The organism is Paludisphaera rhizosphaerae (genome assembly GCF_011065895.1).
GTDB lineage: Bacteria > Planctomycetota > Planctomycetia > Isosphaerales > Isosphaeraceae > Paludisphaera > Paludisphaera rhizosphaerae.
This window is the reverse complement of the sequence record NZ_JAALCR010000007.1, coordinates 1-115,343: the sequence shown is the minus strand read 5'-3', so window position 1 is coordinate 115,343 and position 115,343 is coordinate 1. Positions and strand designations below refer to the sequence as shown.

General features: G+C 66.8%; 97 protein-coding genes and 1 pseudogene (1 of these 98 running past the window's edge). 59 read left to right on the top strand and 39 right to left on the bottom strand.

All coding sequences use genetic code 11. The features are described from left to right. The 3 genes from G5C50_RS10900 to G5C50_RS10890 form a co-directional block, all read right to left on the bottom strand. Positions 1-540, bottom strand: the 5' portion of a protein-coding gene (locus G5C50_RS10900; protein ID WP_165068908.1) for a response regulator. The gene continues 42 nt to the left of window position 1, outside the view; the window shows 540 of its 582 coding nt (coding positions 1-540); its start codon is at positions 538-540; its stop codon lies off the left edge, out of view. Between the two features lie 606 nt (positions 541-1,146). Beyond that, the gene (gene mnmG, locus G5C50_RS10895; protein WP_165068905.1) at positions 1,147-3,003 is read right to left on the bottom strand and encodes a tRNA uridine-5-carboxymethylaminomethyl(34) synthesis enzyme MnmG; all 1,857 of its coding nucleotides are present in this window, start codon (positions 3,001-3,003) and stop codon (positions 1,147-1,149) included. Positions 3,004-3,101: 98 nt separating this feature from the next. Then, positions 3,102-3,650: a hypothetical protein gene (locus G5C50_RS10890; protein ID WP_165068902.1), complete on the bottom strand. Its 549-nt coding sequence runs from the start codon at positions 3,648-3,650 to the stop codon at positions 3,102-3,104. Between the two features lie 151 nt (positions 3,651-3,801). On the opposite strand from G5C50_RS10890, the gene tpx reads away from it, so the two are divergent. After that, positions 3,802-4,332: a thiol peroxidase gene (gene tpx, locus G5C50_RS10885; protein ID WP_165068900.1), complete on the top strand. Its 531-nt coding sequence runs from the start codon at positions 3,802-3,804 to the stop codon at positions 4,330-4,332. A 205-nt stretch (positions 4,333-4,537) separates the two neighbouring features. Beyond that, entirely contained in the window at positions 4,538-5,284 is a 747-nt protein-coding gene (locus G5C50_RS10880) for a nucleotide exchange factor GrpE (RefSeq protein WP_240907053.1), read from the top strand. Here G5C50_RS10880 and G5C50_RS10875 read toward each other — a convergent pair. The 4 genes from G5C50_RS10875 to G5C50_RS10860 form a co-directional block, all read right to left on the bottom strand. Further along, entirely contained in the window at positions 5,263-6,159 is an 897-nt protein-coding gene (locus G5C50_RS10875) for a carbonic anhydrase (RefSeq protein WP_165068897.1), read from the bottom strand. The two genes, G5C50_RS10880 and G5C50_RS10875, sit on opposite strands and share 22 nt — an antisense overlap. Positions 6,160-6,820: 661 nt before the next feature. After that, positions 6,821-7,321, bottom strand: coding sequence for a Fur family transcriptional regulator (locus tag G5C50_RS10870; RefSeq protein WP_240907052.1), 501 nt, complete (start codon positions 7,319-7,321; stop codon positions 6,821-6,823). A gap of 277 nt (positions 7,322-7,598) precedes the next feature. Continuing rightward, positions 7,599-8,660, bottom strand: coding sequence for a hypothetical protein (locus G5C50_RS10865; RefSeq protein ID WP_165068892.1), 1,062 nt, complete (start codon positions 8,658-8,660; stop codon positions 7,599-7,601). 36 nt (positions 8,661-8,696) lie between these two features. After that, positions 8,697-10,223, bottom strand: coding sequence for a GspE/PulE family protein (locus G5C50_RS10860; protein WP_165068889.1), 1,527 nt, complete (start codon positions 10,221-10,223; stop codon positions 8,697-8,699). A 259-nt stretch (positions 10,224-10,482) separates the two neighbouring features. On the opposite strand from G5C50_RS10860, the gene G5C50_RS10855 reads away from it, so the two are divergent. From G5C50_RS10855 to G5C50_RS10845, 4 genes are all read left to right on the top strand, one after another. Then, complete coding sequence (locus tag G5C50_RS10855) at positions 10,483-10,773, top strand: acyl carrier protein (protein WP_165068886.1); 291 nt, start codon at positions 10,483-10,485, stop codon at positions 10,771-10,773. 41 nt (positions 10,774-10,814) lie between these two features. Continuing rightward, entirely contained in the window at positions 10,815-11,012 is a 198-nt protein-coding gene (locus G5C50_RS10850; protein WP_165068883.1) for a hypothetical protein, read from the top strand. A gap of 84 nt (positions 11,013-11,096) precedes the next feature. Then, positions 11,097-11,222 (top strand): hypothetical protein, encoded by a 126-nt coding sequence (locus G5C50_RS32930; RefSeq protein ID WP_255487492.1) that lies wholly within the window; start codon positions 11,097-11,099, stop codon positions 11,220-11,222. 89 nt (positions 11,223-11,311) lie between these two features. Beyond that, positions 11,312-12,484 carry a C45 family autoproteolytic acyltransferase/hydolase gene (locus G5C50_RS10845; protein ID WP_255487491.1) on the top strand — a complete coding sequence of 391 codons (1,173 nt, stop codon included), beginning with the start codon at positions 11,312-11,314 and terminating at the stop codon, positions 12,482-12,484. A gap of 23 nt (positions 12,485-12,507) precedes the next feature. Here G5C50_RS10845 and G5C50_RS10840 read toward each other — a convergent pair whose 3' ends face one another. Further along, the gene (locus G5C50_RS10840) at positions 12,508-13,482 is read right to left on the bottom strand and encodes an endonuclease/exonuclease/phosphatase family protein (RefSeq protein ID WP_165068877.1); all 975 of its coding nucleotides are present in this window, start codon (positions 13,480-13,482) and stop codon (positions 12,508-12,510) included. 509 nt (positions 13,483-13,991) lie between these two features. Here G5C50_RS10840 and G5C50_RS10835 point away from each other — a divergent pair. From G5C50_RS10835 to G5C50_RS10785, 11 genes are all read left to right on the top strand, one after another. Then, complete coding sequence (locus G5C50_RS10835; protein WP_165068874.1) at positions 13,992-14,702, top strand: PEP-CTERM sorting domain-containing protein; 711 nt, start codon at positions 13,992-13,994, stop codon at positions 14,700-14,702. Between the two features lie 182 nt (positions 14,703-14,884). Beyond that, the gene (locus G5C50_RS10830) at positions 14,885-15,400 is read left to right on the top strand and encodes a hypothetical protein (RefSeq protein WP_165068872.1); all 516 of its coding nucleotides are present in this window, start codon (positions 14,885-14,887) and stop codon (positions 15,398-15,400) included. A gap of 164 nt (positions 15,401-15,564) precedes the next feature. Next, positions 15,565-16,377, top strand: a complete 813-nt coding sequence (locus tag G5C50_RS10825) for a class I SAM-dependent methyltransferase (RefSeq protein ID WP_165068869.1) — start codon at positions 15,565-15,567, stop codon at positions 16,375-16,377. A 214-nt stretch (positions 16,378-16,591) separates the two neighbouring features. Further along, the gene (locus G5C50_RS32250; RefSeq protein WP_206107644.1) at positions 16,592-16,819 is read left to right on the top strand and encodes a DUF433 domain-containing protein; all 228 of its coding nucleotides are present in this window, start codon (positions 16,592-16,594) and stop codon (positions 16,817-16,819) included. After that, positions 16,785-17,189, top strand: coding sequence for a DUF5615 family PIN-like protein (locus G5C50_RS10815; RefSeq protein ID WP_206107643.1), 405 nt, complete (start codon positions 16,785-16,787; stop codon positions 17,187-17,189). Before G5C50_RS32250 ends, G5C50_RS10815 begins: the two co-directional genes overlap by 35 nt. Positions 17,190-17,292: 103 nt before the next feature. Then, complete coding sequence (locus G5C50_RS10810; RefSeq protein ID WP_206107642.1) at positions 17,293-17,598, top strand: YwqG family protein; 306 nt, start codon at positions 17,293-17,295, stop codon at positions 17,596-17,598. Positions 17,599-18,568: 970 nt separating this feature from the next. After that, positions 18,569-19,699, top strand: a complete 1,131-nt coding sequence (locus tag G5C50_RS10805) for an SGNH/GDSL hydrolase family protein (RefSeq protein ID WP_165068866.1) — start codon at positions 18,569-18,571, stop codon at positions 19,697-19,699. A 142-nt stretch (positions 19,700-19,841) separates the two neighbouring features. Then, entirely contained in the window at positions 19,842-20,246 is a 405-nt protein-coding gene (locus G5C50_RS10800; protein ID WP_165068863.1) for a HEAT repeat domain-containing protein, read from the top strand. A gap of 13 nt (positions 20,247-20,259) precedes the next feature. Then, positions 20,260-21,141, top strand: coding sequence for an ABC transporter permease (locus G5C50_RS10795; protein WP_165068861.1), 882 nt, complete (start codon positions 20,260-20,262; stop codon positions 21,139-21,141). Positions 21,142-21,198: 57 nt separating this feature from the next. Then, a complete protein-coding gene (locus G5C50_RS10790) occupies positions 21,199-22,485 on the top strand; it encodes an MlaD family protein (RefSeq protein WP_165068859.1) in 1,287 nt (428 codons plus the stop codon). A 246-nt stretch (positions 22,486-22,731) separates the two neighbouring features. Continuing rightward, the gene (locus G5C50_RS10785) at positions 22,732-23,013 is read left to right on the top strand and encodes a flagellar biosynthesis anti-sigma factor FlgM (RefSeq protein WP_165068856.1); all 282 of its coding nucleotides are present in this window, start codon (positions 22,732-22,734) and stop codon (positions 23,011-23,013) included. Positions 23,014-23,162: 149 nt separating this feature from the next. Here the strand turns inward: G5C50_RS10785 and G5C50_RS10780 are convergent, their stop codons facing one another. The 3 genes from G5C50_RS10780 to G5C50_RS10770 form a co-directional block, all read right to left on the bottom strand. Beyond that, positions 23,163-23,639 (bottom strand): hypothetical protein, encoded by a 477-nt coding sequence (locus G5C50_RS10780; RefSeq protein ID WP_165068854.1) that lies wholly within the window; start codon positions 23,637-23,639, stop codon positions 23,163-23,165. A gap of 60 nt (positions 23,640-23,699) precedes the next feature. Continuing rightward, positions 23,700-25,490: a porin gene (locus G5C50_RS10775; protein WP_206107641.1), complete on the bottom strand. Its 1,791-nt coding sequence runs from the start codon at positions 25,488-25,490 to the stop codon at positions 23,700-23,702. A 266-nt stretch (positions 25,491-25,756) separates the two neighbouring features. Then, positions 25,757-27,514, bottom strand: a complete 1,758-nt coding sequence (locus tag G5C50_RS10770; RefSeq protein ID WP_165068848.1) for an ABC transporter permease subunit — start codon at positions 27,512-27,514, stop codon at positions 25,757-25,759. Between the two features lie 201 nt (positions 27,515-27,715). Here G5C50_RS10770 and G5C50_RS10765 point away from each other — a divergent pair, with 201 nt between their 5' ends. The 4 genes from G5C50_RS10765 to G5C50_RS10750 all read left to right on the top strand — a co-directional run bounded on the left by G5C50_RS10765 (position 27,716) and on the right by G5C50_RS10750 (position 35,553). Beyond that, the gene (locus tag G5C50_RS10765; RefSeq protein ID WP_165068846.1) at positions 27,716-32,026 is read left to right on the top strand and encodes a PVC-type heme-binding CxxCH protein; all 4,311 of its coding nucleotides are present in this window, start codon (positions 27,716-27,718) and stop codon (positions 32,024-32,026) included. Positions 32,027-32,270: 244 nt separating this feature from the next. After that, a complete protein-coding gene (locus tag G5C50_RS10760; protein ID WP_206107640.1) occupies positions 32,271-34,502 on the top strand; it encodes a glycoside hydrolase family 2 protein in 2,232 nt (743 codons plus the stop codon). Between the two features lie 167 nt (positions 34,503-34,669). Then, positions 34,670-34,939: a hypothetical protein gene (locus G5C50_RS10755; RefSeq protein ID WP_165068843.1), complete on the top strand. Its 270-nt coding sequence runs from the start codon at positions 34,670-34,672 to the stop codon at positions 34,937-34,939. Between the two features lie 5 nt (positions 34,940-34,944). Next, positions 34,945-35,553, top strand: a complete 609-nt coding sequence (locus G5C50_RS10750) for a DUF4303 domain-containing protein (RefSeq protein WP_165068841.1) — start codon at positions 34,945-34,947, stop codon at positions 35,551-35,553. 12 nt (positions 35,554-35,565) lie between these two features. On the opposite strand, the gene G5C50_RS10745 is transcribed toward G5C50_RS10750, so the two are convergent. The 3 genes from G5C50_RS10745 to G5C50_RS10735 all read right to left on the bottom strand — a co-directional run bounded on the left by G5C50_RS10745 (position 35,566) and on the right by G5C50_RS10735 (position 40,558). Further along, positions 35,566-36,735 (bottom strand): DUF1349 domain-containing protein, encoded by a 1,170-nt coding sequence (locus tag G5C50_RS10745; protein WP_165068838.1) that lies wholly within the window; start codon positions 36,733-36,735, stop codon positions 35,566-35,568. A 108-nt stretch (positions 36,736-36,843) separates the two neighbouring features. Further along, entirely contained in the window at positions 36,844-38,295 is a 1,452-nt protein-coding gene (locus tag G5C50_RS10740; RefSeq protein WP_206107639.1) for an enolase C-terminal domain-like protein, read from the bottom strand. A gap of 136 nt (positions 38,296-38,431) precedes the next feature. Continuing rightward, positions 38,432-40,558 (bottom strand): hypothetical protein, encoded by a 2,127-nt coding sequence (locus G5C50_RS10735; RefSeq protein ID WP_165068836.1) that lies wholly within the window; start codon positions 40,556-40,558, stop codon positions 38,432-38,434. 239 nt (positions 40,559-40,797) lie between these two features. Here G5C50_RS10735 and G5C50_RS10730 point away from each other — a divergent pair, with 239 nt between their 5' ends. Beyond that, positions 40,798-41,193 carry a hypothetical protein gene (locus G5C50_RS10730; RefSeq protein WP_165068833.1) on the top strand — a complete coding sequence of 132 codons (396 nt, stop codon included), beginning with the start codon at positions 40,798-40,800 and terminating at the stop codon, positions 41,191-41,193. 20 nt (positions 41,194-41,213) lie between these two features. Here the strand turns inward: G5C50_RS10730 and G5C50_RS10725 are convergent, their stop codons facing one another. The 3 genes from G5C50_RS10725 to sixA all read right to left on the bottom strand — a co-directional run bounded on the left by G5C50_RS10725 (position 41,214) and on the right by sixA (position 45,073). Next, the gene (locus tag G5C50_RS10725) at positions 41,214-42,245 is read right to left on the bottom strand and encodes a DUF1559 domain-containing protein (protein ID WP_165068831.1); all 1,032 of its coding nucleotides are present in this window, start codon (positions 42,243-42,245) and stop codon (positions 41,214-41,216) included. A 76-nt stretch (positions 42,246-42,321) separates the two neighbouring features. Continuing rightward, entirely contained in the window at positions 42,322-44,424 is a 2,103-nt protein-coding gene (locus tag G5C50_RS10720) for an arylsulfatase (protein ID WP_206107638.1), read from the bottom strand. Between the two features lie 148 nt (positions 44,425-44,572). Beyond that, positions 44,573-45,073 carry a phosphohistidine phosphatase SixA gene (gene sixA, locus G5C50_RS10715; RefSeq protein ID WP_165068829.1) on the bottom strand — a complete coding sequence of 167 codons (501 nt, stop codon included), beginning with the start codon at positions 45,071-45,073 and terminating at the stop codon, positions 44,573-44,575. Positions 45,074-45,304: 231 nt separating this feature from the next. On the opposite strand from sixA, the gene G5C50_RS10710 reads away from it, so the two are divergent. The 9 genes from G5C50_RS10710 (at position 45,305) to G5C50_RS10670 (ending at position 54,706) form a co-directional block, all read left to right on the top strand. Continuing rightward, positions 45,305-48,547 carry a serine/threonine-protein kinase gene (locus G5C50_RS10710; RefSeq protein WP_165068826.1) on the top strand — a complete coding sequence of 1,081 codons (3,243 nt, stop codon included), beginning with the start codon at positions 45,305-45,307 and terminating at the stop codon, positions 48,545-48,547. 588 nt (positions 48,548-49,135) lie between these two features. Further along, positions 49,136-49,888, top strand: coding sequence for a haloacid dehalogenase type II (locus G5C50_RS10705; RefSeq protein ID WP_165068824.1), 753 nt, complete (start codon positions 49,136-49,138; stop codon positions 49,886-49,888). A 114-nt stretch (positions 49,889-50,002) separates the two neighbouring features. Beyond that, positions 50,003-50,479, top strand: coding sequence for an ion channel (locus G5C50_RS10700; RefSeq protein WP_165068822.1), 477 nt, complete (start codon positions 50,003-50,005; stop codon positions 50,477-50,479). Positions 50,480-50,891: 412 nt separating this feature from the next. Next, positions 50,892-51,737, top strand: a complete 846-nt coding sequence (locus tag G5C50_RS10695) for an alpha/beta hydrolase (protein WP_165068820.1) — start codon at positions 50,892-50,894, stop codon at positions 51,735-51,737. A gap of 347 nt (positions 51,738-52,084) precedes the next feature. Then, positions 52,085-52,396 (top strand): helix-turn-helix domain-containing protein, encoded by a 312-nt coding sequence (locus G5C50_RS10690; RefSeq protein ID WP_165068818.1) that lies wholly within the window; start codon positions 52,085-52,087, stop codon positions 52,394-52,396. 30 nt (positions 52,397-52,426) lie between these two features. Continuing rightward, positions 52,427-52,945: a hypothetical protein gene (locus tag G5C50_RS10685; RefSeq protein WP_165068816.1), complete on the top strand. Its 519-nt coding sequence runs from the start codon at positions 52,427-52,429 to the stop codon at positions 52,943-52,945. Then, positions 52,945-53,550, top strand: a complete 606-nt coding sequence (locus G5C50_RS10680) for a histidine phosphatase family protein (RefSeq protein WP_165068814.1) — start codon at positions 52,945-52,947, stop codon at positions 53,548-53,550. Before G5C50_RS10685 ends, G5C50_RS10680 begins: the two co-directional genes overlap by 1 nt. A 38-nt stretch (positions 53,551-53,588) precedes the next feature. After that, positions 53,589-54,098, top strand: coding sequence for a hypothetical protein (locus tag G5C50_RS10675; protein ID WP_165068812.1), 510 nt, complete (start codon positions 53,589-53,591; stop codon positions 54,096-54,098). A 164-nt stretch (positions 54,099-54,262) separates the two neighbouring features. After that, positions 54,263-54,706, top strand: coding sequence for a hypothetical protein (locus G5C50_RS10670; RefSeq protein ID WP_165068810.1), 444 nt, complete (start codon positions 54,263-54,265; stop codon positions 54,704-54,706). A 27-nt stretch (positions 54,707-54,733) separates the two neighbouring features. On the opposite strand, the gene G5C50_RS10665 is transcribed toward G5C50_RS10670, so the two are convergent. Beyond that, positions 54,734-55,396 (bottom strand): hypothetical protein, encoded by a 663-nt coding sequence (locus G5C50_RS10665; RefSeq protein WP_165068808.1) that lies wholly within the window; start codon positions 55,394-55,396, stop codon positions 54,734-54,736. Between the two features lie 303 nt (positions 55,397-55,699). On the opposite strand from G5C50_RS10665, the gene G5C50_RS10660 reads away from it, so the two are divergent. The 5 genes from G5C50_RS10660 (at position 55,700) to G5C50_RS10640 (ending at position 62,361) form a co-directional block, all read left to right on the top strand. Beyond that, positions 55,700-55,972, top strand: a complete 273-nt coding sequence (locus tag G5C50_RS10660; RefSeq protein ID WP_165068806.1) for a WXG100 family type VII secretion target — start codon at positions 55,700-55,702, stop codon at positions 55,970-55,972. Between the two features lie 196 nt (positions 55,973-56,168). Further along, a complete protein-coding gene (locus G5C50_RS10655; protein ID WP_165068804.1) occupies positions 56,169-56,771 on the top strand; it encodes a hypothetical protein in 603 nt (200 codons plus the stop codon). 114 nt (positions 56,772-56,885) lie between these two features. Continuing rightward, positions 56,886-57,098, top strand: coding sequence for a hypothetical protein (locus G5C50_RS10650; protein WP_165068801.1), 213 nt, complete (start codon positions 56,886-56,888; stop codon positions 57,096-57,098). A gap of 83 nt (positions 57,099-57,181) precedes the next feature. Next, positions 57,182-61,366: an FtsK/SpoIIIE domain-containing protein gene (locus G5C50_RS10645; RefSeq protein WP_165068799.1), complete on the top strand. Its 4,185-nt coding sequence runs from the start codon at positions 57,182-57,184 to the stop codon at positions 61,364-61,366. Positions 61,367-61,596: 230 nt separating this feature from the next. Further along, the gene (locus G5C50_RS10640; RefSeq protein ID WP_165068796.1) at positions 61,597-62,361 is read left to right on the top strand and encodes a hypothetical protein; all 765 of its coding nucleotides are present in this window, start codon (positions 61,597-61,599) and stop codon (positions 62,359-62,361) included. On the opposite strand, the gene G5C50_RS10635 is transcribed toward G5C50_RS10640, so the two are convergent. Next, a complete protein-coding gene (locus G5C50_RS10635; RefSeq protein ID WP_165068794.1) occupies positions 62,345-63,601 on the bottom strand; it encodes a class I SAM-dependent methyltransferase in 1,257 nt (418 codons plus the stop codon). The genes G5C50_RS10640 and G5C50_RS10635 overlap by 17 nt on opposite strands. Positions 63,602-63,789: 188 nt before the next feature. On the opposite strand from G5C50_RS10635, the gene G5C50_RS10630 reads away from it, so the two are divergent. The 4 genes from G5C50_RS10630 (at position 63,790) to G5C50_RS10615 (ending at position 68,180) form a co-directional block, all read left to right on the top strand. Beyond that, complete coding sequence (locus G5C50_RS10630) at positions 63,790-64,917, top strand: tRNA dihydrouridine synthase (protein ID WP_165068791.1); 1,128 nt, start codon at positions 63,790-63,792, stop codon at positions 64,915-64,917. Between the two features lie 135 nt (positions 64,918-65,052). Then, positions 65,053-65,622, top strand: coding sequence for a hypothetical protein (locus tag G5C50_RS10625; protein WP_165068789.1), 570 nt, complete (start codon positions 65,053-65,055; stop codon positions 65,620-65,622). A gap of 158 nt (positions 65,623-65,780) precedes the next feature. Continuing rightward, positions 65,781-67,259, top strand: coding sequence for an aldehyde dehydrogenase family protein (locus G5C50_RS10620; protein ID WP_165068786.1), 1,479 nt, complete (start codon positions 65,781-65,783; stop codon positions 67,257-67,259). 99 nt (positions 67,260-67,358) lie between these two features. Continuing rightward, the gene (locus G5C50_RS10615) at positions 67,359-68,180 is read left to right on the top strand and encodes a hypothetical protein (RefSeq protein ID WP_165068783.1); all 822 of its coding nucleotides are present in this window, start codon (positions 67,359-67,361) and stop codon (positions 68,178-68,180) included. A 108-nt stretch (positions 68,181-68,288) separates the two neighbouring features. On the opposite strand, the gene G5C50_RS10610 is transcribed toward G5C50_RS10615, so the two are convergent. The 6 genes from G5C50_RS10610 to G5C50_RS10585 all read right to left on the bottom strand — a co-directional run bounded on the left by G5C50_RS10610 (position 68,289) and on the right by G5C50_RS10585 (position 76,421). Next, a complete protein-coding gene (locus G5C50_RS10610; RefSeq protein WP_165068781.1) occupies positions 68,289-68,645 on the bottom strand; it encodes a hypothetical protein in 357 nt (118 codons plus the stop codon). Positions 68,646-68,722: 77 nt separating this feature from the next. Continuing rightward, positions 68,723-70,357, bottom strand: coding sequence for a phosphoglycerate dehydrogenase (serA, locus tag G5C50_RS10605; protein ID WP_165068778.1), 1,635 nt, complete (start codon positions 70,355-70,357; stop codon positions 68,723-68,725). A gap of 308 nt (positions 70,358-70,665) precedes the next feature. Then, positions 70,666-71,820 (bottom strand): pyridoxal-phosphate-dependent aminotransferase family protein, encoded by a 1,155-nt coding sequence (locus tag G5C50_RS10600; protein ID WP_165068776.1) that lies wholly within the window; start codon positions 71,818-71,820, stop codon positions 70,666-70,668. 112 nt (positions 71,821-71,932) lie between these two features. Then, complete coding sequence (gene hisI, locus G5C50_RS10595; protein ID WP_165068773.1) at positions 71,933-72,388, bottom strand: phosphoribosyl-AMP cyclohydrolase; 456 nt, start codon at positions 72,386-72,388, stop codon at positions 71,933-71,935. 4 nt (positions 72,389-72,392) lie between these two features. Beyond that, entirely contained in the window at positions 72,393-74,150 is a 1,758-nt protein-coding gene (locus tag G5C50_RS10590) for a tetratricopeptide repeat protein (RefSeq protein ID WP_165068770.1), read from the bottom strand. 42 nt (positions 74,151-74,192) lie between these two features. Then, entirely contained in the window at positions 74,193-76,421 is a 2,229-nt protein-coding gene (locus tag G5C50_RS10585; protein WP_165068768.1) for a tetratricopeptide repeat protein, read from the bottom strand. 158 nt (positions 76,422-76,579) lie between these two features. Here G5C50_RS10585 and G5C50_RS10580 point away from each other — a divergent pair, with 158 nt between their 5' ends. After that, positions 76,580-77,563 carry a S1/P1 nuclease gene (locus G5C50_RS10580; protein WP_165068765.1) on the top strand — a complete coding sequence of 328 codons (984 nt, stop codon included), beginning with the start codon at positions 76,580-76,582 and terminating at the stop codon, positions 77,561-77,563. Positions 77,564-77,581: 18 nt separating this feature from the next. On the opposite strand, the gene G5C50_RS10575 is transcribed toward G5C50_RS10580, so the two are convergent. The 4 genes from G5C50_RS10575 to G5C50_RS10560 form a co-directional block, all read right to left on the bottom strand. Beyond that, positions 77,582-77,782, bottom strand: coding sequence for a hypothetical protein (locus G5C50_RS10575; protein ID WP_165068763.1), 201 nt, complete (start codon positions 77,780-77,782; stop codon positions 77,582-77,584). Positions 77,783-77,867: 85 nt separating this feature from the next. After that, positions 77,868-79,001, bottom strand: coding sequence for a DUF1559 family PulG-like putative transporter (locus G5C50_RS10570; protein WP_165068760.1), 1,134 nt, complete (start codon positions 78,999-79,001; stop codon positions 77,868-77,870). Between the two features lie 314 nt (positions 79,002-79,315). Further along, the gene (locus G5C50_RS10565) at positions 79,316-79,495 is read right to left on the bottom strand and encodes a hypothetical protein (RefSeq protein WP_165068758.1); all 180 of its coding nucleotides are present in this window, start codon (positions 79,493-79,495) and stop codon (positions 79,316-79,318) included. Positions 79,496-79,636: 141 nt separating this feature from the next. Continuing rightward, complete coding sequence (locus tag G5C50_RS10560; protein ID WP_165068755.1) at positions 79,637-80,656, bottom strand: sugar phosphate isomerase/epimerase family protein; 1,020 nt, start codon at positions 80,654-80,656, stop codon at positions 79,637-79,639. 251 nt (positions 80,657-80,907) lie between these two features. On the opposite strand from G5C50_RS10560, the gene G5C50_RS10555 reads away from it, so the two are divergent. After that, on the top strand, positions 80,908-81,579 hold the full coding sequence (locus G5C50_RS10555) for an HAD family hydrolase (protein ID WP_165068752.1): 672 nt from the start codon (positions 80,908-80,910) through the stop codon (positions 81,577-81,579). Next, a complete protein-coding gene (locus G5C50_RS10550) occupies positions 81,576-82,130 on the top strand; it encodes a hypothetical protein (protein ID WP_165068700.1) in 555 nt (184 codons plus the stop codon). The genes G5C50_RS10555 and G5C50_RS10550 overlap by 4 nt, the downstream gene beginning before the upstream one ends. 16 nt (positions 82,131-82,146) lie before the next feature. On the opposite strand, the gene G5C50_RS10545 is transcribed toward G5C50_RS10550, so the two are convergent. Next, positions 82,147-83,049, bottom strand: a complete 903-nt coding sequence (locus G5C50_RS10545; protein ID WP_165068749.1) for an AraC family transcriptional regulator — start codon at positions 83,047-83,049, stop codon at positions 82,147-82,149. Between the two features lie 215 nt (positions 83,050-83,264). Between G5C50_RS10545 and G5C50_RS10540 the strand changes: the two genes are divergently transcribed. The 4 genes from G5C50_RS10540 to G5C50_RS10525 all read left to right on the top strand — a co-directional run bounded on the left by G5C50_RS10540 (position 83,265) and on the right by G5C50_RS10525 (position 90,000). Further along, positions 83,265-84,272, top strand: a complete 1,008-nt coding sequence (locus G5C50_RS10540; RefSeq protein WP_165068747.1) for an aldo/keto reductase — start codon at positions 83,265-83,267, stop codon at positions 84,270-84,272. 18 nt (positions 84,273-84,290) lie between these two features. Beyond that, positions 84,291-85,067: a TetR/AcrR family transcriptional regulator gene (locus tag G5C50_RS10535; RefSeq protein ID WP_240907051.1), complete on the top strand. Its 777-nt coding sequence runs from the start codon at positions 84,291-84,293 to the stop codon at positions 85,065-85,067. Positions 85,068-85,308: 241 nt separating this feature from the next. Then, positions 85,309-86,430 carry an efflux RND transporter periplasmic adaptor subunit gene (locus tag G5C50_RS10530; RefSeq protein WP_206107637.1) on the top strand — a complete coding sequence of 374 codons (1,122 nt, stop codon included), beginning with the start codon at positions 85,309-85,311 and terminating at the stop codon, positions 86,428-86,430. Positions 86,431-86,433: 3 nt separating this feature from the next. Continuing rightward, the gene (locus G5C50_RS10525) at positions 86,434-90,000 is read left to right on the top strand and encodes an efflux RND transporter permease subunit (RefSeq protein ID WP_240907050.1); all 3,567 of its coding nucleotides are present in this window, start codon (positions 86,434-86,436) and stop codon (positions 89,998-90,000) included. Positions 90,001-90,027: 27 nt separating this feature from the next. On the opposite strand, the gene gloA2 is transcribed toward G5C50_RS10525, so the two are convergent. Next, a complete protein-coding gene (gene gloA2 / locus G5C50_RS10520; RefSeq protein ID WP_165068742.1) occupies positions 90,028-90,414 on the bottom strand; it encodes an SMU1112c/YaeR family gloxylase I-like metalloprotein in 387 nt (128 codons plus the stop codon). Positions 90,415-90,533: 119 nt separating this feature from the next. Here gloA2 and G5C50_RS32925 point away from each other — a divergent pair, with 119 nt between their 5' ends. The 7 genes from G5C50_RS32925 to G5C50_RS10485 all read left to right on the top strand — a co-directional run bounded on the left by G5C50_RS32925 (position 90,534) and on the right by G5C50_RS10485 (position 99,892). Continuing rightward, on the top strand, positions 90,534-93,092 hold the full coding sequence (locus tag G5C50_RS32925) for a CotH kinase family protein (RefSeq protein ID WP_165068739.1): 2,559 nt from the start codon (positions 90,534-90,536) through the stop codon (positions 93,090-93,092). A 92-nt stretch (positions 93,093-93,184) separates the two neighbouring features. After that, positions 93,185-93,859 (top strand): DUF4956 domain-containing protein, encoded by a 675-nt coding sequence (locus G5C50_RS10510; protein WP_165068736.1) that lies wholly within the window; start codon positions 93,185-93,187, stop codon positions 93,857-93,859. Between the two features lie 31 nt (positions 93,860-93,890). Then, on the top strand, positions 93,891-94,631 hold the full coding sequence (locus G5C50_RS10505) for a response regulator transcription factor (RefSeq protein ID WP_165068733.1): 741 nt from the start codon (positions 93,891-93,893) through the stop codon (positions 94,629-94,631). Then, positions 94,628-95,941: a sensor histidine kinase gene (locus tag G5C50_RS10500; RefSeq protein ID WP_165068731.1), complete on the top strand. Its 1,314-nt coding sequence runs from the start codon at positions 94,628-94,630 to the stop codon at positions 95,939-95,941. Before G5C50_RS10505 ends, G5C50_RS10500 begins: the two co-directional genes overlap by 4 nt. A 168-nt stretch (positions 95,942-96,109) precedes the next feature. Further along, positions 96,110-97,135 carry a DUF1559 family PulG-like putative transporter gene (locus G5C50_RS10495; protein WP_165068729.1) on the top strand — a complete coding sequence of 342 codons (1,026 nt, stop codon included), beginning with the start codon at positions 96,110-96,112 and terminating at the stop codon, positions 97,133-97,135. 42 nt (positions 97,136-97,177) lie between these two features. After that, positions 97,178-97,339: a hypothetical protein gene (locus G5C50_RS10490; protein WP_165068727.1), complete on the top strand. Its 162-nt coding sequence runs from the start codon at positions 97,178-97,180 to the stop codon at positions 97,337-97,339. Between the two features lie 312 nt (positions 97,340-97,651). Continuing rightward, a complete protein-coding gene (locus G5C50_RS10485) occupies positions 97,652-99,892 on the top strand; it encodes an SPFH domain-containing protein (protein ID WP_240907049.1) in 2,241 nt (746 codons plus the stop codon). Between the two features lie 523 nt (positions 99,893-100,415). On the opposite strand, the gene G5C50_RS33195 is transcribed toward G5C50_RS10485, so the two are convergent. The 5 genes from G5C50_RS33195 to G5C50_RS10460 form a co-directional block, all read right to left on the bottom strand. Continuing rightward, positions 100,416-101,342 carry a DUF1559 domain-containing protein gene (locus G5C50_RS33195; protein ID WP_407673527.1) on the bottom strand — a complete coding sequence of 309 codons (927 nt, stop codon included), beginning with the start codon at positions 101,340-101,342 and terminating at the stop codon, positions 100,416-100,418. Positions 101,343-101,452: 110 nt separating this feature from the next. Beyond that, a complete protein-coding gene (locus G5C50_RS10475; protein WP_165068723.1) occupies positions 101,453-102,574 on the bottom strand; it encodes a hypothetical protein in 1,122 nt (373 codons plus the stop codon). A 1,342-nt stretch (positions 102,575-103,916) separates the two neighbouring features. Beyond that, a complete protein-coding gene (locus G5C50_RS33190) occupies positions 103,917-105,014 on the bottom strand; it encodes a DUF1573 domain-containing protein (protein ID WP_165068722.1) in 1,098 nt (365 codons plus the stop codon). Between the two features lie 527 nt (positions 105,015-105,541). Further along, positions 105,542-106,132: a chalcone isomerase family protein gene (locus G5C50_RS10465; RefSeq protein WP_165068720.1), complete on the bottom strand. Its 591-nt coding sequence runs from the start codon at positions 106,130-106,132 to the stop codon at positions 105,542-105,544. A gap of 99 nt (positions 106,133-106,231) precedes the next feature. Continuing rightward, on the bottom strand, positions 106,232-106,444 hold the full coding sequence (locus tag G5C50_RS10460) for a hypothetical protein (protein ID WP_165068718.1): 213 nt from the start codon (positions 106,442-106,444) through the stop codon (positions 106,232-106,234). Positions 106,445-106,859: 415 nt separating this feature from the next. Between G5C50_RS10460 and G5C50_RS10455 the strand changes: the two genes are divergently transcribed. Further along, on the top strand, positions 106,860-107,678 hold the full coding sequence (locus G5C50_RS10455) for a hypothetical protein (RefSeq protein ID WP_165068716.1): 819 nt from the start codon (positions 106,860-106,862) through the stop codon (positions 107,676-107,678). A 120-nt stretch (positions 107,679-107,798) separates the two neighbouring features. Here G5C50_RS10455 and G5C50_RS10450 read toward each other — a convergent pair whose 3' ends face one another. Further along, positions 107,799-108,131, bottom strand: a complete 333-nt coding sequence (locus G5C50_RS10450) for a hypothetical protein (RefSeq protein WP_206107636.1) — start codon at positions 108,129-108,131, stop codon at positions 107,799-107,801. A gap of 67 nt (positions 108,132-108,198) precedes the next feature. Then, entirely contained in the window at positions 108,199-108,594 is a 396-nt protein-coding gene (locus G5C50_RS10445) for a hypothetical protein (RefSeq protein WP_165068711.1), read from the bottom strand. A gap of 301 nt (positions 108,595-108,895) precedes the next feature. Between G5C50_RS10445 and G5C50_RS10440 the strand changes: the two genes are divergently transcribed. Beyond that, positions 108,896-110,260, top strand: coding sequence for a hypothetical protein (locus G5C50_RS10440; RefSeq protein WP_165068709.1), 1,365 nt, complete (start codon positions 108,896-108,898; stop codon positions 110,258-110,260). Positions 110,261-110,313: 53 nt separating this feature from the next. Here G5C50_RS10440 and G5C50_RS10435 read toward each other — a convergent pair whose 3' ends face one another. After that, positions 110,314-111,486 carry an aldose 1-epimerase family protein gene (locus G5C50_RS10435; protein ID WP_165068707.1) on the bottom strand — a complete coding sequence of 391 codons (1,173 nt, stop codon included), beginning with the start codon at positions 111,484-111,486 and terminating at the stop codon, positions 110,314-110,316. A gap of 245 nt (positions 111,487-111,731) precedes the next feature. On the opposite strand from G5C50_RS10435, the gene G5C50_RS10430 reads away from it, so the two are divergent. The 3 genes and pseudogenes from G5C50_RS10430 to G5C50_RS10420 all read left to right on the top strand — a co-directional run. Next, positions 111,732-112,619, top strand: a complete 888-nt coding sequence (locus tag G5C50_RS10430) for a hypothetical protein (RefSeq protein ID WP_165068705.1) — start codon at positions 111,732-111,734, stop codon at positions 112,617-112,619. Between the two features lie 221 nt (positions 112,620-112,840). After that, positions 112,841-113,878, top strand: a complete 1,038-nt coding sequence (locus G5C50_RS10425; RefSeq protein WP_165068702.1) for a YybH family protein — start codon at positions 112,841-112,843, stop codon at positions 113,876-113,878. Between the two features lie 1,211 nt (positions 113,879-115,089). Further along, positions 115,090-115,343, top strand: a pseudogene (locus tag G5C50_RS10420) (hypothetical protein); the annotation flags it as partial.

Sequence of the window (115,343 nt, the reverse complement as noted above, 5' to 3'; positions counted from 1 at the left end):
CTTGGCGATCAGTTCATCGATATCGAGCGGCTTGTGGAGGAAATCGTCCGCGCCGGAGGTCTTCAGCTCGGCGATCTTGTCTTCCTCAACCATGCCCGAGATGCAGATGATCTTGATGTCCGAGATGCTGGGATCCCGGCGGATCAGCTCGCAGACGGCCTGGCCGTTGATGTCCGGCAACATGACGTCGAGGATGATGAGGTCCGGGTGGTATTCCTTGGCGAGCATCCCCGCCCCGAACCCGTTGTTCACCGCCTTGTGCTCGAACCGGCCGTCGGCCGTCAGCACTTCGGCGATCAGGTCCACCACCGCCTGATCGTCGTCGACGATCAGGATCCGCCGCCGCCCGCTCTCCAGAGCGTCGGTGGGGATCCCGTTGTCCTTCATAAACCGGTACAGCGCCTCCCGCGGAATCCGCCGGAATCGCGAGCCGGGTACCCGGAACCCCTTCAATTGGCCCGAGTCGAAACAGCGGATGATGGTCTGCTGACTGACCTTGCAGATCTTCGCAGCCTCGCCCGTCGTGTAAACGGTCTTCATGGTTGGTTGAGTCCCGATGATCCCTCGGGGTCGTTTTCAAGCTCGCACTGCCGCCCCTCCGGCGACCTTCCTGCGAACCCGATACCGCCCCGTTCGGCCTCCCTGCGACACGTCCCTGTCACGATCTCGATCGCGATCCTGCCGACTCCCACGCCGAGGCTTTTGACCTCCGTGAAAAGCCTAAGCGTTAAAACCTGCGAAGACTATAAAAATTACCGAAATTGCCAATTCGACCAATTGTAAAAAGTCGTGAGTCTTTGTCAATCAGGGGAGGCTGAGGAGAGGGCTCGTGTTGACGAGAGCCAACCTGGACGACGCGCCGTGGACCCGCGAAGGCCGACGGCACGGACTGTCGCTGATCGGATGACCACATTGGTGCGGTCTCGCCATCGGCGTCAGCCTCTTCCTGAAGACTGCAAGGAACCATCTCCCCAGCTTTCCAGGACTTCGTTCTGGAAGGACTGGTAAGGGGAGACGTCCTGCACAGCAAATACCGAATGCGCGATTCTGTCAATCTCGGTTGTCGGACGCGGCGGGGGATGGGAGGCTACGGCGATGATTTACGGCGATAGACGGGGGAGAGGAGTTTCCGGGCTCGGGGCAATTTCAGCGGGCCGACCCGTCGGCGGTGGACGCGGGGCGGCGGCGGAGATGGACGAGCAGGGTGGCGAGGTCGGCCGGGCTGATCCCGCTGATTCGGCCCGCCTGGCCGAGTGAGCGGGGGCGGACCCTTGCGAGCTTTTCGCGGGCCTCGGCGCGAAGCTGGGGAATCGCGGCGTAGTCGAAGTCGGCGGGGATCGCCTTGTCTTCCAGGCGGCGGAACCGCTCGATCTGCTCGACCTGGCGGCCGACGTAGCCCTCGTATTTCGCCTCGATGGTCACCTGGGCGACGACGTCGGCCGGGATCCCGGCCGAGGCGAGGTCCGGGTCCAGGGCCGCGAGGTCGGCCCAGGTCGTGTCGTGGCGGCGGAGCGTCTGGAATAGGGCGACGCCCCCCTTGCGGGTGGTCGTCAGCCGTTCGCGGAGGCCGGCGATGGCGTCGCGGCGGGTTTCGAAGCGAGCCCAGCGGGCGTCGTCGACCAGTCCGACGGCCCGACCCCGCTCGGTGAGGCGGAGGTCGGCGTTGTCGTGGCGGAGGAGCAGCCGATACTCGGCGCGGCTGGTGAACATCCGGTAGGGCTCATCGACCCCGCGGGTCACCAGATCGTCGATCAGGACGCCGATGTACGACGTCGATCGGTCGAGCGTGAACGGCTCGGCGTCGGCCGCCGAGAGCGCCGCGTTGGCCCCGGCGACAAGTCCCTGAGCGGCGGCTTCCTCGTAGCCGGTCGTGCCGTTGAGCTGGCCGGCGAAGAAGAGGCCGGGGACGGCCTTGGTTTCCAGGGTTGGGCTAAGCTGTTCGGGGGGGGCGAAGTCGTACTCGACGGCGTACCCGTAGCGCATGATCTCGGCGTGTTCCAGGCCGGGGATCAGGGGGATGATCTCCTCCTGGACGTCGCGGGGGAGGCTGGTGGAGATGCCGTTGCAGTAGTATTCGCGGGTGTTGCGGCCCTCGGGTTCCAGGAAGATCTGGTGCGACTCGCGGTCGGCGAACCGCACCACCTTGTCCTCGATCGACGGGCAGTATCGCGGGCCGGTCGACTGGATCCGTCCCGAGTACATCGGCGCGCGGTGCAGGTTGGCGCGGATGATCTCGTGGACGGCCTGCGACGTGGCCGTGATGTGGCAGGGGACCTGGACCTGTTCGATCCGGTCGGTGAGGAACGAGAAGGCGACGGGTTCGGCGTCGCCCGGTTGCGGGTCCAGGCGGTCGAAGTCGATCGTCCGACCGTTGAGCCGCGGCGGCGTCCCCGTCTTGAACCGGCGCAGCTCGAAGCCGAGGCCGCGGAGACTGCCGGATAGCCCCTCGGCCGAGGCGTCGCCGCCGCGACCTCCCGGAGTGCGAACCTCGCCGGTGTGCATCAGGGCCTGAAGGAAGGTGCCGGTGGTCAGAACGACCGAACGCGCCTTATAGAGGACGTCCCCTCGGCAGCGGACGCCGGCGACGCGGCCCCCTTCGACCTCGACGGCCTCGATCATCTCCTGGCGGAGCGTGAGGTTGGGCTGGTTCTCGACGGTCAGTTTGGCGAGAGCCTGATAGGCCTTCTTGTCGCACTGGGCGCGGGGGCTGTGCATGGCCGGCCCCTTGCCGCGGTTGAGGAGCCGGAACTGGATGGCCGAGGCGTCGGTGAGAACCCCCATCGCGCCGCCGAGGGCGTCGACCTCGCGGACGATCTGCCCCTTGGCGACGCCGCCGATGGCCGGGTTGCAGCTCATCTGCCCAACGGCGTCGACGTTCATGGTCAAGAGGGCCGTGCGCCGTCCCAGCCGCGCGGCGGCCAGCGCCGCTTCGACCCCGGCGTGCCCGGCGCCCACCACCACGACGTCGAACTGATACGGATCCCGGCTGGCGGACGCGGACATGGAGGGCGACTCTCGGGTGCGGGCTCGGCTTCGCAGAAGATGAACGAATTCATCTTAGCCAAGTGATCTTCCCGGACTCCAGCCCGCCCGCGACGCGGCTACTTCTTCCAGACGCCCGCGTACTTCTTGCGGTACTTCAGGTCGGGTTCGGATTCGATGAGTGCGAGGGCCTGCTCGCGGATCGTCTCGTCTCGGGAATGGTCGTAAAGTTTGCGGAGCCCCTGGGAGATGTCGAAGCGGATCAGGGTGCCGTTCTTCTCCTCCGCGGCCTCGGCGAAGCGGTGGGCGAGGCCGGCGACGACCATTTCCCGGCGGTCCTCGCCGGCCAGGCCGATCTTCCAGAGCGAGAGGAGACAGTGCCGCGCGGTGACGAAGCGTTCGTCCTTCGTGACGGCGAGCAGGGGATCGAAGGCGTCGCGGATCCGGGCCTCGGGGTCGCTGACGGCCAGGTTGCAGAGCAGTTGCGAGGCGATCGAACGGACGTGGTTGTCCTTGTGGGACAGGCCCTTGAGCAGGTCGTCCCATGCCTCGTAGGCCCAGTCGACCGGGCTCTCGGTTTCCTTCATGAGGGACTGATAGGCGTCTCCCTGGATCGTGCGGTCGCTCGAGAAGATCTCCTCCAGGCATCGGCCGACATTCTCGTTCATCGGTCGCCTCCGTGTTTATGCGGCTCGGGATCCTTCGCGGCCGGCCGCGGCTTGCGGGGGCGCGCCGCGGAAGGCTACCTTAAAGGTCGACCAGAGCTTGTCGGCTTCCTGAGAGTCGACCTCATTATCGAGAAAGTGCGAGAATCCAGCCATGGCCGAGACGCGCAAGGGCGAGGTGACGTTCAAGGGGAACCCGATCGAGCTGGTCGGCCCGAAGCTTAAGGCCGGCGACGCGGCCCCCGACTTCAAGGCCGTCGGCGCGGGGCTGGCGTTCGTTTCGCTGGCCGAGACCGCCGGCAAGCCCCGGCTGTTCAACGTGGTCCCCTCGCTGGACACCCCGGTCTGCAACAAGCAGACGAAGCACTTCGCCGAGGTGCTTCAGGAGCTGGGCGACAAGGTGGCCGCTTACACGGTGAGCACCGACCTGCCGTTCGCCCAGGCCCGGTTCTGCACCGAGGCCGCCATCGAGAACATCAAGAACCTCTCCGACGCCCACGACCACAGCTTCGGCGAGCACTACGGCGTCCTCATCCAGGGCCTCCCCGTCCCGCTGCTGGCCCGCGCCGTCTTCGTCGTCGACGCCTCGAACAAGATCACCTACGTCGAGATCGTCCCCGAGATCGCCCAGGAGCCCGACTACGAGCCGGCTCTGAAGGCTCTTAAGGCCGCCGCCGGCGTCTGATCGCGGGCGCGCTTTCCGGCGGCTGAGACGATCTGTCTCGATAGCCGTCGTCGCCTCGAGTCCGGGTGGTTGAACCGCCGGATGAGGGTGACGCAATCAACAGCCGGCGTGAATGGTCCCCTCTCCCGGCGGGAGAGGGGACTTCTGCTACGGCTCAATATCTATCTCGCCTCGCGTCGCTGCTCGTTCCTGAAGGAGCCCGCCCGTGTCGCCCGACGTCGAGGATCGCGACGAGATTGCACCCGTCCCCGAGGCCCCGGCCGAGACCGGCTCCGAACCTCCCATCGCCGAGGACGAGGCCGTCGAACTGACGCTCGACGCCGCGCCGGTCGTCTCTCAGATCGAACCCGAGAGCTTCGAGCCCGAACCCGAGGGCGTCGTCCAGCCCGAGCCTGAGCCCACTCCCGGGCCCCCCGTCGAGCCCGAGGCTCCGCCGTTGGCCGCGTTCGCGGGCGAGATCCGCGAGGCGGTCGCGAAGCTGGGCGAGGACCTGGGGAAGAAGCTGGCGGGGCTCCAGGGCCAGTTCGACCGCGAGGTCCGCGCCGAGGCCAACCGCGAGCGGATCGTCGATCGGCTCCATGCGGAGCTTCAGGAGTACAAGCAGGACCTGTTGATGAAGATGCAGCGGCCGATCTTCGTCGATTTGATCCAGCTTCACGACGACGTCGGCAAGATGGCGGCGGCGCTCGCGCCCGAGGCCCACGATTTCCGGGGCACGCTGGAGTCGATCCAGACCGCCCTGGAGGATGTGATGTTCCGCCAGGGCGTCGAGCCCTTCCGTGCCGAAGGAGACGTGTTCGACCCCCGCCGCCAACGCGCGGTGACGACCGTCTCGACCCCCGACCCGGGCCTGGCCAAGACGATCGCCGCGCGGATTCGGCCCGGCTTCCAGGCCGGCGAAAAGGTCGTCCGGCCCGAAGTGGTTTCGGTTTACACCTTCAAGGCGGATTGAGTCTCGGGGCCGAGCATCCCCTTGGCCACGACCGCCTTGGCGATCTCGTCGCCCAGGTTTTCGAGGTCGGCCGGCTTCCCGGTCACCTCGCCGAAGGTGGCGGCTTCGTCGCGACTGCCGGGAAGCGCGCGGACCCCCAGGTCGGACAGGTCGAAGACGCTGAAGACGATCCGGATTCGGGACTCGTCGTCGAACAGCTTGACCTCGCGATGGACGTCGAACGCGGTGAGCGCGGCGTTGAGGTAGATGGAAGCCTCGATCAGGGCGTCCCGATAGCCGGGGTGGTTCCTGGCGGCGCTTCCGCACACCCGAGAGATCGCCTTGTCGGCCCCTCGCACGGCGATCTGCACGCGGTCGACGATCGACCGGAGCGCGTGGGTGAGCCCCAGCGCCGGGTAGTCGTGAGGGGCGAGGTACAGGTCGACGGCCGCCGAGACCGCGCCGCACGTCGTATGGCCGAGCACGAGGATGACCGACAGCGACGAGCCCAGGTTGCGGACGGCGTAGTCGATGCTCCCCAGGCACTCCGTCCCCAGAACGTTCCCCGCGACCCGGATCACGAAGAGGTCGTTGGAGGACTGGTCGAAGATGTGCTCGATCGGGGCGCGGGCGTCGGAGCAGCCCAGGACCAGGGCGTAGGGCGTGTGCGGCTGGCCGCCGACGGCGCGCGCAATCCGCATCCGGACCGGCTCCGCCTCGACCACGACCGACTGCGCGTTCCCGTTCCGACCTTCCTCGATCCCATGCTGGATGAGGTCGATGTAGCTGCGGAAGCGATCGTTCCCCTCGCGGAGCGTCCTGATCGCGCCCTTGGCGTCCGCCGCCGGCCTCGGCTTGGGATCGGCGTATGGGTCGTACCGGTAGATGACGTCCATTCTCTGATCCTTTCCATCGAACGGCCCGCCCCGGCGGGCCCTGGATTCAACCTTCGAATGCCAATCTAACCAGTCGTGCGCTCGAATGCGAGTCGAAGTGAAACAAATGATCTTGTCTTCATGAAAAGATCTGTGAATTATGTGCGAGAGGGCCTGCGTCCCGACGGCCGAGGCGAGATCGAGCGCGGGAAAGCCGCCGCCGGCGCAAGGCCAGGCCGCAAATCAGCCTGCCGGACTCCTACGGGCGGAGGTGCGTCGTCGACGCTTTCGACTTCGACCTCGGCCGCATCGATCCGAGCGTCGCGGGCGACGACGGAGAACGGCGCTGATTTCGGTCGTAGTACGAGCCGGGCGGCGAAAGGGTTCGTGGTTAAGCGATCCTTAATCGTCAGCCCTTCAGGCGCAGTGTCGACCCATATGTGGAAACCGTCGCTGGATTAAAGTCGGGGTGCCCCGACTTCCAGGACTCGTGTAGGCCGGGGCACGACCTGAAGCGGCTCGTTCGTCGAAACGCCTTCACGCCTTGGTCGGCGGCGATCGCCTGTGCGACCCCCGGGGGCAGGGCGTTGCGGACCGGGTCGAGGAGTTGATCCGGAACGATGCGTACCCCGGGCGGCGGCATCGGTTCGCCGCCTTTGGGATCGCGGCCGGCCGCCTTCGGTCAGATCAGGTCCAGCCGTCGTCGGGGGCTGTGGGAGCGGTCGCAACTGGAGCAGACGCCTTCGATGAGGAAGCGGTGGCCGGTGGCGCGGAAGCCGTGGGCGCGGCTGACCTCGGCGCGGAGCTTGAGGAGTTCCTCGTTGCGGAACTCGACCACTCGGTTGCAGACGGTGCAGTGCAGGTGGTCGTGGGCCGGGTAGCCGTAGTCGTGCTCGTAGGCCGAGCGGTTCGTGAGCCGCAGCTCGCGCAGAAGTCCGGCCTCGACGAGCAGGCGGAGGGTCCGATAGACGGTCGATCGGCTGATGGCGTGGCCGGCGTCGTGCAGGTCGCGGACCAGCTCGTCGGCGTCGAAGTGCTTGTGGCTGCTGAAGATGTGACGGACCAGTTTGCGCCGGGGATCGGTCAGCTTCTCACCGCGGATTTCCAGAAATTCCCGGAACTTGTCCTCGGGAGATTCCGGCACCTCAAGGGGAGCCAGGTCGTCGGTCTGAGTCTTCGCCACGGCCGCATCCTTCCACCCAGGCCGCGAGCTTGCGAGAGACGTTCGCAGCCGCTGCCGATCAAGAATCATTATCCATTGTATGCGACGGACGGGTGGATTGCCAGATCGCGGCGGGCTCGACGAGCTGCGATGCCGTCTTTGGAAGAGTGATCCTCGGGTACCATGGCCACGCACGCGTGGCCATGGACCGGTGTGGGAAAGTGGCTGCACGATCGACGCCGATCGCATGCCCACGCTCGCGTGGGCATGGCGGCTATCACGATTGAGTGGGCCAACCTCAGTGCGGGTCGACCGGGGTCAGGGGGATAACCGGGCCGGTCGCGCCGTCAAGGGGGGGCAGAACGCGGCCCGTCGACGGCCGGGCCGTCCGCACCGGGCCTCCCCCGAAGGCCGACGCGGCTTGCGGCGGCATGGCGGCCGGGGCCGAGACGATCGGGGCCGGGGCCGAGACGATCGGGGCGGCCGTCGTCGCAGTCGGCGTCGGGGTAAGGTTCAGCGGGGGCGAGGAGGGCGCGGGGCCGGTCGGCGAAGCGGCGACCGTCGCGGCGGCGGGCTGGCCGCTGAGGCGGGCTTGCAGGCTCTCGATCAGGGCGTGGAGCTGCCGAACGGAGGCGTCGCAGCCCTGGGGATTGCCCGAGTACGAGAACGGCTGAGCCGTCAGGCGGCCCAGCCGGCGCTCGAAAACGACGACGTGGACCTCCTCGATGTAGTCGCCCGACGGAGCCCCGCAGTGGCCCCGGTTGCGCGAGAGCTCGCCCGACCCCACCAGCTCGGCGAGCGGCCGGATGTCGGTCGGCGAGAGCCGGTGGACGCCCTCGGAGTCGATCACGGTGCCGTCGGCGAAGATCTGGAGGAACATGCCGAACTGGGCGCCGTCGTTGGAGCGGCCCAGGGCCATGCGGGTCAGCAGCGGGTCGGCCTCGGTCGCCGCGCTGCTGACGCGGGAACGGGGCGTGATCGGGGGGGCCGAGCCCGTGTCGGCGACCTCGGGGGTCGATGGGCCGGGGCCGGAGAGCGGGCCGGCGGCGGTTGCAGCCGGCGCGGGGGTCGCGGGGCCTCGCGAAGCCGTCGCGGGGGGGATGAACTGGTCGCCTCCCGCGTCATGGTCGTGATCGTGGTTGGCGTTGCGGCCGGCCGCGGCGGGCTTGTCGCCGCCGTAGGGGAGCGAGCCGTTGGGCCTGGCCTTCGCCGCGTTCGACCCGTTGTTGCTGCCCATCCGGAAGAGCCGGCCGAAGAGGCCCGGGTTGTCGTCGGCCTTCGCGAGCTGGGGCGCAGCCAGGGCCGAGGCCGCGACCAGGGCCGCCGCCGAGAGACGATTGCGGAGACGATGCGCGTGCACTGCCGACCTCCTGTCGGTACGCCCGGATCGATCGAGTCAGAACGACACCACGCGGTAGACCTCCTCCACCGTGGTGACGCCCTCAAGAATCTTATCGACCGCGGACTGCTTCAACGTTCGCATTCCCAGGTCGATGGCCACGCGCCGGAGGACGTCGCGGGGGATCTGCTGGAAGATCAGATCGCGCAACTCCTCGCTGACAACCATGATTTCGAAAACGCCGGTCCGGCCGATGTAGCCCGTTTGAAAGCAGGCCGGGCAGCCGGTTCCGCGGTGGAACTGGACCCCCTGGTGCTCATCCGGGTCCAATTCCAGGGAGAGCAGCAGCTTCTCGTCGGGGGTGTAGCAAGTTCGGCAGTTGGGGCAGATTTTGCGGACGAGGCGCTGTGAGACGATAGCGAGGAGGCTGCTGGAGAGCTGATAGCCGGGGATGCCGAAGTTGTAGAGGTTGCTGATGGTGCTGGGGGCGTCTGAGCCGTGCAGGGTGCTGAAGACGAGCACGCCGGTCAGGGCGGCGCGGATGCCGATGCGGGCGGTCTCCTCGTCGCGGATCTCGCCGATCATGACGATGTCCGGGTCCTGGCGGAGCAGGGCGCGGAGGCCTTCGCTGAAGCTCATCTCGCCGGGGCCGCCGCCGACCTGGGTCTGGTTCACGCCCGGCATGCGATGCTCGATCGGGTCCTCGATCGTCATCAGGTTGCGCAGCGGCGAGTTGATGCGCTCCAGCGAGTTGTACAGGGTGGAAGTCTTGCCGGCCCCGACCGGCCCGGCGACGAAGATGGCGCCGTAGGGCTGGGTGATGAGCCGGTCCATGACCTCGGCCTGGCCCTTGGACATCCCCAGGTGGTGGAAGCCGACGACGTCGGTGAGGACCTCGTGGATTCGGATAACGATCTTCTCGCCGTAGATCGTCGGGAAGGTGGCCACGCGAAGGTCGCGCGGCTTGTTGTTGTACATGATCGTGATGCGGCCGTCCTGCGAGTGCCGGCGCTCCACGATGTTCAGGTTGGACATGACCTTGATCCGGCTGAGCGCCGCGGCGGCGACGGTCGATTCGAGGAAGACGATGTCCTGGAGCTGGCCGTCGATCCGGTATCGGATCCGCTGGCCGTTGTCGATCGGGTCGAAGTGGATGTCGGTGGCGCGGCAGTCGATGGCCCGTTCGAGGATCTGGCCGACCAGCTCGGGGACGGAGGCCGTCTGGGAGAGGGCCTGCAGGTCCTTGCGAACGTCGCGCTGGACCTGGTTGCGGTCGGTCAGGACGATGACGGCCTTGGAATCCGACGGGGCCGGCGCGGGCGTCGTCGTGGCGGCGTCGGGAGTGGGCGCGGGGGCGTCGGCGAGGGCGCGCAGGCGTTCGAAGGCGAGCTGGTTGAGCCGCTCGGGGGAGATGAGGTTCTTCTCCAGGATCGCCTGCTTGAAATCGCGGCGGTGCTCCTCGGCGAACCGGCGGGCCTCCTCGATCTCGTCCTGGGTCAAAACGCCGTTCTTGACCAGGACGGCCGCCAGGATCGCGTCCTCGGACGAGGCCGCCGACGCGGGCTGGGCGATGTTCGATTCCATGTCTCAGAGCCCCTCGATACGCCGACCGACCGCCGCGCGAAACGCAGGCAACGACGCCGCAACGCCTTATATCCGCATTGTTTCCCAAGCCGTGAGGCCGCACAAGACGGACGTCCGACGATCTCAAGGCGGCCGAGACGCAGGTCGTCACCTTGTCATCGATGGTCGAGTCGATTCAACTTGAATCGAAAGGCGAGGCAGTCCATCAAGACGAACGACGAGTTGATCGGTCAGATCAGATGCGCTCGGCGAGTCTCCGTTGAATCTCCCCCGCGAGGTGGTGAAAGCGATGGGCCTGGATATCGTTGAACTTGTGATGACCATCGAAGAGGAATTCGACGTCTCCATCCCGAACCACGTGGCTCGGACGCTCGTCCGCCTCGGCGACATCCACGGGTTCGTCGTCAAACTCCTTCAAGAGCGAGGCGAAGCGGTCGACCCGGCCGAGGTCTGGGAGAGGCTCAAGTTGATCGTGCATCGCGAGTTCGCCATCCCGGAGGAGCAGATCGTCCCGGAGGCCCACCTCGTGTACGATCTGGGCCTCGGCTGACGATGAGCTCAGCTTGCAAGACCGATCATCGGGAGGTTGTCGTGGCGGGCATGGTCGATATTGCGATCCCTCTGGTGATCGGCCTTTTCATGGCGCTGCAGCCGCAAGCGTTCTACAAGTCGACCAGTCCCGAAGAGGACGTCGCCAGGACGCGAAAGTTCCGCAACATCGGCTTCCTCCTCATTGGTGTCGCGGGTTTGTATTGCGTCGCCAAATTCCTGACGGGCCTGGCTGCTTAATGACCGAAGGCGGAGGTCGACGGGGAGGCCTGATCGACTGGCTCGCCGGCTTCGGGACTCGAATCCAAGTCAGGAGGCGACGGCATGCGCAGGCATTGGAGGCGACTCGTCGGTTTCGTCCTCGGGCTGATCGAGCAGCTCGGCTCGTCGGTCCGGGAGTTCAAGCAGGGCGTCTGGGGAGGACGGCCGGGCGGGCCGAGGATCTCCTGACCTTACTCGGGACGGGCGTGCTATCATGGGATGACCCAGTGGCCTGACTTCGAGAACTTCCCATCTCGCCCTCCACACCGAGGACATCCGTGCCTCAAATACAGACGCCTTCCCGCGCTCTCGTATGTCAGGGGGATGCATACGACATGGGTCGCGCCCAGGGGACGGCGTTGGGCAAGGAGATCCATCGGGCTTACGAGGATCTTCGGAAGATCGAGGCGTTCTGCCTGAAACGGCCGTGGTGGCTGCCGTTCGGGGCGTTTCGGCGGATTGCCCGGACGAGGGCGGGGCGGGTGTCGTCACCGGCGGTGGCGGCGGGCTCTCCGGGGAACTATCAGCGGACGCTCGGGATCGCGTCGGGGGCTGACGCGCCGGTGGACGGCGTCTGGCTCTTGCAGGCGGTGGAGGGGCTGCTGGGGAGCGTGGACGGGGCCGTCGACGTGCCGCCGCCCGGCGGCTGCTCGGCGCTGGCGATTCGAGGCGCGGCTTCGGCGACGGGTCGGCCGATCATCGCCCACAACTTCGACTACCTGCCCCCCGTTCAGCCGTTCTTCTTCATCCGCGAAAGCCGGCCCGCCCACGGACTGCGCTCGATCGAGTTCACCGTCGCCCCGCTCGCCGGCGCGATCGACGGGGTGAACGAGAAAGGGCTGGCGATCACCTACGACTACTCTCAGACGCTCGCGACGCTCGACCCGGGGCGGGCGGGGCCGACCATCTCGATGCGGATCAGCGAGACCCTGGCCGAGGCCGCGACCGTGTCCGAGGCCGTCGACAAACTCTCGCGGAACTCGCGCTGGGGGAGCGGCCTGCTGATGCTGGCCGACGCGACGGGGGACGTTGCGTCGCTGGAACTGTCGAACACCCGGGCGGAGGTCCGCCGGCCGAACGACGGCGACGACTTCGTCTTCCACGCCAACAACTACGTCTGCCCCGCCACCGCGGCCGTGGAAGTTCCCGTCGAGGGCGTCTACAACGCCAGGGCCCCCCGACCGCTCCGCGGGCGTCGGGTGCTCGATTCGTCGCTGCGCCGGATGTGCCGGTTCGACGAACTCCTCCAGAACGCGGCCGGCCTCTCGTCGGACGACCTGAAACGCATCATGTCCGACCACGACGGCGGCGAGCCCTCCGACGCCACCATCTGCATGCACAGCGACTACTGGATCACCTCCGCCTGCGTCCAGTGCCTGCCCCAGGAACGCACCCTCCGCGTGGCGTTCGGCACGGCCTGCCAGGCGGAGTACACGGACTACACGCTCTGAACCCTGATTCGTGAAGTCCTGGATCAGCGGTCGCCGAAAAGCTGTAACTCCGCGACGACCGCCCGGTGGTCGGAGGGGTAGGGGCTGACGACGACGTCGGCGGACTCTGGCGACTCGCCGATGATCCGGACGGCCTTCACGGCCGCTCCTGGACGCTCAAGACCGCCCACGAAGACGAAGTCGATGCGATCGTGTTTGTCCTTGGGATCCCCGGGCTTGGTCGTCGGCGTCCACGTCAGGCCGCGCGATGCCACCGGATCGGGATGGACGCTCCGGTAGGCGTCGACGAACCCCGCATTCTCGACGGCCCCGGTCGACGGCCATTCCACCTTCAGGGGGCAGAGTTCGGCCCTGGCGGCGGCCTCCGTCCAGTCTCGGTGGGACGGCTCGTTGAAGTCGCCGGTCAGCACGACGGGGAGCTTCTCGGCGGCGACGGCCTTCACCTCGGCCAGCATCTCCGCCACCTGGCTGCCTCGCGAGTCACGGGCCGACTGGACCGCTTCGGCCTCGGTGGTGACGAACGGGGCGTCGCCGTAGGGGATCTTCAGCAACTGGTAGGGCTGGTACGGGCTGTGCGCCAGGTGGACGTTGAAGGCGTAAATCCGCCGCCCCGAGGGAAGCGCCAACTTCACGCCCCACTTCTTCGGCGTGGGGGCGACGATCTCGAACCGACTGATGATCCCCGTCCGGCCCCCCTGGTCGAAGTAGTGCCATCCCAGCCGCCTCGCGATCTCGGCCGCTCGATCGGGACGCGGTTCGTCCCTGGGAGCGATCCCGCCCGTTTCCTGTAATCCCACGACGTCGGCCTGCGACTGCTTGATGACCTCGATCGTCCGGTCGAGCGGCTGCTTCCCCGCATCGCCGCCGTGCCAGAGATTGAAACTCAGCACCCGGACGGCGTCAGCAGCCTCCTGCGCCTGGGCGACCCTGACGGGCAGACCGAGCCAGGCGAGGGCGAGAACCAAGGGGACGGCGATGAGACGGAGGGACGGCTTCATGGATCAATTCCTGACTCGGCGATGGCTCATGCGACGCGATCACCGGTCGATTCTATCCGGGTCTACCACCTGTCACGCGACATCAAGTTTGTCCGCACGACGCGACACGTGGTTGTCCGCTGAGTGGGAAGAGCAGATGCAGGCCGCCGATGGGCCGGGATGGACTCCGGTGGGAGCCATCGAGAGAAGGAGAGCGAAGATCGATGAGGACCTCCTCTCGATCGGTGTCCATCCGGTTCATCGGTGGCCGTTTCCGGCCGGAGTAGCGGGCTGCGAGCGACCTCCGGGATTCTCCGGAGCGATGACAGTGTCCCTTACGGACAAACTCAGCTCCAGCGCCGGGAGATTGTGATGGTTTATTCAGTTGAAACAGGTATGTCAGTTTGTGCGGTTAAAAGTGTGGATCGGGCCTCTCGGGGATGCTACCCTGTGGGCGTCCCTCCAAGCAGGGGTGGGGTCGAGATACCTTTCCAAGAATCGACTCCGGATGCCACACAGGATGTTTTGTCATGCGGAATTGGATGGCAGGGCGATGCGTCGTGCTCGCGGCGGTGGTTCTGGGTGTTGGCGGGAGGGCTTCTGCCGAACTGGTGACGTTCAACTTCTCGGGGACGATTACGGTCGTCAACGACGTCAATGGGAACTTCGGCGGCGGGGTTCGGGTCGGTGATGCGTTTACGGGTACGCTGGTTTACGACACCGCGACCATCGACGGTTTGAGCGACCCGGGGATGGGGCGTTATCTCTACGCGAATCGGCTCACGAACACCCCCTTCGTGGCCCCGCTGGGGCTTACGGTCCACGTGGGCTCGCTGACGTTCCAGCCGAGCTATGCGACGTCGGCCTTCACCGTTTGGACGGCTGACAACCAACCGACCTCGATCCCCGGCGTTAACGGAGATGGGATCGAAGCGGATCAACCCACGAGCCTGGACGGCGCGACGACGATCCCCGGTCTGACGATCCTTTCCTTGCTCGACCGATCCCAGAAGGCGCTTTCGAGCGACGCCTTGCCGCTCGGTTTGAAGGGTCCGGAGTTCACCGACGGACTGTTTCGCGTGACCGTGTTCGGACCCGGATCGACCGAAGTCGTCGCCCTGGAAGGAAGCCTCAACCTCGGAGACGCCGCCGTCCCGGAACCGGCTTCGATCGTGCTGCTGGGCTGCGGCGGACTCGGCGTGCTGGCCTGCCAGCGTCGACGACGACGCTCGGCAGCGTGACCGAGGTGTGACGGCCCTGAAGAGCCCCGCGCGGCCGAGTCGCCAATCTCGGCTGCGTTGCGGGCCTGCAAACGCCGATCGCATGAATCGGCGAATCGGGCGCACAATTCGTCCTGGAGGCGGAATTGCGATCCAGCGTTGATGGATCGGTCTATCATTATGCGTGTGGAGGCGGTCTGAGGATGGAACGACTTGACCTGCGGCAGGATTTCTCCGATGTCTACGCCTTCGTTGCTGACCGCGTGAAGTCTTTCGATCCAGAGGCCAATCCCGGCCCAGGCGAGGGGAAACGGGTGTCGAGGATCGACGTCGGCTTCGGGCTGTATGATAGCGGTTGGATGTGCCTCGTCTTCGACACCCGCCGTGATCCCGAGCCGGATGGCGACTGGAACGAGTTCATCGAGGACACCGTCCTGGAGCGGCCCGAATGGGCCAGGACGTATGAGGTGGTCGAGGCGGGGGGGACGCTCGCCCTGATCCTCCCAGACGGCACGCCTCGCGAACTGTCCTCCGGCGATACAGCTTCCCTGGTCGCTGTTCTCGGCGACATGCTCCGCGGGGTTTTGCTCAAGGCCCGCAAGGATGGGATCTTCGCGGCGCTTCCCAAGGCGTCGAATTGCGAGCTTGGCGTCGAGGAGCAAGAAGGGTCGTACGGCTGGCCAGAGTACGAACGGCGCGGGGCTGAGAATCTCGCGTGATCTCATGCCACGGATCTGTAGGTTGGGGCTGATGGAAGTCGTCGCATTCTCGAAAGACGGCTCTCGATCCGAATGCGTGGCTCGATCGCCAAGGTCGCCGACGGCCTTCGAGCCCAAAGCAAATCGCTGCCGGCGCGGCCCGGACTTTGATCGGAGATCGTGGCTTGAAGCGCCTGCATCTCGTGGAGTTGGAAGACCTCTCCTGGTGGCCCAGGCTCTTCCGCGACGCCGCCACCGATTACCTCGTGACCGCGATCCGCCAGGCGAGGCTCTACGACGCGATGGCCCCCATCCTGGCCTCTGCGATGAGGCGGAGCGGCGCTCATCAGATCACCGACCTCTGCTCCGGCGGCGGCGGGCCCTGGCCCACGCTCCTGCCGGCGCTTCGGGCGGCCGGAATGGACGCGTCGGTGCGATTGACCGATAAGTATCCGAATGTCGAGGCGCTCTCCACCCTTTCCACGTCGACGCCTGGCCTGAGCTTCGAGCCGTCGCCGGTCGACGCCGCCTCCGTCCCGCCGAACCTGTCCGGCTTCCGCACTCTCTTTACCGCCTTTCACCATTTCCGGGACGACGACGCCCACGACCTCCTGGCGGCGGCCGTCCGCGATCGCCGGGGGATTGCGATCGTGGAGCCGTCCAGTCGGACCTGGCCCGCGCTCGCCGTCCAGGCGCTTGTGCCGCTGGGGGTGCTGATCCTCACGCCGAAGGTCCGGCCGTTCCGCTGGTCCCGCCTGTTCTGGACGTACGTGGTCCCGGTCCTGCCGCTCGCCATCCTCTTCGACGGCGTCGTCTCGACGCTCCGGATGCGGACCCCGGCCGAACTGCTGGAACTGGCGCGAGAAGCCGCCCCCGAGTCTTATTCCTGGGAGTCTGGCGTCGTCTCTTCCCCCGGATCGCCGCTGCCGATTCCGTACCTGATCGGCGTTCCCAGGGTGGAACAGGGGCAGGCTGGATTGATGGTCTCTTCAGCTTGATCTCAGGCATTGCAGAGAGTTTCTTTCGCAGCGGTCGCCCATGGCGCGGCGGCGCGGAGGGGCTTCCGGTAGGTGGGTCGAGACCCAGCCTACTCGACTTGGTATTCTGGGCCGGGGCGGGGCCTGGCTGAAGCGGCGGGCTACCGGCTCCCGATCAGCGGCCGGGACGACTGATTGCGCGCTTCAGCGGACAAGGATCGGTGAGGAGGGCGCCGTGAATCTGGGACGAATCACTCATGATCCTAAGGTGATGGGCGGCAAGCCGTGCATCCGGGGGCTGCGCGTGACGGTCGGGACGATCGTCGGCCTGCTGGCTTCGGGTGAGTCGCGGGAGCGGATTTTCCGGGCGTATCCCTATCTCGAACCGGCCGACCTGGACGAGGCTCTGGCTTACGCGGCCTGGCGGCTTGAGGAACGGGAGGAGGAGTTGGTGGTCGGATGAGCCTCCGGATCGTCGTGGACATGAACCTGTCGGTCGAGTCGAGTGGGGGCCGCTGCTGACTCAGGCGGGCTGGCCCGCCGTCCATTGGGCGGAGGTCGGCGATCCGCGCGCCGACGACTCGACGATCATGGCATGGGCGCTGGCCGAGAGCCGCGTCGTGCTGACTCACGACCTCGACTTCGGCACCGCCCTGGCCCTGACTCACGCCGGGGGGCCGAGTGTTCTCCAGGTGCGGGGGCGGCGAGTCCTTCCCGAGCATATCGGGGCGATCGTTCTTGCGGCTCTGACGCGTTACGAAGCCGAGTTGTCGGCCGGGGCGTTGGTGGTCGTTGAGGAATCCCGAAGTCGTGTGCGCATCCTTCCCCTTTGAGTCGCGGCCCGGTCCGGTCCACAAAGCGGAATCTGATCGTACGAACGTTTGATTCGGCGGGGAAAGACCGTCGAGTTTGGTCCGAGGAATGGAGGACGTGCCGATGAGCGACCGCGAGCCAATCCCCGAGATTCCGCTGCGGATGGCCCCCGAATCGTCCAAGGCCAAGGCTCTCGTGGACGGCAGCTACGGCCATCAGGAGGCCGGCGATCGGCACAAGCTCGGCGGCGATCCCGACTGGATCCAGGGCGACGAGACGCCGGAATGCCCGGAATGCGGCGAGCCGATGGAACTCTACGGCCAACTCGACCACCTCGGCAGCGTCGAGGGTCTCAAGGACGGCGGCATGATCTACGTGTTCCTTTGCCGGAAATGCTACATCACCGAGTCGGTCTTGCAGTTCCACTGATGGGTACTCAGGGGGCGTCGATCCAGACGCCATACCTGACATCCGTCTTCAAAAGCCGCGACGGACTGGCGCGGTTGAAGCGGCTGTGACGTCCGACGGACGGTCGAATGCGATTTGGTCGTAAACTCTGAAGTAGAGGGAGTCGCCGTTCCTGCGCTCTTTGGCATCTCGGTTGGATTGCGGGCTCACCGTGCGAGGGTGAAAGCCGACGATTTTCGCCCAACTCCACGAGCACCCGCCGGAAACCGTTTCTGGATTGAGGGTTGGAGTCGGGTGTCAGGTCCACGCTTGGGTAGCCATGAACCGCCGAGGGCGAGTGCGTGACCTTCGCCCTTCGCATGGCCACGCAAGCGTGGCCATGGCACCCAGAGTTGTCTTTTCCTGGTGATGTTGGGCGAGGGATGTCCGAAGAACGCGCGAACGAAGCCGACTCGGGTCGGCTGCGCGGCCGTCGCCGATCGCATGGCCACGCTTGCGTGGGCATGCCCCCCGAGGCTGATCGTTCAACAGCGAAGATTGGTGCTGCGACTCGCTGTTTTCGTCAAACGAAGCCAACTTCTTGGTTCGGCGCAAGTCGTGATTGTGGATTTGGTTGTGGTTGTCGAATCGGCTCTGAATCGGTGGCGAACGAACCCGATTCGGAGCCAGGTCGAGGGCGAGCGGCGAGGAGACGCAGGATGAGCCGCCTTGATCGAGCTTCTCGAGATGCGGAGTGAGTCGTCTCGCAAGATCGCGCGAACGAAGCGGCCGGGTTGTCGGATGCAGGGTTCTTGGTGCAAAGGAGTTAGGTGCGATTTTGGGTCTGGTTGTCGCAGCGAACGGAGCCAAAATCGAAGCCGATCCCAGCGCCGTCGGGAAGGTCGGTCCGGCTGGACGAGGGGGGGGATTTGAGGTATTGGGAGGCGTCGCCGGCGGCCGCTCTCTGTCACGTCCTGGGCCGGGGCGGCGCCGTCGATCATAGGGACTCGTCATGACCAAGCCCGCGCAAGGCCACGGGGCCGGGATGTCGTCCGCAAAGGGGAGAGCGGACGCTCTGTCGTTCGTCGCCTGTCTCGTCATCCTGGCGGCTTCGGCCTTCGGGCGCGAGAACGACTGGGTCCGCGCTGCGCAGGGGAAGACCCGGCTCGGCCGCGAGCTGGGGGCGATGCAGACCCGGGGCTATTACGAGGCCCTCATCGACGCCAACCGCGACGCCGACCCCGACGCTCCGCCCCCCGGCTGGGTCCCCTTCGGAGCGTCCGGGATCGCCCAGCCGACCGAGGATTACATCCATCTCAGGCTGCGGCCGAACGCGGACCTCGTCTGGAACGGGGCCCGGTTTCGGACGAACTCGAAAGGGTATCGGACTCCGGAGGTCGCCCTCCCCAAGCCGCACCACGTCTACCGGATCGTCTTCTTCGGGTCGTCGAACACGATGGGCCACGGCGTCGGCGACGATGAGGCGTACCCCCGGCTGATGGAGCCCTGGCTCGACGGGGCGACCGACCCGGCGACCCGCGTGGAGGTCGTCAACCTCTCGGTCTCGGGCGATTCGCCCTCGCGGCGGCTGTCCCGGATGGTCGACGAGGCGGCCGGGTATCAACCCGACTGGATCCTCTGCGACGCCACGGTCCTCGACCCGGCGCTGGAGGAGATGCACCTGGAAGCGATCGTCCGGGCCGAGCCCCGGCCGGAGATCCCGCCGGTGCTCGACTACGTCCGCCAGGCCCTCGACCGCTGCGGGGCCTCGCCGACGGATCCGCCGGACGTCCTTCGCGGCAAGCTCCAGGGCCAGGCCGAGTCGATCCTTCAAGGCGGCTATCGGGGATGGGCCGAGTTCGCCCAGAGCGCCGGGGTTCCGATGACGATCGTCATGATCCCCCGGGCCGACGCCAAGCTCGCCAGCCCGGCCGTTGAGAAGGTGATGAGGTCGGCGGTGCTGGCGAACGGCCTGGACGTGATCGACCTGAGCCACGCCTTTCAGAGCCTGTCGGTCGACGAGTTCCGGGTCTCTCCCTGGGACAAGCATCCCAGCGTGAAGGGCCATCGGGCCATCTTCGAGGCCTTCCGCGAGGCGATGCTCGTCCGCGGGAAGCTGCCGGGGCTGGAACTCCTCAGGTGAGGCCGGGGCAGGAAGGTCGTTTGGGATTGCCGGGCTTATCGACTTCGACTAAAGTCCGCGACGATCCGGGACGACCGCGACGCGCGTCGGCGTCGAGGCGTCGTCCCCGGGAACGCTGTTCATGGAAGAGCAGTGCCCAAGGATGAGACGATCGCTCGGGACGGCCGCGCTGATCCTGTTGCTGGCCCAGTCGCAGGGATGCGGGATGGCCAAGCCGCGGAACTTCCGCAAAATCGAGCATCCCGCGCCGATGGTCCGCGCCCGGGCGTTGAGCCTGGGCGACCGCCGGCCCGGGGCGCAGGTGATTCCGGCCCTGGTCGGCCGCCTGGACGACCCGGATCCGGTCGTCCGTCTGGCGGCCCACGAGGAGCTGAAGAAGCGGACCGGCCAGGACTTCGGCTACGTTCCCTGGGAAGAGGCTCCGGAGCGTCAGCCGGCCGTCGAACGCTGGCAGAACTGGCTGGCGGGGAAGTCGCCGGCCGGGCCGACGGCCACTCCCCAGCATCAGCCGACCACCCAGGTCCGCCGGACCATTCCCAGGTCATGAGAGGGACGCGACGATGAGCACCAGCACGAGCGCGAATACAGGCGGACGCGCCCCGGAAATCCCCGGGCTGCTCGCCCCGATCGCGTGGGTCGGCGGGCTGGTCGTCGGGGCCCTGACGTACCTGGGCGCCACGGCGATGGTGACGGCCTCGGCCGCCGGGGCGATCGTCGCCGGCCGCGACGACGAGGAGGGCGAAACCCTCCGCCATGCGGCGACGCATGAGCTTTCATGGATGCTCTGCGCGGGGTTCCCGCTGGTGGGGCTGGTCCATGTGGCGATGGGCTCGTTCCTGTCGATGCAGGCGTACTTCGGCAGCACGTTCGTCGACGGCACCGGCGCCGTGGTGGGAGTGGGCCTGCTGCGGAACCTGGCCTCGATGATGACCGGCCTGACGCTCGCCGGGCTGCTCCCCGGCCGAATCGTCCCCGAACTGAGGCGCCTCCGCCGGGACGCCGCCGACCCGTCGGCCCTCCGCGGCGGCCGGCTGGCCGCGGCCCGGATGATGGCCGCGGTCGCGGCGACGCCCTTGCTGTCGCTCTGGGGATGCGTCGTCGGGACGGTCGTGGGCTGGAAGTCGTCGGAGGCCCTGATGGGGCTCTCGACGGACATGTACTTCCTGATGCTCGTCCGAATGCTCTGGTATCGCGACGTCGTCGGCGTGGTGGTCAAGGGGGTGCTCTTCGGCCTGGCGATCGCCGCCCCGGCCTGCGCTGAGGGCCTCCGACGCGACGATCATCCCGAGGCCGATCCGATCGCCGCGACCTCGTCGGCCGTCGTTCGGGCGGCCTGCCTGGGGATGGCGGCGATCCTGCTGCTGAATATGACCTGGTTCCTGTTCGTCTACCACGCGGTCCCGGTCTACGGGCCCTCGCTGTTGCAACCGCCGACCCCGTGACGGGGCCGGGCCTCTTCGCCTTCGGGCGAAAGGGCCGCGGCGCCGGGAGGGAGCCCGATGCGTCCACGATCGTCGATGAGGGAAGTCTGGATCGGCCTGCTGGTGCTCGCGGCCCTGGCCGGGGTGGTGGTGCTCGCCGGCCTGGCCAGCGACGGCCCCGGGTTCCTGGCCCGGCAGGCGGTGTTCGACGTCGTCTTCCGAGACGGCCAGGGGATCCGCATCGGCAGCCCGGTCCGGATCGCCGGCCTCGACGCCGGCAACGTCGTGGACCTCTCGCTGGTGGAGGTCGAGGGGACGCTGCGGGCCCGCGTGCGGCTCTCCATGCCGGAGAAGCTGCTGAAGAAGCTCCGCCAGGACGTGAAGGTGACCATCGCGCCGGGGCTGACGGGGATGAGCCACGTCAACGTGGTCTCCTCGGGCTCGTCCGAGGTCGCTCTCGTCTCCGGGCAGACGATCACGGGCGTCGAGTCGTCGTTCTTCGACCCGATCATCGAGCAGGTCGGCCTGGGCCCGCAGGAGCGGAACCACCTCAGCCACACGATCGGCGAGATCCGCCAGACGGTCGACGCCGTCGGCCCCCGGCTCCGGCAGATCCTGGCCTCGTTCGAGGACGCCTCCAGCAACGTCAAGGACATGAGCGACGCCCTTCGCCCGGCCATCGAGACGACCGTTGGGAACGTCGAGGAGCTGGCCAAGCGGATCGGCGGAACCTCGCCGAGGATCGAGGCGGCCGTCACCCGGCTCGACGTCATCACCCGCCTGGTCGAGCTGATCCTCAGCGACAACCGCGACAACATCCGCCTGACCATCGGCTCGGCGAAGGACGCCGTCGGCTCGGTCAAGGACGTACTGTCCGTCCACCGGCCGAGGATCGACCGGACCATCGAGCAGGTCGACATGCTGGCCGCTCGCGGCAACCGCGTGGCCTACCAGGCCGAGCTGCTGACCGCCCAGGGGGTCCAGATCGTCACCGACGGCAAGGCCGACATCGAACGGTCGATCTCCAACATCCGCGACGCCACCGACTGGGCCGACAAGCTCGTCCAGAAGATCTACACCAACCCCTTCGTCCTCAGCCCGTTCTACAAGCCGTCGAACGAGGACCTGCGGGTGCAGGCGGTTTACGACACGGCCCAGGTCTTCAGCAAGGGGGCCGAGGAGCTGCATGACGCCGCCAAGACCCTGGACGTCCTGCTCGCCCGCGCTTCAACCCCCGACCAGCAGCAGGAGGTCCAGAAGCTCCAGGCGAGAGTCCAGTCCCTCACCCAGGGGCTGGCCCAGACCTCGCAGGCCCTGGCTGAGGGACTCAAGTCCCCGGCGCAGCAAGGGCGAATCCGGCGCTGATTGGGTCCTGGCGGGAGGTTTTTTCCGGTTTTGACTCAACTGGCGGGGGCCAGGGGTCCGATACTGAAACCATCGACGTTCGACCTCGGACGTCAATGCAGTGGACGAAGACCGGAGCTGAGAACCCCGGCTGACCGTCAGTCGGCTCGCTCTTCTGAAGAAGACTCTCAGCCGTCCGAATCGAACGGCACCCTGATCCGCTGAAGGCCAGGCCTTCGGCCACGGCACCCCATAAGGAGGCGAACGATGGAAATCTTCGGCGCAGGGGGCGCGCAAGGCCCTCAACCCATTTACCCGCGGCTGGCCTCGTTCAGCGTGGACGCCGGCGAAACCGTCCATGCTGGGGCTCCTCGCGACCAGGTCGAGATCTCGCCCCTGGGCCAGATGCTCGACGGCATCAGCCGTCTTCCTGAGATCCGTCACGAACGGGTCGAAGAGATCCGCCGCCAGATCGCCGAGGGGACTTACGACACCCCTGAACGGCTTGAGCTGGCCCTCGACCGGATGCTCTCCGAGTTCCTCGGCTGATCCCACCCAGATAAAAGCGTAACGACCAGGCTGTTCCCGGGCGCACCTTGCAAGGCGCGTCCGGGACGGCCTGTTGCCGTTTCGAATGCGCCCGGTCCGAGTCCCTCCACGGTCGAGCCAGGGCGGGTAGGGGACTCGGCAATCGTCGGTCAGTGCTCGCCCCGGCAGCCGAGGCCGTGCAACCGACAGCTCGCGGGGGGCGGCGCTGGCGCAAGCGAGCCTTCGTAGGTCGTCTCCTGCTTCTCCTCCGTGACCTTGGTCTTCACGAGGTCCCGCTTGACGACCGCCTTCACGACGGGCTCGCAGCCCTGATGATGTCCGTGGAGATGGAACACGCATCTGAGGCAGGAACAGCGCTCCTTCGGATAGCAGACGACCCTGGACTTCGAGGCGTAGTTGTACGCCGTGGTCGTGGTGGTGGACTGCACGGCGACGCACGTCGCGCAGGCGGGCTCATGCCGGTGGTGAACCAGGCAGCGATGGCCGGCGAGGGGAGGGGCTTCCGCCGTGACCAGGGGCGTGACGGGCTTGGAGTCGGTCGGAGCCTGGCCGAAAGCTCCCGCGCCCGGCAGGGTCAGAAGGCCGAGCGCCGCGAAGGCCGACGGCGCAAGAGACGATCGCTTCATGGTTCCTTCCCTTGGAGGTCGAGTGGGCGATGAAGGCGGGGCGGGGCGCCCATGGGGGTGTTAGAAGTCGTAGTGGAAGCGGAGGCCGAGTCCGTCGAAGCTTCCGCTCGCGCTGCGGAGCACCGAGTTGATCTGGGTGTGGACGTAGTTGACCTGCATGTTCGCCTGGGGGTTGATGTACCAGGCGACGCCGAGCGTCACGTCATTCTCGACGCCGGCCCGCGCCCCGGCCTTGGCCGTCAGAACCGGGTCTCCGGACACCAGGTCCAGATAGCTGAATCTCGCAAGCAGTTGGACCGCGCCTCGGCCGGTGCTGAGCTTCCCGTCCGGGCCTCTCATGCACCAGGCGTTTTCGAGGGGGACCGTCCGGTCCCAGCTCCCTTGCTTCTTGTTGTATCGGCGGTAGTCGCCCCGGGTGAGGAAGTAGCCCGACTCCACATAGAAGCCGTGATAGTCGAGCCTCCCCACGGGGCCGGAGAGGACGGAGTTAGCCGTCATCCCGGTGTAGGCCGAGGGGGCGAACGACCAAAGGTACTCACCCGAGAGCGAGAACCGCCCCAGGATCATCGCGATCTCCGGGTTCAGGTAATACTCGCCGTACGGGGAGTAGAAGGTGCCGGTCTGCATGACGTTGGGGAGGTCGGTCTTGGTGGCGCCCGCGCGCACCAGGGCTCGGTCGCCGGGCGACGAGCTGTGGTTGTCCAGCGTGCGCTCCATGACCGTCATGCCGAGGTGGATCAGCTTGCGGCCGCCGTCCTCGTAGATGGGGAGGCCGGTGCTCCGGATGGCGAAGGCGTACTCACCGTCTCCGGCTCCCGCGCCGAACGGGTTGATCGTCGTGCTCCCCGAGCGGAAGAGGGCCGACGAGAGCGTGACACGATCATGCAGATAGGTGTTGAAGAAGTTGATGCCGTTGACGTAGTCGAATCGGTTCACGAACGCGTCGAACTGCGGCGACCGTTCCATGTAGTAGACGAAGTTCGAGCTGGTCATGTGCTCCAGGCTGATCGGAGCCAGGAAGTGGCCGACCCGGACGTTCCCGAGTACGGGGATCTCGCGGAAGGTTAGGTTCGAATCGGTGATGCCGACCGCTCCGACCGTGGTGGCCGCGGCGCTCTGGTTGGAGAAGTCCTGAAGGTTGGCGAAGTTGACCTCGAAGACGAAGTCGACCCAGTCGTAGAGCCGGCCGTCGGTTCGTAGACGCATACGCCGGAACGAGCTGCCGTCCGCCAATCGCGTCGCGTTGTCGCTGCCGAATCGCATGTTCTTGGCGGTCGGCTGATACCAGACGTTGTCGAAATCGACGCGACCGCCGACGTGGAGCGAGAACGCGTCATCCTCGGACCGGAACTGGAGCCCGTTGTTCCACTCCCCGCTCATCTTCTTCTGCTTGCCGACGACGAATTCCGTGGGCGCCTTGGTTGGGGCGTCGGCCTTCGGCGGCTCTCCTCCGGCGTCGGGCTTCTTGGCGACGACTCCCGGCTTTTTCGAGGGCTCGACGACCTTGCCGTCCATGTAATCGCTGAACGATCCGTCTTCACGCGTTCCGGCGGCTGGTGCTGGTTCGACGTCCTTGTCCTCGATGGCCGCCGGCAGATGGGGCTCGCGGTTCTTCTCGATGGCGTTCAGGCGATCCTGAAGCTCCTGCACTTGCCGCCTGAGCTGTTCGTCGGGGTTCTCGGCCTCTCCCGACTTCTCCAGCTTGTTTCGAAGATCCTTGTTTTGCTCTTCGAGCGTGTCGATCCGCTTCATGAGCTCCTTCAGGACGTCCGCGGTCGACGGCTCTTCGCCTCCGACGGCGCCTTCGAACGCCAGGAGCAACAAGGGGATGGCCGCAAGCGTTCGGAGCAAGCCCGGCCGCATTCTAGGTCCCCTGCGGAGATGACATGAGGTCGAGGCCGCCCCGCGCTTGCAAGTCGATGTGAACGCGTGGCTACGCCCAGTGCCCGCCTGATCGTCGAGGTGTACGACGGTGCAACGTCGACTGTCGCCGTCGAGCCCTCCCTGATCGTCAATATCGGCAGGAAGCGGCCGCGCCTCTCGCCTCAATTGAGTTCTCGGCGAGAAATCGCGTTCCCTTCACACGATCCACTCATTGAGCCCTGGCCGGCCGCGGCTCACGATTGCTGATCGCCGAGGTTCGGTCGAGGCGGGGCCGCGAACCTCCGTGTCGGCCGGACCCCGCCCGCTTGGGCCCAGCCGTCCTCAACGCGGCCCAGGCAGTGGTTGAAGGTGCGGAGGGTCAGGACGATCAAGGTTGCGGCCAGGACGCCGTAAACGCAGATCCATTTGAACGCCGCGTCGATGTGTTGGCGGCCGGCGCCCCGCGTGCAGAGGTCGGCGGCGAGTTCGCCGGCGAAGAAGAACGGGCTGAGCATCATCGCCCCCTCGTTATTGGGGCCGCCCAGGAAGCCGCCGACGAACAGCGGGACGACGGCGATCAGGACGTAGATCGAGACCGTCGCGGCCACCGCGCGGCCCGGTTGGGAGCACCACGTCGCCGCCAGCAGGCCCAGCGCCGAGACCGCCGCGCCGCAGACGAGGACGAACAGGAACGTCGTGAGAATGGTTGGGATGTAGAAGGACTTCCACGGATCGCCGCAGAGGACGACCAGCGTCGGCAGCAAGGCCAGCGAGGGGACGCGCCGAAAGGTCCCCAGCCACTTGCCTACCACGATCTCGCGGGTGGACAGGGTCGTCGTCATCAGGACGTCGAGGCTGCCGCGGACCCGCTCCTCGGCCAGCGCCGTCGCCGCCGCGACCGCTAGCAAGAGCATCCCGATCGAGACCTGCAAACCGTTGACCCAGGCCATCGCGAAGGTCGACCTTGGCGCGACGATCGCCCCCACGCTGGCCGTCGCCGCCACGAGCGCATAGAGCCCGCTGATCACCCGACCCAACCCGGACGGCTGAGTCCGCCGCCACTCGCGCCAGAGGACCGGGTTGAAGTCCAGCCGTGGTTCCGGGAACCATCGGAATGGGTTGATCCGCTCGCCGATCGCCGCGAGCCGGCCGCGCAGGCTCGACTTGCGAGGGACGTCCGTCCGCGTGCAGACGCGTCGGAGCATCAGGATCGACAGGCCCGTCAGCGCCGCTGAGGCCGCCAGGCAGAGGCCCGCGAACCACACGTAATCCTCGGCCGAGACCGAGCCCGGCCACCAGTAGGGGCGGAAGCAAAGGGCGTAGGGGTTGTCGAGCATCGGCGGGACGTTCAGCGCCAGTCCAAAGGCGGAATTCAGCAGGTTGACGAACGGCCGGCCCAGCAGCCAGAGGGCCCAGACGGCGAACGCCCCCAGCAGAGCCTCGTGCGGCTTCTTCGCCCAGAGCGAGAACGCGAAGGCCAGCGAACACCCCAGCACCGCCACGCCCAACGTGACCAGGAACGCGCCGAAGAGCGCATCGGGATCGACTCCCCCCAGCAGCGTCAGGAGCGCCGCGAGCGGCAGCCCGCAGGCGATCAGGCCCAGGACGGGAACCAACCGCGCGGCCAGCTTCCCCACGACGATCTCGGCGGGGGTGAGGTCCGTCGTCAAGACGTGCGTCATCATGCCCGTCGCCCGGTCGTGGCAGACGGCCCCCGCCGTGGCTGCCGGCGCGGCCAGCAGCACCAGCGTCAACTGCATCCCGACCAGCGCGATGTAGAAGTTCTGGCCCAGCTTCGCCATTCCCTGAATCGTCGTCGCGTTGGCCGGACGGTAGTGGTGGACGAACGCCAGCGCCGCCAGCAGCATCGCCACGAACAACGCCCTGCCCGCGTACCACTGCCACCGTCGCGAGCACGACCGCGTCTCGAAGGCGAAGACCGGACCGAGGCCGAACCAAAGACCACGCCGAGCGTCCGTCACAGGCTGCTCCTTCAACGAAGACGTGCGCACGATGGGTTCCACCCTGCGATTCGTCGAAGCCCGTCGAATCTTGCGGTCGAAGATCATCCTACACTCGTCCGAATCAGCCGTCGCCCCCGCTGTGAGGCGGCCGGCTCTGTACAGGATCCCCGGCTGATCCGCTAGAATCAGGGGACGATTCACTTCGCCGTGCGACGAACACGTCTCCCGATTCCGCGAGAGCGAACCTCCATGACGCACCTCCTGATCCTCCTGTCGGGGCTGCTAGCGGCCGCACCGGCCGACTCGGCTCCGATCCGCGTGCTGTTCCTCGGCGACCGCGGCCATCACGCGCCGGCCGACCGCGCCGCCCAGATTACGCCGGTGCTGGCTCTCCGAGGGATTGACGCGACCTACACGGAGGACGTCGCCGCTCTGAACCTGGAGAATCTCAAGAAGTACGACGCCCTGCTGCTGTACGCCAACATCGACGAGATCGCCCCCGATCGGGCGAAGGCGCTGCTGGATTACGTCGAGGGGGGCGGCGGGTTCGTGCCGCTCCACTGCGCGTCGTTCTGCTTCCGGAACTCGCCGGAGTGCGTCGCCCTGATCGGCGGTCAGTTCAAGAGCCATGAGACGGGGGTCTTCGAGACGACGGTCGCCGATGCCGAACACCCGATCATGAAAGGGCTCGTCCCGTTCAAGACCTGGGACGAGACCTACGTCCACGAGAAGCACAACGAGAAGGGCCGCCACGTCTTGCAGCTCCGCGACCAGGAGCCGTACACCTGGTCCCGAGAACAGGGGAAGGGCCGCGTCTTTTATACGGCCTACGGCCACGACTCGCGGACGTGGGAGCAGCCCGGATTTCAGGCTTTGCTGGAGCGCGGGATTCGCTGGGCGGTCGGCCGGCCGGTCTTCGACTCGCGGCCGACAGTGACGCCCGGCCTGACGCCCGCGAAGGTCGTCGCGGCCGCCGGCGACATCCCCAACTACCTTCCCGCGCAGCGCTTCGGCTCGCAGGGCGAACCCTACCGCACGATGCCCGAGCCGCTCTCGCCGGCGGAGTCGCTCAAACATCTGATCGTCCCCAAGGGATTCGAGCCCTCCCTCTTCGCCGCCGAACCCGCCATCGCCAAGCCCATCTGCGCGACGTGGGACCACCTGGGCCGGCTCTGGATCGCCGAGAGCTTCGACTACCCCAACACCAAGCAGAGCCGGGGTGAGACCGGCCGCGACCGGATCAAGATCTGCGAGGATCGCGACGGCGACGGCAAGGCCGAGACCTTCACCGTCTTCGCCGAGGGCCTGAACATCCCGACGAGCCTCTGCTATTTCGACGGCGGCGTGATCGTGCTCCAGGCGCCGGACACGCTCTTCCTCAAGGACACGGACGGCGACGGCAAGGCCGACGTCCGCAAGGTGCTCTTCACCGGCTGGGGGACCAGCGACACCCACGCCGGGCCGAGCAACCTCCGCTACGGGCTCGACGGCTGGATCTACGGCATGGTCGGCTACTCGGCCTTCAAGGGCGTCGTCGGCGGCGAGAACGTGGACTTCGGCCAGGGGATCTACCGGTTCAAGCCCGACGGCTCCAAGCTGGAGTTCCTCCGCAGCACGTCCAACAACTCGTGGGGTTTGGGTTTCAGCGAGGAGGGCCTGGTCTTCGCCTCCACGGCCAACGGCTGCCCGAGCGTCTTTCTGGGCGTGCCGAACCGGTATTACGAGTCGGTCCGCGGCTGGTCGCCGGCCGTGCTGCGGATGATCTCCGCGACCAACCACATCTACCCCGAGACCGACAAGGTCCGACAGGTCGACAACCACGGCGGCTTCACCGCGGCCGCCGGCCACGCCCTCTACACGGCCCGGACCTATCCGGCGCCCTACTGGAACAAGACCGCGTTCGTCTCCGAGCCGACGGGGCACCTGATGGCCACGTTCACGCTCCAGCCCAAGGGGAGCGACTTCGCCGCGTACAACGGCTGGAACCTCGTCTCCAGCGACGACGAATGGACGGCGCCGATCTGGGGAGAGGTCGGACCCGACGGCCACGTCTGGGTCATCGACTGGTACAACTACATTGTGCAGCACAACCCGACGCCCCAGGGCTTCAAGACGGGTAAAGGGAACGCCTACGAGACCCCGCTCCGCGACAAGACCCACGGCCGAATCCACCGGATCCTCTGGAAAGACGCGCCGGCCCTTTCGTGGAAGCCCCTCGACCCCGCCGACGCCGACGGCCTGGTCGCGGCGCTCGGGAGCGACAACCAGTTCTGGCGGCTGCACGCCCAGCGCCTGTTGATCGAACGCGGCAAGCCCGACGTCGTCCCCGCGCTGCTGGCGATGGCCGCCGACCCGAAGGTCGACGCGATCGGACTGAACGCCGGCGCGATCCACGCCCTCTGGACGCTCCGCGGCCTGGGGGCCGTCGACGGCGACGCCAAGGCCCGCACGGCCGTGCTGGGGGCGCTCAAGCATCCCTCGGCCGGCGTGAGACGGAACGCCCTGCAGGTCGCCCCGCACGACGCCGAGACCGTCAAGGCGATCGTGGCCGCCGGCCTGTTGAACGACGCCGATCCCCAGGTCCGGCTGGCGGCGCTCCTCGCCCTGGCCGACGCGCCGAACACCCCCGAAGCCGGCGAGGCCGTGGCGAAGGCGCTGGCCTCCGGCCTCGGCGCCGGCGACCGCTGGCTCCCCGACGCCGCCACCAGCGCTGCGGCGGCCCACGCCGAACCCTTCCTCAAGGCCCTGGCCGCGATCAAGGCGGATCAGGAGCCTTCGCCGACCTTGCTGACGATCGTCGGCCGGGTCGCCGAGCACCACGCTCGCGGCGGGCCGGTCGATTCGATCGGCGGCGTGCTGGCCGCGTTCGCCGACTCGGCGGGCTCGCCGTTCGGCCGCGCGATCGCGCAGCAGGTCGTGCTCGGCGAGGCCAAGGGCTGGCCCGCCGACAAGCGGCCGGCGCTCGACGCGGCGACCGAGAAGGCTCTCGCCACGCTGCTGGAGAAGCTCCCCGCGGAGGGGCGCGGCCGGCTCGTCGCGCTCGGCTCGCGCTGGGGAAGCTCGGCGATGAAGGAGGCCGCCGAGGTCGTCGTGAAGAACCTGCTGGCAGACGTAGACAACGAGAAGGTGTCCGATCGCGGACGCGCCGACGCCGCCCGGGAGGTCGTCGAGATGCGTGCGGACGACGATGCGATCGCCGCCGACCTGGCGAGCCGGCTCTCGCCACGCACGTCCCCCGCGCTGGCCTCGGGTCTGATCGAGGCCCTCGCTCGCGGTCGCGCCCGGGCGACGGGCAAGGCGCTGCTGGAAGCCCTGCCCAAGATGACGCCGGCCGCTCGCACGGCGGCCGTCCGCGCGCTGCTCGGCCGGGCCGAATGGACGGCCGACCTGCTCGACGCCGTCGACGCCGGCCAGATCGGCTGGGACGTCTTCGCACTCGACCAGAAGCAGGCGCTGGCCTCGCATCCTGACAAGAAGCTGGCGGAGCGGGCCTCCGCTCTGATCGCGCGGGGCGGGGCGCTTCCAGACGCCGACCGTCAGGCCGTCGTCGATCGGTTGTCGAAGGTGGTTCTGGAAGGGGGAGACGCCGCCCGCGGCAAGCAGGTCTTCACGGCCCAGTGCGCCAAGTGCCACAAGCACAGCGGCGAGGGGGGGGAGGTCGGCCCGGACCTCAGCGGCATGGCCTCTCACCCGAGGGCGGAGCTGCTCGTCCACGTCGTCGACCCCAGCCGGAGCGTCGAGGGGAACTTCGTCCAGTACACGGTGGCCACGACCGACGGCCGGGTCTTCAACGGCCTGCTGGCGTCGGAATCGCGCACGGCCGTCGAGATCCTCGACGCCGAGGCGAAGACCCACTCGATCCTCCGCGAGGACATCGAGGAAATGGCCGCCTCGAAGAAGTCGATCATGCCCGAGGGCTTCGAGCAGCAGCTCGGCGAGGCGGGCCTCAAGGACGTGCTCGCCTTCCTCACGGCGCGCGGCAAGTACCTGCCGTTGGACCTCCGCAAGGCGGCCGACGTCGTCACCACCCGGGGGATGTTCCACGGCTCGGAGTCGCCCGTCGAGCGGCTGATCTTCGCCGACTGGAAGCCCAAGGAGTTCCAGGGCGTGCCCTACCAGCTCATCGACCCGAAGGGGGACCGCGTCCCGAACGCGATCATGCTCTACGGTCCGATCGGCGAGGTCGCTCCGAAGATGCCCCGCTCGGTGGCCATCGACTGCAACGCGCCGGCGAAGGCGATCCACATCCTCGGCGGGATCGGCGGCTGGGCGTACAACGGCGGCGAGCCGCGCAAGACCACCTCGATGGTCGTCCGCCTGCACTACGCCGACGGCAAAACCGAAGACCACGCGCTGCTCGACGGCGTCCATCTCGCCGACTACATCCGGCCGGTCGACGTCCCCGGTTCGGACTCGGCGTTCGTCCTCCGCGGTCGGCAGGTCCGCCACGTCAAGGTCGAGCCCGAACGCCCCTCGGAGACGATCTCGCGGATCGAGCTGGTCAAGGGCGAGGACCAGACCGCGCCGGTCGTCATGGCCGTGACGGTGGAAACCGAGTGATCCACCTGCGATAATCGATGTGTTGACGTCTTCCCCCCTGGAGGGGGAAGACAGACCGCGCAGCGGTCAGATGAGGGGGACGACCGCCGCTGCGTGCAAGAGGATGCGACGGAATGCGCATCCGACGCCGATCATCCCCCTCATCCGGCCCTTCGGGCCACCTTCCCCCGCAAGGGGGGAAGGCCGTTGCCTGGCGAGTTCGACGTCTTGACGTCGCCGCCTTCGATCATGAAAGGAACAACCCTTGAGACGCATCCTCCTCGGCGCTCTGCTGGCCGCGTTGCCGGCTGTGGGCCTCGCCGACGACGCGAAGCCCTGGGCGCCCGCGTCGGGAACCCTGAAGACCAAGTGGGCCGCGAACGTCGATCCGGTCACGGTCCACTCTGAGTATCCTCGCCCGCAACTCGTCCGCGAGAAGTGGACGAACCTCAACGGCCTGTGGGACTACGCCGTCCGACCGGCGGCCGAGGCGAAGCCCGAGGCGTTCGAGGGCCAGATCCTCGTCCCGTTTCCGATCGAGTCGGCCCTCAGCGGCGTGCGCAAGGGCGTGCAGCCGGACGAGCGGCTCTGGTACCGCCGCACCTTCCCGCTGGCGAAGCCCGCCGCCGGCACGCGGTTCCTGCTCCACTTCGGCGCCGTCGACTGGGAGGCGAACGTCTTCGTCAACGGCAAGGCGGTCGGCAGCCACAAGGGGGGCTTCGACCCGTTCACCTTCGACGTCACCGACGCGCTCGACCTCTCGAAAGAAGACCAGGAAGTCGTCGTCGCCGTCGCCGACCCCTCCGACACGGGGAGCCAGCCCCGGGGCAAGCAGGTGCTCAAGCCCCACGGCATCTGGTACACGGCCGTCACGGGCATTTGGCAGACCGTCTGGCTGGAGCCGGTCCCCGCGGCGCGGATCGACTCGCTGAAGATCGTGCCGGACGTGGACGCCAAGGCCGTCCAGATCACGGCGAACGTCGTCGGCGGCGAGGCCGGCAAGCCGGTCCGGTTCGCGGTCTTCGACGGCGATAAGGTCGTCGCCCACGTGATGGGCGCGGCGGGCGAGCCGGTCGCGATCCCGCTGGACGATCCCAAGCTCTGGAGCCCGGATTCTCCGTTCCTCTACGACCTGCGCGCGGACCTCGGCGACGGGGGCGACGCGGTGGGCTCTTACTTCGGCATGCGGAAGATCGCGCTGGGCAAGGACGAGGCCGGCGTGCTCCGGCTGATGTTGAACAACAAGCCGCTGTTCCAGTACGGCCCGCTCGACCAGGGCTGGTGGCCGGACGGCCTCTACACGGCTCCCACGGACGAGGCCCTCAAGTACGACCTCGACGTGACGAAGAAGCTCAACTTCAACATGATCCGCAAGCACGTGAAGGTCGAGCCCGACCGCTGGTACCGCCATTGCGACGAGATGGGCTTCCTCGTGTGGCAGGACATGCCCTCGGCCGACAACAAGACGGACGAATCCAGGGCCGGCTTCGACACTGAGTGGAAGGCGATCATCGACGCCCTCCACAACCACCCGTCGATCGTCATGTGGGTCCCGTTCAACGAGGGCTGGGGCCAGCACGACACCGAGCGCGTCACCGCCTGGACCAAGGAGTACGACCCTTCCCGGCTGGTGAACAACGCCAGCGGCTGGACAGACAAGGGCGTCGGCGACGTCCACGACATGCACAACTACCCCGGCCCCGGGATGCCTCCGCTCGAAGAAAACCGGGCCGTCGTCCTGGGCGAGTTCGGCGGCCTCGGCCTGCCGATGGAAGGTCACACGTTCACCGACAAGGGGAACTGGGGCTACGTCAGCTTCAAGGATACGAACGAGCTGGGCGCGCGCTACCTCGGCCTGATCGACCGGCTGAAGGTCCTCGCCGGCATGGGCCTCACCGCCGGGGTCTACACCCAGACGACGGACGTTGAGGTCGAGGTCAACGGCTTCATGACCTACGATCGCGAGGTCCTGAAGTTCCCCGCCGAGACCGTCGCCTCGGCCCACGCGGGGCTGTACGACACGAAGACGACGTATCGGACCACCCAGCTGGTCCCCACCGCCAAGTCCGGCCCGCAGCCGTGGAAGTACACCACGGACACCCCCGCCGACGGCTGGAACCAGCCCGACTTCGACGACTCCGCCTGGCCTACGGGCATGAGCGGATTCGGCTCGGCCCGTCGGGAACTGGCCCCGATGAACACCGTGTGGAACACCCCGGAGATCCGCCTCCGCAAGGAGTTCACGCTGGCCGAGGCCCCCAAGGGCGAGGTCTGGCTGGACGTCCAGCATGACGACGACGTGGAGGTCTTCCTCAACGGCGTCTCGGTACTCAAGTTGCCCAAGCATGTGAACAACTACCAGTTGACCCCGCTCGGCCCCGAGGCCTTTCAGACGCTCAAGCCCGGCAAGAACGTGATCGCCGTCTCCTGCCGACAGGACCGCGGCGGCCAGTACATCGACGTCGGCGTCCTCCAGGTCGACAAGATCACCCCCTGACCGACCGATCGCCTGAAAACGCAGAGCGGCCCCGATGATCCGTTGGGGCCGCTGGCGTTTCGAATGTCGGCGAGGCTCGCTTTTGTGGAATGAGGAGCATAAGCTTCCATGAGAAGCTTGCGAAAAGTAGGAACCTTCGAAGCGGCCGGGATCGGAAGGATTTGAGCATGGAGACCTCTGAAGGCGATGCTTCGTCTTTTTCGCACGCCGAGATCATGCCGTCGCGGAAGCGGAGCGAACTCGCTGAGCAGGCCGCCGAACTCTATCGCCGTTTCCACACTCGGTGTTTCTGGCATTGCCCGCTCGAACTGGAAATCACCGAGGAATTGATCCCCTTTGTGGTAAAGGGGCTGCAGACGCACGGAGGCCGCGAGGGCTTTCGTCTGGCAGGCATGCTTCAAGCGTTGACAGTCGGAAGTCACGAGCGACAGGAATAGCCGGAATGTCGATGGATCGTTCAACGTTTGCACAGACTCTACAGCGAGCGATCGTCGAAGAGTTCCGTGACTTTCGTCAGCGATATCCGGACGAAACACCGTACGCGTTCGCACTCATTCTGGGGCAAGTGGGTAACTGGCTGGGCTATTCCGTGGCCACTGAGCAGGGCCTGCGGCGAGTTGCCGCCGATTACTACGTCAAGGGGTATCGATATCAGGGCCACGCGTGGGAGGCTTTCGACGATCTCGAAAAGCTTTCAGCATGGCTCCGATGGGCCAACCCAGACGACGGTTGGCTGTTGGGGGAGTTTCCTGACAGCAGTGGGGTGGCCGGGGCACTCGCTTTTCTAGTCGAGAGCGGAGCGTTCGGCGAGGACGCCGAAGAACTCGAAGAGCTCTGCACGGACGTCCTCGCCGCACTGCAAACCGATGCGGATTGGTATTCGGTCACGTCCGGGGGCCGAGTGATCGTGGGTGTGACCTACGGCGAAGATCCCCGCGATTATCTCCGCACCGCGACCCGGGCGAACTCATTCAACGCCGTCCGGCGGCTGTGGTCCGAGCAGTGGCTTTGCGAGCAGCTCTCGGCTCGAATTCAGCCGTCGGATCGGTAACGGCCGTGGTGGTCAGTCTGACTTCAGCGAGTAGTCCATGTACCTCAGCTTGCACGGCTCAGAGGCCGTGTTGACGCCCATGAGGCCGACCTGCATGGGGCCCGTGGCCCAGGTGGTGTCCATGGGTTTGAGGATCTTCCAGCTCTTGCCGTTCTCGCTGATGCCGCCGGTGATCCGGCCCTTCTGGCGTTCGAGACGCAGGTAGAGCGGGCCGTTGGGGGGGATCTGGTTGTGCGTGGCCCCGCGGTGGCCCCCCTCGCGTTCCTCGAAGAGGATCAGCGGCTTGAGTTGGTCTCCCTTGCCGAGCATCGCCGTCCGCTGGATGGAGACGTAGTTCTCCGCGTCCTTCCACATCAGCAGGCCGCCGGCGTTGAGGGGGTACGTCTTCTCCTTGGTCGACTTCCCCTTGGGGTTGAACGAGCCGTCGATCCGGACCGTCGCGACGAAGTCCCCTTCAACCGGGCGGAGGACCCTCGGCGCGTTGAACTTGCCGATGTCGGCGACGAGGTCGTGGAGCGTGCCGGGGATCTCCAGGATGAGGGATTTCTGGGAGGGGTTGAAGGTGACGTCCTCGTCCGGGTCGATGGCCGTCCCCCAGCCGGGGAGGTCTCGACCGACGGCCTCGGTCTCGCGAGTGTCGGCCTTGATCGTGGTCCCCTCGGGATGGATGCCCAGGGCGAACGAGCCGAGGAACCTCGCCGTCTCGGGCGGCAGCGGCTGGCCGGGCTCCGACCCGGCGATCAGCGCGTAGATCGTCCGGCCGTGGAGATACTCGCGGACCCGGAGTTCGGCCGTCCCCTCGCCGGGGACCTGCACCCGCACCGTGAAGTCGCGGCCGGCGTTCAGGTCGAGCCGGACCTTCTTGTCGGACGTGACCTTCCCCTTGAACTGGGCGGCGAAATAGTCGCGGGCGAAGTCCAGGAACGCCTCCTCCGCACTCTTCGCGATCGTGACCTGCGACTCGATCCGGGTGACGATGAAAGCACCTCGCCCCGTCTCGCAGAGGATCTCTTCGATCTTCATGCGACCGTTCGACCCTTGCACGCTGGACGACCGCGTCCGCGTCGGCTTCGCGGGCATCTCGACTGTGAAGTTCCCCTCTCGCGAGGTCACCACGGCCCACTTCTGGTCCGACTGCCCGGTCACGGCCAGGGCGAGGCACAACATCGACGCAGCCAACATTTCAACGACCCTCTCGATGGACGATGTGATCGACTCATCAATTCAGTCCAGCGTGAGGGAATTTAAATAATCAGCGAGCTTGAGGCGAGAACTTTTCTGAAAATCAACTCACAATTCCACCGCTCCCAACCCCGGCCGGTTGAGGCACGAGGTGTCCATGGTGCCGTCCTTGACGCGGAAGAGGCCAGGGAAGCGGTCTTCCCAGCGGCGGTTGGCCTCGGGCATGTACTGACGGGCGTTGGCCTCGATCGCGCGGACGGCCGGGATGTGGGCGGACAGCCCCGCGGAGTGGATCAGCGAGGCTCCCGGGCAGGTCAGGTCCTGCACGCAGAGGAACATGCCGTGCTTCTGCGCCGCGGCGGCCAGCAGCAGGGCGTGGCTCTGTCCCTTGCAGGCCTTCAAGGCCGCGCCGGTGTAGCCGCGGTCGCGGGCGAGCAGCAGGCTCTCGACGTCCGTGAGCGACTCGTCGGCCACGACGGGGAGGATCTTCGACGCCTCGTCGAGCGCGTGCGGTTTGGCCGCGGCCAGGTTCCGCGCGGTCGGCTGCTCGATGTACTGGATCCGCTTGAAGGCTTCGGGGGCCTTCGCCTTCAGACGGGCGATGAACTCCAGGACGTAGTTCACGTCCGGGCACTTTTCGTTGAAGTCGAGCGAGTAGACCCACTCCGACACGCCGCGCTTCGCCTGGGTCTCGGCGGTGGCCCGATCCACGCGGATGACGCGGTCGACGTCCCAGTTCAGGTCCTCGCCGTTGAGCTTGATCTTGAGGTTGGTCAGCCCGTTGAAATTGATCCACTCCGGGAGCGTCTCGGGGAGGCCGTCGCCGATCGGCTTGACGACGTCGGACGCGACGATCGGGTCGACCGCGCCGACGAGGTGGTACATCGGCATCCGGCCCTTGGGTTGCTCGGTGACGTACTTGGCGACGTACTCGCCCCGGAACTCGGGGCCGAGGTAAGCGGACAGGTCGTTCGCCATGAACTCCGGCCCGTAGGTCTGGTAGCAGCTTCGGCCGTGGGCCTTGCCGAAGGCGTCGTGGATCGCCGCGTCGAACGGACTGGCGACGACCAGGGTGCAGAGCGGGGGGATCGGCTCGGTGAGGTTCCATTCGGCGGCCGTGGCCTTCGCCGCCTTGAGGTAGTCGGGGTCGAGGTCGTGGTTGATGTCGATCGGGTGCCCCGGCTCGCGATGCCCGGCGGTGAGGTCGCGGATCCGCGTCGCCAGGGCCTTCATCGCGCTGAGCGTATCGTCGTAGGAGAGCTTCTTCGAGGGGAACGACCAGACGTTCCCCATCGGCATCGACCCGAATCCCTGCACCGTGCGACCGTCGCGAGTGCGGACGATGCAGGTGACGTTCAGGATCGTGGCGCGATCGACGACCGTGCCGCCGAACTTGATCGGCGTTCGGTAGTGGTAGTCGTCGTACCGCATCAAGACGTCCTCGATCCCGACGTCCGTCGGTCGAGGCGTCGCCGCCGCGGCGGCCCTTCCGGAAATGCCCATCACCGCCGCGGCCGCCGCCGCACTCCCCAGAAACTCGCGCCGAGTCGGATTCGTCATGAGTCGTGCTCCCTGTCGGCCGTCGGCGTTACCAACTCGCCACATCGCCCGTGGGTCGAATGTGCCAGGCCGGGGCGGGCGGGGCAAGTATCAGGCGGGGCGAGTCATCTTCTCGCTCGACGGCGCTGAGGACGCGTCAGGGCTTTGCAAAGGCCCTGAGAAACGCGACGCCCCTCGATCCGAGAGCGGCGATGACTCCGTCCGGATGCTGCGGGTCGGGGGCGAGGTCGAGGATCTCTCCTCGACCGACCCAGGGGACGGTCTCGAACGTTTCGGCGGCTTTCGCGCCGGCCTCGCTCAGCCAGAGCCCTCGGTCGTTTCCCAACCAGAGCCGCCCCAATCCGTCGCGAGCGATGGCGATCACCGGAGCCGATGGCCCAGGGAAGACGGAAGGCGAGATCTCGCCCGAGGCGGGCTTGTAGTTCCGTAGGCCCACGTCGGTCGCGAGGAGCAGTGAACCGCCCGATAGAGGGAGGGCGTCGTAGACCTGGGGAGTCGTCGGACCCAGTCCGATGGCCTGGCGAGTGAGTCTCACGTCCTCCCGACGAGGACCGGGGACGAGTCGCCAGAGGTCGCCGCCTTCACCCGAGGCGTCGACCAAGAACCACGGCGGCCCTTTGAGGTCGATGGCCCTGAGAGTGGGAAATGCCTCGCTTTCGCCCTCGCCGGTCCGGCCCACGGGCTGCCATCGTCCTTGCTCGAACCGAGTCAGTCCGGAGAAAGCGTTCCACAGCGTGCCGTCGCGAGTCACGAACGAGTTCCCTGGGAAGAGCCACGAGGTCTCGCGACCGATCCGCTCCGATCTGCCGTTCGCTCGACGCGCCGTGGTCCGCGTCCCGGTGCCTGAAGTCCCGCTGATCGTATAAATCGCCCCGTTGGCTGTTACGAGCGTGTGGGTCTCGGACCACCTACCTTGCGAGGCCTCATAGGGGCTCGCCGGATCCGCTGCGAAAGGCGGCGCGAGGTCGGCGACGGCCCATCCGTTCTCGCCGAGCTTCCAGGCCGGAAGCCGGTCGTCTGATTCGAGGAACAAGGTCCCCTCAGTGGTGTTCTCGATCCGGGAGATCCATGACGAGCCGAGCTGCCCGAGGAGTTTGTGCGGGGTCGCCTTCTCATCATCCAGGAGGACGACCCCATTGCCGACCGTGGCGAGCACGTAAGGCTCGCCGTGGCGAACCGGCGGATCAATCGTTCGGACGGCGGGGTAAAGGCCCATCGCGTAGGGATGCCCCCCGCGATATCGAAGCTTCAACTCGGCGACTCTCTTCCAGTTCTTCAAACCACGGTCGACCCGAAAGACGTCGCTGTACGACAGGACGAGCAGGCCATCGTCTTCCTCGACGATGTGGGTGATCGGCATCTTTGGATCGTTGGGATCGGCCGGCTGCCGTGGATCGGCCGGAGGCGGGTGGAGCGTGAAGAGCCTCTCGGGTTTTTCGCCGTCGACACGCGTGATTGCGCTGCGGCGGCTGCCCAGGTGTGTCGTGCCGCAAAACGCCCAGACCTGGCCGTCGCGTAGCTCAACGAAGCCGTAGACGCCGTCCCAGGATTCCTGGCCCAATGAATCGACCGCCCCTCCGATCAAGTCGAGTCGCTCCACCGAGCCGCCCCATTCGCCCCGGTCGGTCCCGAGCCAGAGCCGCGATCTGTGGTCAAGCAGGAACGTCGTCGGCCAGTTGGATAGTAGTTTGAACGTCCTCCCCGCAGCCAGATCGTGGACGATCGTGTATCCGACCTCATAGCGACGACCTTCATCCTCGACGTGTCGCGTCGCGCTGATGACGGCGACCAGCCCCGCCGAGCGTCCCGTCGAGGCCGGTCTCCAGCCGATCCATCGCGGCGCGGAGGGGAGCTTCGCGACCTCGGTCAGTTCCAACGTCGTCGGGTCGACGCGGCAGACGCGGCCGTCGTCCAGGCCCGCATAGACGGAGCCGTCCTCGCCCCGACCGAGGCAGACGAACTGTGCGACGTCGACCCTCTCGCGGTCCGGCCGGACCTCGGATCGATCGAAGCGCAAAAGAGCCCCCGAGGACGTCAGGGCGATGAGACCGTTGCCGACCTGCAGGGCGTCTTGCAACGAGTTGCGGTCGAGATGGACGGTGTAGTCGATCGCGCGACCGCTCGCCAGGCTGACTCGCCCGGTTGCGGGCCTCGGCGGCTCCTCGGCGCGCAGAGAGACTGTCGACGCCGTTCCGCAGAGGGCTGCGACCGCGATCAGGCCTGTGCACGATCGCCGTCGGATGCGTGGCAACCAAGGCTGCATGGCCGGTGGCTCCGCAACGAGACGTCCATCCGATGAGAGAGATGGCTCGGGGGCGTTCGACCCCAGGGCATATCCAGCATCCCAGGCCGTGCGGCGGCGGACAAGAACGTGGGCCAGCGTCTCGCCGGCCTTAGGGCAGCCTTCCGCCGGTCGCCGCCTGGAGGGTGTCGGTATAATTCCAACTCCAGGCCCCGCTCTCCTTCGGGGCCGCATCGTTATCCGCATCGGAGAGCGTTCCCATGTCCATCGCGTCGCTGCGTCTTTTGCTCGCATCGTTCTCCACGGCCGCCTGCCTGGCGATCGTCGCGGGATGCGGCGACGGCGCGCCGCCGGCGGAGTCGACGACCGAACAGGCGACGGTGCAGGGGAAGATCACCATCAAGGGCAAGCCGGCGACCAAGGGACAGGTCGTCTTCGACCCGAGGAACATCAACCGCCGCGACGCGAAGATCGCGACGGCCGACATCGGCGCGGACGGAACGTACAAGACGACGACGGCGATCGGAAGGAATTCCGTCACCGTCGTCGTCCCGCATTCGATGAAGTCGGCGGAGGGCATGACGCCCGAGCTGGGCTTCGAGGTCAAAGCGGGCAACAACACCCTGGACGTCGAACTCCCCTACAAGCCTCAGTGAGCAAGGCAGGGCGGGTCGGATCAGAGGGCGTCGGCGGAGATCACCTCGCCGCCGGCGCACGTCCCGAGGGCCCACCAGGTCGGCAGGGAGACCGAGTTCTTGATGAACCTCACGGAACCGTCGCCCATCAGGACGTTCACCCCGCCGGCGTGACGGCTCGTGGCCGTGATCGCGCCGCCGTCGTTGTCGGCGCCCCAACCGCAACTGCCGGTGTTCGGCGGCATCGTGTGGCTGTAGCGGCACTGGGATTTGTTGCCGTTGAACCAGTTGCTGCACTGCGACCGCGTGTTCTGGAGCGCGGTGGTCGACTGCGTGGCGTCGACGTTCTTGCAAAGCGTGTAGTAGATCTGGGTCCCGTTCGTCGCCGGGTTTGTGATCTGAGCGACCGACGACGAGGGCTTGAGAGTGTCGCGGTAGACGAGGTTGTCCCCCTGCTGGCCGCCGATCCCCTTGTTCTTCTCGCTGAACGCGGCCGTGTTGCTCAGGCCGTCGGTCACGTCGCGAAGGCCCAACGTGCGCGTCTGGTTGGTGCCGTTGTTGCCGCCGCGGAACATGCCGTCGGCGGTGTCGGCGTTCACGCGCGGGTCGGCCCCGGCGCTGGCGGCGTAGTTGGTGTGGCCCTGGGGGTTCGTCAGGCGGTCCATGTCCGAGGGACAGAGGTACGACGTGATCTGCACCGCCATCGACGTCTGGTTCGTGAGGTTCGTCGGGTTGAAGGGACCCGTTGGGTTGTTGAAGTCGGCGAAGTTGAACGAGTTGTAGACCTGGGTCTGCTCCATGTGGGGCAGGATCATGACCAGGGCCGACGACATCATGTTCTCGGCGATCACCCCCACGTTCGGGCCGCGGCCCCAGGGGAGCGAGCCCGTCGAGCTCTCGTAGTTGTGAATCCCCAGGCCGATCTGCTTGAGGTTGTTGACGCACTGCGCTCGACGGGCGGCTTCACGAGCGGCCTGCACGGCGGGAAGGAGAAGCGCGATCAGGACGGCGATGATGGCGATGACCACAAGCAGTTCGATCAGCGTGAAGGCGTTTCTGCGCTTACCAGACATGGGAGGGGCCCAATAAGAGAAACGAATCAATCGGCCGGGGCTCTTCACCGCCGGCCGCCGGGTCGACGGGAGGAGGTCAGTCCGCCGCGTCGAGGTCGCCCACGGTGAGCCGTGCGCGAAGGATCGAGCCGCGGAACGGCCGCGGCGTTTGGTAAGAGCCGACGGCCCCCTGGCGGTCGTCGCCGACGATCAGCGGGTCCTTCGGCTGGGCGGGGATGCAGCCCCCGGCGCGGCCGTGGGCGACTTCGACGCCGTCGACCAGGATCCGGGCCGCGCCGTCGCGACGCAGCTCGGCCGCCAACTCGACCTGTCCGTCGCCCAGGGCCCGGTCGGCGGCCAACTCGAACAGAGAGCCGTCGCGGCGAACGGCCAGCACCGGCTTGCCGTCGCGGACGTAGAGCGACCAGCCCTGGACCTGCGCCCCCTGACTGACGACGACGCCCCCCTTGCCGGCCTCGCGGACCGTCGCCTGGATCCGCAGCGGCTCGTTGGCGATCGCCGGCGCTTCGGCGCCCGCGAGAGCCTTGCCCGGTTGCAGGTCGATCGTCCCGCGAACGGTCTTCGGCTCGCCCTCCTTCAGCCCCACGCGCCGCGCCCAGGCCTCCCAGGCGGCGGTCATGGTCTTGACTCGTTCCGGCTCACGGCCGGCCAGGTCGTGCATCTCGGTCGGGTCGTTGGCCAGGTTGTAAAGCTCCCAGGGGCGCCCGCCGCGCTCCTGGACGATCTTCCAGTCGCCGTCGCGGAGGGCCTTGCTGTCCTCGTGCTCGATGATGATCGGTCGGTTGGGACGCTCGACGCCCTTGAACAGCGGAACCAGGCTCGCACCTTCCATCGGCATGATCGACTCGCCGTTCCGCTCGGTGGGGTAACTCGCGCCGGCCAGCTCGACGCAGGTCGGCAGGATGTCGGTGATGTAGCCGGTCCGAGGGCTCATCGTCCCGGGCGGAAGCGTCAGTCCGGCGGGATAGTGGACGATGAGCGGCGTCTTGACGCCCCCCTCGTGGGTGTATTGCTTGTAATAGCGATAGGGCGTCGACGAGGCGTTCGCCCAGCCGCTGCCGACGCTCGAATAGCTCGACGGAGCGCCGATCTCCTTGAGCGCTGGGCCGACGTGCAGCACGTTGTCCGGCCCCGATTTGCCGTCGAAGCCGAACGGATCCCATTCGCCGCAGGCGCCGTTGTCCGACAGGAAGAGGATCAACGTGTTTTCAAGCTGTCCCGTCTCCTTCAAGTACGAGACGACGCGGCCGATGTTACGGTCCATGCGGTCGATCATCGCCGCGTAGGTCGCCGCCCGCCGGGCGAGATCCTTGCGACGGTCTTCCGGCAGTGAGTCCCACGCGGGGACCTCCTTGTCGGCGGCCCATTCCTTGTTCGCGTTGGCCCAGTTCTTCGGGACGACCAGCCGAGGCGTCAACTCGACGTCCTTGGAGATGATCCCCAGCTCCTTCATTCGGGCCAGGCGACGCTCGCGCATCTTGTCCCAGCCGTCGGCGAAGACGGGCTCGTAGCGCTGGATGTCTTCCTCGGGGGCGTGGATCGGGAAGTGGGCCGCGTTGAACGCCAGGTACATGAACCAGGGCTTGCCGGCCTGGCGGCCTTGCTCCAGGAAGTCGAGGGCGTAGTCGCCGAAGGCGTCGGTCGAGTAGAACGTCCCCGGCGCGTATTCGCGCTTGGGTCGGCCCTTCGGCCAGCGGGTGTAGAACGGGTCCTCATGCCAGAAGCTGTTGAAGCCTCCGAGCATGCCGAAGAACTCGTCGAAGCCGCGGTCGGTGGGCTTGGTGGCCTCGCTGAGGTGCCACTTGCCGACCATGTAGGTGTTGTAGCCGGCCGGCCTGAGGACCTCGGGGATCGTCGCGGCGTTCGACGGGATTCGGCCGGTCATGTCCGGGAATCCCGCCTGGGCCGGGTGCAGCCCCGTCATCAACGACGCCCGCGTCGGGCAGCATCGGGCCGAGTTGTAGAAGTTCGTGAACCGAGCCCCGCGCGCGGCGAGGGCGTCCAGGTTCGGCGTCTGGATCTCCGAGCCCTGGCAGCCGAGGTCGCTGTAGCCGACATCGTCGGCCAGGATCAGCAGGATGTTCGGTCGCCCCCTGGACGGCGACTGACCCTGTGCGGACGCCGACGAACCTGCCGCCAGCAGGCAGCAGCCTGCGACGATCCACGCGCGACTCAACATCTCCAGAACTCCACGACCCGCAGGAGGAGAGGCGGCGGTGAGGCCGCAACCATTCGGATTCAGCGTGACGCGCCGAGGTCGACGAGATCAACGTCTGCCTGATTGATTTTCGTTAATCGCCCCGAAGACGGGCTTGCGGCGGCTTCGGTCAGTTCGACAGCCTCCTGAGCACCCGGGGCGTCGCCGCCCATTCGATCGTGTAGCGTTCCGGTTCGCTTGCGGGGCGACGGAGGGCCACGATGCCTCCCTTCTTCAGTGTGAAGGGGAAGGCCTTGGGGTCGCCTAGCAGAAGCAGGCCGAGCAGCTCCTCGAGCCCTGGATTGTGGCCGACGATCAGCAGCGGGGCTTCGGGTTGAAGGCCCAGCCACTGGGCGATGTCGCGGGCCGTGGACTCGGCGCTGAGGACCGGGGCGATCTCGACGTCGCCGGCCATTCGCAGACGTTCGGCCAGGATCTCGGCCGTGCGATGGGCCCGGGGCAGGGGGCTCGTCACGATCCGATCGACCGGAAGCTCCAATGCGGCAAGGCCGTCGCCGATCTCCTTCATCCGCTTCTCCCCCCTGGGGGTGAGCGGCCTTTCGTCATCCGGAATCCCCGGCGTCCCTCGCTCGACGGCGATCCCGTGGCGGACGATGTACAGCTCCCACATGCTCGCGATCCACCTGAATCTGATGACCGAGGGCGGGCGTCGCCCCGGCTCGACGTCTGGGCCCGGGCTCGGCTCCAGCCTTCCCGTCACCCAGCTCCCGATATTCAGTATAGGCGGAGAGCAAGAACCAGGCCTTCGACGCCGCTCAACTCTCTCACGGCGGCGGATGCGAGCTATCATGGTCGACTGGTGGGCGAGATGAGGACCGAGGCTGAACGCGAAGGAGGGACGATGGGCGAGAACGCTTCGACGAGCGGGCCAGCCGACGCCGGTCGCGACCTGCTGCTGGGGCTGCTGGCCTTGCAGAACGACTTCGTCAGCCGCGACGCTCTCGTGGCGGCCTTCGCCGCCTGGGTGGCCGACCGCTCCAGGCCCCTGGGGCGGCTCCTGCTCGACGCCGGAGCCCTGTCGCCGCCGCGTTTGCGGCTCCTGGAGGCGCTCGCGGCCGAGCACCTCGACCATCATCAAGGGGACGTGGACCGGAGCCTGGCGGCGCTTCCTCCGGTCGACTGGCTGCAAGCGGCCCTGGGAAAGCTCGGCGACCGCGACCTCAACGCAAGGCTGGCCGCCGTTGAGGGTTTCCCGGCCACTCTGGATGGTGACGTCGAGGCGACCGGGCTGCACGTCTCGGAGACGCCGACCCGCGCGGGGGGGCGGTTTCGGGTCGTCCGGTTCCATCGTCAGGGGGGGCTGGGGCGGATCTTCGTCGCCCGCGACGAGGAGCTGGGCCGCGAGGTCGCCCTGAAAGAGATCCGCCCCGATAAGGCCGACGCCGGCGAGATGCGCGACCGGTTCCTGCTGGAAGCCGAGATCAACGCCGGGCTGGAGCATCCCGGCGTCGTGCCGATCTACAGCCTGGGCTGTTACGAGGACGGCCGCCCCTTCTACGCCATGCGGTTCGTGGAGGGGGACAGCCTCAAAGAGGCGATCGAGGCCCGCCACAAGGAATCGCCCCGGCCCGACCCGGACTCCGTGGAGATGCGGAAGCTGCTGGGGCGGTTCATCGCCGTCTGCCAGGCCATCGCCTTCGCCCACAGCAAGGGGGTGTTGCATCGCGACCTCAAGCCTCACAACGTCATGCTCGGCCGATTCGGCGAGACCCTGCTGATCGACTGGGGCCTGGCCAAGGCCACCGGCCGACGGACCCCGCTCGATCCGGCGGTCGTCGAGGCGACCCTGACGCCGATCTCCGGCTGTGACCTCGCGCCGACGATCGGGGTGATCGGCTCGCCGCCTTACATGAGCCCGGAGCAGGCGTCGGGCGACGTGGCGGCGTTCGGCCCGGCGACGGACGTCTACGGCCTGGGGGCCATCCTCTACGACCTGTTGACCGGCAGGCCCCCGGCCATGGGGGACAAGGTCGACGTGGTCCTGATGCGGGCCCGGGTCGGCGACGTTCCAGAGCCTCGGTCGGTCAACCCGAACGTCCCGAAGCCCCTGGAGGCCGTCTGCCTCAGGGCCCTCGCGAAGAGCCCCGAGGACCGCTACCCGACCGCGCTGGCCCTGGCCGAGGACGTCGAACGCTGGCTGGCCGACGAGCCGGTCACCGCCTGGAGCGAGCCCTGGACGGCCCGCCTCAGGCGCTGGTCGCGTCGGCATCGGACGGCCGTCGCCACGGTCTTCGCGACGACCGCCGCCGGGCTGGTCGGGCTGGCCGCGGTGGCCGCCGTGCAGTCCCGGGCCAACAGCGACCTCCGCAAGGCCAACGAGGCCGAGTCGAAGGCTCGGGGCCTGGCCGAGTCCGCGTTGGTCCAGTCGGAGCGCTCGCGGGTCGCCGCCGAGCAGGCCCGCGCCCGAGCGGAGTCGGTCCTGGCCTTCCTCCGGGACGACGTCCTGGCCGCCGCCCGGCCCGAGGGCCAGAACGGGGGGCTGGGGAAGGACGCCACCATCCGTCGGGCCGTCGACGACGCCGAGCCGAGGATCGCCGAGACGTTCAAGGGCCAGCCGGCCGTTGAGGCTGAGGTCCGCAACGCCCTGGGGATGACCTACGCCTACCTGGGCGAGAACCCGGCCGCGATCCGCCAGTACGCCCGCGCCCTGGAGCTTCGCGAGGCGGCCCTTGGTCGTGACGACCCGGAGAGTCTGACCGTCCGCGGCAACCTGGCCGCCGCCTACCTCGCCGTCGGCCGAACTGCCGAGGCTCTCGCCTTGCAGGAGGCGACCGAGAAGGCTCGAGAGGCGAAGCTCGGCCCGGACCACCCCGACGTCCTCGCCGGCCGCAACAACCTCGCCGCCGCCTACCAGGCCGTCGGCCGGACCGCCGAGGCCATCGCCCTCCACGAAGCCACCCTCAAGGCGAGGGAGGCGAAACTGGGGCCCGACCACCCCTCGACGCTCGCCAGCCGCAGCAACCTGGCCGTCACCTACTACGAGGCCGGGCGGGTCGCCGAGGCGATCGCCCTCCATGAGGCGACGCTCAAGGCCCGCGAGGTGAAGCTCGCAACCGACCACCCGGAGATCCTCGCCGGCCGCAACAGCCTGGCCGCCGCTTATCTGGAGTCTGGCCGCGTCGCGGAGGCCGTCGCCCTGTTCGAGGCCACGCTCAAGGTCCGCGAGGCCAAGCTGGGCGCTGACCACCCCGACACGATCCGGAGTCGAGGCAATCTCGCCTTCGCCTACCAGCGCGCCGGTCGCCCGGCCGACGCCGTCCCGCTGTACGAGGCCGCCCTGGCGGCCCGCCTGGCGAAGCTGGGGCCCGACCACTCCGACACGATCGCCAACCGCGAACTCCTCGCCGGGGTTTACGAGGAAGTGGGCCGGGCCGACGAGGCCCTCGCCATGCTCCGCGAGTCGCTCCGCACCCGCGAGGCCGGTCTGGGCCCCGACAGCCCCGACACGATCGCCGCGCGGGAGACCCTGGCCGCCGCCGCCTTCCGCCTGGGCCGTCCGGCGGAGGCCGCCGCCCAGATCGAAGCCGCCCTGAAGGCTCGCGAGTCGGTCCAGGGCCCCGAGCATCCCGACGTCGTCCGCGACCGCGACCGACTGGCGATCGTCGACGAGGTCCTCGGACGCTGGGGCCGGGCCGAACCCCTGCGGCGGGCGGCCGTCCAGAGCCTTGCGGCCGGGACCGACCGCGTCGCCCTGGCTTCCGCCATGGCCGCACTCGGGTCGAACCTCTTGATGCAAGAGAGGTGGTCAGAGGCCGAAGCCGTCCTCCGCGACTGCCTGACGATCCGGCTCAAGCTCGCCCCCGACCACTGGTCGCGGTTCAACACCGCGAGCCAACTCGGCGGCACCCTGATGGGCCAGGGCCGATTCGCCGAGGCCGAGCCGCTGGTCGTCGCCGGCTACGAGGGGATGAAGATCCGCCAGGCCTCCATCCCACCCCCCTCGCGAGGCCGCCTCACCGAGGCCGCCGTCCGCCTCACCCGCCTCTACGACGCCTGGAACAAGCCCGACCAGGCCCGCGAATGGAAGCGCCGGCTCTCCCTGACCGACCTCCCCGACGACCCCTTCGCCCAGCCCGGTTCTTGATGGGCCGCCCCCGATAATTGGTTCGGGTTTGGGTCTCGGAGAAGGGGGGCAAACGCCTCCGCTGGGACCCCACGCAAGTCGTGCCGAACAGCAATCCCAGATCGGCTCCGGTTTCAATCGAAGCCAATCGTCGGGTTGGTTTGAAGTCCTTGTTGTTAAGGATGTTGTGTGTCTGGCGGCTTGGCTTCGTTCGCGCTCTTTTCCGACACTCTTCCCTCAATACCACCGCCGAAGGACGGCTCTGGGTGCCATGGCCACGCTTGCGTGGCCATGAACCGGCGAGGGCGGCCGTGCGACCGTCGCCCATCGCATCGCCACGCAAGCGTGGTCATGGCACCAGTTTCCAACTCTCGATCCAGAAACGGCTTCCGGCAGGGGCTGGTGTGGGCGGCCCATCTCCAACCGTCGGCTTATCAAAGAGCGGGGGGCGTGCAGGGCCCCTCACCTAGAAGTATGAGCATGGGAGGTGATTCTGGAGCGGGGTCGGACGAAATTCACGCGCAGCCTCATGGCCATGGAGTATCCTCGGCGGACGGTCGGGCGGAGACTCGACCGACGCGAATCGATGCCGCCATGGGGGAGATGACCATGCTGATGCTCCGGAGACCATTTCTGGCCGCCTTGCTCGTCGTCTGGTGCGGTCGGGGGGACGCTCAGGAATCGACGCCTCGGTTCAAGGCGGTGGCGTTTGATTACTTCGTGATCTTCAACGCGAACTCGGTGGTCCCGGCCGTGGAGAAGGCGTTCCCGGGCAAGGGGGGCGAGTTCACGAAGACCTGGCGCGCGAAGCAGTTCGATTACTGCTTCCTGCGATCGATCGTCGGCGGCCATGCCGACTTCGCCAAGGTCACCGAGGACGCTCTCGTCTACACGGCCGAGTCGATGAAGCTCGACCTGACCCCCGAGAAACGCTCGAACCTGCTGGACGCCTACCTGCACATGGAACCCTGGCCCGACGCCGCCGACGCGCTCCGCAAGCTCCGGGCGGCCGGAATCCGCATCATCACGGTCTCCAACTTCAGCACGAAGATGCTGAAGGCCAACGCCGAGAACGCGGGGATCGCCGACCTCTTCGACGAACTCCTCAGCACCGAGGTCAACGGCACCTACAAGCCCGACCCCCGCGCCTACGCCCTGGGGATGGAGCACCTGCACCTCGCCAAGGACGAAATCCTCTTCACCGCGTTCGGCGGCTGGGACGCCTGGGGAGCCAAACGCTTCGGCTACACCACCTACTGGGTGAACCGCTTCAACCTCCCCATGGAAGAGCTGGACGCCAAGCCCGACGCCACGTCGAACGACATGGAAGGGATGTTGAAGTTCGTGTTGGGACGTTCATGATAAATAAGGCGCAAACCTCGCCCAGGCCCTGGAGCCTGGGAGTTGCCACGACGGCGCCCCGCGGATCGATCTATCACTGACGCTCTCTGTCTAGCTGCTGGTCGGGGATTACCCATGCTTTCCTCGGCTCTCGTCGCATTGGTCGTCCTCCCGGGCTCGATCGTGATTCAGGCGATCGCCATCGCCGTGACCGTCCGGTTCGTGGCATGGCTCCTCAGCGTCGGCTATGCCGGACGGAGCTTCTGGCGCAATGTCAGCGTCTCGGCGGGGGTCATGGTCATCCTTCTCGTCGCCCTCTTGATGCAGGTCGGCGAATGGGCCCTCGCCTTCGTGCTTTGCGGGGCGTTGCCGGATTTCGCGACCGCCTTCTATCACTCCGCCGTGAACTTCACGACCCTCGGGTACGGCGACATCGTGATGGCGGCAGGCTGGCGCTTGCTCGGCCCGCTCGAAGCAGCGAACGGCGTCCTGATGTTCGGCCTGTCGGCCTCCGCTATGTTCGCCGTGACGAGCCGATTACTCGATTTGCGGCTCATGGGACCTCACGAAGCCGCTCTCCTTGAGAGATCCCATCCACCAAGGAATCCGTGAGCAGAATCCTGTCGAATCCACTTATGATGTGTTTTCCTGCGGATCAATCCGGACGGGGGCGGGATGCCGCCAGCGACCGCCGCCGTGCTCCAGGACTCAGACCGTAAGTGGACATCGTCGTCTCCGAGGTGATTCGGACGGTGATCTACGGCGGGTGCATCGTCGCGAAGCCTCCGATCGGCCCCGTGCTTCCTGTTGAAATGCTTGCGGGATGAGAGCGCGGCCGGCGATAGAACCGACACCAGAGGAGGCGTGATGGCAGGTCGCCCGGCGCGTCGCGTACCAGATCCTGGCGGGCGGCCTCCGTGCTCGTCGTAATGGCCAGCCGAATTTCCTTGAACCGCGTCGGCTTCAGGGATGAAATCCAACCTTTCGATTCGACAGGCGACTCCGCGATTTGAGGACTCAGCCCATGCTCGGTTCGGCCCTGCTCATGCTCGCGACTTTGGCTCAGGCGCCGGAGGTTGCGAAGGACGTTCGATATGGGGACCAGGATCGCCAGGTGCTGGACGTCTACTGGGCGTCGGGGGCGAAGGCGAAACCCGTCGTCTTCTGGATCCACGGCGGCGGGTGGGTGACGGGGGACAAGTCGGACGTCCAGGTGAAGCCTCGGGTCTTCGTGGAGAAGGGGTTCGTCTTCGTCGCCGCGAACTACCGGCTCCTGCCGAAGGTCGACATGGAGACCATCGTCCGCGACGTCGCCAAGGCCGTCCATTGGATCAAGGACCACGCCGCCGAGTACGGGGGCGACCCGGACCGCATCCTGGTCATGGGACACTCCGCCGGGGCCCAACTCGCCGCCCTGATCTGCACCGACCAGCGCTACCTGAAGGATGAGGGCGTCTCGCCGGCCGCGCTCAAGGGCTGCGTGCCCGTCGACGGCGACACCTACGACGTGCCCGCCATCATCGAGACCAACGAGACCCGGCGTCGCGTGCACGGGCTGCCGCTGCCGACCTTCGGCCACCGCGAGAAGTTCGGCAACGACCCGGCGAAGCATCGCGAGTTCTCCGCCGTGACGCACGTCGCCTCGGGAAAGGGACTGCCGCCGTTCCTGATTCTCTACGTCGCCGGCAACCCCGACACCACCGTACAGGCGCAACACCTGGCGAACGTGCTCAAAGCGGCGGGCGTCCAGGCCTCGGCGTTCGGGGCCGGCGAGACCCACCACAACAAGATCAACGCCGATCTCGGCGTCCCCGGCGACCCCGCCACCAAGGCCCTCTTCGAGTTCCTCGACCGGGCGCTGAAGGATTGAAGGGTTGCGAGATCGGCATGCGACGGCGATCCATCCGGACCCGCTCGCCCTCGAGGCCGAAGCGCCGGCGGGGGGCTCGCCGAATCGGGATGTCGTCTTCAAGCACGAGCGGCAGGTTCTCGCTGCCCTCAGACCGAATGGTCAGCCGCGAAGCGGCGTATGAGCCCAACCTACGTCCCGTCGACGGAGGCCGGGGACGCCGACAGTTCTACGTCCGAGTATAATTCCGTGAGGGGGACCGATGTGGGAGGTTCTCTTCGACCCTGATTGTTGGGCGTGGTTTCAAGCGCCGGAGCTTGGAATTAACTGGAAATCACGGCCGTTATCATCGAGTTGCAGGGCGGCCCATGGCGATCCGAGCACGCGATTTCATCGACGGCCTCACACCCCAGGTGCAGGAACAGGTTCGTCGCCGAGCCGACGAGATGAAGGCTGAAGAACACGATCTTCAGCGGCTGCGAGAGGCTCGGCGGCGCTCCCAGGAGGAGGTCGCCGCGCGATTGAAGGTCAAGCCGTCGGCCGTCTCCAAGATCGAACATCGCACCGACGTCTACATCAGCACCCTCCGTAAGTACGTCGAGGCGATGGGGGGCGAACTGGAGATCGTGGCGCGGTTTCCCGACAAGGTCATCCCGATCGACCAGTTCTCCGACTTCTGATCTCATCCGGGGCCGTGGATCGAGACCCTCATGCGATCTGACCCTGATTTTGCCGAGCCGATCGTCGACAAGCCGCTTGCGCCATCTTCGGGAACGACGTTGGCGTGGACCTGGCTGGGCGTCGCTCTCGTCAATATGCTCGTCCCGGGTGGTCTCGGGTTGTTGCTCACATTCAACGCAGGCCTCGTCGGGATGGCGCTGGGGATCGCCGCCGTGTTGGGGCTCGGCTGGTATGCGGCTCATATCGTTCCCCAGGTGGTTCGGACGGTGGTTCACGGCGGGTGGATCGTCGCCGTCGTCCAGTTCTTTCCCTTGCTCCAGATCGCGGCCGGTTCGGTCGGGGTCGAGATCGTCAAAGCCCTGGGATTGGCCGAGGATTCAAATCCGACGATTGGGACTGTGTCCGGCGGCTTTCTGGCGACGATCATCACGGCGGCTCTGCTGATTGCCCTGGCCTGGATGCTTGGGCTCGTCGGCCGCGCCGTCGCTTTCCTGGTACGTCGCGTGGGGGGTTGGGGAGCGTCCGAACCGATACCGAAGGAGGCATGATGGGATCGAAGTTGCCGCGGATTTTCCTGGTGCGTCATGGCGAGACCGAGTGGTCGGCCACGAGGCGGCATACGAGCATGACGGACATCCCGCTGACGGAGGTCGGCGAGGCGGACGCGCGTCGGCTGGGGCAGGGGCTGAACGGGTGGAAGTTCTGCCAGGTGCTCACCAGCCCCCTCCAGCGAGCCTTTCGGACGTGCGTGTTGTCCGGCTTCGGCGAGGGGGCGGAGGTGGTCCCGGACCTCGTCGAGTTCCGCTACGGCGACTATGAGGGTTTGACGACCGCCGAGATCCGCGCCCAGCGTCCCGGCTGGGCGATCTTCCGCGACGGCTGCCCCGGGGGCGATTCGGTCGAGAAGGCGACCGCGCGGGCCGACCGCGTCGTCGCCCGTCTGCGCGAGGCCCGCGAGGACGTCGCGGTCTTCTCGCACGCCCACTTCATCCGCAGCCTGGCCGTGCGCTGGATCGGCCTGGAGATCGCCGCCGCCGCGCGGTTCACCCTGGCCACCGCCTCCGTCAGCATCCTGGGCTACGACCACGACCACGACGAGCCGGTCATCCGCCTCTGGAACGACGTCTCATTCCGCGGCGGCGTGCCGGAGTGAGGCGTTCATCGGCGCGAGGTTCGAGGGAGAAACGCTCCATGCCCAGCCTGGTAGATCCTGACTGCGGCGATCCCGAATTTGCCAGGGTTGAGAATGAGGTCATCGGTTGGAATGCCGAAACCCAATCCGTGAGCCCGCCGGTGATGGAATGGCTCATGGTCTCCTCGGCCAACCTGATCGTCCCAGGGGTCTTGGGTTTCCTTGTCTCCAGCAACGGCGGCAGGGTCGGGATGTTGCTGGGTGTGCTGATCGCTTTCGCGGTGGGGAGTTTCGTGTGCTTCGTCGCCCCAGAACGGACAGGCGTGATCATCGACGGCGGCTGGGTCGTCGCCATCCTTCAGCTCCTGCCGCTCCCTCAAATGCTGGCTGGAGGGATGGGCCTCGGCGTGGCCGGACTGCTGGGCCTCGCACAGCTTGAAGGACGCCCCTCGATCGACTCTCTCTTGGGCGGACTGATCTCGACGTTGGCGACCGCCTTGATTCTTGTTGCCTTTGCCGGGTTGTTTGGGGTGATCCTCCTGGGCTTCGGCCGCTTGGCCCGCCGCTGAAGATCGGGAAGGCCGGTCACGTTGCGGGACCTTTATCGTGACGTATGAGGTGAGCCCAAATGTCTGCGTCCGCCGACCCTGATTTCGACAACCCCTTCGCCGCGTATCTCAGCAAGCGGTAGGCCGCCCTGAAGGACGGGAGGCCCGAGGTCTACCCGCCGCCGGTGGAAAGCTGGTTCATCGTATGTACGCTGAATCTGCCCGTCCCGCTTTTCCTCGGGTTCATCTCCACGCAGAATCTTGGCCATGTAGGATTGGTGCTCGGCGTTATCGCCGTGTACTGGATCGGCTATCGAGCTTGCCTCACCGCCCGCGACGAGGTGCGCGCCGTCGTGCGCGGTGGATGGGTCGTCGCCATCCTCCAGTTCCTGCCGATCTTCCACATGATGGCCGGCGCGATGGGATTGGGGGCGGCCGCGGAATTGGGATTGGGCCACAGCTTCGATCCACTACTCGGCGGCACTGCGAACACCTTGCTCGGCGGCCTGATCGCGACGTTGGTCACCGCGATGCTGCTGGTCGCCTTCGCCGGCTTCCTGGGGGCGATTACTCGCGGCAAGAGCCGGCCGGCCGTATCGATCAAACTCGGCGACGATCCAGTTTCTTGACCAGCGAGCGGGGTGAGGTCGTCGCGGTCAGGGCTTCATACCGGGGATCTTCCGCATGATCTGATCGATGACGTCCATCTTCTTGGCCGCCTCGCTGACCGTGTTCGTCGAGCGTTCGATCGAGCCGTTGGCCGTGCCGACCAGCGTGTTGGACTGCTCGATGAGCTTGTTCGAGTTGCCGACCGTGGCGTTGGTCTGCTCGACGAGCTTGTTGGACGTCTCCAGGTTGCCGCCCATCTGGGTGATGAGCCGGTTGGACGTCTCGACGTTCGTGATCGTCTGCTGAACCAGTTTGTTCGAAGTCTCGACGTTGCCGTTGGACTGGACGATCAGCCGGTTGGAGTTCTCAACGTTGGCGTTGGTCCGCTCGACGAGCTTGTTGGAGTTTTCGACGGTCCCGTTGGTCCGATCGACCAGGACGTTGGCGCGGCCGACGATCTCGTTGGCGGCGAGGACCTGCTCGTTGGCCTTGGCGACGATCCGGTTGGCCTCGCGGACCTGCTCGTTCGCGGTCAGGATCGCCTGATTGGCGGCGTCGACCTTCTGGTTGGTCTCGGCGATCTGCTGGTTGGTCGCGGCGAGCAGCGTGTTGGCTGTGCGCAGCTGCAGCAACGTGTCGTCGATCCGCCGGATCATCGAGCATCCGGATGTGACGGCTAGCAGGGCCGCGACGATGAGGCGGCGTTTCACGACGAGGACCTCCATGGTCGAGGGGATCGACTCCGTTCGGACGATCCGTCTACGGGAATCTATCACATTCCCGGGGGCGGGGATGGGATTCTCGGAGGGACGCGACGGCGGACCCCGTCGCGTCCCGGCATCGCCCGTGATGGATGGGTGGCGCGGAGATGGGGCGAGGCTTTACAGGCTCGTAACAGCCCGTATACCATAAGAGACGACAAATCTCAGGCGACGCGACGCGCTCCGCCGCGTCGTCGGCCCCCGTCCGACGAACTCCACGAACCCCTGGCCGCAACGAAACGAGGTCACGGTATGGCCCAAGCCATTGCAAATCCCGAGGAGATCCGCCGCTTCGCCGCGCGGTTGAAGCAGTTCAACAACGACCTCCTGAACCAACTCTCGGCCATCCACGGACAGGTCTCCGCGCTGGGGCAGACGTGGCGCGACCGCGAGCACGCCAAGTTCGTGGAGGAGTTCGACTCGACCCTCACCACCGTCAAGCGGTTCGTCGACGTCACCAATCAGCACATCCCGTTCTTGCTCCGCAAAGCGGAACGGCTCGAGGAATACCTCCAGCAGCGCTGATCGTCCGGATTCGAGACTTCTCGACCATCGCCTGCGGCTGAAGAACGCCATGCCCACGCTGGTCGTGGGCGTGTGATCGGCGATGGTCGAGCAGTCGTCCCACGCCGGTTCATGGCCACGCTCGTGTGGCCATGCCACCCGCCGCCCGAATTCGACCTTGTCCACCGTCCCGTCCAGCCGAGCAGGATCCAGCACCATGAGCCAGGACGCGAGAGTTCTGTCGGTCCAAGCCCTGAGGGACTTCAAGGCCTCGATGATCCAGTTCGTCGAGGAGGCCCGCGGCGCGCTGTCGGGGGTCGACATGGAGCTTCGCCGGATGCGCGACTGGCTGGAGCGCGACCAGCTCGGCTACTGGCAGATGCAGGTGAAGCGGCGGCAGGAAGCCCTCATGAACGCCCGGTCCGAGCTGGCCAAGCGGCAGATCGCCGCCAAGGGCAATAGCTCGATCTCCGACACCGAGCAGAAAGAGGCCGTCCGCATCGCCATGCAGAAGCTCCGCGTGGCCGAGGAGAAGGTGCAGCTCGTCAAGAAGCTGATCCCGTTCCTGCACCACGAGATCGCCGACTACAAGTCGTGCTCCTCGCCGCTGGGCGACCACCTCTCGGGCGGCTTCGAGAAGTCGCTGGGGACGCTGGAGAAGATGGTCCGCTCCCTGGAAGAATATCTGGCGCTCCAGGCCCCGACGACCGCTCGCGACGCCCCCGCCGGCAGCTCCGCCCGCTCGGCCGACGGCGTGACCTCGAGCGCCGGCCCCGCCGCGCCCGCCGGCGGGGCCCCGGCGGCTCCGGCCGGAACCTAGCCCGCCGAGGCCGCCGCCGATCGTTGAGTTGAATCGAATCTCGCCCGCACGCTTCGCCCGACCGCTCACGATGATCGCTAATAGTTAAGTAGAGAGAAGAGGAGGCGTCCGACCATGAGCAGCCACTCCGCCCGCCTTCAGCACGCCCTTAGAGACCTCCGCGAGAAGTGGGACGTCACCAGGGACTCCTGGGCCGACCAGGTCGCCCTGGACTATGAGAAGAACCACATCGCGCCGGTTGACAGCCTGGTGAAGAGGACCATGGTCGGCATGGACAAGCTCTCCGAGTCGCTCGCCAAGATCCGCAAGGCGATGGAAGAGAACTGAGCGGCCCCGGCCGCGAGGTCCGACCTGATTCCCGCCTTGCCTGATCCCTCCCGCACCGCCCCCTGACCCCGGAAATCGCGAACATGCCCGAGTCACCGCTGATCCAGAAAGAAGTCGAGGCGCTGACCGACCTGGAAGGGCTGATCGCCCGCCGGGCCAAGCTCGAGACCGAGATCGAGCAGACCTTCAAGCGCCGTCGCGACCGCGAGGACCAGGAGCACCGCCAGGCGCAGCAAGAACTGGCCGTGCGGTACAAGGCGGAGAGCGAGGCCCTCCAGGCCGAATACGACAAGGTGAAGGCCGCCATCGTCCGCAAGGCCCAGGCCGACACCCAGGCCGTCGAGGCCGAATACGGCCAGGTCAAGCAGAAGATCGAGGCCCAGTTCAAGTCGGAGCGGGCCAAGGCCAAGAAGACCAGCGACGAATCCCGATGGCAGTCGCTGGCCATGTACGAGGCCGCCCGCGACAACACGGTGAAGCGCCGCAAGGTTCTGGACGAGGGCCTGGCCGCCTCCTCCCGCGACCTGGAGCACCTGCGGGACATCGCCGAGGTCGTCCTGGCCCGCAACGCCAAGCTCGCCGGCCCGGCGTTCGAGGTTCCCCCCACCACCGACGTCCGCCCTCCCGAGGCCCCCGAGACGCCGGAGGCCGACGGCGCTGAGCTGCTGGCCCCCCCCGAGCCCAAGGGCCCGCCGAACAAGCTCGACCTGCTCCAGGAGGTCATCCGCAAGATCGACGAGGAGCTGCACGGGCTGGAGACGCTCAAGCTCCCCAACTTCCTGCGGATCTCCAACTTCATCTGGCCCTGGCTCTTCCTGGGCGCGGCGGTCGGCGGCGGCCTGGCGTTCGTCCTCGGCCCGGTGATCGGGGCCGTCGCGGGGGTCATTGCGGCCATCGCCTCGGGCGCCGCCGCCTTCGTGGTGCTCAAGAAGAAGGCCGAGCCGGCCGTCTCGGGGATCTACCACCCGCTCAAGGCCCACCTTGAGGAAGGCGTGCGCCTCGCCGAGGAGACGAAGGACTGGATCAAGACCGACACCGAGGACCGCCAGAAGCAGGCCGACGAGAAGCGCGAGGAGAACTACAAGCTCGCCGAGGACAAGATGAAGGTCCGCGTCGGCGACGCCGAGACGAAGATGCGGAAGGCCCTCGAAGAGGCCGACTCCGTCTACCCCGCCCGGCTGGCCGGCCTCAAGTCCAAGCGCGACGAGGACCTCAAGAAGGCGGACTCCCACTACCCGCCCAAGATCCAGGCCCGCAAGGAAAAGCACGAGCAGGAGACCAAGGCCCTGACCGATCGGATCCAATCCGAGAAGGGGGCGACCAAGACCGCCTACGAGACCGCCTGGGCCGACCTCATCAAGAGCTGGACCGACGGCCTGGCGCACGTCGGGGCGATCAACAGCGACGTGAATTCGGAATCCGCCCGGCGGTTCCTCGAATGGGACGGCAAGGAAGAGATCGACGGCTGGAAGCCCCCGGAGGAAGTCCCGCCGGCCATGCCCTTCGGCCGCTTCAAGTTCGAGCTGGCCGACTTCCCCCACGGCCGTCCCACCGACGACCGCCTCAAGAACGCCGGGCCGACCGAGTTCGACTTCCCCGCGTTCCTGCCGTTCCCCACCCAGAGCTCGGTCCTGATCAAGACCGGCGAAGCCGGCCGCGCCGAGGCCAACAAACTGCTCCAGAGCATGATGCTCCGGTTCCTGACCTCGATCCCGCCGGGCAAGGTCCGGTTCACCATCTTCGACCCCATCGGTCTGGGCGAGAACTTCGCCGCCTTCATGCACCTGGCCGACTACCAGGAGCTGCTGGTCACCAAGCGGATCTGGACCGAGGCCCGCGACTTCGACCAGCAGTTGGAAGACCTCTCCGCGCACATGGAGAACGTCATCCAGAAGTACCTCCGCAACGAGTTCGAGTCGATCGAGGAGTACAACCAGCACGCCGGCGAGGTCGCCGAGCCGTTCCGGATCCTCGTGGTCGCCAACTTCCCGTCGAACTTCAACGAGACCGCCGCGCGACGGTTGCTGAGCATCGTCTCCAGCGGCGCCCGCTGCGGCGTGTATGCGTTGATCTCGGTCGACACCAAGCTCTCGATGCCGGCCGGGCTCCAGCTTAAGGACCTGGAATCGAACTGCATCAACCTGAGCTGGCGCGACGGCAAGCTCGGCTGGCGCGACGACCACTTCGGCCGCTTCCCGCTCCAGCTCGACTCGATCCCCGATCCGGGCTACTACAGCAAGCTCATGCACTTCATGGGCGAGGCGTCCAAGAACGCCAACAAGGTCGAGGTCCCCTTCGACTGGATCGCCCCCAAGCCCGAGCAGTTCTGGACCTGGGACAGCGGTAAGATCATGGAGGTCCCCCTCGGCCGCGCCGGGGCCACCAAGTACCAGCCGCTCCTGCTGGGACGCGGAACCTCGCAGCACGCCCTGGTCGCCGGCAAGACGGGTTCAGGTAAGTCGACCCTGCTGCACGCCCTGATCGTCAACGCGGCGCTGCGGTACGGCCCGGACCAGCTTGAGCTGTACCTGATCGACTTCAAGAAGGGCGTTGAATTCAAGGTCTACGCCGAGAAGGAGCTGCCCCACGCCAAGGTCATCGCCGTCGAGTCCGAGCGCGAGTTCGGCCTCAGCGTGCTCCAGCGGCTGGACGCTGAGCTGAAGTATCGCGGCGACCTGTACCGCGACTACGGCGCCCAGGACCTGAAGGGCTTCCGCGAGGCGAAGCCCGACATGGTCATGCCGCGCATCCTGCTGGTGGTTGACGAGTTCCAGGAGTTCTTCGTCGAGGACGACAAGATCGCCCAGGAGGTCTCGCTGCTCCTCGACCGTCTGGTCCGCCAGGGTCGTGCCTTCGGCGTCCACGTCATCCTCGGCTCACAGACGCTCGGCGGCGCCTACTCGGTCGGCCGGGCGACGCTCGGCCAGATGGCCATCCGCATCGCCCTGCAATGCTCCGAGGCCGACGCCCACCTGATCCTCAGCGAGGACAACAGCGCGGCCCGGCTGCTGACCCGCCCCGGCGAGGCGATCTACAACGACGCCAACGGCATGCCCGAGGGCAACAACCTGTTCCAGGTCGTCTGGCTCACGGACAAGCGCCGCGTCGAGTACCTCCAGAACATGCTCGACCTGGCCAAGGCCCAGAACCGGCCCGCCGCCACGCCGATCGTGTTCGAAGGCAACCTGCCGGCCGACATCCACAAGAACCCGCTGCTCAACAAGCTTCTGGACGCGACCGAGTGGCCCGCCGAATCGCCCCGGTACGAGCAGGCCTGGCTCGGCGACGCGATCGCCATCAAGGACCCGACCGTCGCCGTCTTCCGGCCCCAGTCGGGCTCCAACCTGCTCATCATCGGCCAGAACGGCGAGGCCGCGCTGGCGATGATGATGATGGCGGCCGTGGGGATCGCCGCCCAGCACCCGCCCAAGCAGCGGACGGGGATCAAGTTCTACATGCTGGATGGCTCGCCCGTCGACTCCTGGCTCGCCGGCAAGCTCGGCCAGATCAAGGAGTGGCTGCCGCACAACGTGACCAACGTCACCCAGCGCAACATGGCGACCTCGATCAATCAGGTCGCCCGCGAGCTGGATCGCCGCCGCAACAACACCGACGACGTCGAGAATCAGGCGCCCGTCTACCTGATGATCTACGACCTCCAGCGGTTCCGCGACCTCAAGAAGGCCGACGACGACTTCGGCTTCGGCGGCAGCAGCTTCGGCGAGGAGAAGGCGCCGTCGCCGGGCAAGCAGTTCGGCGAGATCCTCCGCGACGGGCCGACGTACAACATCCACACGATCGTCTGGATCGACAGCGTCAACAACATGAACCGCATGTTCGACCGCAACGCCCTCCGCGAGTTCGAGCTGCGGGTCCTCTTCCAGATGAGCGCCAACGACTCCAGCACGGTGATCGACTCGCCGGCCGCCGGCAAGCTCGGCGAGAACCGGGCGCTCTTCTACAGCGAGGAAGAGAACCGCGTCGAGAAGTTCCGCCCCTACAGCATCCCGGACCCCGAGTGGGCCGCGGGAATCAAGGCGAAGTTCGAGAGCCGTCCCGCCCCTTTTGAGCCCGAGGCTCCGCCCGAGCCTGAACCGTCGGACGAGCCGCCCGTCGCCAAGTCGAACGGCTTCTCCCATCGCTTCGACGAGGACGGCCCGCCGCCGTTCCCCAGCTTCGACGACTCGAGCGACGCCCCGCCGGCGTTCCCCAGCTTCGACGACCCCGTCGAGACGCCTAGCAAGGAATCCAACCCCGAGGACTTCTGAGGGGCGGACTCCCAGAGTTCCCGAACGAACGTCTTCCCCCCTCGCGGGGGAAGACAGACCGCGCAGCGGTCAGATGAGGGGGATGATCGCCGTCGGACTCGCGTCCGTCGGTTGGACCTTACAGCGACGCCGATCCCCCCCTCATCCGGCCGCTTCGCGGCCACCTTCCCCCGCGAGGGGGGAAGGCCGTTATGGGATCGAGGTGGTACTCAGGTTATCCATCGACGACGATGTCATTTCAAACCTCGCTCCTGCTCTACCGCCCCCAGCCGCCCCGGGATTTGACGGCCGCGAAGCTCGCCGGCTTCGTGCGAGAATTCGCCGCGCTGGGGCTGTCGGAACCGGACTTCCTGTCCTTCAAAATCAAGTTCGGCAAGTCGGTGGCCCAGGACAGCCGACCGACGGCCTGGGACGAGCCGGTCCCAGGCACCAGGGGCTGCATCTCGACCTGGCGTGAAATCGAGTACGACGCCGAGGACAGCGGCATCCCCGACCTCGCCCGCCTGGCCGACGCCCTCGACGCCTTGCCCGCGAAACCGATTTATCGTGCCTGGGTGAGCCTGGGAGATCCCACGCGGCCGGTTTACGAGGCGCTTTGGCGCGAGCCGTCGGAGGAGAACGACCAGCAACTTGGCTTCAACCTTGGCTGGTCGCTGACGGCCGGGCCGATCGAGTGTTGCGAAATTGCAAGCGACGGGCCGTTCCAGATCGGCTGGCTGGCGGTCTCCCTGAGCGGACAGGGCTACCCGTACCCCTGGACCTACCGCGACCTGATCGCACGCGCCGAGGCCGTCCCCGGCGTCCCCGCCCTGCTAGACCTCTGCCGCCGCGCCTGGCCCCTCGATCCTCCTCGATTCCCGCTCCTCCACCTTCGCGACTCGAGCAGGGCCCCGCGGCACATCGTCCAACTCCGCAAATCCATGGGCGACCTTTGGCCTTACGACGACCTTGGCGAGCCCTGGGACTGGTGCTGGGGAATCAGCGTGTCGGGGTGATCCCAGGACGCCGCGTGACGAACGCCCGGCCGGGGCCGGCTCCTCCGGTGAGAAAGAGGACGGCGGGGGCGTCGCCTTTGGGGCGGAGCAGGGGGCGGAGGGCTTCGGGCTTCAGGTCGGTCGTCTTGTGCTTGACCTGGACGGGGCCGAGGGATGAGGCGTCGATCTGGCGGCGGAGCTTTTTGAGGTCGAGCGGGTGGACCTCCAGCACCTCGAAGGCTTCGAGCCAGGGCGTGGCGAGGAAGACGTCGGCCGTGAGGTAGGGGAGGTCGGCGGCGATCCGGCCCAGGCCGTGGGCTCTGGCGAACGAGTCGAGCAGGCCCGACCGCGAGAGGGCGGGGTCCGGGTCGTACAGCCAGCGGCCGACGGCCGGGGCGACGGCCGGGAAGTCGTTCGCCGACGGCTCACCCATGCGATCGGTCCAGGTGACGGCCTCGGGCAGTTTGGTGGCGCGTCGGGATGCGGTGGCTGCCGCGCCGAACCAGACGGTGGCCTCCTTGGCCTCGCCGTCCAGGCTGATGATCTCGACCTCGCAGGGGAGGTTGGCGACGAATCCGGCGAAGTCGCTGGCCGGGCCGAGCTTGATCGCGCCGGCGGGGGCTGTGCGGATCAGTTGATGGAGGAACTCCGGCCCCGGGACGTAGCCCTCGGCGGCCACGGCGCGGCCCTTGCCGGAGGTGCGGCGGTCGGGGTCGATGTGGACCCAGGCGCCGGCGGGGATGGGGAACGCCTCGGCCGTCGACTGGCAGGGGAGGACGCGGCCGCCGCGGTCGTAGGCGTCCGCGTTCCAGGCGACGCGGCGGGCCATCCCCCGATCGCGGTCGACGGCCAGGACGTTCGACCGGGCCGCCAGCGCGACCGCGTCGCCGCCGATCCCGGAGCAAAGGTCGACCACCACGTCGGCCTGAAACCGCCGGGCCTTGTGCTCGGCCACGATCTCCGCCGTCGCCTGCTCGACGCCCACCGGGTCGAGCCACATCCGATCGCTCCGGGAATACTTGACCGCCCCCTTGCGCCGGGCTTCCGCCAGCCGCAACGCCGCTGCGACGACCTCCGGCGCGTGCCGCTTCCGCCAACGGGTCACGTCGGCCGGGCCGGGCGATTTCACGGTCTGGACCTCGGCCAGCAGGGCGAGGCCGTCCTCGGTCGTCAGGAGATCGAACTCGGCGTCGGAACCGTCCGCACCCCGGACGCGGCGAACCTGGGTCGAGCGGCGGGCGTCGTTTTCGTATGATGTCATGGTGATCAAAAGTGGGAACCGACCTTCGTCTTCCCCCCTGGAGGGGGAAGACAGACCGCGCAGCGGTCAGATGAGGGGGACGACCGCCGTCGGACTCACATCCGATGCCTGCTTCGAGCGCGACGCCGGTCATCCCCCTCATCCGGCCCTTCGGGCCACCTTCCCCCTCCAGAGGGGAAGGCCGTTGAATGCTGTACGCCGTTCCGCAGCCCCGGAGCCGATCGTTGAGCCCCGCCGAACCATTGTACCCGCCGGTCCCGCCGATCGCCCGCGAGCCGTTCGCGATTGGGGGCGTGGCGATCCCTTCGCGGTTCTTCCTCGCCCCGCTGGCCGGGTACACGAGCCTGGCCTACCGGCTCGCCGTGCGCGAGCTGGGCGGCCTCGGCCTGGCGACGACCGACCTCGTCAACGCCCGGTCGCTCATCGAGCATCGCCGCCGCGCCCTGGAGCTTTCCGAGACCTGCCCGGCGGACAAGCCGCTCTCGATCCAGATCTACGGCCAGGTCGCTTCCGAGATGGAGCAGGCCGCTCGCCACGTCGCGGCGCACGGGGCGTCGATCGTCGACATCAACATGGGGTGCCCCGTCCGCAAGGTCGTCCGCATCGGCGGCGGCTCGGCGCTGATGTGCCAGGCGGATCGTGCGACCGAACTGGTCGAGGCTGTGGTGAAAGCGGCCGGCGTGCCGGTGACGGTCAAGATGCGGCTGGGCTGGGACGACGAATCGCTGACGGCGCCGGCCCTGGCGCGAGCCTTCGAGCAGATCGGCGTCGCCGCGGTGATCATCCACGGCCGGACGCGTGAGCAGGGGTTCTCGGGCCAGGTCAACCGCTCGGGGATCAAGGCGGTGGTCGACGCCGTCGACTCCATGCCCATCGTGGCCAACGGCGACGTGCGGTCGATCGCCGACGCGGCTTCGATGATGGAAGAGACCGGCTGCGCCGCGGTGTCGATCGGCCGCGGCTCGCTGGCCAACCCGTTCTTCTTCCGCCAGCTCGACCACTGGGTCCGCACCGGCGAGCCCGGCCCCGACCCGAGCTTCGACGAGCGGCTCGACTTCATGAGCATCCACTTCCACGGCCTGCTCGACCGCCGCGGCGAGCACTTCGCCTGCCTGCAGTTCCGCAAGATCCTCAAGTGGTACTACCACTTCACCCGCATGCCCAAGAAATACTATCTGGAACTGATCAACCTCCGATCCAGCGAAGTCTTCGACCGCGTCGTCGCCGAAGTCCGCGCCGAAGGCCCCTGGGGCCCGCTCCCCGGGCACTTCGAGGCCCACGTGCCGGTGCCTTCGGGGCCGATCGAGGCGTGGTGAGGATGACGAGTGCCCGAGTATGAATCCTTCCTGGCTCGGTGCAGGGCCGTCGCGGGCCTCGATCCGCGACGGCCATGGAGACCAGGGGATCTCGTCGACTTCTTTCAGCGATTTCGACCGGACGGAGTCGGACTGATGGAAGTCCTCGCGGGGGTCGAGGCGGGGGACGAGATCGTCCCTCGGCTCCTGTCGGTCTATCGTGCAGCGGCCGAGGGATGGCCCCCGGACTATGATGAGTACGACGCGTATTTCAACGTCTTCGATCCATCCCCGATCACCGCGTCATATGCGGTCGAACTCGTTCTCGGCCATCTCCTGAACGTCAAACTCATGGCCCAAATTCGCGGCCTCGATGGTCCAGTCGCGGTCCTCGAACCACTACCGAGAGTGGAGATCATCCAAAGGGTCGAACCTTGGGGGCAGGGCCAAGAGGATCTTGAGTTCATCATCCATACGGCCATCAAGAGCTACATGGGGGCGCTCTCGCCTCGCGAGAGCCCAATTTTGGCGTTGGAGGAGGCGTTCCAGTCATTTGCCGACGTCAACTTGCGGCATTTCGTGCTCTGGCCCTTATACCGAGACGCTTCGACGATCGAGGAGCCGTTCCAACCCTTCTTCGATCTCTGGCGGCACGGGGTCGAATTCCATTTCGGCAACGATGGTGATGTCCGAGTTCATGTGCCCCGGCTCGTCGAACCGGCATGAGTTCGCACCTCCGGTTCGACGAGGAACTGCCGCGTCCTTGAATCACTCGTCCGGCCCCCCCTAAGATGAGGGTAAGAACGGACCGCCCGCGTGGAGATGCGGGTCGCGTCCCATCTCTCCTCCGCCCTCGTCTCGGCGACACCGGAAAGGACGTGCGCATGGCCACCGCCACCAAGGCTCGCAAGGACAAGCCCGCCGCTTCTTACCAGACCAAGCTCCTGATCGACGGCAAGTTCCGCGACGCCGTCGAGGGGAGGACGTTCGCGACGATCAATCCCGCCACGGAGAAGGAGATCGCCCAGGTCGCCGAGGGGACCGCCGCCGACATCGACCTGGCGGTCAAGGCGGCTCGCAAGGCGTTCGACTCCGGGCCCTGGTCGAAGATGGACGCCCGCGACCGCGGCAAGCTGATGTACAAGCTGGCCGACCTGATCGAGGCCAACATCGACGACCTCGCGGCGCTGGAATCCCTGGACAACGGTAAGCCGCTGAAGGAAGCCCGCAACGGCGACCTGCCGCTGGTCGTCGACTGCATCCGCTACTACGCCGGCTGGGCCGACAAGATCACCGGCGACACCATCCCCATCCGCGGCGACTACTTCTGTTACAGCAAGCGAGAGCCCGTGGGAGTGGTCGGCCAGATCATCCCCTGGAACTTCCCGATGCTGATGGTCGCCTGGAAGTGGGGCCCCGCGCTGGCCGCCGGCTGCACCATCGTCATGAAGCCGGCCGAGCAGACGCCGCTGACCGCCCTCCGCATGGGCGAACTGGCGATGGAGGCCGGCTTCCCGGCCGGCGTCATCAACCTCGTCACCGGCTTCGGCGAGCCCGCCGGAGCGCCGCTGGTCGCCCACAAGGACGTCGACAAGATCGCGTTCACCGGCTCGACCGAGGTCGGCAAGATCATCATGCGGGACGCGGCCAAGACCCTGAAGCGGGTGACGCTGGAACTCGGCGGCAAGAGCCCCAACATCGTCTTCGCCGACGCCGACCTTGACGCGGCCGTCGACGGCGCCATGCTCGGCCTCTTCCTCAACCAGGGCCAGTGCTGCTGCGCCGGCAGCCGCCTGCTGGTCCAGGACAAGATCTACGACAAGATGGTGGACAAGCTCGCCGCGGCCACCGAGAAGCGGAAGGTCGGCGACCCGTTCGCGGCCGACACCGACCAGGGCCCGCAGATCGACGAGGACCAGTTCAACAAGATCCTCGGCTACATCGCCAAGGGGAAGGAGCAGGGCGCCAGGTGCGTCACGGGCGGCGAGCGCGCCGGCGACAAGGGCTACTTCATCAAGCCCACCGTCTTCGCCGACGTGAAGGACCACATGGCCATCGCCACCGACGAGATCTTCGGCCCCGTCATGCAGGTGCTGAAGTTCAAGGACGTTGAGGAAGTCGTCCAGCGGGCCAACACGACCGACTACGGCCTCGCCGCCGCCGTCTGGTCGCGCGACATCGGCAAGGCCCACTCCCTGGCCGACCGCCTGCGGGCCGGCACCGTCTGGATCAACTGCTACGACGTCTTCGACGCCGCCGCCCCCTTCGGCGGCTTCAAGGCCAGCGGCATCGGCCGCGAGCTGGGCTTCAAGGCCCTGGAAAACTACACCGAGCACAAGACGGTGACCGTGTCGCTGAAGTGACGATTTCGAGGACCCACGGGGCGGGCCCGTCTCTTGATTCGAGCCCGCCCCGGCGAACTCAGACGGTTAAAGAAATCTCCTCGAGGTTCGGAGAGGGCCGTGTGGTTCTTCGGATTCATCGCCCTCGCCTGGCCGTTCGCGGTGTGCGGCTACCTCCTCCATGAGACTTACAGCGTTCCCAGGCTCCTTGATCGCTGGGCCGCCACCCGAGGGCTCCGGGTGGTCGAATGGCGACGGGCGGATGCGTTCGACGTCTGGACTCTGAAGGCCGTGACTCGCGGCTATTCCATCCATCCGATCCTCGTGGAGGATCACGAGGGCCGGTTGCATCGGGCTGTGGCCCGTGTTGCCCTGAGCAACCGTCCGGCGGGATTCGATCGGGTCGACGTGCATTGGGATGCACCCGTCGCTCACCCCCTCAAGGAGGGGACTCTCGCAGAGAGCGGGTTCGTCAGCGAGAGGATGATCCGCGGCTTCGCCGTCGCGGACCTCGTCCTGGCTCTCCCGGCGCTCGCCCTTGGGCTGGTGAGCCTCTTGATTCTGGCCCTGGGCGCGGACGAGGCCAGCGGCGGGGCGTGGGGATTGAACCGCCTCGTGGGACGGACGGCGAATACCTACCCCGGCGACCTGCCGAGGGTCATGTGGATGTGTCTGGGCTTCGGGTCGCTCTACCTGACGATGGCCGGGGCCATGATCGCTGGGAGCGTCGGCATGCTACTCCGGCGGCGATGGGGATACACCTGCCACATCGTCGGCTCGGGCCTCTTCGCTCTGACGATGTTCGGAATCGTCTACACGGCCATATCACTGACATACGGGCTGCGGCCCGAATTCAAGATGTATTTCGAGCGGCCCAAAGGTCGGGTCGAGGACCCAGACTTCATGGGAGATGCTTGGCCGCCTCCTTCGTCGCTCGTGTGACGGATTGAAGGGGAGAGGGCTTCGGCTTCCAAAGATACGCCGCGGAGGTTGAAGGGCGCGAATGACGGGACGGCGTCGCAATGGGTACCGCCGTCGCGGGGCTTGCGATCAGTCCTGGTACCAATCGGCGACGACCTCGGCGACCTTCTCGTCAGGCCCGATGACGATGATTCGCATCCAGTAGCTGCTGTCGACGCGGGTTCCTGAATACGAGAGGACGACGGATCCCGCTTCACGTCGAGTCTTTAGAGGCGGGCCTAGCCGTGAGAGGACTTCGGCCCGTTTCATCCCGAGCCGAACGGATTCAAAGCCGGCCTCGGTATATCCGGGCGCATAAACCGTGGTGTCGGATACAAACCTGAAGGCGTCGACCAAGAAGCGGGGCGAGGCCGCGACCATGGCAACCCCTGCAACGATCAGCATCGCCCGAGCGATGGAGATCGACCGCTTGCCGAGCGTCTTCATAGCCGCCTCGCTGGTCGGAGAGCGGGGGAGAATGCGGAGGCCGTCGCGCAGGTTTGCGTCGGCCTCCGCATGGGACTTCAGGAGCCCAGCCAGCTCGGCAGCACGCCCTGGGCGGGGAGCTTGACGAGGCGGACGCTGAGGATGTCCTGGTGCTTGGCGATGGCGTCGAGGGCTTCCTGGCTGGGGACGCCGTCGAGGTTGACGACGCCGATGGCCTCGCCGCCGGGCTTCTCGCGGCCGACGTTCATCTGGGCGATGTTCACGCCGAGGTCGCCCAGCGTCGTCCCCAGGAAGCCGATCAGGCCGGGGCGGTCGTTGTGGGTGAAGATCAGCAGCGGGCCGTCGAAGTGGGCGTCCAGTTGGAACGAGCCCAGCCGGACCAGCCGCAGGTACTCCTTGCCGAAGAGCGTGCCGGAGGCGGTGTACGTCTTCTTGTCGGTCGTCACGTCGGCCTGGATCAGGGTGCCGAAGTCGCCGGGGGCCTCGACGGACTTTTCCTCGATGACCAGCCCGCGCTCGCGAGCGAACGGCAGGGCGTTGACGAGGTTGACGTTCTGATCCAGCGAGCCTTCCATCAGGCCTGCGGCGAAGCAGGCGGTGAGAAGCTTGGTGTTCTTGAGCGCAGCCTCGCCGCGGTAGGTGAGGACGGCCTTGCTGATCGCGCCCCGGTCCATCTGGGAGTGCAGCAAACCCAGCCGCCAGGCCAGGTCGAGGTGGCCGCGGAGAGCCTGCATCTCGGCCCGGTCGAGGGTCGGCGTGTTGACGGAGCAGCGGACCTGGCCGCGGATCAGGTAGTCGCAGAGGAGATGGGCGGCCTCAATGGCCACGTTCACCTGGGCTTCCTCGGTGGAGGCGCCGAGGTGGGGCGTGACGACCGACTTCGGGTGGGCGACGATCGGTTCGTCGGCCGGCGGCGGCTCGGTCTCGAAGACGTCGACCGCGACGCCCGCGACCTTGCCCGAATTCAGCGCCTCCAGCAGGGCGGCGTCGTCGATCAGGCCGCCGCGGGCGCAGTTGATGATCCGGACGTTCGGCTTCATCGAGGCGATCGCCTTGGCGGAGACCACGTGGCGGGTCTCGGGCGTCAGCGGCGTGTGCAGGGTGATGTAGTCGCACTGGGGCCAGAGGTCGTCCAGCTTGGGGACGAACTCGACGCCGTGCTCCTGGGCCTTCTCAGCGGAGAGGAGCGGGTCATAACCCAGCACCTTCATCTCGAACCCGAGCGCCCGCTGGGCGACCGCCAGGCCGACGCGGCCGAGGCCGACGACGCCCAGCGTCTTGCCCTCAAGCTGCACGCCGGTCAGGGCGTTGCGGTCCCACTTGCCGGCCTTCAGGCTGGCGTCGGCCCTGGGGGTGTTGCGCGAGAGGGCCAGCATCAGGGCCATCGTCTGCTCGGCCGTGGAGATCGTGTTCCCCCCCGGCGTGTTCATCACGACGATGCCCTGCTTGGTGGCGGCGGGCACGTCGATGTTGTCGACGCCAACGCCGGCGCGGACGATCGCCTTGAGCCGGGTCTGGCCTTCCAGGACCTCGGCCGTGAGCGTGGTGCCGGAGCGGATGGCGATCCCGTCGGCGTCCTTCAGCGCTTCCTTCAGCGCCTTCGGATCCTTGGCCAGCTTGGTGTCGACGACGACCTCGACGTCCTTCTCGGCGCGGAGGAGGGCCAGGCCTTCTTCGGAGAGCTTGTCGGTCACGAGCACGCGGTACGCCACGGGATGCTCCGGGATGTCGGGAGAGGCGGTTGGGAGTTCGTTCGATTGGGGTCGAATACAACCGGACAGTGGGACAAGCCCTCACGTCCCCTCTCCCGCCGGGAGAGGGCGGCCCACTGGGCCGGGTGAGGGTCGTCGGATTTCGGAGGGCATGGCGGACGCGAATTCGCCGAAGCGATCGCGAAGCGCGGCGACCCTCATCCGCCGCTGCGCGGCACCTTCTCCCGGGGGGAGAAGGGACGATACGCGTCGGCCTCGGTCCGCGGCCGGCCTTCCCGTTCGCGCGGGAAGGCCGGTCGGAACTCGGCTCAGGCCAAAGCGTCGGCGGTCTTGCCGAGGAAGACCTGCTGGGCGGCGGTGACGGCCTTGCCGGGCTCGAAGTCGAAGCCGAGTTCGGACAGGGTCATCTCCAGGGCGGCGAGGGCGGAGATCACGTCAAGCTCGTCGGTGTAGCCCATGTGGCCGATCCGGACGATCTTGCCCTTGAGCTTGGCCTGGCCGCCGACGGTCTGGACGCCGAAGCGGTCGGCCATCTTGCCGCGGATCTGCGAGTCCTTCAGGCCGTCGGGGACGCGGAAGGCGGTCAAGCCTTCGGCCGGACGAGCGCTGAACAGCTCCAGCCCGAGCGCCTGAACGCCGGCCTGGCAGGCCTCGCTCATCAGCTTGTGGCGCTTCCAGACGTTCTCGACGCCCTCGTCCTTGATCCGCCGCAGGGCCGTGCGGAGGGCCAGGATGAGCGTGTGGGCCGGGGTGTAAGGCGTGTCGGATTCCTTCGCCTTGCTCCGAGCGGCCTTCAGGCTGAAGTAGTAGCTGTGCGACTCGAAGGCGTCGATCTTGGCCCAGGCCTTGGGGCTGACGGAGATGAACGCCAGGCCGGGAGGAAGCATCAGGGCCTTCTGGGAGCCGGCGCAGAGGACGTCGATCCCCCAGTCGTCCGGGCGGCATTCCATGGCGCCGACGCCCGAGATGCCGTCGACGACGAAGACGGCGTCGGTCTTGGCGACCACGCGGCCGATGGCCTCGACGGGGTGGCCGGTGCCGGTGGAGGTCTCCGACAGCGTGCCGAAGACGGCCACGGCGTCGGGGTGCTGCTTGAGGGCCTCGGCGACCTGATCAGGGTCGACCGGCTTGCCCCACTCGGTGTCGATCATCACGGCGTTGATGCCGAAGGCCTTGCAGATGGCGCCCCAACGAGCGGCGAAGTGGCCGGCGTTGAGAATGAGCGCCTTGCCGCCGGGGGGAACCACGTTGACGACCGCCGCTTCCATGGCGCCCGTACCGGAAGACGTCAGGATCATGACGTCGTTCTGGGTCTGGAAGACTTCCTTGAGACCCTCGGCGACCTCGACGATGACCTGCTTGGCCTCGTCGGAACGATGGTGGATGACCGGGCGGGCCAGTTCGAGCAGAACGTCTTCCGGGACCATCGCGGGGCCCGGGGTCATCAATCGCGGCTTACGCATCGACTCTTGATCCTCTCGGTTGCGCCGGCGACGGGGTCTTCGGGCCCCTTCGCCCGGCCGTCCATTCTAGTGGGTGGACGCCCCCTCCCGTAAGGGGACTTCCGGCGGGCGGTCAGCCGGCGGGGGGCGTCTGGTGGGCCGTCGCATCCTGATAGACGGCCCCGGCGTCGAAAACGGGCTCACCGACGACCTCCAGCCGGCCGTCCTTGTCGACCCGCCGGAAGAAGCACGAGCGATACCCTTCGTGACAGGCCCCGCCGACCTGCCGGGCCTTGATCAACAATACGTCGGCGTCGCAGTCGACGTGAACCGACTCGACGTGCTGGACGTGGCCCGAGGTCTCCCCCTTGAGCCAGCCTCGGCGGCGGGAGCGGGAGTAGAAGTGGGCCAGGCCGGACTGCAAGGTCTTGAGCAGGGCCTCTTCGTTCATCCAGGCCATCATCAGGACCTCGCCGGATTCGGCGTCCTGGACGATGGCCGGGACGAGGCCGTCGGCGTTCCAGGCGATCTCGCGGAAGAAGGCGGGCGCGGGGGCGGCGGCGGCAGGATCTGCGGGGGCGGGGGGCATCGGGTCAGTCTCGTCCCAGGGAGTCCAGGAGCATCTCGGCGCGTTGGGCGAGCCCTCTCAGACCGAGGGCGGGGGCGGTCCGAACGACGTCTTTCAGAAACGGCTGGGCGGCAGCCGCGGAGCCGGCGTCGATCAGGGTCTCGGCGGCGTCGAGCGCCAGCCGGACGCCGGTCGGGGAGGCGTCGATCAGGGCCTCGTAGACCTCGGCCGCGCGGTCGGGGCGGCCGGTGCGGGCGTAAACCTCCGCCTTCCAGACGTCCAGCGTGCGCGTCTGGTTCGCGTCGGCCAGTTCGCGGGCCTGGGCGATCCGCTCCAGAGCGTCCGACGACCGGCCCTCCTGCATCGCCCGGCGGATGAGGGGGGCGGCCAGATCAGAGGCGTCCACCCGCGCCAGGGAATCAGGGCGTCGACGGAACAGTTCCTCGGCCAGCGGGGCGGAGATCGCGTCGTCCCCCAGCCCCTTCGCCGACAGGAAGGCGTCGACGAGCTGCTGGTCGTCTAGATCGGCGGGCTCCTGGGCCTTCAATTCCCAGGGCCCGGCGCAACTGAGGTCGGCCGAATCGATCGAAGCCGGATCGATCGGATCGAGCCCGAGCCGGCGGCGGAGGCGGTCGAAGGGATACCCCTGATACATCGCCGCCGAGCTGGGCCGGGCGCCGAGCTGCTCGCGGAGCCGGACGACGCCGGCCAGCTTGGCCCGAGCCTGGTCGTCGCCGGCGTGGGCGTCGTGGGCGGCGGCCAGCGGAGAGAGGCCGTCGAGCCCCTGACGCGGGCCGTGGATCCAGCGATCCTCGTAGTAGTTCTCGACGACCTCGCGGGCCCAGCGGTCGGCGTCGGCCCGGTCGCGGCCCTCGGGGAAGCGAACGGTCCAGACGGCGGCGTCCAGAAAGGGGAGGGGCAGGGGAGCGGCGGCTCGCTCAACGGCCTCGCCGGGGTCGCGGATCAGCAGCTTGAGCCGTTCCTCGGCCTGTTCCAGGCCGTCGACCCGAGGGCTGGAAAGCCGCAGTGAGCCGTCTGCGTAAACCGTGGCCAGCACTTGCGGCAGAGCCGAGGCCGGCAGGCCGTCGTCGGAATCGGCGGCCGGGAACGGTCGGTCGAGCCACTCCAGGACTTCCAGGTCGTCGGCCGAGGCTTCGGGCCGGGTGGGGTCCTTCGGCGTGGGGATGCGGCGGATCTCGGGGAACAGGGCGATCATCTCGTCGACGTCGGCGCCCATCCGGGGGAAGGTGCAGGCGTAGCGGAGGTCGTCGGCCAGCAGTTCGGCGCCCCCGCCCTGGCGGAGGACCTCCGCGAGCGTCCAGGCCTCGACGGCCCCCTCGAAATCGTGCGCGGCCGACAGGGCGACGACGCGGTCCAGGCACTCGACGGCGTCCACGTCCCGGCCTCGCCAGGCCAGGCAGAGGGCGCGGTTGAACCAGGCTTCGGCGTCGTCCGGGGCGTCCTCGACGAGCCGCTCGAAGGCGGCCGCGGCGGCGTCCAGGTCCTCGGCCCCGCCGGCGCGGAGTCGGAGGTCCCAGCGCGTCCGCTGATCGGGCGTTCGAGGCTGGCGGAGGCGGTAGACCTTGCGCGCCGCCAGCGGCAGTTCGGCGGCGCTTTCCAGGGTGGCCAACGCCTTGCGGGCGGCCGTCGAATCGGGCTCGGCTCGAAGCGCCCGCTGCCACGACCCCCAGGCCGCCAGGGGGCGCTGGGACATCAGGTGGTTCCAGCCCTCGTGGACGAGGGCCAGAGCCGCATCGCTTTCGTTTCGGGTCGTGGAGGCCATCCGCTGAGGTCCTGGTGAGGGGGACGGGGCGACTCGTCCGGCTCAGCGGCCGGGGATGATGATCCGGGGCTTTTCCGCCGGGGCCGACGAGGACGATCCGGGCGTCCAGACGCCGCTCGATCCACCGGCCGGCGCTCCCGATCCGGGCGTCCAGAGGCCGCCGCCGGCCGGAGCGCCGCCGACCGCCTGAACCCTCGGGCCGTAGCGCATCAGGATGTTGTAGAGGATCGTCGGGTCGGCGACGTATCGGCCCGGGTCTTCGGGCGAGGGGACCAACTCGACCAGCCCCAGGTCGATGAATTGCGCGAGGATCGTCTGCATCGCCTGGGCGTTCGACTCGTAGCGGCCCATCACGGCGGCGACCTCAGGGGCCCACTCCTCCGGGCCCTCCAGCATCATGCGGACGCGGATCCCCAGCATGTCCCAGGCGGGAGCCGTTACGGGGCGACGCGCCTGAGGCTCGGAGTCTCGTCCCTTGGCGATCCAGCCGAGCGCGGCTTCCCGGTTGCCCCGGACGGCCTCCTCGACGGCCAGGTCAGTGAACACGCCGATCGTCGGGAATCCTTCGCGCTCCAGCAGCCGCCGTCGCGAGGCGATCTCGCGCGAGGCCGCCGTGACGACATCCACCAGACCCCACTCGTGGGCGATCTCGCGGAGCTTCACCAGCCGCTCGTCGTCCAGGCCGTGCGGGTCGACCTTGACCAGGCGGCCGATGTGGACGTCTTCCAGCACGACGTCGATCGGGTCGATCGCCGGTTCCTGCGGCACGCCCAGACGGGCCCGAAGCGCCGGCCAGTCGACGCCTTCGCTCGTCGGCGCCTGGGCTTCCAACACGGTCAGGGAGGCCCGCAGCGGAATCTCGTAGCCGCCGTCGCGACCCGCTTCGATCGGAGTCTTGCCCTTCAGCGGGGCCAGCGGCGTTTCGACCCAGCGGTCCTGGATCCGCGTCGCGGAGAGTTCAGCGGTGAGCTTCCGCAGCTCGGGGATCGGCAGGGCCGCCGGCGGCTCGAACACGTTTTCCAGGGCGAGCGCCTGGCGGGAGACCGGCCCCAGAACCTTGGTCCGAGGGTGGGCCGGCGGGATCGTCGTGCCGGCGATCGCGGTCAGGACGTCGATCAGGTCGTTGAGCCGACCGTCGTCGAACGTCTGGAGCGTGAGGGTCTCGGCCTCGACGAAGACCGAGCCCAGGATCATCGGCACGTCGGCGGCGTTGGGCCTGGCGTCGTCGGCGAGCCGGGGGCGGTCCAGCAGCGAGAATTCGACGTCGTCGCCCGGCTCGGCGTCGGCCTCGACGCGCTCGACGCACTTCACCGACTCGCGGAGCCGCTTCAGGAGTCCGCCGCGGTCGCGGACGGGCCACGAGAGCTCCACCGATTCCACGGGGTCGTCGCCGATCGTGGGGTCGATGAGCTGGCAGAGGGCCTCAAGGTCGACGGCCTCGGTCGTCGCCGGGGAGCCGGCGATCCCGCGACGGATCGTGGCGGCCGCTCCAGCGTGGTCGGTCAGCAACAGGCGGCAGAGCCCCTGGTTCACCTCGGCGGCGCGACCGGCCTTCGGGTCTCCGGAGAGCAACTCGAAGGCGTCGGCGGCCCGTCGCCACATCGCCTGGTTGTACCAGCCGAGCGCCTCTTCGAACCGCCGCCGCGCGTCGTCGCCGACGCCCTCGGGGCAGGAGAGGGGCTTGTACGGGTTCTTCAGCCAGGGCGAGATCGTCGGCGCGGACTGGAACGAGTTCAGCAATTCGCGACGCACCGCCTCGACCCGGTCCGGCCGCTGGGCCGCGGCATGTTCGGGATCGGCCAGCGTCAGATGCCTCAGCGCCGACGGGATGAAGCCGGCGCGGAAGAGCGTGGCGCCCAGCGAGGTCGCCAGGTCGTCGGGCGCGGGCTCGCCGCGGTCGGCGCTCTGCTCGATCAGCGTCTGAAGCAGGTCGACGGCTCCACGCTGGTCGCCGTTCGCCTGGAGGAGCCGGAACTTGACGGCCAGCGCGCCTCGGTGGTTCGGCGACGTCTTGAGCATGCCGTCGACGGTCTCAAGGGCCTCGGCGCCTCGGCCGAGCGTCGACAACAACATCGCTCGCCGGAGCGACAGCAACGGGTTGCCGGGGTTCTTCGCCAGCCCTTCCGTCAGGGCCGCCAGCGCGGCTTCACTCTGGCCGTTCCGCTCCAACCGCAGGGCGCGGTCGATGTAGGATTCCGCCTTCTGGCAGCACCACTTGAACTTCTCGCCCGAACCGCACGGGCAAGGTGCATAGGGATCGACCGCCGCCATCGTCGTCGTTTCCTACAGGGAGAGTGACCGCAACCAGCACTTGGGGCCACACTAGCAAAACCGCGCCGTCGGCGTCTATGCTGATGCCGTACGCGTCCGCACGCCGCGCGGCGAGGCCCCGGCGCGTCGTCAGCCCCACCCGCCCGGAGCGGTTCGACATGCCTCCCCAAGCAGTCCCGACGCGGTCGACGGCCGGTCTCGCCCCCTTACGGACGCCTCGTCGACGACGCCTGATCGCGACCGCCGCGGCGCTCCTGGCCGCGTTCGTCGGCGCGACCCCGCCTTCCGTCTTCGCCTGGGGTCGCAACGCCCATCGCGCCTCCGCCCGGCTGGCCGAGAGCCGACTCACCCCGGAAGCCCGCGCCTTGATCCGCGAACTGTTGGACGAGGGCGAATCGCTGGCCGACGCTTCCACGTGGGCCGACGACCACTCGCGCGACATCCCCGGCAGCGCCTCGTGGCATTTCGTCAACGTGCCCGTTGATTCCGACCACTACGAGGGGCGTTACTGCCACGGCGACTGCGTCGTCACCCGTCTGGCCGAGTTCCGCCGGATCCTCGCCGATCCGACGGCTCCCAAGGCCCGCCGGAGGATGGCCTTGCGGTACGTCGTCCACCTCGTACAGGACGTCCACCAGCCGCTGCACGTCGGCGATCGTCGGGACCGGGGGGGGAACAACGTGCAGGTTTCGTTCTTCCGGGACGACTTCACCAACCTGCACCAGGTCTGGGATTCGGGCATCCTCCGGATGGAGTTCCACAATGAGCGTCAAGCGGCCGACGCTCTTTTCGAGGTCGCCCGCCGGCCCACCTCGCGGGCCTGGCTCGGCGGGAAGGCCGAGGACTGGGCCGACGAGAGCCTGGAGGCCGCCAAGAAGGCGTACATCGACCCCGCCACCGGCCAGACGATCCGCAGCGGCGCGCGGCTGGGCGATGAATACCAGACCATCCACATCCGGATGGTCGTCGAGCGCCTCACCAAGGCCGGTCTGCGACTTTCCGAGGTCCTCAACGCCGATCTCGCCGATTCGAAGCGGAAGGACGCGGCGAAGTCCAACGCCGTCCCCGCGCCTCACCTCGACCGCAGCCGCCAGCCCCAGCAGGACCGCGATCGGATCGCGCCGGGGCAGCCGCCGCGCTGAGGACCTGAGACGACGGCGTCAATGATGCCGACGAGCCGCCCCCTTGTGAGTGACCTTGGTATAGGCTTTCATCGCCTGCTTGTTGAACTCGTCGAGCTGCGCCTGGGTGGGAGCGTAAGGCGACTTGGGGATCCCGTGCTCGGTCTCGCCTTCGCCGCAGCCGGTCAGCATGAGCCCGAGGGCGAGACAGGCCGCCAGGGTCGTTGCGCGCTTCAGCATGGTTCGATCTCGCTTCGAAGAAGGACGCCGTCGCCACGCCCGCGCGGTTGAGGCGGCGGGCGTCGCGACGGCGAGAGACGGACGCTCAGTAAGCGTCGGAGCTGATGACTTCGCCGCCGTTCCGCGTCCCCAGAGCCCACCAGGTCGGCAGGGCGACGCTGTCCTTGAGGAACTTGACGGAGCCGTCGCACATGCCGACGTTCACGCCGCCCGAGTGGTTGCTGCTGGGGGGCATCGCGTCGGAGTACGAGCCCCAACCGCCCGTGTTGCCGTCAAAACCGTTGTCGCAACCCTGGCCGTTGGGAGCCTGCCAGTGGTTGTACGAGTCCCACATCAGCGCTGAGTTCGCGTTGCCGGAGATCCAGAAATTCCCGTTGGCCGGCGCCAGGTTGCCGAAGCCCGGGGTCGAGCCCGACAAGCCTCGGCAGGTGGAGATGAATTGCAAGGCGCCCTGCGGGTTGCTCGCCCCCAGGTCGACGGCCATGGTCTGGCCGGTCACGAAGAGGTAGGTCGGCTTCCGCTTGGCTGAGCTGATCGTGATGGTGTTGGCCACTGGCCCGGTGCCGAGCAGGGTCTCGCTGAAGAGCGCCGTGTTGGACGTGCCGTCGGTGATCGACTGCGTGCCGACGACGCTGCAATTGCCGTTGACGTAGCCGGACGTCGAGGTCCCCGCGCCGTCGGACCTCATCGGGGCGAAGGCTCCGCTCCAGGTCATCGAGACCGGCGGGCCGCCGATGTTCGCCACGTAGTTCTTCCAGCCCCAGGCGTTCGTCGGGGCCGACATGCTCTCCGAAGGACAGGCCATCGTGGCGATCTTGGAGGCCAGGACGGTCGAATTCGCCGCGCCGCCGGGGGCCGACGGGTTCCCCTGGTTGACTCCCAGCATGAAGTTGATCGCGTTATAGAGCGGCATCTGCTCCATGTTCGGGAGGATCGAGGCGGTCCAGTCCAGGACCCAGGGATCCGTGCTCCCCATCAACGTTTCCGCGTTGGAGATGTTCGCGCAGAGCGGGGGGAGGCAGTTCTGCTGCGAAAGGTAGTTGTGGATCGCCAGACCCATCTGCTTCAGGTTGTTGACGCATTGAGCCCGGCGGGCGGCCTCGCGGGCGGCCTGAACGGCCGGCAGTAAGAGGGCGATGAGGACGGCGATGATCGCGATGACCACCAGCAGCTCGATCAACGTGAAGGCGCGACGACGCGACGACGCATGCTCTCGCATGGACAGCCCCTCTCCAGCCGACCTCCCGGCTGGCGACGCGCAGCACCGCGCCGCCGTCTCGTCGAGACGGGTCGGCTTCTCAGTGTTGTCGATCGCGGTCGGCGCGTCGGACCTATTCAGCCCGGGGAGGGAGCCCGACGGCCGCCGGAACGCTTGCAGGGTTACGCACGATTTGAGGCTGCCCCGATCTCCAGGGGCCTCATGAAGAAATCTTAGGGTGACGATTCGCTTTCGTCGACCCCTAATTCCTTAATTTTGTAGGATTTCTTCCGAATGATGCGTGGGGGAGGCGGGGGTGGTTGGCAGGAAAATTGTCAGTCGCGGCGCGATTCGGATTTCGGGGGCGTGGACTTTTCGCCTTTCGGGGCTTCCTTGGCGTCGGCCTGCGCGGCGTCGTCTTGCTTCGACTCTTCGGCGCCGTGCTCCAGGGGGCGACGGCCGAAGATCTGCTCGTGGTTGGGGAATCCGTACTTGCGGATGATCGGGCCGCTCATGGCGAAGCTCCGGGAAGGTGGTGACGGGGGAGGCGAGCCCATCCACTCCATCATAGAGACGAGCGAGCCGAGAGGAAACGGCTCCTCGGCCGGGACCGAGGAGCCGTTCGAGATCGTCGCTGGCCGAACTGGTACGCCGGCTCAGCCCTTGGCCTTGGCCTGGCCCTCGGCGAAGGCCTGGTCGAAGAGGCGGCCCGGGGTGGCGAAGCCCATCCGCTCCTTGGTGAAGCGGGCGGCCTCGGCGGCGCCGTACTCGCGATCCATGCCGGGGTCTTCCCACTCGATGGAGAGGGGACCCTGGTAGCCGACCTCGTTGAGGGCGCGGGCGATGGCGTCGAAGTCGACCTGGCCGCGGCCCGGCGAGCGGAAGTCCCAACCGCGGCGGGGGTCGCCGAAGTTGATGTGCGAGCCCAGGATGCCCGTCTTGCCGTCGAGCGTCCGCGCGGCGTCCTTGACGTGGACGTGGTAGATGCGATCCGGGAAGGCCCGGATGAAGGCGACGGGGTCGACGAACTGCCAGAGGAGGTGGCTGGGGTCGAAGTTGAACCCGAACTCCGGCCGGTGGTTCACGGCCTTGAGCGCCGTCTCGGCCGAGTAGAGGTCGAAGGCGATCTCAGTCGGGTGGACTTCCAGCCCGAACTTCAGGCCGAGCTTCTTGAACTCGTCGAGGATCGGGTTGAAGCGGTCGGCGAAGTCCTTGAACCCGGCCTCGATCATGGCGTCGGAGACCGGCGGGAACGAGTACAGCAGGTGCCAGATCGAAGAGCCGGTGAAGCCATTGACGACCTTCACGCCCATCTTGGCCGCGGCGCGGGCGGTGTCGATCAGCTCCTTGGCGGCGCGTTCCTTGACGCCGTCGGGCTTGCCGTCGCCCCAGACGTGGGGGGGCAGGATCAGCTTGTGGCGCTCGTCGATGACGTCGCAGATCGCCTGGCCGACCAGGTGGTTGGAGATGGCCCAGGTCTTCAGGCCGTACTTCGCCAGCATATCGTGGCGACCCTGGCAGTACTTGTCGTCCTCGAGCGCCTTCTGGACGTTGAAGTGGTCGCCCCAGCACGGCAACTCGATTCCGTCGTACCCCCACTTGCTGGCTTTCTCGCAGATCGACTCGATCGGAAGGTCGGCCCACTGGCCGGTGAACAGCGTCACGGGACGCGACATGGTGCGGTCTCCAGCTTGGCTCGGGGAGGCGGAACGGGAATCGAATTGCGAGGGGCGACCCGGCCCCCAGCGTCGGCGCGGGGGGCCCGCGGGAAATGGCAGAATAGCGCGGCCGGGAGGCGTAGTCAACAATTTGACGCCCCGCGACAGCCCCGCGATAATGGGCCGGTTCGCGATGGTCGTCCGAGACCTCTCCGTGATGAGTCAGGGACGTCTCTTCCTTCTCCCCACTGCCGCTGCGTGCGAGTCCCATGTCTCCAACCGCCGTCCTGTTCGACTTCGACGGCGTGATCGCCGATTCGGAGAACTACCACATCGCCGCCTGGCAGCGCACGCTCGTCCGGATGGGCTGGGAGCTTTCCGACGAGGCCGCCTCCGCCGCGTTGGAGATGGACGACCACGATTTCGCCGCCGAACTCTTCGCCCGCCGCGGCCTCGCCGACGCCGACGTCGACGGCTGGGTCCGCAAGAAGCAGGACCTGACCGTTGAGATGATCCAGCTTCACCCCCGCATCTACCCAGGCGTTTCCGATCTGATTCGCGCCCTGAAGAAAGCTCGGGTGAAGGTCGCCGTCGTTTCGACGACCTGGCGAGAGAACGTGGAGACGTTCCTGAAGGCCGCCGGCCTGGCCGACCTCGTCGCGACGATCGTCGGCAAGGAGGATGTGAAGGCTCTGAAACCGGCCCCCGACGGCTATCTGGCCGCCTTGAAAAAGCTGAAGGTCGCCGCGTCGAAGGCCGTGGTCGTGGAGGATTCGCCTCGCGGCCTGGCCGCCGCCGAGGCCGCCGGCGTGGCGCGGGTGGCCGTGGGCCATCGCCGAGGCCCCGGCGACTGGACGGGCGACGCCCGCTTCCTCGCCGACTTTGAATCCCTGGACGAAACCCTGGAAGCCCTCGGCCTGGCCGAGCGGAAGGCCCCATGAGCGAGCACAACGGACACGGCAACGGCCGACCCAACCCGAACCGCCCCGGCGGCGGCCCCCCCAAGCGTCGACCTCGTCCTGGCGGACGGCCCGGCGGCGGCGGCCCGCGACGCTCGCCCCCCAGCTCCATCGGCCTCCGCAAGGTTGAGGGGGACGTCTTCGAACTCGTCCATCCCAAGTGCGTCGAGGAGGTCATCCTCGACTATCGCGAGGGGTTGGAGATCTGGAAGAACGGCGAGCCCGAGGAGGCCCGCGACGCCCTCCGGTACGCCCTGGAAGGCTGCGGCGACAACCTGTGGGTCCACGTCGCGCTCGGCGACCTGGCTCTCAAGGAGTTCAAGGACCCTCGCCTGGCCCGGGGCCACTACGGCTACGCCTTCGAACTCGGCCATCGCGCCCTGCCCCCCGACTTCGACGGCAAGCTCCCCCGCGAACGCCCCGCCAACCGTCCGTTCCACGACGCCCTCCAGGGTCTCGCCGCCTGCCTCCGCGCCATCGGCGAGGACCGCGAAGCCGACCGTCTGACCAGGCTTCAGGAACGCCTGAGCTGAACGAGAGCGATGGTCGTCATCCAGCGATGAGTCGAGCCCGCGTCTGTTCGGCCTCCTCGACGGGGGTCGCGCCGAAGAGGCGTTTGAACTCCCGGCTGAACTGCGAGGCGCTCTCATAGCCGACGGCGCGGGCGGCGGTGCTGGCGTTGTGGCCGTCGTGAGCCATGAGACGTCGCGCGTGGTCGAGCCGGATCCGCTTCAGGTACTGGAGCGGCGAGCTGGCCGTCACCAGCTTGAAGTGGTGGTGGAAGACCGACAGGCTCATCCCCGCGCGTCTCGCAAGCTCCTCGGCGCCGAGCGGTCGGGCGTACTCAGCGTGGATGTACTTCACCACCCGGGCGATCCGGGCGAAGTGGTCGTCGCGGCTCGCTAACGCGCGCAGGGCGCCCCCCTGTTCGCCGAGGAGGACGCGATAGACGATCTCGCGGACCGTCTGGCGGCCGAGGATGCGGCTGTCGATCGGGCTCTTGAGGCATTCGAGCAGCCGCACGACCGCCCCGATCAACTCATCGCTCATGGGGGTCGAGGAAATCCCCCGAGGCGTGATTGAGAGCGGCGGCGAGGGCTCGTCCATCTCCAGAAGCATCTCGCCGAGCATCGCCGGATCGACGTCGATGGTGACGACGAGGATCGGCTCCTCAGGGGTCGCCTCGGCCTCGCATTCGGCCGGCATGGGGACGGACAGGACAAGATAGTTCAACGGGTCGTACGTGTAGACCTGATCGCCAAGATAGGCCCGCTTCCGGCCCTGGCCGACGATGATGATCCGCGGGTCGTAGACGATCGGAGCGCGGGCCAGCGTGTGGGAACGTCGCAGAACGCGCACGCCGTCGACGGGCGTCGGCTGCACTCCCTCGTTCACGGCGATCTCGTCGAGCAGCCTGGCCAGCCGGCTGCGGTCGTCGTTCCCGTCTTCCATATGATCCTCCCGTCTCTCGTGAGCCCTCGGAGTATTATGTTACGAAGTTCCGGTGTTCCCAGGTGGAAATCCTGGGTCGTCGGAGAATCAGGCAAGCCTTTCGGAGGATCGTTCCTTTTCCGGGCCGGTTCGGAAACCTCTAATGACTTTCGGGGCCGGACGACCGGCCGCGGACGCTCGGCGAGGATCAGACGGACTGGCGGAAGGAGACTGGGATGCAAAAGCGAAAGCTTGGGAACTCGGGCCTGGAAGTTTCGGCGATTGGATTCGGCTGCATGGGGGTGAGCTTCGGCTACGGTACGGCCATGGCCCTGGAGGAGGGCGTCGCGCTGATCCGGTCGGCCGTCGAACAGGGCGTGACGTTCTTCGATACGGCCGAGGTTTACGGTCCCTACACGAACGAGGAAGTCGTCGGCGAGGCGCTCGCTCCGTTCCGAGACCGGGTGGTCATCGCCACCAAATTCGGGTTCAACCTCGACCCGAACCTCGACCCCCGCGGCATGAAAGGGCGGCCGGGATTGAACAGCCGTCCCGAACGCATCCGGGAGGCCGTGGAAGGGTCGCTCAAGCGGCTGAAGACCGACGTGATCGACCTGCTGTACCAGCATCGCGTCGATCCCGAAGTGCCGATTGAGGACGTGGCGGGGACCGTGAAGGAGTTGATCCAGGCCGGCAAGGTCAAGCACTTCGGCCTCTCCGAGGCGGGGGCGAACACCATCCGCCGTGCGCACGCGGTCCAGCCGGTCGCCGCGTTGCAGAGCGAGTACTCCCTGTGGTGGCGAAAGCCCGAGGAAGAGATCGTCCCGACGCTCGAAGAACTCGGCATCGGCTTCGTGCCGTTCAGTCCGCTCGGCAAGGGGTTCCTCACGGGGAAGATCGACGAGAAGACCGAGCTGTCGAGCACCGATTTTCGGAGCACCATCCCTCGCTTCGCGCCGGAGAACCGGAAGGCGAACGCGGCGTTCGTCGATCTCCTCGCCGAGGTCGCCGGCCGCAAGGGGGCGACGCCCGCCCAGATCGCCCTGGCGTGGCTCCTGGCCCAGAAGCCGTGGATCGTCCCCATCCCGGGCACGACGAAGCTCCTTCGACTGCAGGAGAACCTCGGCGCGGCGGACGTTGAACTCACCGCCGACGACCTTCGCGAGATCGAAGCCGCCGCTTCCCAGATCCACGTGCAGGGAGCGCGCTATCCCGAGCACCTGGAACAGATGACCGGCCGATGACCGCGTGGAGCAGGGGCGTTGAAGTTGAAGCCGAGCCGGCTCGACCAGGGCCGGTTCGGCCGTCATAATCCGGTCATGAGTACGTCGATCCGCAAACAGCGAGAGCTTCGCGCCCGGGAGAACGCCCTCCTGGACGTCGCGCGCCGTCTGCTGATCGAGCAGGGATACGCCGGGCTGACGATGGATCGCGTCGCCGAGGCGACCGAGTACTCCAAGTGGATCGTCTACCAGCATTTCGCCTCCAAGGAGGATCTGGTCGCGGCCTTGCTGATCCAGAGCACGGAGCATCGACTCGAGTTGCTCGCCAAGGCGCGAAGCTTTCAGGGTCGCAGCCGTGAACGGCTCCTGGCGATGGGGGTCGCGGACGAGCTGTTCGCGCGTCGCCACCCCTACGCCTTCCGTTCCGAGCAGATCGTCCACATGGCCGACCTGGGGGAACGAGCCTCGGCCGAGCGTCGCGAGGCCATGGATCGTCAGGACGACCTCATCGCCGGCTGGATTCGCGAGATCGTCGAGGAAGCGGTCGCCGCCGGCGACCTGATCATCCCTCCCGGCCAAACCCCCGGGCATGTCGTCTTCAATCTGCTGGCGATGGTCGTCGGGGTGCACGGATTCATGGTCAATCGCCCCCGGATGCTCGCCGGGCTCGTCGCCGACGATCCGCTCGTCGCCCTCCGCTCCGGCTGCCACGTCGTGGCGGACGGCCTCGGTTGGCGTCCGCTTGGGAGCGAATGGGACTACGAAGCCTCCTATCAACGCGTCCTGCGCGAGGTTTTCGGCGAAGCCTCGTCTTGACGTCCCCCCCCTCCTGATGCGTACTCTGATCGATGTCGACCTACGATTCGTCGGAAACCGACGAATCGTAGGAGCAATCTTTCGGAGGGCTCTGAACATGCCGAATCATGCTGCGACTTCGGCGGCAGACGCCGAACGGGCTTTTTTTCGAGTTTGGCCTACGAATCGTCGGAATTCGACGATTCGCCTAATCGGCGTCGTGGCTTTCGCGCTGGCCGTCCTGGGAGCGAGGTCCTGGGTGGTGGCGACGGTGCGTGAGAGGGCTATCCGGCCGGGGCCGGAGCCGCCGACGACCGTGCGGACGACGGTTTTGAGGATGGAGTCGATCGCGGCGGGCCTGAGTTATCACGCGGCGGTGAAGGAGCTGAGGCGGGCCGAGTTGTCGTTCCGCGTTTCGGGGACGGTTGAGTCGCTTCTGGACGTGATGGGGCCGGACGGGAAGCCGCATCCCATCCACGAGGGGGACGTGATCCCGGACGGGGCGTCGCCGGTTCGGCTCGATCCCTCGGACTACCGCCGAGAACGGGATACGGCGGCGGCGCGGTTGGCGGCGTCGGAGGCCAGGCAGGCCCAGGCCGCGGCGGAAGCCGACCTGGCCCGACTCGACTTCGGGCGGGTCGACCGGCTCGCGAGGCGTGAGGCGTCGACGGCCGCCGAACTGGACTCGGCCCGGACGCGGGACGCGGCGGCCCGGGCCTCGCTCAAGGCCGCCGAACGCGAGGTCGACTCGGCGCGGATCGCCGTGGCTCAGGCCGAGGCGGACGTCTCCTACTGCGAGCTGGCCGTCCCGTTCAAGTCGGCGACGGTGGCCGCCCGCTACGTGGACGTGGGCGAACGGGTGACGGTGGGCCAGCGGGCGCTTTTGGTTCATGACCTTTCCGCCGTGACGATCGCCTTCGGCGTCCCGGATACGCTGGTCGGCCGGGTTCGGCTGGGCGAGACGATCGACGTCTCGACCGACGCAGCGCCGGCCGAGCGGTTCCGGGGCGTCGTTTACAAGGTCGCCGCCGCGGCCGACCCCCGGACGCGGACCTATGAAGTCGAGGTCCGCGTCGACGAGCCCGGGGGGCTTCGTCCGGGGATGATTGCGACCGTCCACCTGAGGCGGGAAACGCAGGCCGCGCTCGTTCCGCTGTCGGCCGTCGTGCCGAGGCCGGAGGGAGAAGGCTGCGACGTTTTTCTGGTCGTTGAGGAGGGGGGGCGGCTTGTCGCGCGTCGCCGACCGATCGTGCTGGCGGACGTCGTCGACGACCGCGTGGTGGTCCGGCTCGGCGAGCCCGGCGGCCTTCGCCTCGGCGATCGGGTGGTCGTCGTCGGCGTCCAGAAGCTCAGCGACGGCCGCGACGTTCGGCTGGAGGATTGAGCCGTGAACGGTGAGTTGCCAGAGCGTCGGATGACGGTCGCCCAGTTCTTCGTCTACAAGAGGCCGATCGCGTGGACCCTGCTCATCACCACCGCCTTGTGGGGAGCCTACGCCTATCTGGCGATGCCCCAGCGGCAGGATCCCCTCATCCAGATCCGCAGCGGCCTGGTCCTGACCTCCTACCCCGGCGCGGGGGCTGACGAGGTCGAGCTGGAGCTGACGCGCAAGGTCGAGAAGACGCTCGCCGAGAACCCGGCGGTCCAGCACGTCCGCTCCATCAGCCGGCAGGATCTCTCGGTCGTCTTCGTGGACCTCTACGACTCCGTCAAGGACGCCGAGAAGGTGTGGCACGACCTCGACGCCAAGCTGGCCGCGATGTCGTCCGATCTGCCGACCGTCGGCGGCGCGCCGCTTCGGCCCAGGCTCGACAAGGATTTCGGCGACACTGTGGCGGTGATGCTCACCCTCTCCTCGCCGTCAGTGACGGATTTCGAGATCGAACGTCGGGCGGAGGTTGTCGCGCGGCGGTTGGCCGAGGCGCGGCAGGCTCGACCTGAGGGCCTGCGCGATCGGCGGGCGAGCGGAGTCGTGGTCCATCCGGCGGGGTTCGATCCCGGGCTGGTCGAGCGTCTGGCGCGCTCGTTCCTCCGCGATCTGGCCGACCAGGGCCTGGCCGAGGACGGCGTCTTCGTGGGCCTGGCCGGCGCGGGCGCCATCGATTTCCGCATGGCGGAAGGCGTCGATCACGCCCGTCTGGCCGCCGAGTTGGAGCGCTGGTGCGCTGAGACCCTCGGCGGCGGCCTGGGCCAACCCGACGTCTGGCCCCCCGTCGTCGTCGAATCGCTCGACGATCTGGCCGGGGAGTTGAAGCGGCGATGTCGGGACGAGCCGGGCGGGGTGGCCCGCTACTCCTACGAGGAACTCCGGCGATTCGCCGATCAGGTCCAGGACCGGCTGAGGCAATCGTCGCGAGTGGGGAGGATCGAGCAACTCGGCGTCGTGAACGAGGCCGTCTACCTCTACCTGGGGGGCCGGCGGTTCGGTTCCTCGGGCCTGGACCTGGAGTCGCTCGGCCGCTTGCTGGCGGCGCGCAACGTCGACGTCCCCGGCGGTCGGGTCGACCTGCGCGAGGGGAGCCTGGTGGTGAAGCCCACCGGCAAGCTGGCGGAGGCGTCCGACCTGGCCGACGTGGTGGTCGACGTCGTCGACGGCTATCCCGTGTATCTCCGCGACCTCGCCGAGATCGTCCGGGGTTACGAGAATCCGCCGCGATCGCTCAATTTCCGCACGGTCAAGGAGTCGTCGGCGCCGAGGACCGCACGCGCCCTCACGCTGGCCGTCCGACACGTGAAGGGGACGCACATCGCCGACTTCTCGCGCGACGTCGACGAGGCGTTGGAGTCGCTCCGAGGCGTCCTGCCCGAGGACCTCCGGATTGAGCGGACGAGCGACGAGCCGCAGCGCGTCGAGCGGAAGATCCATGAGTTCGACGACTGCCTGATCGAGGCCGTCGTGATCGTGGTGCTGGTGGCCCTGGTCTTCATGGAGTGGCGGAGCGCCCTGCTGGTGGCCGTCTCGATCCCGCTCACCCTGGCGATGACCCTGGGGATCTGCGCCGCGATGGGGATCGACCTGCAGCAGGTCTCGATCGCTGCGCTGATCATCGCTCTGGGGTTGCTGGTGGACGACCCGGTCGTCGCGGGCGACGCGATCAATCGCGAGATGGCCCACGGCGAGCCCCGCGACGTGGCGGCCTGGCTCGGGCCTCAGAAGCTGGCTCGGGCGATCCTCTACGCCACCATCACCAACTGCGTGGCCTTCCTGCCGCTCCTGCTGGTGACGGGGGTGGTCGGCGAGTTCATCTACTCGCTGCCCGTCGTCGTCACGGCCTCGCTGGTGGCCAGCCGGATCGTGTCGATGACGTTCATCCCGATGCTCGGCCGGCTCATGCTTCGGGGACAGTTGGGCCTGGAGGCGGGGCTCGCCGGCGGGACTCGGGGGGCGCGGTTCGCCCGCGCCTACAACGGCCTCTCCGAGATCTGCATGGAATACCGGTGGTCGGCGCTGGCGGTCTGCCTGATCGCCCTGGGAGGGGCGATGAGCCTGATTCCGCTGATCGGCACGAGCTTCTTTCCCAAGGACCTGCACACGGTCTTCACCGTCGAGCTGTTCCTGACCGAGGGGACGCCCATCCGGACGACCACCGCCGAGGCCATGCGCGCGATCGCCGCGATCGACGGGATCATCGGGCCGGACGTCGAGTCGTATACGACCTTCGTGGGGGCGGGGGGGCCGCGATTCTGGCTCTCAGTCGTACCGGAGCCGGCGGCACCGAGCTACGCCCAGATCATGGTCCATGCCCGCGACCGTCGTCGCACGGGCGCCCTGGCCGCCCGTCTGAAGCACGAATTGCCGCCGCAGGTCGCCGCCGCCCGCGTGCGGGTGAATCAACTGGAGACCGGGCCTCCCATCGGCGTTCCGGTCCAGGTGCGTCTCACCGGTCCTGACGTCGCGGTGCTCCGCCGCCTGGGTGACGAGGTGAAGGCCATGATGCGCGAGCGGCCCGGCGCCATCGACGTGCAGGACGACTGGGACCCGGAGATCCTCCGGCTTTCGTTGCAGATCGACGCCGATCGCGCCAACGCGGCCGGCGTGACGAATGAGTCGGTGGCCCGGTTGATCCACGGGGCGGTCTCGGGGGAGACGGTCACGTCGATCCGCGATCGAGACCGACTGATCCCCGTCGTCCTGAAGCTTCGCCCCGACGAGCGGAGCCGACTCGTCGACCTCTCGACGCTCAGCGTCCCGGCTCGCGACGGTTCGCGGGCGCCCCTCGATCAGATCGCCGTGTTCCGTCCTGAGGCCGCCGCCCCGAAGATCGCCCGCCGCGATCACGAGCGCTGTTTGACCGTCAAGTGCGACGCCGGCGACGGCGTGCTCCCCAGCCGCATCGTCGAACGGCTGGAGAGCCGGCTGGCCGAGGCCGCTCCCAACTGGCCGGCGGGATACCGCTACGCCTTCGGCGGAGAGAAGGAAGAGCAGGCGAAGGGGTTCGCCTCGATGCGAGTGGCGATGATCGTCTCGATTCTCGCCATCTACCTGGCCCTGGTGATGCAGTTCAACAGCGCGGCGAAACCGCTGGTGGTCTTCGCGGCGGTCCCGTTCGGGATGGCGGGCGGGTTGATGGGGCTCTTGCTGTTCGACGTTCCCCTGGGGTTCTTCGCACTGCTCGGGCTGTCGTCGCTGGCCGGCGTGATCGTCAGCCACGTCATCGTCCTCTTCGAGTACATCGAGGAGGCTCACGAGCACGGACTCCCCTTGCGGCGGGCGGTGATCGACGCCGCTTTGGTCCGGCTGCGGCCCGTCCTGGTGACGGTCCTCGCCACCGTGGGGGGCCTGATCCCCCTGGCCGTGCGCGGGGGGCCGCTCTGGGAACCGCTCTGCTACGTCCAGATCGTCGGCCTGTTGCTGGCCACGCTGGTGACGAAGGTCGTGGTCCCGGTGATTTACGTCATCTTCGTCGAGGACCTTCACTTGATCCGCTGGGATCCTCCCCAGTCCCGCGCCTGAGTTGGACGACGATCACCGCGAGGCGCTTCACTCCTCATACAACTCCAGGGGGAGGCCGTCGGGATCGGCGAAGAACGTGAACCGCCGGCCGGTGTGCTCGTCGACGCGGACGGGCTCAACGGTCACGCCTTTCGCCTCCAACTCGCGGACGGCCTCGTCGAGGTCGGGCGTGGCGAAGGCCAGGTGGCGGAGGCCGCGGGCTTCCGGGTAGCTCGGGCGCGGGGGCGGGTCGGGGAAGGAGAAAAGCTCGATCTGCGAGCCGTCGGGCAGGGCCAGGTCGAGCTTGTACGAGTTCCGTTCGCGGCGGTGGACCTCGCGGACGACGGCGAGTCCGAGGATCTCCGCGTAGAACCGCCGGGAGGTCTGGTAGTCCGAACAGATGATCGCCGCGTGATGGATACGTTCGAGCCGCATACGGGGCCTCGGTTGGATTTTACATTCTGTTACGGATCGAGCTTCGCCGAATTCACATAATTCGTCCAGGATCGAGCGACGGACCCGACCCTGTCCGCAAGGCCACTCGAGGACGAATCATGCCGACGGCCATCCTGCGTTTTCTGGCGTTCTCCGCCGCGGTCGTCGCGGGCGGGCTCGCCTACATCGGCTCGGAGTACAAGACGACCGACGGCGGCCTGGAGGCCGCCGAATTTCAGGATCCGCCGCCCGGCCCCGGCGGATTCGGACCTCCAGGGGGCCCCGGCCAGTTTGGACCGCCGGGCGGGCCCGGTGGATTCGGGCCCGGCGGAGGCGGACCGGGCGGATTCGGCCCTGGTGGAGGAGGAGGCCCCGGCACGTTCTTCGCCGGCGTCATTCTTGAGGCGGCCGACGCCGACCAGAACAACACGATCACGCCCGAGGAGGCCGGCAAGGCGGCCGCGGGGCTCGTCAAGAAGGCCGACGCCGACGGCAAGGGCTCGATCGACGCCCAGGCGCTGGGACGCGCGCTGAACCGTCGCCTGGCGGCCTTGCAGGGGGGGGACGCCGCCGACGACGCCGGCGACTTCGGCCCCGGGATGTTCATGGGGCCGATGCTCCTGGACGCCGCCGACGCCGACAAGGACGGCAAGCTGACGCCTCAGGAGGCTGAACAGGCCGCCTCGGGGTTCGTCAAGAAGGCCGCTGGTGCTGAGAAAGGGCTCAACGCCGGCGCCCTCGCCGCGGCCGTCAACGCGTCCATGCCTCGTCCCGGCGGGCCGGGAGGCCCCGGCGGCCCCGGCGGACCCATGGGAGGCGGCGAGCGCAAGCTCGTGAAGAAATACGACAAGGACGGCGACGGCCGACTCAACGCCGACGAGCGCAAGGCCGCCGTCGCGGGCGAGAAGAACTCCGGCGGCGGTCGACGCGGGCCGGGGGGCTTCGGACCTCCGGGAGGCTTCGGCGGCGGGGAGATGGGAACGCCCGAGCCCGGCGCCAAGGTCGCCAAGTCCGACGTCAAGTCGTTCACCGGCAAGAAGCTCTACGATCCGGACGTCCTCCGCACGATCTTCCTCGACTTTGAGAACGACGGCTGGGAGTCGGAGATGTCGGCCTTCTACAAGTCCGACGTCGAGGTCCCCGCGACGCTCACCGTCGACGGCCGGGCCGTCAAGGGAGTCGGCGTCCACTTTCGGGGTATGTCGTCGTACTTCACGGTTCCCGAGGGGCGCAAGCGGTCGCTCAACGTCTCGATCGACTTCACCGACAAGGACGCTCGGCTGGAAGGATACAAGACGCTCAACCTGTTGAACGCCCATGAGGACTCGACCTTTCTGCACACGGTCCTCTACTCAGAGGTCGCCCGCCGGTACATCCCCGCGCCGAAGGCGAACTTCGTCCGCGTGGTCATCAACGGCGAGAGCTGGGGGCTTTACACGAACGTCCAGCAGTTCGACAAGACGTTCCTGGCCGAGAACTACGGCACCGAGGAAGGCTCGCGCTGGAAGGTTCCGGGAAACCCCGGCGCCGACGGCGGGCTCGGCTACAAGGGGGAGGATCTCGCCCCTTACAAGCAGCGTTATGAGCTGAAGTCCTCCAAGAAGAACGAGGACGACGCCTGGAAGGCGCTCGTCACCCTCTGCCGGACGCTCGACCAGACCCCGGCCGACCAGCTTGAGAAGGCGCTGGAACCGATGCTCGACATCGACGGGGCGTTGAAGTTCCTGGCTCTCGACGTCGTCCTGGTCAACGGCGACGGCTACTGGACGCGCTCCAGCGACTACAGCATCTACCTCGATCCCAAGGGCAAATTCCACGTCATTCCCCACGACATGAACGAGACCTTCCAGGGCGGCGGCGGATTCGGGCCCGGTGGAGGCGGCCCGGGAGGCCGCGGCGGTTTTGGCGGCGGACCGGGCGGACCGGGCGGCGGCCCTGGTGGTTTCGGCGGTGGTCCCGGCGGCCCTGGTGGTTTCGGCGGTGGTCCTCCGGGAGGCCCTGGTGGTCCCGGCGGCGGATTCGGCCCTGGCGGTGGTCCTCCGGGAGGCCCTGGCGGCTTCGGCGGTCCTCCTCCGGGAGGTCCAGAAGGCTTTGCGGGCGGCCCGCCTCCGGGAGGCCCCGGCGGATTCGGCGGCCCTCCGGGCGGTGGTCAGCAGGGGCCGGGAGGCTTCGGTCCGGGACCGCAGGGCGGCGGGCCGGGCTTCGGAGGCGGCGGCCGGATGGGCGGTCGCGGCGGCTTCGGCGGCGGCCCCGGCGGATTCGGCGGCCCTCCGGGGTTCGGCAGCGTGGAACTCGACCCGCTGGTCGGGATCGACGGCAACAATCAGCGCGCTCCGCTGCGGAGCAAACTGCTGGCGGTCCCCGCGCTCAAGGCGCGATACCTCAGCTATGTGAAGCAGATCGCCGACAAGGATCTGGATTGGAAGACGCTCGGGCCGATCGTGTCGAAATACAAGACGCTCATCGCCCCCGAGATCAAGGCCGACACCAAGAAGCTCTCCAGCTATGAGGCCTTCGAGGCGGCCACCGCTTCCCAGCCTCGATCCACGACGGGGGCTGCCGCCAAGCAGCAGCGCGGTCGTGGGCCTGGCGGCGGCATGGGTCTTCGCGACTTCGCCGACGCCCGTCGCAAGTATCTCCTGAGCCTTCCGGCCGTTCGTGCGGCGAAGGCGCTTTGACCTCAGGCCGACGCGTCGCGAGCCCCTTTCCGCCTGGAAGGGGGCTCGCCGGCCGCGGGATCGCGTAGAATATCCGGGAAGGGAGGTCGGCGATGCCGACGTGGCTGATCGAGTCTTTGTCCAATACTCAGGGGCTCCCGGGGACGGTGATGGCCTGGCGGATCGGCGCGTCGCTGTTGCTGGGAGTGATCGTGGCCGGCGTTTACCGCTGGGCCAGTCGCGGACGGGTCGCGCAGGCGACCTTTCTGACGACGCTCGTCCTTCTCTCAGTCACGATCGCCATGGCGACGCAGGTCATCGGCGACAGCGTGGCGCGGGCGTTCAGCCTGGTCGGCGCCCTGTCGGTCGCCCGCTTCCGCACGGTGGTCAAGGATACGCAGGACACGGCCTTCGTGATCCTGGCGGTGGTGGTCGGCATGGCGGCCGGAGCCAACAATCTTCTGGTGGCGCTGGTGGGCCTGGGGTTCGTCGGCGCGGCCTCGCCGTTCCTGTGGCCTCCTCGTCGCGAGGGCGCCTGGGAGGGGCTTGAGGTTGAAATGAAGGTCCGCCTCGCCGCCGGTCAGGACGTGCGTGGAGCGGCCGAACAACTGCTCTCCACGTTCGCCGTCAGGGCCGACCTGCTGGCGGTCGAGACGGCCCGGCAGGGGGCGTCGCTCGACCTGAAGTACCGCCTCCGTCTGCGGCCCGACGTCTCTCCTCTAACCATTGCCTCTGAGTTGACCCGGACGCCGGGCGTCGAGGCCGTGGAACTGCGTCGGGACGATTGAGCCGTCGAGCATCGAAACGAAAGTCGGGACCATGGCCGAGACGACCCCTCCGAAGCTCAACTCGGAATGCCCGTCGATCCTCCTGGTCGACGACGACCTGGAGCTTTGCGAGCTGCTCCGCGAGTTCTTCGCCCAGGAGGGGATTCGGCTGGAGACGGCCAACGACGGCCGTCGCGGTCTGGGGGCGGCCCTGGACTTCGAGCGCGACCTGATCCTGCTGGACGTGATGATCCCCGGCCTCGACGGGTTCGAGGTGCTGCGGATGCTCCGGCGTCGCAGCCAGGTGCCGGTGATCATGCTGACGGCCCGAACCGCCAAGGCCGACCGCCTGGAGGGCCTGGGCGCGGGGGCCGACGATTACGTCCCCAAGCCGTTCGACCCTGATGAACTGCTCGCCCGCGTTCGCGCCGTGCTCCGTCGCTCCGGCGGTTCGTCCAAACCGGCTTCGACGCCCCTGGAGGCGGAGGGGATCCGGCTGATCCCGACGGCCCGCGAGGTGGTCGTGGGGGGCGAGGTCGTTCCGACCACGACGTTCGAGTACGAGATTCTGGAGTATCTGGTCCGCGCCGCCGGGCGGGTCGTCAGCCGAGACGAGCTGACGGCGGCGTTGTACCACCGTCGGAGCTCGCCCTTCGACCGGGCCATCGACGTGCACGTCAGCCGCTTGCGGAAGAAGCTCGGGCCGATGGGTGCGGCCGTGCGAACCGTCCGCGGCGCAGGCTACATGTTCCGGTTCGACCCTGAGTCCGCCGAGGGGGGGGAGCCGCGATGACATCGATCTACGCCAAGATCCTGGCCTGGGCGGCGGTCACCGTCGCGCTGGCGTCGGCCGGATTCGTCGCCACCTTCTGGTACCTGTCGGAGTCGCGGTCGGAAGAGTCCCGGTTCTTCGGCGGCATCATCGCCCTTCAACGCGACGGCGCCGCGGCGGCCTATCGCGAGAAAGGGGCCGAGGGGCTGCGTTCGTACCTGGCCCGGATGGGGACGTCGTTCGAGGGCGATCATTACTTGCTCGACCGCCAGGGCCGCGACCTCGTCGACGGCAGCGATCGTTCCGACCTCCTGACGCGCGGCCACGGCCCCTGGTCGCACGGTCCGAAGCCTCCCCACACAGGCGGCCCGCCCGTCCTCATCAGCCCGCCGACGTCCGAGGGCTTCCGGTTCGCGGCGCTCCCCCGCCACCGGTTCGAGTGGACGCCGTTGCTGCCCTACTTCCTGTGGATCCCGATCCTGGTGCTGGCGCTCCTCTACGCGCTGGCGGTCCATCTGGTCCGACCTCTGAGACGGCTTCAGCGGGCGCTCGACGCCTTCGGCCGGGGCGAGCTGACGACGCGGATCGGGTCGATGCGGCGCGACGAGATCGGCGAACTGTCGCGGACGTTCGACGTGATGGCGCATCGGATCGAGTCGCTGCTGTCGGCCGAGCGGCGTCTGATCCAGGACGTATCGCACGAGCTGCGCTCGCCGTTGACGCGTTTGGGACTGGCCGTCCGGCTGGGTCGCGCCGGTGATCGGGAAGCGGCGATGAGTCGGATCAAGAAGGAGGCGGACCGGCTCTCGGACCTGGTCGACCAGTTGCTGCGGCTGCACTCAGCCGAGGAGGACCCGCAGGCGGGGCGTCGCGAGGAGGTCCCCTTGCACGACCTGCTCGCCGAACTGGCCGAGGATTGCACCGTCGAGGCCGAAGCCAAGGGCTGCCGCCTGGGATTCCACGCCGACGGTCCGGTCGCCGTCGAGGGGGATCCGGAGTTGCTCCGCCGGGCCGTGGAGAACGCCTTGCGCAACGCGGTCCGCCACGCGCCGGAGGGCTCGGCCGTGGACGTCGATCTCCAGTCCGACGACGAGTCCGCAACCGTCGTCGTTCGGGATCGGGGCGAGGGGGTGCCGCCGGAGCACCTGGAAGACGTCTTTCGGCCGTTCTTCCGCATCGAGGGGGATCGCAGCCGAGCCAGCGGGGGCGTCGGATTGGGCCTGGCCATCGCTCGCCGAGCCGTCGCCCTGCACGGCGGCTCCATCGCGGCCGCCAACGCCGGCCCCGGACTGGCCGTCACCATCAAGCTTCCCCTCCGCGCAATCGGTTAAAGCGGTGCGATTTGTTTATGTGATACATTCCTCGCGGTTGGCCTTGCGGACTCCGAAGAGGTTCGGTCTAATGGATGACTTCGGGGCTGGCGAGGCGAGACGCCTCGCCGCATTCTTGCGGCCCCGATCCCCCTTTTCCCCTGCCACGATTCCCTGGAGACGCCTTCCATGGCACGCCGCCGTGCTACCGTGCGCGAAGCGTTCACGCTGATCGAACTGCTGGTCGTCATCGCCATCATCGCCGTTCTGATCGCCCTGCTGCTGCCCGCCGTCCAGGCGGCTCGCGAAGCCGCGCGCCGCATTCAGTGCACGAACAACCTGAAGCAGATCGGCCTGGCTCTGCAGAACTACCACGATTCTCTGGGTTCGTTCCCTCCCGGCGCCCGCTACTACGGCTGGGGGACGTGGTACCACTACACGATCACGTTCATGGAACAGTCGGGCATCTACAACTCGTTCAACTTCAACGGCTCGACCGTCTCGAACCCGAGCCTGACCTACAGCCACGGCGCCAACCTGACGGCGACCACGGCGCGGGTCAATACGTTCCAGTGCCCCAGCGACCAGCCGGTCGCGCCGATCGCCGGCGTGCCGTCGTACAACTACGGCTGCAACTACGGCAACACCGGCACGGGTCTGTTCCAGATCAAGGACGCCACCTACTGCTGCGCCACCTATAACGGCGTGCTGTTCCTGGGTGCTCCGTTCTCGTGGATCTCGGCCGGCTCCGGGTCGCCCGTGCAGTCGTTCGGCACCTCCTACAACATCTCCAGCATCAGCGACGGCACCAGCAACACGATGCTCGTCGGCGAGGTGCTTCAGGCCGCCAGCACGAGCACGCTGACCGACCTTCGCGGCTTCATCCAGTACGGCAATTCGAGCGGCTTCGCGACTTACCTCGCCCCCAACTCGAAGCAGCCTGACCTGCTCAGCGCGGCCAGCTATTGCAACTATCCTTACGCCAACAACCCGCCGTGCAAGTTCCGCACGCAGTCCCCGCCGGCCTACCCCGGCGACACGACCGCGGCGATCAACGGCGACACCTACGCCTCCCGCAGCCGGCACCCCGGCGGCGTGAACGCGGTCTTCGCCGACGGCTCGGTCCACTTCATGAAGGATTCGATCGCCATCCCCACCTGGCGGGCCCTCAGCACGACTCAGGGCAGCGAGATCCTCAGCTCCGACTCGTACTGATCGATCCCGAACGGCGCTCGCAACGAGCTTGAGGAATCCTCCATGCGTAAGACGATCCTGGCCGCTCTGCTGGCCTCGCTGACCCTCTCCATCCTCGGCTGCGGCGAGACCGCCGCTCCCCCGCCGACCCAGGAGCAGCGGGCGCAGCTCCCCGGCGCTCCCTCCGAGGGGCCCGAGGTCCTGAAGACGAAGAAGAAGGGTTGATCGCCTCGGCGACGCCCGATCGATGATCGACGTCAACGGGGTCCGCGTCCAATCGACGCGGGCCCCGTTTCGCGTTTCGAAGGCCGCATCGGAGGCGAGGACGGCCGAAACGCACTCAATGCACAATCCGCGCGGCTTTGGGCGGATTCTCTGGAATCTTCTCGGCCCGATGCGAAGATACTCCGAATCCGACGGGGATGAACGACCCTGTCGGGCCCGACCTTCGTCGGGCGCTGTGCGCCTGGCCGCGACGCCTCGCGGTCGTTCCGCCTCAGGCGGGCCCGGCGCGTGCGTTCGCCCTGGAGCCCCAACGTGGGTTCGCAACTCTTCGTCGGTTACGCCTCGCAGCACGTTCTTCCCCACCTCGTCTCTCTCCCGCTCGCCGCGGCTTTCGTCGACCTGCCGGCGGGTTTGTTCTGGGTCATGGCCCTGGTCCTGGGGCTGATCGCTCTCTGCGAGCTGTCGGGATTGCGGTACATCGCCAACGACCGCGTGGGGGTCGTTGAGAAGCTCTGGTCGACGCGCGGCTCGGTCCCCGAGGGGCGGATCCTCGCCCTCGACGGCGAGGCTGGATTCCAGGCCGAGGTCCTTCGAGGCGGCCTCCATTTCGGCCTCTGGCGGTGGCAGTATCGGATCCACCGCGCCCCGCTGGTCACGGTGCCGCAGGGGAAGATCGGCTACGTCTACGCCCGCGACGGCGAGCCCCTCGCGCCGACTCAGACCCTTGGCTTCGTCGTCGACTGCAACAACTTCCAGGACGCCCGCGCGTTCCTCGCCGGCGAGGGCGGGACCGTCGAACGCGAGCCGAACCGCGGCCAGCGCGGCCGCCAACGCGCGATCCTCCGCGAAGGCGTGTACGCGATCAATCCGGCGATCTTTTACGTGATCACCGAGGATTTCGTTTATCGGTTGAAGGCCGGCGGCGATTACGAGTTCAAGACGCTCGTCGCCTGGCAGGGGGAACTCGCCGAGGTCGACGGCTACGACCCCGTCGTCATCGGCGGCAGGGTGGAGACGCCCGATCCGCTGGACCCCCAGCGCAGACTCAGCGTGGACGGCATGGGGATCGTCATCGTCCACGACGGCCCCTCGTTGACCGCCGGAGAGATCATCGCGCCGGCCGTCGGCGGCGAGCGGACCGACAAGGATTACCATAACAACTACCAGGATCCGGAGGCCTTCCTCCGCGCCGGCGGCCGACGGGGTCGCCAGTACTCCGTGCTGACCGACGGCACGTACTTCATCAACCGATGGTTCGCGACGGTGGAGTCGATCCCCAAGACGATCGTGCCGATCGGCTACGTCGGCGTGATCGTCAGCTATTACGGGCGGATCGGCAGCGACCTCTCGGGCCAGACGTTCCGCCACGGCGAGCGCGTCTCCGAGGGCGAGCGCGGCGTGCAGGAGAAGCCGCTGGGACCCGGCAAGTACGCCTTCAACACGTACGCCGGCAACATCATCCTGGTGCCGACGACCAACTTCGTCCTGCACTGGGTGACCGGCCGGACCGAGTCGCACCGCTACGACGAAAGCCTGCGGTCGATCGACCTGGTCACGCGCGACGCCTACGAGCCCACGCTGCCGCTCTCCGTGGTCGTCCACATCGACTACCAGAAGGCGCCCAGCGTCATCCAGCGGTTCGGCGACGTGAAGAAGCTGATCACCCAGACGCTCGACCCGATGCTCAGCGCCTACTTCCGGGACGTCGCCCACAAGTGCACGATGCTGGCGCTCCTCCAGGAGCGAGACGCTATCCAGCACGCGGCCCAGGAGGAGCTGTCGCGGAAGTTCCACAACTTCGACATCGAGTGCGTCGACGTCCTCATCGGCAAGCCCGACACGGCCGAGGCCGGCGGCAAGATTGAGAACCTGCTGGAACAGCTCCGCCTGCGGCAGCTTTCGCTGGAGCAGATGGAGACCTACACCAAGCAGGTCGCCGCGGCCGAGAAGCTCCGGGCGCTCAACGACGCCCAGGCGACGGCCCAGATGCAGACCGAGCTGACGAACTCGCAGGTCCAGGTCCGCATCATTGAAAACCAGGCCGAGGCCCAACTCGCCCGCGCCCGCAAGGAGGCCGAGCAGGTGATCGTCACGGCCGAGGCCGAGAGCCGTCGCAAGATCCTCGCCGGCCGCGGCGAGGGCGCCCGGCTGCTGCAAGAGGGTCTGTCGGAGGCGTCGGTCCTGCTCCGCAAGATCGAGTCGTTCACCGACCCGAGGCTCTACGCCCTGACGACCGCCGCCCAGACCCTGGCCAACAGCGCCCAGCCGCTGGTCCCCGAACGCGTCTTCGTCGCCCCCGGCGGCGGCGACGGCCAGGCCGCGGGCGGAACCTCCGCCGGCTCGGGCGTCCTGGGGATGCTCCTCAGCCTGATGGTCGCCGAGAAATCAGGCTTCGACCTGACAGCCTCCCCCCGGACCGACTCGGCGACCCTGCACGACTTCGTCGACTCCGTCTCGAGCCAGGCCATGCGAAACATCCGCGAAGCCATGGACGCCGACGGCGGCCCGGCCGTCCTGGCCAACGGGAACGGACACCCGGCGAAGACGAGCTGAGTTGAACCCGCGAAACGAAACTGACGGCCCCCGGATATGGGGGCCGTCGGTGTTTCTAAAGCCTATTCTCCGTCACTCCTTCGGAGATGTCCCACGTCTTATTCTAAGGTGGTATAACGCTCGCCTTCTCCAAGATCCGACGAGTAGCATCGTTTGGCCCTACAGCCGGGACGAAAACGCCCAAGCTTACCTAGTGCTCTACCACAGTTGATCTGATAGGCGACCAAGCATGTGGCCAGCGGTTATCGCTGGACATAGACGTCACATTTCAGGTGTGGTGGAACACTAGTGGATCGCCCACGTTGAATCGCCGGGCATAGGTACGGCCTTCGAGCCGTTTCCCAGGTCTTCCATCCAGCAGATCGACACGGTCGGTCCACTACTGACTCCAGGTGTCCCAATGAGACACTATTCCGATTTCTCGGCTCTTCTCACCCGAATTCTGTCTCATTGGCCAGGCTGTCGTCAGTATAGTAGCTCACAGCATGCCGCCCAATCCCAATCAAAACGCATGAGGAAAAGCCTACCACATCTCTAACGAACTTAACTCTTGGCCATTGCGACTGCCGATCGCGTGCCAAACTCTGAGATCCACGGTGTCGCGGCAGAACTTAACGCTGCCGTCCATCATTAGAAGATTAACGCCGCCCGTGTGTCGACTCCTGGCACTGAAAATACCATCGTGCAACGTCCTCTGATGTAAACCTTCACGGCCCGAGTCTAATGCGCAATCCGATACGTTGGAATTGGGAGTCTCGAAATGGTTGTAGTTTGTAAAGTGCAGCCCGGAGACGAACCAAGATTCTCCGCCTCGCGATTCCCTCGCAACGTCCGGTGCGAGCGCGCGGCAAAGCTCTCGAATCCATTGTGTCGGTTCGTGTTTATGCCGGTCTCCTGACTGTAGCAGTGCGTAATCACCGGCACCTATATGGTTCCGAATCCAATCTCCTTGCAGTCGTTCGGACAGGCCAACAGTCTGAGACAAACCGTCCGGGAAATCCGCAGGCTGATACGTCTTGTGGACGGTGAAAGCACCTGACCAACCGGAATCACGGCCTGATACGGGCGAGAACCAGGGGCTGGGGCCGATATTGTATCGATAGTTGGTCCGACCATAGCCATCTAAACCATGTGAAATATCGGATTGACACAGGAAAATGTCAACCGGCGTGCGCATTACGGTGGAATTCGACCTTAATGAAATCGGGTTGGATGGGGATAAATTAAAATTTATGCCATTGCTAAGATTTCGCATTTCCAAGTATGGCAAAATCCGCGTCGACGCACTGTAGTAATGCATCGAGACAGACCGGCCCGTTTTAGTAGTGATAGATGGAAGATTAATAGGAGGGAAGCAACCTCCTACGGACTCATAGGCAGTAAGCGCTAGTCCAATTTGTTTCAAGTTGTTCTGGCATTGAAGGCGTCGTGCAGCTTCCCGGGCGGACATGGTAGCCGGAATAGCGATCCCGAGCATAACGCCGATCACAGCGGAGGCAGCCAGAAGCTCAACGATGGTGTACGCATGACGCTCTGAGGCCGTCGATGTTGCAACACACATCAGCTAGACTTTCGATTTCGTTTAAACTTGCGTGTGAGAGTTATGCACCCAAATATCACCAACGCGAAACCCCCTGCAACAGTCCAGCCAAGGTGCGACGCAGCTTCACGCTCACTGGGCATCTTCGGTACCTCCACTTGAGGCTCTTGAAAGAAGACCGGGGCCGCATCGCGAGAAGAAGCAGAAGGAAGGGAATCCAATTTCCACGCAACTCTCGGTGCATACTTTAGCATACGTGCTTGATCCATGACCGCGATGGGCTCCGGGAAATCAAGCTCAAAAGCATTTTCAGGCAGGCGTCCGGTAAATTTGGAATGTCGTTCTATGATAGTTTCACGTGCCAGGCCGCCTTCGGTAAATACAAGCTCACGGAATGGATACCATGTAGTATTATTTATATTATAAAAATCATCATATATAATTGTGAATGCTTGGTGCTTGGTAGATCGAGTGACTATTTGCTGAGGAGTAGCTCCACGTTGAAGGTCAATCCAATACTCCCTCTGACCTCCATTGTGGTTGAACGTGATTCTAATCAGCGGTTTTCCGTCTAAGACGGCGTCTCTGTCAATTGATTCAAAGTGTGTGTCGGCATTTTCCAGGAGCGCAGAATCCAAGTCCGCAGCGAGGTTCATAACCCGGTCTCCGACCCCTCCGAGACCTAGCGGAATTCTCGCGTACGTATTGAATGGCTGAATGCCGGCATGGATCTGAACGCCGTGGATAAACTTGCTTCCATCGACCGAAGGCTCGATTTTATCCAAGAATGTGCAGTTGCCGTCCGTGACGACGCGGACCGAAGGAGGAAGGTCGGATTTAAAACTCTTATCGGTGATCCATTTCCGTGATGCGTTGGAATCGTCAAGGGAGCTAACACGATCGAATCGCTTCAGAGACTCGTTGAAGACGAGCCGTCCGTTCGCATTGGAACGCTTGGTCCATTTTCCTGCTAGAGCGTCTATTAGAGTAAGGGCATTTCCAGTCGAAAAGCGGAAGGAAACATCGGCAACAGTGACGCCCGAAAGATTTGAGCGATACACGTCGCGAACCGCTTCGAGGAAGTTTCGCTCCTCGGCAGACGGGCTTAACCCGATCGTGACGGCCAGTGCAACATAGATCATAATGCGCTCTCGCGAATTAGTGATTAAGTAAATGGCCGGTAAGTAAGCCGAACGTTTGTTAAGCGTTGCAAGAAAGGGATGATAAATCTCGGTTATCCAGCGACGTCAACGACGGCCAGTGAGCCCTGATTGAGCCGTTCATCCCGATCTGCGCCGGCGGCGGTCCGCAAAGCAGTTGTCCGCAGGGGCCTTAAAGCCGTTCTCCCTGCTCCGGACCGGCTATTGGTGCAAGATTGAGGTCGGCTTCGCTCCCCGGAGAACGGCCTGGCGGTGCCTGGATGAAAGGCGTTCAGCCTGCGTCTTGGATTGCATTCGCAAAGTCCTGGTGCGGAACCTCTGCATGAAAGAGAAGATATGATAGACCCCGAGTATCATCGGTGTCGATAGCCGATCGCTCGACGAGACCTCCAGCGGCATCGCAACAACGCAAAGAATGTCGACGGTCGGAAAAGTCACATCATCATTGACGCTGTGAGTTTTTCGTCGGCCATCATGGTCAGGTCTGCTTCGATGGACGACGCGAGGCGGCCGCCGACTGGAAGGCCAGCCGATGGGACGAGTCACGCGGAGGTTGCCAACCTGAGACATCATAACTTCGAGCCTTACGCATAGGTCGACGAGTAGGCGGAGTGGGGATCGGAGATCCTCCTCCGCCCTGAGGACTCGATCGGCTGATGAGTCGCCGATCCGCTGGACCGTCAAGCGCACCTCAGCCTAGCTCGGCCGTCGCCGTCGCCTGACCAAGGGACCGAGTTGAAAGACCCTCCTGTAGTCGAAGGCGTTCATCAGGCTGGTGATGAGTTAATCGATGCTTCTGTAACCCACAATTGACAGCACCAGAATGCGGGCTCAAACACGCATGTCGCTAGAGGCACATCAAGTTAGTGCACTCTTCCTCGTAGCCAGTTTCGTAGCAAAGGAAAACCGCCTGGCAATCCATGCATTCGGGACAACAGTCTAGCCAGTAAGCCGTTGTGCAAGTTGGCTGTATCGCAACAAGTCTGCAGTCATCAATGCTTGAGTTTGACTGGCTGCACAGTGGAACGCTATTGCCTACGACTGAATAACAGTCCGGGTACGGTTGATCCTCGCAAGGAGAGTCCATGCCTTCCATAGAGAAACAAAAATTCGGACATGGATAAGACCAGAAGACTCCACATATCTGTCCGCAGCCGACCCAACCGAATGAGAAGTTGGCGAGCAACAGCGTACAGGCAGCAACAGTCGTTGCGATCACTGAACGTTTCATCATCGGCCTCCAATTGTTCGCAGCCTCAACAGGCGGGTGCCGTACTCATTGGAGCCGGCAACGGTGACGGCTCCTCTATATTCTGACTCTGTCTCATCCATCGCGCCGAAGGAACAAAGACCATGGTATATGGATGATTGGCGAATGCATGTTGTCTGTCTCGACAGCGACACTGCCGGTAACGGATTTCTCGACGGTCGCAGGATTTACTTGAAAACGTAGTCGGTGTGTTTCTCTGGCCTCGGATGAAGCGGAGAGATCAGAAACGGCGCGTACAAATGTGGATCCCGTTGTTACGCTGGTTACGCGAAACGGTCTGTTCTGAGTCGATGCGACTTCTATATCAACAAAAATTGGATCTTGAGCGCCACGGTCGATGAGCCCAAAATAAATCGAGGAAGGCAGGACTCTGTAGGGGGGAGCAGTTCTCCATTGCACAGTGATGACTGCGGGCAGTGCGTCTGCAATGCGTAACGTCATTGTCTCCGATCTGGATCTAAGGGCTTCACTATTCCCGTGCTTGGAGAATTCGACGGTTACCGGGTATCTTCTTCGTATAACTCCGCTCGGAAAACGTTCGGAATCGAAACATTCGCCGACGTCCACAGACAATATCGTCGAACGAGATATTAGAGTTGGCTTCATCTCCTCTTCGCTGTCCCGTGAGTAGACTTCTGCGAGACATTGGCGAGACGTACGGGAAGCCACGCGACTGCTCTCGTTGGCACCTGATGAACCGTCTTCCCGTTCATTGTAATCCAGGTTCCCCATATCTAACTTGTCCGGTACGACTCGCAGTCGAGTGTATGTCGTGAACCTCATTTCGAAGGACTGCTTGGGCTGACTCGGGTGGTCCGTCTCCACGGAGCATGCGACGGAAGTCGTCCCATAATTGTAGGGTACGTTGACCCTGACCACGACGCTGGCCTCCGATTTAGGCGGTATTATTTTCTTGTCGATTTCTACATTGGTGCAGCTACAACTGTGAGTTTCCTTAAGGATTGTAAGCTGTCGCGATAAATTGTTAGAAACCTTGAATACATGCGTTACCTGCTTGGTTTCGCCCGCAAATACATAGCCCGCGTCATAGCGAATGACTTTCGGTGGATCGATCTGCGACGCACACCCGGCCAAAGCGAGAGCGACAGCGGTTGTCAGCGACCGCTGTATTTCCCGACGTTTATCGCGCATGATATCGGCTTTCCAACTTGGGAGAGCGGTATCCGGACCGGGTTTCCGAAGTTACATGGAACGACGAGGAGTTTAAGTAGGTGAGATTCAAAGAGCAAACAAAAAGGGCGATTTTTTTGACGCAACGGTGTGCCTCTGGGGGGGCGACGCAATCTGTATGCGCTGTTCGGCTTGCGGTGCTTTACCTTCGGGCGGCATACGCGAATAAGAGGTGACGGAGGCGTAGTCACGTGACGCGACGGTTCGTACTTGTTTGGGAAACCGGTGTCACGGAAACCGTTGTCAGTTCTTTTCCCGGATCTCGCCACAGCAACCGTCACGCTGCGCAGACGAACTGAGCTGGAGATGCATGACGAATCCGACGGCCCCCATATTCGGGGGGCGTCGCTGTTTCGAAGGCCTTGTCCCGTCATTCTTGCGAAGCCGTCCGAGGTCTCATTCTTCGGCGGCGGCAGGCCCGACTTCGTTAGATCCTGTCGAGGGATGAGGAGGTTTTCTTCGGGTCTGTCGGCGACAGGCGAGTCCCCTCAACGGCGTGAGGTGAGCCCCGTCTTGATGGCGGCGCCCAGGTTCTTGGGGCCGAGGTAGACTTCCCACACGGCCTGCGCGAACTTGTCGTTCGGTAGGGCCAGGGCCGGGGCGCCGACGAGTTGGCAGTGGAATCCGGCGTTGGGCTCGGAGCTGAGCCAGATGCTGTTTCCCTGGCTGACGGGATGCGCTTCGAAGTATCCAGCCAGCGCGTCCAGCTCGGCCTTGAAGGCGGGGGCCGGGTGGTTCAGCGCGACGGCCTCGCGGAACGACTTGGCGAGATCGGCGCTGGCGACCGTGCGCTCGAAGGTGAGGCAGAGCTTCTTCGGGACGGCCGCGCTCGCCAGGGCCTCCGGCGTCCGCACGACGGCGTCCTCCTGCACGTAGCTCGCGATGGAGTAGACCTTGAACGTCCACATCGTCCGCATCGCGGTCCCCGTCAGCTTGAGACGGATTGACTTGTCGCCAGACTGGCCGGCGACCGACGTGAGGTAGCGAGTGCTGCCGACGGTCACCGTCGAGTCCTCGGCGATCGCCGATGCACACAGGCCGAGCAGGGCCGCCGCCAGGAATCCCTTGCCGTGGTTCATATCCACCTCCTCTTACGTCGGGTGGGCTGCGGAACGACGACGGGAGTCCGAGCCCGCCCCGGTGGGGATAGATGCCGGAAGTCGAGAGATCGTGCAAGGCTAAACCAATTTCGATGAGAAAGCGCACAGGGACAACCCTATTTCTCGAACCTTGTGGTCCGGCTGAGACGGGGTCGCCCAGTCCACCACGGTGCGACCTGGCTCCGACGCAAGCTCGCTGTCCATCGTGACGACGGCCGCATTGGCCAGGGCGAATGCGATCGCTGCGATGATGATATCGTTCAGCCCGATCGGGCGGGCGACGGCGTTCAACGCGAACGCGATCCGGCCGTACTCGGGTTCCGCAGCGGTGTCGGCCAGCCACGCCTTTCGACGTTGAGGGCCTGGCGCGGTTGCAACTTCTGAGCCCAAGCGCCTATGTCCGGCCGCGGCTCTCCCGAGCGATGTCGAACCTCGACGAGCGCCCCCGTCCACCGGCGCATTGTCTCTCAAAACCAACTGATGCATGAACGGGCTGATGCGTTTGACGATTAATCGCACGGACCCTGGAGCCGGGCGGAGGCCTTCGGCTAGCCTCCATGGCGTCCGGTCGAGAGGCCGGCGGCGGGCGTGGCCGTCCGAGAGGCTGCGTCGCAAATCAGGCAACGACTCGGAGAGGGACGACATCGCTAAGGGACTTGAAACGCACCACATGTCGACCGCACAAAATCACCGGAGACGTCCATCAATGAGCATCTTGAACTTCCGCAACGTGGTTCTCGGCTTCGCCCTGGTCGTCGTGCTCTCGGCCCCGTCCCGGGCCGACCAGCTCTTCGATTTCAACACTCCCGTCCAGCTCGGCGTCGCGCATGATCCCGGCAAATGGTACACGGATCGGTTCGCCCCCTACGGGTTCGTTTCGCCCTTGCCGAGCGGTTCCGGGATCCTCCAGCAGACCATCAACGGGGGCGACTTCCAGGCCAACGCCTTCTACAACACCCAGGGGCGGGCCTACGACGTCGAGACGGGGACGCTGGCGACCCAGATCAGCGTCTTCGTCGATCCCACCTGGACCCTCGCGGTCAATCCCCCGGCGGACGGATACACTCGGTTCGCGGGCTTCTGGGGAATCACCTACAGCGGGGCCAGCGTCACCGATCCCGCCGACCGCACGGGCTACCCCATCATCGAGGTCGTCGGCGATGCGGGAGGCTTCGGAGTCCGGACCTATGATTCGGAGACTGGAGCCTGGAGCGGAGTCACCAGCGTCACGGCGGGCGACACGATCAGCTTGGGGTTCAGCGTGTCGTCGACGGGCCTCGTCAGCTACTTCCTGAACGGCTCCATCCTGGGCAGCGGCTACACGCTGAGCGAGCCGACTCTCGGCATCGGCACCGTCATGCTCCAGGGCCACAACTACGGCAATAGCTACAACATCCAGTGGAGCGGCCTGTCCACCTCGACCTCGGCCGTGCCCGAGCCCGCGAGCGTGGTCTCCGCCTTCATCGCGTTGGGTGCCGCCGCGGCGGTCGCCGTTGGGCGAGCCCGCAGACCCGCGACGGTCTAACTCGCCCCCCCCGCCGATCAGCCCCAACGTCCCGGCCGACCGGCGGAGACGTCTTCCCGGCGGCCCTCCCCCGGCCGATCGGCCAACTACAAAAGCAAGCGGGGCGGCCGGAGAACCGGCTCACCCCGCGAACCCGCGCCCGCGATCGTCAGGCGGCGGTTTCGTCGTCCATATTGGGTGGTGTGAGCGGACGGTGGACCGAGACTCCCACTCGTCGAGGTCGGCGCCGACGTCGTCGGGAATGTCGAGCGGTTGCAACCGCTGCATGGCCGCCAGGACGCGGGCGATCTCGTCGGGCGGCGCCGGACCTTCTTCCCTGCCGGCGTCCTCCTGGGCGACCACGACTTCGGTCCCATCCGGCCAGTCCGCCGGTTCATTCAACTCGACTTTGCCGTTGCGGATGAAACCTTTCAGCACCGTACTCATGGGCTCGCCAACCTCAGTCCGGTTCACGCTATTCTACCACTCCTGGTCTCGTTGCTGACCTGGCGGAAAACCGGTGTCATGGCGGAAACCTGTGTCAACTCATTAACCCGTGACGTTCGTCTTCCCAGGCGCAGAGGCATTCGCCGATGGCATCCATGCCCGCGACCGTGAGAAGGAAACCGCTCACCTCCCGGCCCGCGTTGCCCGAGACTCGGACCCGGAGCACCTCCGCGTGGAATGTCGTGGCTCCGACGTAAGGCATCTCTCCGGCAACGTTCGCGATATTCATCTGGAGCATCACGGCGGTCCAGACGTTGTGCCCATGGTATTCGAAGTCTTCGCCGAATGCGGATTTCAGATCTTCAATCGCCTCGGCGGAGAGAGTCACCTGGGACGGTGCCTCGCCCGGTGATGCTCGGACCGTGACTTCGGCGAAATGGTCCTGGCCATCCCGCCGGATTGCTTTCCGGCCGGTGTAGGTCTCTTTCATGTGCCCATCCCCTGCGACGGCCCAAACACCTCGATGCCGTTGTCATTGCAGAAGCATCGGATTTTCCCCGGAGAATCGGTGCCGGGTGCCATGGCCATGCGATCGCCGAGGGTCGTGCAACTGTCTCATGCCGGTTAAAGGCCACGCAAGCGTGGCCACGGCACCCAGGGTAACCCGCACAGGCGGATTTGTCGGCCGAAGCGGCGCGTGAAAAGTCTCGGCAATCGGAATCGCCTCGCTCGTTGTGCGGATCGTCCCTCCTAAGTGACATTCCCGCCGCGACGATCGAGGAGACTCCGCCATGGCCGCCACCGAGGCCCAGATCCGCGCCAATCGCGCGAACGCGCAGAAATCGACCGGGCCGAAGTCCGACGCCGGCAAGGCGCGGGCTCGTATGAACGCGCTGAAGCACGGGATGCGGTCGAAGAGCGGCCCGGTCCTGCCGCATGAGGACCCGGCCGAACTGGACTCGCGAATCCGCGGCTGGGTCGAGGAGTGGGAGCCGCAGAACGCCATCGAACGGGCGCTGGTCGAGCGCGGGGCGCGGGCTTCGTGGGCGCTGGAGCGTGCGGAGCGTTACGAGGCGGCGATGCTGGCGAGGCGGGTGCGGAGGGCGATGCTGACTTCGCGGGCGAAGGGGGCGGCAAAGGTCGCCGCGCTGGGGCGGAGGCTGTTCGCGATCGTCGGCAGCTTCGCCTCCGGCAAGGCGGCCCCGCCGCCGGACGACGAACCGGCGGCGATCGTCGCGGCGCTGGAGGACTCGCCCGAGGGCGTGCGCTGGATGCTCGACCGCTGGGGAGAGATCCGCTCATTAATCGACGGCGACCATGTGTTCACGTATTGCGATAAGTACAGGTTCGTCCGGATGCTGGGGAAGCAGGCGGGCGACGCCGCTGACGACCCGGCCCTGAACGCGATCTTCCTGGCCTGGGAGGCGCTGGAGGAAGAAGGCGGCGTCGGGTTCTGGAAGCGGTTGCGGCGGGACACGCCGTTCCACGACCCGACCTACAGCCAGTGGCAGCACTGGCGCGAGTTGGCCCCTCCGCCGGCCGACGAGGACGAGGCGCGGGCGACGTTGCGGGCGGTCGTCGACGGCGAAACCGACCGCCTGAGCGAGCGGTTGGCCGAACTGGAGGAGGCCGAGGGGGACGACGCTCTGGAGCGAGCGGAAGCGGCCTCGTTCCTGCCCGGCGTCGAGGGCGAGCGGCTTCGGCGATACCAGTCGGCGCGGGCGCGCGAGCTGTTCCGGGCGGTGCAGACGCTGACGAAGATGCGGAAAGACACAGCGAAGCATGATCATAAAACGTCTTCCCCCCTGGAGGGGGAAGACAGATCGCGGAGCGATCAGATGAGGGGGACGACCGCCGTCGCGAACACGTCCGATCCGACGGACTCCCCGAACGCGAAGCCGGTCGTCCCCCTCATCCGGCCCTGCGGGCCACCTTCCCCCTCCAGGGGGGAAGGCCGTCGTGGATCAGACTCGCCCGAAACAGCCGGGGCGACCGCGAAGCGTCGCGACTTTCATACGGCACGTTTCGCCGCTTCCCAAAAGGCAACGAACGAACCCAACGCCGCCGCGATTGAAGCGTCGGTTGAACATGAAGTTAAGTCGAGAATCGCCGTTCCGTCGCCGCGCAAACGAACCCGCCCCAGAACGGCGGTCTGAGGCGGGGGAATCGCTCTTTGACAATTCGGCGGAGATGAGCCTCGCTTTTTCCGTCACCCCTCGACGGCAAACGGTCCGACCGGCCGGGGGCTGACGACGGCTGCGCCTTTGGCCTGAAGTCGTGCGACCTCGGCCTCGACGGCGGCGACGGCTTCGCGGCCGGAGAGGACTTCCAGGGTCGTCTCGGTGACGTGCAGGCCGTCGACGGGGATGGTGACGACGCGGCCCTGGGCCTTCTCGAACGGCCGGGGGTTGGGGAAGTTGACGCCGGGTTCAAGGCCCGTGACGTAGCCGTCGCGAAGGCCGCCGGTGTTCTTCCAGAGGCTGAAGCACGGTTGGCCGGCCACGTCGTAACGCATCGCCACGGCTTTCTCGCCGGCGCGATCGCGGAGCATGGCGACGGTCCGGCCGTCCTCGGCGTGCAGCGAGCCGAAGTAGACCTGCTCCGCGTAGCCGGGTTCGGGCGGCCCGTACACGTCCCACGTCGCCAGGCCCTCGACGGCCCGGGCGTCGCGGGGGACGACCTCCTTCATCGGGGCCACGAACCGCGCGCCTTCGTCCAGGTGAGGCGGGCCGAAGTTCCAGTGGTAGAGGATCTCCATCTCCACCGGCACGTCCTTCACGTTGAAGAACTCGTCGCGGACCGTCACCGCGTGTGATCCCGGCGTGGTCGTGTACCGCGCGACCAACTCCACGCCGCCGCCGAACAGGAAGGACTCCGTCACCCGTCCTTCGAGGGTAATCGTATAGGGCGGCTCCAAATCGACGTGAAGCGCCACGTACCAGGCCGGGATCGAGGCGATCCGGCCGTGCAGGGGATGAATGGCGTCGCCCGCGCGGAACGGGGCGCCGTTGTTCATCAGGCCGCAGCGGACCATCAACTCGTCGAAGCCTTCGAGCCAGCCGATGCCCCCCAGGTCATGAGGCTGCACGTAGGCCGGATGGATCGGGCCGTCGCGGGTCGGCGAGTCCCAGCCCACGCGATCACCCTGGCAGGACGCCCGCCACAGACCCATCCCTCGCGTCGGGACGACCTGGAACGAGAACGTCCCGTTGTCGACCCGGATCAGATCCACGCCGTCGCGACGCCCGCCCCGGAGCCGCCGCTTGGTCGCCGAGAATCCTCCCAGGGCCGCCGGCCCCAGGCTCGCTCCCTCAAGTGTGAAGTCCTCAATCCAGACGTCATGCGCCGTGTCCGTCAGCACAAAGGTTCGTCGCTCACCCATCGATCCACCGCCTCGCATCCTGCGCCGAGCACCCGAATTAACGCACTCCGGTGGGATACGACGGAGATCGCATCAAGATTCGTATGTTTGGCGCACGTTTCGCTTGTTAGGTTCCGGCGAAAGTCAAGCGTAATCCGCAAAATGGACCGTTGCTAGTCTTCGACGATCTTGCGGAGTCACGCCGACAAAGACGAACATTCACGTGACGTTCAGCGTCGCGATGACATATACACGGAGCCAGACCGATGAACCGCACCCGGAGCCTCTTCGTCCGTCGCAAGCTCACCCTGGAATCGCTTGAGGAGCGCTGGACCCCCGCAACCGGCTCGACCTCGCTCGCATGGCTGGCCGGCCTCCGAGCCGGCCTGCCCACCACCACGGTCACCGGGACCGGGACGCTCGACGGGACTGTCTCGGGGAGCACCACGCCGGTCGTCACCACTCCATCGACTCCGAGCCGGTACTTCAACGGCACTTACCTGCGTGCGGGTTCCATCGGCTCCAGCAACGGTTCGACGGTTACTCCCAGCTCTCCAACCACGCCCACGACCACGACTCCAACAACCACGACGCCGGTCATCACCCGGATTTACTATTTCAGCACCAACTACCTGCGGGCGGGCAGCGTCAACTCCGCCCAGACGCGTTCTGCAATCACCACGACGGGGACGGCCTCGAGTAGCAACCTCTCAGGGACAGTCTCCACGCCAACGGTTTCTAACGTTAGTCTAGAGAGTGCCTCGTCGATGTCGGTCGCGTCGAAGACGACCACGACTCCAACCCAGGCGAAGACCACCGTGACGACTTCAGCCAGCACCTCGGCGACGACCGTCCCCGCGAACGTCTCGGGCGACCTCGCCGCCCTTTATATCAATGGCGTCGACGCCACCAAGATCGCTTCGCCGACTCTCAACATCGTCGGCTCCAACGTCGGCGTGTCGATCACCGGCACCGCCAACGGCGATTTCAACGCCATGATCACGTCGCTGCGGAATCTCGGCATGCAGATCCAGTCGTCGGACGCCACGTATCACACCGTGAGAGGGATGCTGCCCATCAGCCAGATCCCCACGGCGGCCGCGATTCCTCAGGTGATGAGCATCTCGGCGCTCAGGAAGCCCACCCTCAGGTAAGCCAAGAAGTCGACCGAATCCTGGTTCCGGATCCACCCGATCCGGCCCTCGCGCACCCGAGGGCCGGGTCGGGTTGCTTTGCTTTCTTCGAGGCTCTTGCACCTTGCCACTGGACCTCGACCGTCGGCGCTACTATTACTGAAGTGACCGGCGATCGTCGCACCGCACCGGGATTTTCCAATCGACGCGATCGCGTCCACGTCCGCATCGAGGCCCCTCCCATGCGTGTCCTGTTCGTGAAGATTCTGGCGACCGCGGTCGCGGCCGTCGGTTTGGCTACGGTCTCCGTTGCGCGCTGGCAGACCCCCGCCGCCGCGCCCGCCCAGGCGCCGGCCGTCGCGGCTCAACCGGCCGTTCCTGCAACTCCGCCCGCCACGCCCGCGGCCGACTTCAAGCCGACGACGCCGGCCGAACAAGCCCTGATGGCCCGGGTCTCCGCATTCGTCAAGGCCTACGAAGGGGGCGATGCGCAGGCTCTGTCCGCTCTCTACACCGACGACGCGGTGATCGTCGATCCGGACGGCTACGAGATCAAGGGGAAGGCCGAGATCTCTCAGATGTACGCCGACTCGTTCGCCGATGGCGGCGGCTTGAAACTGGAGTCGCACGTGGAGGCGATCCGTTTCCTCACCCCCGACGTCGCCCGTCTCGAAGGACGTTCGCGCATCTCGGTTCCCGGCGGCGACGCCGCTGAGTTCGTCCGTTTCAGCACCCTGGCCGTTCAGAAGGCTGGCGCATGGAGCATCGCTGAAATCCGCGAGTACCCCATGCCTCCGGAGGATGTTGTTCCTTATGAACGGCTGAAGCCACTGGAATGGATGGTCGGCGACTGGGTCAACGAGGGCGACCAGGCCAAGGTCACCGCGCAGGTTAAATGGGCCGACAACAACAGCTTTCTCATTCGGACCTACGCAACCGAATTTCAAGGGCAGCCCAGGTCCTCCGGAACCATGTTCATCGGTTGGGATCCTCAGACGGGACAGATCAAATCCTGGTTGTTCGACTCTGAGGGAGGCCGTGGCGAGGGCGTCTGGACGCAAACGGCCGAAAACCAGTGGGTCGTCAAGTCGCAGGGCATGATGCGCGACGGCCTTCCCAACTCGGCGACGCTGGTTCACACCATCCTCAACAAGGACTCGGTCAAAACCGACTCGGTCGACCGGATTCTGGGCGGCGTCGTCTCCGAGGACATCCTCGACGTGGTGATGGTTCGCAAGGCCCCCGCGCCGGCGACCGGCGGCGCGCCGCAGGCGAAGTGAGGTCGAATGCTCTCGCGATCAACCGCTTCTCGACGATGACCCAAGGGAGCGCGACCCTGAACGACCAGGGTCGCGCGAGGACGTCCCGAGCCCAAGCCCGCACGGACCGCGGCGCATCCCCCCGTGCAGAGCGAGGATCGGCCATGTTCAGGCGTCGTCTCCTGTCTTCAGTCGCGTGTCTCGGCGTCGTGTTCGCCGTTGCTGGCGACGTCGCCTTCGCCCAGCGCGGGGGGCGAGGTGGAGGTATGCGGGGCGGCGGCGGAGGCGCGCGGGGCGGCATGGCCCGACCAGGCGGCGGCATGGCCCGTCCCAGCGGCGGCATGGCTCGTCCCGGTGGAATGACCCGGCCTTCCATGCCCGTGAACCGACCGGCCAGACCTCAGACGCGGCCTAACGTGGGCGGTGGTATGAGCCGACCCTCAATGCCTACGACTCGCCCCGGCGGGATCGGCGGTGGAATGCCCAATCGACCGGGGGGAGGCGGGGTTGCCAACCGTCCGGGCGGCGGGGGGGGGCAGAACCGGCCCGGCGGGATCGGCGGACTGCCGAATCGTCCCGGAGGCGGCGGCTTGCCGAATCGACCGGGCGGGATCGGCGGCGGCTTGCCGAATCGACCCGGGGGGATTGGCGGTAACATGCCGAATCGGCCGGGTGGAATCGGTGGTGGTAACTTGCCGAACCGGCCGGGCGGAATCGGTGGTGGTAACTTGCCGAACCGGCCGGGCGGAATCGGCGGTGGGATCGGCAATCGTCCTGGGGGAATCGGCGGTGGGTTGCCGAATCGTCCCGGGGGCATCGGCAATCGTCCCGGTGGCGTTGGCGGCGGTATTCCTGGCTGGGGCGGATCGCGCCCGGGCACCGGTGCAGGGGGGCTCCCCAACCGGCCGGGAGGTGGGATCGGCGGACTCCCCAACCGGCCTGGAGGCGGGATCGGAGGACTTCCGAATCGCCCGGGGGGCGGGACCGGCGGGTTTCCTAATCGCCCGGGGGGCGGGATCGGCGGGCTTCCTAATCGCCCAGGCGGTGGGATCGGCGGGCTTCCCAATCGTCCGGGCGTTGGCGGGGGAGGTGTGCGACCTCCATGGGCCGGCGGCGGTGGGACGGGGGGCCTTCCCAATCGTCCGGGGGGCGGAACGGGAGGGCTTCCTAATCGTCCAGGTTGGAACGGCGGCGGCTTTCCCAATCGTCCTGGCGGCGGGAACGCCGGCGGTTTGCCGAACCGACCCGGCTGGAACGGCAACAACCGGCCGAACTGGGGCAACTGGAATCGTCCCGGCGGCGGCAACAACGTCTGGAACAACAACAATCGTCCCGGTGGTTGGGGCGGAGGGCGTCCGAACTGGAACAATTGGAATAACAACACGAATATCAACGCGAATATTAATAATATTAATACCAACATCGTCCACAACAACAGCAACTGGTGGGGCGGAGGCGGCGGCGGTTGGGGAGGCGGCGGTGGTGG

What these genes read in the sequence shown, in the direction of transcription:
- mnmG (WP_165068905.1), bottom strand. Translation starts at nt 3,003, where the DNA reads ATGTCCGCGTCCGCCAGCCGGGATCCGTATCAGTTCGACGTCGTGGTG.
- G5C50_RS10890 (WP_165068902.1), bottom strand. Translation starts at nt 3,650, where the DNA reads ATGAACGAGAATGTCGGCCGATGCCTGGAGGAGATCTTCTCGAGCGAC.
- tpx (WP_165068900.1), top strand. Translation starts at nt 3,802, where the DNA reads ATGGCCGAGACGCGCAAGGGCGAGGTGACGTTCAAGGGGAACCCGATC.
- G5C50_RS10875 (WP_165068897.1), bottom strand. Translation starts at nt 6,159, where the DNA reads ATGGACGTCATCTACCGGTACGACCCATACGCCGATCCCAAGCCGAGG.
- G5C50_RS10860 (WP_165068889.1), bottom strand. Translation starts at nt 10,223, where the DNA reads ATGGAATCGAACATCGCCCAGCCCGCGTCGGCGGCCTCGTCCGAGGAC.
- G5C50_RS32930 (WP_255487492.1), top strand. Translation starts at nt 11,097, where the DNA reads ATGCGCAGGCATTGGAGGCGACTCGTCGGTTTCGTCCTCGGGCTGATC.
- G5C50_RS10840 (WP_165068877.1), bottom strand. Translation starts at nt 13,482, where the DNA reads ATGAAGCCGTCCCTCCGTCTCATCGCCGTCCCCTTGGTTCTCGCCCTC.
- G5C50_RS10835 (WP_165068874.1), top strand. Translation starts at nt 13,992, where the DNA reads ATGCGGAATTGGATGGCAGGGCGATGCGTCGTGCTCGCGGCGGTGGTT.
- G5C50_RS10830 (WP_165068872.1), top strand. Translation starts at nt 14,885, where the DNA reads ATGGAACGACTTGACCTGCGGCAGGATTTCTCCGATGTCTACGCCTTC.
- G5C50_RS10810 (WP_206107642.1), top strand. Translation starts at nt 17,293, where the DNA reads ATGAGCGACCGCGAGCCAATCCCCGAGATTCCGCTGCGGATGGCCCCC.
- G5C50_RS10805 (WP_165068866.1), top strand. Translation starts at nt 18,569, where the DNA reads ATGACCAAGCCCGCGCAAGGCCACGGGGCCGGGATGTCGTCCGCAAAG.
- G5C50_RS10800 (WP_165068863.1), top strand. Translation starts at nt 19,842, where the DNA reads ATGAGACGATCGCTCGGGACGGCCGCGCTGATCCTGTTGCTGGCCCAG.
- G5C50_RS10795 (WP_165068861.1), top strand. Translation starts at nt 20,260, where the DNA reads ATGAGCACCAGCACGAGCGCGAATACAGGCGGACGCGCCCCGGAAATC.
- G5C50_RS10790 (WP_165068859.1), top strand. Translation starts at nt 21,199, where the DNA reads ATGCGTCCACGATCGTCGATGAGGGAAGTCTGGATCGGCCTGCTGGTG.
- G5C50_RS10785 (WP_165068856.1), top strand. Translation starts at nt 22,732, where the DNA reads ATGGAAATCTTCGGCGCAGGGGGCGCGCAAGGCCCTCAACCCATTTAC.
- G5C50_RS10780 (WP_165068854.1), bottom strand. Translation starts at nt 23,639, where the DNA reads ATGAAGCGATCGTCTCTTGCGCCGTCGGCCTTCGCGGCGCTCGGCCTT.
- G5C50_RS10765 (WP_165068846.1), top strand. Translation starts at nt 27,716, where the DNA reads ATGACGCACCTCCTGATCCTCCTGTCGGGGCTGCTAGCGGCCGCACCG.
- G5C50_RS10755 (WP_165068843.1), top strand. Translation starts at nt 34,670, where the DNA reads ATGGAGACCTCTGAAGGCGATGCTTCGTCTTTTTCGCACGCCGAGATC.
- G5C50_RS10750 (WP_165068841.1), top strand. Translation starts at nt 34,945, where the DNA reads ATGTCGATGGATCGTTCAACGTTTGCACAGACTCTACAGCGAGCGATC.
- G5C50_RS10745 (WP_165068838.1), bottom strand. Translation starts at nt 36,735, where the DNA reads ATGTTGGCTGCGTCGATGTTGTGCCTCGCCCTGGCCGTGACCGGGCAG.
- G5C50_RS10740 (WP_206107639.1), bottom strand. Translation starts at nt 38,295, where the DNA reads ATGACGAATCCGACTCGGCGCGAGTTTCTGGGGAGTGCGGCGGCGGCC.
- G5C50_RS10735 (WP_165068836.1), bottom strand. Translation starts at nt 40,558, where the DNA reads ATGCAGCCTTGGTTGCCACGCATCCGACGGCGATCGTGCACAGGCCTG.
- G5C50_RS10730 (WP_165068833.1), top strand. Translation starts at nt 40,798, where the DNA reads ATGTCCATCGCGTCGCTGCGTCTTTTGCTCGCATCGTTCTCCACGGCC.
- G5C50_RS10725 (WP_165068831.1), bottom strand. Translation starts at nt 42,245, where the DNA reads ATGTCTGGTAAGCGCAGAAACGCCTTCACGCTGATCGAACTGCTTGTG.
- G5C50_RS10720 (WP_206107638.1), bottom strand. Translation starts at nt 44,424, where the DNA reads ATGTTGAGTCGCGCGTGGATCGTCGCAGGCTGCTGCCTGCTGGCGGCA.
- sixA (WP_165068829.1), bottom strand. Translation starts at nt 45,073, where the DNA reads ATGTGGGAGCTGTACATCGTCCGCCACGGGATCGCCGTCGAGCGAGGG.
- G5C50_RS10710 (WP_165068826.1), top strand. Translation starts at nt 45,305, where the DNA reads ATGGGCGAGAACGCTTCGACGAGCGGGCCAGCCGACGCCGGTCGCGAC.
- G5C50_RS10705 (WP_165068824.1), top strand. Translation starts at nt 49,136, where the DNA reads ATGCTGATGCTCCGGAGACCATTTCTGGCCGCCTTGCTCGTCGTCTGG.
- G5C50_RS10700 (WP_165068822.1), top strand. Translation starts at nt 50,003, where the DNA reads ATGCTTTCCTCGGCTCTCGTCGCATTGGTCGTCCTCCCGGGCTCGATC.
- G5C50_RS10695 (WP_165068820.1), top strand. Translation starts at nt 50,892, where the DNA reads ATGCTCGGTTCGGCCCTGCTCATGCTCGCGACTTTGGCTCAGGCGCCG.
- G5C50_RS10690 (WP_165068818.1), top strand. Translation starts at nt 52,085, where the DNA reads ATGGCGATCCGAGCACGCGATTTCATCGACGGCCTCACACCCCAGGTG.
- G5C50_RS10685 (WP_165068816.1), top strand. Translation starts at nt 52,427, where the DNA reads ATGCGATCTGACCCTGATTTTGCCGAGCCGATCGTCGACAAGCCGCTT.
- G5C50_RS10680 (WP_165068814.1), top strand. Translation starts at nt 52,945, where the DNA reads ATGGGATCGAAGTTGCCGCGGATTTTCCTGGTGCGTCATGGCGAGACC.
- G5C50_RS10675 (WP_165068812.1), top strand. Translation starts at nt 53,589, where the DNA reads ATGCCCAGCCTGGTAGATCCTGACTGCGGCGATCCCGAATTTGCCAGG.
- G5C50_RS10660 (WP_165068806.1), top strand. Translation starts at nt 55,700, where the DNA reads ATGGCCCAAGCCATTGCAAATCCCGAGGAGATCCGCCGCTTCGCCGCG.
- G5C50_RS10655 (WP_165068804.1), top strand. Translation starts at nt 56,169, where the DNA reads ATGAGCCAGGACGCGAGAGTTCTGTCGGTCCAAGCCCTGAGGGACTTC.
- G5C50_RS10650 (WP_165068801.1), top strand. Translation starts at nt 56,886, where the DNA reads ATGAGCAGCCACTCCGCCCGCCTTCAGCACGCCCTTAGAGACCTCCGC.
- G5C50_RS10645 (WP_165068799.1), top strand. Translation starts at nt 57,182, where the DNA reads ATGCCCGAGTCACCGCTGATCCAGAAAGAAGTCGAGGCGCTGACCGAC.
- G5C50_RS10640 (WP_165068796.1), top strand. Translation starts at nt 61,597, where the DNA reads ATGTCATTTCAAACCTCGCTCCTGCTCTACCGCCCCCAGCCGCCCCGG.
- G5C50_RS10635 (WP_165068794.1), bottom strand. Translation starts at nt 63,601, where the DNA reads ATGACATCATACGAAAACGACGCCCGCCGCTCGACCCAGGTTCGCCGC.
- G5C50_RS10630 (WP_165068791.1), top strand. Translation starts at nt 63,790, where the DNA reads ATGCTGTACGCCGTTCCGCAGCCCCGGAGCCGATCGTTGAGCCCCGCC.
- G5C50_RS10625 (WP_165068789.1), top strand. Translation starts at nt 65,053, where the DNA reads ATGGAAGTCCTCGCGGGGGTCGAGGCGGGGGACGAGATCGTCCCTCGG.
- G5C50_RS10620 (WP_165068786.1), top strand. Translation starts at nt 65,781, where the DNA reads ATGGCCACCGCCACCAAGGCTCGCAAGGACAAGCCCGCCGCTTCTTAC.
- G5C50_RS10610 (WP_165068781.1), bottom strand. Translation starts at nt 68,645, where the DNA reads ATGAAGACGCTCGGCAAGCGGTCGATCTCCATCGCTCGGGCGATGCTG.
- G5C50_RS10600 (WP_165068776.1), bottom strand. Translation starts at nt 71,820, where the DNA reads ATGCGTAAGCCGCGATTGATGACCCCGGGCCCCGCGATGGTCCCGGAA.
- hisI (WP_165068773.1), bottom strand. Translation starts at nt 72,388, where the DNA reads ATGCCCCCCGCCCCCGCAGATCCTGCCGCCGCCGCCCCCGCGCCCGCC.
- G5C50_RS10590 (WP_165068770.1), bottom strand. Translation starts at nt 74,150, where the DNA reads ATGGCCTCCACGACCCGAAACGAAAGCGATGCGGCTCTGGCCCTCGTC.
- G5C50_RS10585 (WP_165068768.1), bottom strand. Translation starts at nt 76,421, where the DNA reads ATGGCGGCGGTCGATCCCTATGCACCTTGCCCGTGCGGTTCGGGCGAG.
- G5C50_RS10580 (WP_165068765.1), top strand. Translation starts at nt 76,580, where the DNA reads ATGCCTCCCCAAGCAGTCCCGACGCGGTCGACGGCCGGTCTCGCCCCC.
- G5C50_RS10575 (WP_165068763.1), bottom strand. Translation starts at nt 77,782, where the DNA reads ATGCTGAAGCGCGCAACGACCCTGGCGGCCTGTCTCGCCCTCGGGCTC.
- G5C50_RS10570 (WP_165068760.1), bottom strand. Translation starts at nt 79,001, where the DNA reads ATGCGAGAGCATGCGTCGTCGCGTCGTCGCGCCTTCACGTTGATCGAG.
- G5C50_RS10565 (WP_165068758.1), bottom strand. Translation starts at nt 79,495, where the DNA reads ATGAGCGGCCCGATCATCCGCAAGTACGGATTCCCCAACCACGAGCAG.
- G5C50_RS10560 (WP_165068755.1), bottom strand. Translation starts at nt 80,656, where the DNA reads ATGTCGCGTCCCGTGACGCTGTTCACCGGCCAGTGGGCCGACCTTCCG.
- G5C50_RS10555 (WP_165068752.1), top strand. Translation starts at nt 80,908, where the DNA reads ATGTCTCCAACCGCCGTCCTGTTCGACTTCGACGGCGTGATCGCCGAT.
- G5C50_RS10550 (WP_165068700.1), top strand. Translation starts at nt 81,576, where the DNA reads ATGAGCGAGCACAACGGACACGGCAACGGCCGACCCAACCCGAACCGC.
- G5C50_RS10545 (WP_165068749.1), bottom strand. Translation starts at nt 83,049, where the DNA reads ATGGAAGACGGGAACGACGACCGCAGCCGGCTGGCCAGGCTGCTCGAC.
- G5C50_RS10540 (WP_165068747.1), top strand. Translation starts at nt 83,265, where the DNA reads ATGCAAAAGCGAAAGCTTGGGAACTCGGGCCTGGAAGTTTCGGCGATT.
- gloA2 (WP_165068742.1), bottom strand. Translation starts at nt 90,414, where the DNA reads ATGCGGCTCGAACGTATCCATCACGCGGCGATCATCTGTTCGGACTAC.
- G5C50_RS32925 (WP_165068739.1), top strand. Translation starts at nt 90,534, where the DNA reads ATGCCGACGGCCATCCTGCGTTTTCTGGCGTTCTCCGCCGCGGTCGTC.
- G5C50_RS10510 (WP_165068736.1), top strand. Translation starts at nt 93,185, where the DNA reads ATGCCGACGTGGCTGATCGAGTCTTTGTCCAATACTCAGGGGCTCCCG.
- G5C50_RS10505 (WP_165068733.1), top strand. Translation starts at nt 93,891, where the DNA reads ATGGCCGAGACGACCCCTCCGAAGCTCAACTCGGAATGCCCGTCGATC.
- G5C50_RS10500 (WP_165068731.1), top strand. Translation starts at nt 94,628, where the DNA reads ATGACATCGATCTACGCCAAGATCCTGGCCTGGGCGGCGGTCACCGTC.
- G5C50_RS10495 (WP_165068729.1), top strand. Translation starts at nt 96,110, where the DNA reads ATGGCACGCCGCCGTGCTACCGTGCGCGAAGCGTTCACGCTGATCGAA.
- G5C50_RS10490 (WP_165068727.1), top strand. Translation starts at nt 97,178, where the DNA reads ATGCGTAAGACGATCCTGGCCGCTCTGCTGGCCTCGCTGACCCTCTCC.
- G5C50_RS33195 (WP_407673527.1), bottom strand. Translation starts at nt 101,342, where the DNA reads ATGTCCGCCCGGGAAGCTGCACGACGCCTTCAATGCCAGAACAACTTG.
- G5C50_RS10475 (WP_165068723.1), bottom strand. Translation starts at nt 102,574, where the DNA reads ATGATCTATGTTGCACTGGCCGTCACGATCGGGTTAAGCCCGTCTGCC.
- G5C50_RS33190 (WP_165068722.1), bottom strand. Translation starts at nt 105,014, where the DNA reads ATGCGCGATAAACGTCGGGAAATACAGCGGTCGCTGACAACCGCTGTC.
- G5C50_RS10465 (WP_165068720.1), bottom strand. Translation starts at nt 106,132, where the DNA reads ATGAACCACGGCAAGGGATTCCTGGCGGCGGCCCTGCTCGGCCTGTGT.
- G5C50_RS10455 (WP_165068716.1), top strand. Translation starts at nt 106,860, where the DNA reads ATGAGCATCTTGAACTTCCGCAACGTGGTTCTCGGCTTCGCCCTGGTC.
- G5C50_RS10445 (WP_165068711.1), bottom strand. Translation starts at nt 108,594, where the DNA reads ATGAAAGAGACCTACACCGGCCGGAAAGCAATCCGGCGGGATGGCCAG.
- G5C50_RS10440 (WP_165068709.1), top strand. Translation starts at nt 108,896, where the DNA reads ATGGCCGCCACCGAGGCCCAGATCCGCGCCAATCGCGCGAACGCGCAG.
- G5C50_RS10435 (WP_165068707.1), bottom strand. Translation starts at nt 111,486, where the DNA reads ATGGGTGAGCGACGAACCTTTGTGCTGACGGACACGGCGCATGACGTC.
- G5C50_RS10430 (WP_165068705.1), top strand. Translation starts at nt 111,732, where the DNA reads ATGAACCGCACCCGGAGCCTCTTCGTCCGTCGCAAGCTCACCCTGGAA.
- G5C50_RS10425 (WP_165068702.1), top strand. Translation starts at nt 112,841, where the DNA reads ATGCGTGTCCTGTTCGTGAAGATTCTGGCGACCGCGGTCGCGGCCGTC.